Here is a 115,343-nt window from a genome sequence, read left to right on the forward strand (position 1 = left end):
GCCCGCAATTTTACATTTATCATTTTGAATATGTATATCTGATCCTTATCAAAATCAGTGTAATCAACCTTCACTTCACGATCGATGATGTAATTTTTATTATCTATTGACAGTACACCTTTCTGTGTCAAAAAACCGGTCCCATTACCATATAAAAATAAAAAAAATTTTTCATTTAAATTGGCTAGATCAGTGTTATTAACTTTTCTACGTGAAGTTAACTCACCCGCACATCGGATCTCGATATTATTTTTTTTATTACTCACATTGATAATTTTAAATAATACCATTGACAAAACAATGGAAAGTAATGAAAGCGTAATATATAACCAATAGTTCTTTTTCATCGATTTACACCAATGTTGTTTAATATACTTCTGCAGTTTTTAGTTTTGTTATTTTTGTCTAAGCCACATATGCCTATAAAACTAATTTGTGTGTCTTGACTGCCACTACGTGTTTTTTTGTAGTAAATATTCCCCTTCGCGATGTCGCAATTAATGATTTCTTTGTTGATATCTTGTTTGGCTATATCAATATAATTCTCACCTACATCTATTGGGAGATCTCCCAATGCATAAACGTCACATTTTCCAACGCTATAAAGAAATGTTGTTTTTTCATGGCGTACGTTTAGGTGTTTGAATGTAATAAAAGCTTCATAAGAAGCGTAGCTACAGAGGAAAACGAATGTCATGCATATAACGAATTTTTTTATTTGTTGGTATTTTGGCCTTGTGAAAATAGTTTTATCAGCGGGGTGCTTTAATTGCGCCTCACTTTCATTAATAGGAAAAACATTATTTTCACTCTGTTTAATTACTGGCTCTACAGCACCCTCGAAACGAAAACCTACTTTAGGAATGGTGATGATAATCTTTGGATCCCTTCCCAAGGATTCAAATGATTTTCGAATCTCGCTTACAGCGACATTGAGGCTATTGTTTGAACGTGTAAAACCATAATCCTCCCATACCCTTTTCAATAAATCTTCCCGATGAAGAGTCTCATTGCTGTTAGTAACCATTTCAAGCAGCAGTCGCGCCGCTTGGTTTGATAGTGTGATTTCATGATTGCTATCGTTGAGTAATGACAGTTGCTTGTCTGCAGGTGAATATATGATGGTAAAGTTTATAACGTATTTCAATGACTTAATTCCAAACAGATTAAGATTTTTCTTAAAAAAATAGATCTATAGATTTTCCATTTGCCCGTCAATGGTTTTATTTAAAAGGAGTGAATGATCTATCCTCTGTTTTTAAAGAGGTATTAACTGCTGCTTCGTGTGTTTTTTTTATTATTACTGGATATTAGTTATTATAATATGTGTTTTTACGGAATAAAAACCTTTTTAATGAAATAAATTAGTATAATGTTTTTTTTGTTTTTTTTATTCTCTATCATTGTCGTCGTTGTCACAGGGGTTCTCTGCTTGACTAGATGCGCAGTGTGACACGGGAAAACGGAGCTCAGATTACAAGAGGTCAATGTTGAGTTCTTCACTCATCGTAGGATGTGCTTATGGAGTGACTCATGCACTTGATGTATACACTTACAATCTGAACGGTACGGCGCTACGCACCAAAAAATAGATTAAGCCGCAAGCAATGGATTAAAAGATGGCCACTAAATATCGGATTTTATTCTTAGCAGTCATATTATTTTTATTTGGATGTAGTAGTAACAAAGAACATATATCAACTAAAACCTATGACAGAGTTAAATACACTGTTGTTAATAACACTCAATATAGCCTCTCTATAATTCGAAAAAATGTGGAGTGGGGTAGCTGGGTTTCCAAACCTCTATCAACTATTCAGCCTTATGGAAGGGATTCATTTTCTACCGGGACTAAGGATAATGTAAGATATTAAATTTATGGGGGAAGCTTTGATGTTTATTGGAACTTGCCGCATTGGGGTTCTGCTAAAAATCTTTTGCCGGTAAATGATCAATACAAATTGTACGATATATATCATTTAAATGATGCGAGAAACACATATACGGTCTACGTTAATGAAAAGAATGCAGCGAAAAATATAATGTTCTCATTATGTCAGACTCTCAACCTTTTCGTTTAGATACCAGCAGTAATAACCCAAACAAGGACCGTTCTAAATGGGAGTCATTTAATGAGGTGGTTTCAAGTAGCATAAAAGAGTTAAAAAATGATAAGAATTTCGCATTTGGGATTGTTAATGGTGATATCACTGAATTTGGCAGACGGGATAGCAGAGACAGTTTTGATAAAATTTACACATCTAAACTATCAAGCATACTTTTCATTGGCTTAGGGAATCATGACTATGCTAGTAATGTGGGTGGCTGCATGACGGCGGGTGAGCAGCTCTGATGGATGTGCATTATCAGCCGTATGGGATATGAATAATAGAATTAACAAATATAAGACAATGAACATGGGGGAATTTTCCTCGTATTTTGATAAATATAACAAAACAGGAAGTTTAGCTTATTCATGGGATTATGGGGATATGCATTATGTTCAACTCCAGAATTACCCGACTTACATTACTACGTTAAGCCCAATATTTGGTGCGGACACTAAAATAAAACCGTCACTATCATGGCTTGAAAAAGATTTGCAGAGTGCAGCTAATCGGGGCAAAACTATTATATTAAACTTCCATGATGCCAAGGGCCATTTTACAGATGAAAGTAGTGAAAATGAACTGAATAAATTCAAACAACTTCTGGAGAAATATAAAGTTCTTGCTATTTTTGTTGGTCATACGCATTCTGCAGGAAAGTCCGATTTATACGGGATCCCGCTATATAACAGTGGCGCTCTATTTAAAGGTAATTATTTAATGGCTACTGTTGATGGTAAGTGTATACAAGTTTCCAGATACAATGGGAGTTCTGGATAACCTAAGTTTATAGAACATTTCAGCTCTATTTTCGGAAAATTATAAAACTAAGGTTTCACGCCGGAACCTTAAATAAATAATCTTATATCTTGTAAAAGCGGTGATAAAACCGAGGTGATCAAGACGTTTAATGACAAATTCAGAAATAGATATTTTACTTTACAGAAAATAAAAGTAATAGATCAAAACTGACGATCGCAGTCAATCTTACCGATGCAATAAGTATTCAAGGCGTGATAAAAATTACACTATTTCAAAATGATGCATTAAGGCAGAATGACTCTTTCATGCTACTCATATTAATTTAATTAAACATTAAGGTATTAAATCAGCCTACCACGTATCAGCAAGAGCAGCAGGAAGGCGACCATAAAAAGGATAAGAGTTATATGTACAATACCGATAAGCTCCTAGATAAACTGAACCGCGGCATCAAAGATACTGATGCCCAGCCTGCCACTCTGCCGGACATTATGGGGCTCTCCTTCGCTGAGTTGCAGGCGCTGGCCGGCGACAGCCTGAGCTGGGACGAGAAACACTTTTTATATCAGCAGGCGCAGCAGGCGCTGAAAGAAAACCGGATGGCGGAATCCCGCATTCTCAGCCGCGCCAATCCCCAACTGGCAAACGCAGTACGCTTGGGTATCCGCCAGTCCTCCTTGCAGCGCAGCTATGATGACCTCTTCGGGGGGCGGGCCAGTAAATTTGTGAAACCCGGTTCGGTCGCGTCCATGTTCTCCCCGGCCGGCTACCTGACCGAGCTTTATCGCGAGGCCAGAAACCTCCATGCCGCCACCTCGGCCTATCATCTGGACAAGCGTCGTCCCGATCTGGCCTCACTTTCTCTGTCGCAAAACAACATGGATGACGAGCTTTCCACGCTGTCCCTGTCCAACGAACTGTTGCTGAATAATATCCAGGCGCAGGAAAACCGGGATTACGACGGGGTACTGGAAGTGCTCGCCACCTATCGCCAGACCGGGATGACGCCGTTCCATCTGCCGTACGAGACTTGCCGGCAGGCCGTGATGCAGCAGGATGAGGAGCTGGTTGCCTTCCAGCGTAACCCGGATGTCGCCGCACAGATGGATACCACCTCCATGCTGGCCATTAAAAACGGCATATCTCCAGAACTCTATAATATCCTCACCGAGGAAATAACCGAAGCCAATGCGGAAGAACTAATAATAAAAAACTTCGGGGAAAATATTGTTATCGAACATTTTAAAGATATGGATTATCTCGCCCACTACTATGGGCTGACGCATGATGAAATATCCACGGCGCTGGATTTTTTGATTGTAGGTGATGGCGTGGATGCTGACAGACAACACTACCGGAATAACCGATTGTTCGCACTGGTTGACTCAGGGAATGGTGAGAGAGAGATCGTTGTTATAACAAGAAAATACAAGCAACCATATAAGTTGGATTACCTTGAGGTAATTCCTCTTGGTAATGGATTTTGTCAAATTAATGTGTCTTATAGGTCTTATAACAAAAAATTCAACCAGCTATGGATAGGTACCGGTGATACGATTTCACCCCGAAATAATTTAGTTGACGAAGAGATTAAGGATTTCCGTCCCCATATTCCCAATAGTTATGTAGTGGAGTTCAGCTTTGACGAGAAAGAGTTCAAAATCTGGACAGGCCACGCAGACTTAAAAGAAGGTTTCTGTAATATCAAAGGAAGACTTACGTTTACAATTGACTCATGGCCTTACCATATTTACCTGTTGAAACTCAACAAACTCATCCGGCTTTATAAGGCAACCGGCATATCTTTATCTGATATTCACGCCGTTATTGATAACCATAATAATAACCTGTCCGTTAACGATGACGTGCTGAGTCAACTGTTCTGGGTGCAGCATTACATGCAGCGCTACGGCATTAATGTGTCCTCTGCTCTGGTGCTGGCCGGCAGCGTTATCAGTCAGATAAGTCACAACGGTCAACCCGACGCCTTTACCCGACTGTTCAATACCCCCCCATTGAACGGACAGACGTTTTATGCTGATGGTGCGACCATTAAACTCACGCCCACAGAGGTTACCGATTCTTTCCGCACCGGTGTCATGAAGCGCGCGTTTCAGGTCAACGATGCGGAACTGACCACCCTCTGGAACCTGGCACAGGGGAGCGCTACGCCGCCAGCCTTTACCTGTACCCTCGAGCATTTGTCCCTCCTGTACCGGGTAAAATTGCTGGCTGACGCTCATGGCCTGAGCGTGACCGAATTGGGTATGCTGCTGTCCGTGTCCCCTTATGCCACCACCCGTATCGCTGGCCTTTCCGGAACGGCGCTGAGCGAACTTGTCGGTTTCCTCGCCCTGTACACGCAGTGGCTGACGGTACAAGGCTGGACGGTCAGCGAGCTGTATCTGATGACCACCGACCGGTACAGCACCGCGCGGTCGCCGGAGATCGAGAATCTGGTGACCACGTTGAGAGACGGGATAGCCGGACTGGAGCCTGAGCGGCTGAATGAGACGGCGCTGATCGAGGCGGCCGCGCCTTATATTGCCGCCGCCACGCGGCTGGATTCAGCCGAACTGGCAACGGCTGTGCTGCTGTGGCTGGATCAGCTGAAACCGCAGAAACTAACGGTAAAAACCTTCCTGGCGCTGGTCAACAAAACCTCGCTGACGCCCGATGAGAGCATTCGGCTGGTGACGTTCTGTCAGGTGACGGGCCAGCTGGCGTTGCTCGTCCGCAGCCTCGGGCTGACCCCGGGGGAACTTTCGCTGGCCGTCACGCAGCCGGGGAGCCTGATCGCCGGCGTCAAGAGCCTGCCGCAGAATATTGCCACGATCCGTGCGCTGGCGAATTTTCACCACTGGCTGCAACGGTGCGGCGTCTCCGCCACGGAGATGCTGGCGGCGCTGGGCAACGGCGCGTTGACGCCAGCGCAGCTAGCGCAGGCCATGACGCTGGATGAGCAAATAGTCATCCAGGGGCTGATCCAACACGACAATCAGGCGGTGGTCTTCAGCGGCTGGCCGGCGATAGACGTCACGCTGCAATGGATAGACATGGCCACTGCGCTGGGCATCACGCCGGCCGGCGTCGCCGCGCTGATGAGCCTGAAGTACACCGATCCGGCTCAGCGGCCGTCCTACCGTGACTGGGTGGCCATCAGCCATACGCTTCAAAGCGGTCTCAACAGCCGGCAGACCCGCCAGTTGCAGACCACAGTGGATGAGGCGCTCGGCACCGCACTCAGCGCCTACGTGATTAAAAATACCGCCCCGTCCTGGGTCTCTGACCGCGACCAACTCTACAGCTGGCTTCTGCTGGACAACCAGGTGTCGGCGCAGGTGAAAACCACCCGGCTGGCGGAGGCGATCGCCGGCGTGCAGCTGTACGTGAACCGGGCATTGAGCGGCCAGGAAGAGGACGTGGAGTATACCGTCAAATCCCGGCAGTTCTTTACCGACTGGGACACCTACAACAAACGCTACAGCACCTGGGTCGGGGTGTCGCAGCTGGCCTACTACCCGGAAAACTACATTGATCCCACCGTGCGCCTTGGCCAGACGGGGATGATGGATGAAATGTTGCAGACTCTCAGCCAGAGCCAGCTGAACCGCGATACGGTGGAGGGGGCCTTTAAAACCTACATGACCCGCTTCGAAGACATTGCTAACCTGGATGTCATCAGCGGCTATCATGACAGCGTCAGCGATCAGGATGGCCTGACTTACCTTTTGGGCCGTTCGGACATCGGGGACTATTACTGGCGCTCGGCGAATATCGGGATGCTGTCAGGCGGGAAACTGCCCGCCAACGCATGGCGTGAATGGAAGAAAATCACCGTCGCGGTCTCCGCGGTCAATAATCTGGTCCGTCCGGTCGTCTTCCAGTCACGGCTCTATATCGTGTGGGTGGAAAGCAAGGAGGTTTCCACAACGAGCAGTACGCCGACCCTGTTTGTCGAGTGCACACTGAAATACGCCCATATTCTGCATGATGGCTCCTGGAGCGCGCCCGTGTCGGTGTCATTGAAGGCGGGCACGTTGCCGCTGAATAATGTTGATATTGACCATACCGGCATGTATTGCGCCCGTGATGTGGGGCAGGAGACACTGTATGTTTATTTTTATAAAAAACAAGCTACTTACAACAATATCCCTACGAGTATCTCAGGGGTGACCATCCAACCTGACGGCAGCGTTAAGGATGTCACCGGAAATATCTCATCAGAAAATGTCGGGTATATTTATAAACAGATGGATACCCTGACGGAAGTCCGGTTCAATACGCTTTATATGCACGGTGAAACGCACATCAGCATATCCGCCCCTAAAAAGACCGACTTTGAGTGGGGAGCGGGACAGTTTTCTCGCTTCAGTAATGGTGAGGTAGCTTCTTTAACCGCTGCCATCTCCGGCGATAAGGTTATCCTGAGCTTTATGGCACGTACTAATTTGTTATTTCAGCCGCCAAAGGGGTCTCGTGCTGAAAAACAGATTCGGATAATGAAGGAAATTGGATTGCAGACAGGGGAGTTTTTCCTGGCGGACAGTTGTATTACCAGTTACGTCGGTGTAGCAGAGGTAGTGACGGCACCTGTTGGCCCTAACGCATATAACGTATATATTTGGTGCAGTGAAGGGTATCTTTATCTTGATAATGGGCCATTCTATCTTGATCGTTACTATAGGTGGGATAGAACGTCTTACCCAACAACGAGAATGGAAAACACCACCGAGACTATCTGGGTATCTGAGCGAGATAATTATGGCACCAGTCCTGAGGTCGTTTTCGTTGACAGAGTCAATCCTTTCTACCCAATCCAGCCTAACTTTGAGTTCACGGACTTTAAGCGGTTTAGCACCCAAATTAGTGATAATGGCGTCAGTCTGACGGTGAGCGGCGGGGCGAAGGGCTATTTCGATAAGCCTTCCAGAGCGCCCCTTCTGGATGAGGTGCGATTCGAATTTAACGCCGGCTCAGTGAATATTCCCTTAAGAGACTTCGACAATCAAAAAAACCATTCTCTCGCTATCGACTTTACCTTCAGCGGTAAAACCGTCGATGGGCGAAAACTGGGGCGTGAGGGTATTCAGGTCACCTTAACCAAGGGAGTCACCTCCTCATTGCCGATCATTTCATTGCATCGCACGGCATCGTACGCGCAATATCTGCAGTACGGTGTTTATCGCACCCGAGTCAATACGCTGTTCGCAAAGCAGCTGGTTGCCCGGGCGAGTCACGGGCTGAACAGCGTACTGTCAATGACAACCCAGCAACTGCAGGAGCCTCAGCTCGGTAAGGGATTCTACGCAGATTTTGTACTGCCGCCGTATGATAAAAAGGTTCATGGCAACAGCCGGGCCTTCACCCTTAATCTTAAGCATGTGGTGGATAACGATGCACATATCATCTATTCAGGCATGCTTTCCGGCCACACCTTACCGGTCAGGGTGTTTGTCCCCCTTGATGAAACGCCGCTCAATCAGGACTATATCGCCAAGGTGTTTTTGCGCACGGAAAAACAAGGCGACGGTACCGGGAAAGGCGCTCATTTTAGCTATGCGAACAGCGCCAAGACCGCGGTAAAATTAAACGAAAAAAACAATGACATTTCGATGTTCAGCGATGTGCTGATACGGAATGGTCAGACAACCGAGCCCATGGATTTTAACGGTGCCAACGCCCTCTATTTTTGGGAGATGTTTTACTACGTCCCGATGATGGCATTCAGGCGTCTCTTGCAGGAAAATTGCTTCAGTGACGCCACGCAGTGGATAAAATATATCTGGAGTCCCGAGGGCTACATGCTGGATGGCCAGCCTGCCCCCTACCAGTGGAACGTCCGCCCGCTGGAAGAGGAGACCACCTGGAATGCCAACCCGCTGGATTCGGTCGATCCGGATGCGGTGGCGCAGGCCGACCCGATGCATTACAAGGTGGCCACCTTTATGGCGCTAATGGATCTACTGCTGGCCCGCGGCGATGCGGCTTACCGCCAGCTGGAGCGCGATACCCTTAACGAAGCCAAAATGTGGTATGTGCAGGCGTTGTCCCTGCTCGGCGACGAGCCGTTCCTGCCGACGGGAGGCAACTACTGGAGCAATCCTTCCCTGCGCGAGGCGGCCGACCCGGCCCGACAGCTCCGTTCCCGGCAGGCGCTGGAAGCGGTACGCTGGCAGACCGCTGAGCGGGAAGGCGATACCGCCAATTCGCTGACCGATCTCTTCTTGCCGTCGCAAAACACCAGGCTGGCCGGTTACTGGCAGACGCTGGCCCAGCGTCTGTATAATCTGCGGCACAACCTGTCCATTGACGGTCTGCCGCTGTCAGTGGAGATTTACGCGGCATCGGCGGATCCGTCCGCGCTGCTCAGTGCGGCGGTGAATACGTCACAGGGCAGTCGCACATTACCTCACGCGGTGATGCCGCTGTACCGTTTCCCGGTGATGCTGGAAAGCGCCCGGAGCATGGTGAGTCAGCTGATGCAGTTTGGCGCCACCCTGCTCGGTATCACCGAACGCCAGGACGCCGAAGCCCTAGCGGAGTTGCTGCAGACGCAGGGAGCCGAACTGGTACTGCAGAGCCTGACGCAGCAGGAGAAAACCCTCGCGGAAATTGACGCCGACCAGAGCGCGCTGGAAGAAAGCCGCCGCGGAGCACAGTCGCGCCTTGACAGCTACACCGCCCTGTACGACGAGGATGTCAACACTATTGAAAAGCAGGTCATGGATCTGTACACCCGTTCCTCCGCTATCGCCGCCGGAGCCGAGGCCTTATTTATGGCGGGTGCCGCGCTGGATATGGTACCCAATATTTATGGCATGGCGGTGGGCGGATCGCGGTTTGGTGCGCTTTCCAATGCCTTTGGGATTGGGACGCGGATCGCCTCTGACACTACACGTATTAAGGCAGACCACCTCGGCCAGTCTGAAACTTACCGTCGTCGTCGTCAGGAGTGGGAGATCCTGCGTAATAATGCCGCGTCTGAAGTGAAGCAGATTGATGCCTCCCTGACCGCGCTGGCGGTACGTCGCGAGGCGGCGGTGCTGCAGAAAACCTATCTGGAAACCCAGCAGAACCAGGCACAGGCGCAGCTGGCCTTCCTGCAAAACAAGTTCACCAACAAGGCGCTGTACAACTGGCTGCGCGGCAAACTGTCCGCCATTTACTACCAGTTCTACGACCTGACGGTATCCCGCTGTCTGATGGCGCAGGAGGCGTATCAATGGGCGCTGGATCTTGATTCAGCCACCTTTATCCGCCCCGGCGCCTGGCAAGGCAACTACGCCGGACTGATGGCCGGCGAAACGTTGATGCTGAGTCTGGCGCAGATGGAGCAGGCTTACCTGCAGAAAGACCAGCGCGAGAAAGAGGTGACGCGCACGGTCTGCCTGTCGGCGGTCTATGCGGAACTGCCCGGTGGGGGCTTTGCGCTAGCCGACAAACTCAGCGAGCTGATCAGCGCTGGTAAGGGCAGCGCGGGGACCGATGAGAACGGTCTGAAGGTGGAGGGGAACCGGCTGCGGGCGACGCTGAAGCTGTCCGGTTTGAACATCCGCAGGGATTATCCGGAAGAATTGGGCAAGAACCGCCGGATCAGGCAAATCAGCGTCACGCTACCGGCGCTGGTTGGGCCGTATCAGGACGTGCGGGCGATGCTCAGTTACGGCGGCAGTGTGGTGATGCCGCGCGGCTGTAACGCCATTGCCCTTTCTCATGACATGAACGACAGCGGCCAGTTCCAGCTCGACTTCAACGACAGCCGCTGGCTGCCGTTTGAGGGCATTCCGGTGGACGATACCGGCACACTGGTGCTGAGCTTCCCGGATGCGACCGATCGGCAGCAGACGCTGTTGCAGAGCCTGAACGACATTATTCTGCACATCCGTTACACCATCCGTTCTTAATCCAGATATTTTTAAATACAGGCCCCATCGGGGCCTGTAAGGAATTGTTACATGCAAAATACAGAACCTTTGCAGATTGAAACCCCGTCACTGCCCAAAGGCGGCGGGACACTCCGGGGCATGGGGGAAACCTTTACCGGGGGCGGCCCTGATGGGATGGCTACGCTGTCATTACCGCTGCCGATTTCCGGCGGGCGCGGCACGGCCCCTGCGCAGTCTCTCACCTACAGCAGCGGCAGCGGCAATGGGGCTTTTGGCATGGGGTGGCACTGTGCTTCCATGGCGATCAGCCTGCGTACCTCACACGGGGTGCCGCGTTATGAGGGCAACGATACCTTTTTATGCCCGATGGGCGAGGTGATGCAGGTTGCCCCGAATGAACGGGGTGAGCCGGATATCCGTACCACGAACCAGTTGCAGGACATCACGTTAGATGAGAGCTGGCAGGTGACCCGTTATCAGCCCCGTATCGTTCATGATTTCAGCCGGCTGGAGTACTGGCAGCCCGCACAAAACCCTACACAAAAACCCTTCTGGGTGATGTTCAGCCCGGAGGGCCAAGTCCATCTCTTTGGCAAAAATGCCCACGCCCGGGTGGCCAATCCGGCTGAAGATAGCCAGATTGCTCAGTGGCTACTCGAAGAAACCGTGACGCCCACCGGTGAGCATATTTATTATCAATACCGTGCCGAAGATGACGCCGGCTGCGATGAGCCTGAAAAAGAACAGCATCCATTATCCGCTGCACAGCGCTATTTATTGCAGGTTCACTACGGCAATATCACGCCACAGGCGAGCCTGTTTGCCCTGGATAAGGCGCTGCCTGCCAATGACCAATGGCTGTTCCATCTGGTGTTTGATTACGGTGAACGGGCAGGCTCGCTGTATGAAGTGCCTGCGTTTCAGGCAGGATCGGCAAGCTGGACGGCTCGCCCCGATTGTTTCTCCCGTTTTGAATACGGCTTTGAAATCCGTACCCGCCGTTTGTGCCGGCAGGTGCTGATGTTCCATCGCCTGAATGCGCTGGCGGGTAAAAATGAGACCGGCGAAGTGCCTGCATTAATCTCACGTCTGATGCTAAGTTACGATCCCAATCACAGTATCAGTACTTTGGTTTCTGCCCGTCAGGTGGCCCATGAAAATGACGGGACGCCCGTCACCCTGCCGCCGCTGGAGTTGGATTATCAACGGCTGGATACGGCATCGTTGCCGGCCTGGCAGCCCATGCCGCAGTTGGACAAATTAAATCACCTACAGCCGTATCAGTTCGTTGACCTGTATGGCGAAGGCTTACCGGGCATCCTTTATCAGGACGCGCCCCATGCGTGGTGGTATCGCTCTCCCCGACGTGACACCCGGGTGGAAGAACACAATGCCGTGGCCTATGGGGAGATAAAACCGCTGCCGCAGATCCCCGCCCAGCAGAATAATGCCTCACTGATGGACATCAACGGGGATGGCAAGCTGGATTGGGTCGTCACCTCTGCCGGAGTCAATGGCTATCACACGATGGCGCCAAACGGACAGTGGTCTCCTTTTGTCCCGTTATCCGCTTTGCCGGTCGAGTATTTTCACCCGCAGGCACAACTGGCCGACCTGACTGGCGCGGGACTGGCTGATTTGGTCATGATCGGGCCACGCAGTGTGCGCCTGTACGCTAACCAACCAACGGGCTGGAAAAAAGGCAGCACGGTTATCCAGTCCGACGGGATGACATTACCGATCCCCGGCGCGGATGAACGAAAACTGGTCGCCTTTGCCGATATGCTGGGTTCTGGTCAGCAACATCTGGTGGAGATTGCCGCTGACGGCGTGACGTGTTGGCCTAATTTCGGACACGGCCGTTTTGGGCAACCCATCAAGCTGGAAGGTTTTGCGGTTTCAGCCAAAAATTTTAATCCCGACCAAGTGTATTTGGCCGATATAGAGGGTTCCGGCACTACCGATATTCTCTATGTCCACAGCACCTATCTGGAGCTGTTTATGAATGAGAGCGGCAATCAATTTGCGGCACCGGTGCGTATCAATCTGCCTGAGAATGTCCGGTTTGACCGGACGTGCCAGTTACATATTGCTGATACGCAGGGGTTGGGCGTATCCAGCATTATTCTGACTGTTCCCCATAGGACTGTGCAGCACTGGCGGTTGGATATGACTCAACACAAACCCGGGTTGCTGAATACCATCAACAACAATATGGGCGCGGAGACCACGTTATTTTACCGCAGTTCAGCGCAGTTCTGGCTGGATGAAAAACACCAGGCCGAAAGCGTGGGGCGTTCTGTGACCAGTTATCTGCCCTTTCCCATCCACGTGTTGTGGCGCACTGAAGTACGGGATGAAATCACGGGTAATCGACTGACGTCAATACAGGAATACGCCCATGGTGCCTGGGATGGCCGGGAACGGGAGTTTCGGGGATTTGGCCGGGTCAGCCAGAAAGATACCGACAAGCTGGCACAGGCAACCGATTCGTCAGTCACCGATCCCCTGTCGCCCGCCATCACGATCAGCTGGTTTGCCACCGGGGTTCCCACCGTTGATGCCCTGCTGGCGGAGGAATTCTGGCACGGTGACCAACAGGCTTTTCCGCCCTTTACCTGCCGTTTTACGCATTTTGACCCTGATAAAGAACAGGATGTCACTTTTAACCCACCCACGGAGGAGGCTTACTGGCTGCACCGGGCGTTAAAAGGCCAACCGTTACACAGTGAGGTCTATGGCGATGATGGCACCGCGCAGGCGGGTATTCCCTATACCGTTATGGACAGTCGGCCCCAGGTTCGGCTTCTGACGGGTTTGCCGGGGAATTCACCGACAGTCTGGCAGAGTGTGATTGAACAGAGAACCTGGCAGTACGAACGTATTGCTGAAGATCCGCAATGCCATCAGCAGGTAGTACTGAGCAGTGACCGTTACGGTTTCCCACGGGAGACCGTCGAGATTGCTTATCCCCGTCGCCCTAAGCCCGCTGTCTCGCCTTACCCGGATACGCTGCCGGCGACGTTATTCGACAGCAGCTATGATGATCAGCAACAGCAATTGCGGCTTACCCGGCAACGGCAACGTTACCATCATCTGACTGATACGGAATATCAGGTACTGGGACTAACTGATGTCGCGCGAAGCGATGCCTGGGCCTATCCGGCAGCGCGGGTACCCCGTGAAGGTTTCACCCTGGAGGACTTGCTGGCAGAGAACAGCCTGATAGCCCCGGGGACACCCCTGACCTATGTGGGGCACCAACGCGTGGCTTATACCGGAACGACCGGAACCGAAGAAAAACCGACCCGACAGGCGCTGGTGGCTTATACCGAAACCGCGGTTTTTGATGAGTTGGCCTTGCAGGCCTTTAATGGCGCATTGAGTCCTGAAGCCCTGGAAAAGAAATTAATCGAGTCGGGTTATCTGCATGTTTCACGCCCGCTTAATACGGGAGCTGAATCGGCGGTCTGGGTCGCCCGTCAGGGATATACCGATTACGGCGGAGCTGAGGCGTTTTACCGTCCGTTGGCCCAGCGGACGACGGTGCAAATTGGGAAAAATACTCTCCATTGGGATACCCATTATTGTGCCGTCATTCGCATACAGGATGCGGCCGGTCTGTACACAGACACAACCTATGATTACCGCTTCCTGACCCCCGTTCAGATAACCGATGCCAATGATAATCAGCAACACATCACGCTGACCGCGCTGGGGCAGGTGTCCTCCGGCCGGTTCTGGGGTACAGAGGCAGGCACTGCGCAGGGTTATACCCCGCCTGAAAACCGCCCATTTACGCCACCGTCCTCAGTGGCGGAAGCCCTCGACTTGAAACCGGATCTTCCGGTCGCCAACTGCCTGGTCTATGCGCCGCTGAGTTGGATGCCGTTGGCGCACACCTGTCAGGAATATATAGCCGGCTTTACGGGGCAGGCACTGCTTGACGCGGGGGTAGTGACAGAAGATAAGCGGGTTTGTGCGCTGGGTTTCCGTCGCTGGGTGCAACGTCAGGGCATTGTGCTGAATGGGCAGGCATTGGCCGATTCACGGGAACCCGTCCATGTCCTGACGCTGGCCACTGACCGTTATGACACTGATCCTGAGCAGCAACTGCGCAAGAGCGTCACTTACAGCGACGGTTTCGGGCGTTTATTGCAAAGTGCAGTCTACCATGCGCCGGGAGAAGCCTGGCAACGCGCGGCAGATGGCTGCCTGATCACGGACGCGAAAGGGGCGCCCCTCGTAGCCCATACGGCAACCCGCTGGGCGGTTTCAGGCCGGACAGAGTATGACGGTAAAGGGCAACCCGTCCGAACTTACCAGCCCTTTTTCCTGGATGCCTGGCAGTACCTCAGCGATGACAGTGCACGGCAGGATTTATATGCCGATACACACCGCTATGACCCGCTCAGCCGGGAATACCAGGTGAGAACAGCCAAGGGGTATTTGCGTCAAAACCTGCTGACCCCCTGGTTTGTCGTGAATGAGGATGAAAACGACACACTCTCTTAATTAACACGATAACGTTAAATAATCACACCTTCCTGCCAGGTACGGGGGAAGGTTAAGGACTCTATCAAGGAAAAGGCTTATGACTGTAAACAGAGGCGATAACCTGCATCAAAAAACGCCGGAAGTGACTGTCCTGGATAATCGGGGGCTGACCGTTCGCGAGCTCCGTTATCACCGCCACCCGGATACACCCGCTAAAATTGATGAACGGATCACCCGCCATCGGTTTACGCTCGCAGGTCAGTTGGCGCACAGCATTGACCCGCGCCTGTTTGACTTACAACAGACGGATAATACCGTTAATCCTAATATGGTTTATGAGACGGCACTGACAGGCGAAGTGGTGCGCATAAGAAGTGTCGATGCGGGTAATACCCTGATGCTGAATGATATTACGGGGCGCCCCGTACTGGCCATCAATGCAACCGATGTCACCCGTACATGGCAATATGAGCATGAAACCTTACCCGGCCGCCCACTCAGTATCACCGAACAGCCTGCTGACGAAGCAATTCGTATCACGGAACGTTTTGTCTGGGCGGGGAACAGTCAGGCGGAGAAAAACAGCAACCTGGCCGGGCAATGCGTGCGTCACTATGACACCGCCGGACTGAACCAGACGGACAGTATTGCGCTCAACGGCATACCGCTGTCCGTCACGCGTCAACTGCTGCCGGACGGGACGGACGCAGACTGGCAGGGAGACAATGAACCCGCCTGGAACGACCGGCTGGCACCGGAAAGCTTCACCACCCTGAGCACGGCGGATGCCACGGGCGCACTGCTGACCAACACAGATGCGATGGGTAACATACAGCGACTGGCGTATGACGTAGCAGGCCTGCTGACCGGTAGCTGGTTGCAGCTTGCGGGCGGGACAGAGCAGGTTATCGTGAAATCCTTGGCGTATTCCGCCGCGGGTCAGAAGCTACGCGAAGAGCACGGCAACGGCGTAGTGACCACCTACACCTACGAACCGGAGACTCAGCGCCTTGTTGGCATAAAAACCGAACGCCCATCGGGACATGCACAGGGGGCGAAGGTGTTGCAGGACCTGCGTTATGAATATGACCCGGTGGGGAACGTGCTGCATATTACCAACGATGCGGAGTCTACCCGCTTCTGGCGCAACCAGAAAGTGGTGCCGGAGAACACATATGTCTATGACAGCCTATATCAGCTGGTCTCCGCCACCGGACGGGAGATGGGCAATATCGGTCAACAAAGCACGCTGTTACCCACCCCTTCCCTCATTGATAGCAGTACCTACAGCAACTATTCCCGCACCTATAATTATGACCGTGGGGACAATCTGACGCAGATACGTCACAGTGCCCCAGCCACTGGCAACAGTTACACCACGGACATCACGGTCTCAGATCACAGCAACCGGGCAGTATTGAGCACGCTGACGAATGACCCGGCAAAGGTGGATGCGCTGTTCACGACGGGCGGGCAGCAGAACCAGCTGCTGCCGGGACAGAACCTCGTCTGGACGCCGCGCGGTGAGCTGCTAAAGGTGACACCCGTGGTACGTGACGGGCAGCCATCCGACCATGAATCATACCGTTACGATAGCGGCAACCAGCGTGTTATCAAAACGACCACACAGCAGACAAGTAACAGCACGCAGACGCAGCGCACACTGTACCTTCCCGGGCTTGAGCTGCGAACCACGACAAACAGCGGTACGGTAAAAGAAGCACTGCATACCCTGATAGTGGGCGAAGCGGGTCGGGCACAGGTACGGGTGCTGCACTGGGAGAACGGCAAGCCGAACGATATCAGTAACAATCAGATGCGCTACAGCTACGATAACCTGGTGGGCAGCAGTGGTCTGGAGGTGGACGGAGACGGAAATCTCATCAGCCTGGAAGAATACTACCCGTACGGAGGCACAGCGGTGTGGACGGCGAGGAGCCAGACGGAAGTGGGTTATAAAATTGTTCGTTACTCGGGTAAGGAGCGGGATGCGACAGGGTTGTATTATTACGGCTACCGGTATTACCAACCGTGGGCAGGGCGATGGCTGAGTGCGGATCCGGCTGGGACAGTGGATGGGATAAATCTGTTCAGAATGGTCAGGAATAATCCAGTTAATTACTACGACGAACAAGGTACCATTTCCTTACCCATTGATGTGTTTAACTCAATGACTATTAGTGCTGAAGGGACACATGGAAATAGAAAAAATGAGATATCCCGTTTATATGGAAACAAAGGGGTACCTAAAGATGATACAGGTACGAGGCCTGCATTAAGTTCTGAGCATACCATTCTTCATACAGTCTCAGCCCATGGGCGAGGCCGAGGACCTAATATACACGCGACGGGGCCTTTAAAGCAGGCTATTAATAACATTGAAAAATTAGGACATGCCTATCAAGAATTCGATAAGGCTCATCGTAAACACATCGGCAGTAACAATGGAAGATTTTATAAAAATACTGTTCATCCAATGACGGAGGCAGAATATCTCACCAAATTAACAGTTACCAACGATTATCTGACATACGCCGATACACAGCGCTCATTATTGCTCAACAATGATGTCTCATCGGCAATTCAAATAAACCAAATGGCCTATTTTGATGACTCAGATCATAAGCTAGCTAATGATGATAAGGTAGCTTATTTAGTAAAAAACAATAGGGAATCACAAAAAACGAATGATTCTTTTTATCACTCCGTAAGCGTAAAAGATACCTATTACTATTTAAAAAATGATTCTGAAGTAGCGAGTGTTGATGTAACAGACACCAATAAGATAGAAATGGTACTGTCCAGACTTATGGGAGTGCTTGGAAGAATCCCATCGAATAAAGAGCTTAAGAATGTGTTGGCTCAACATAATGTGACCGTCCCAGGCGGGATGTTTTCATTATTAAATGATCCTGACTTTGCAAACAAAAGCATATTTAACCCTACAGTAACTGCTTATGTAAGTAAAAATGCAAAAAACAAGGCCAAAAAACAAGCCAGGAAAAATGCTGCGAAGAGTTAACTATCATTAAATACTTTAGTCGTTACTCCCTGCCCTATAATTATCTATAGCACCTCGTTTTGAGGTGCTTATATTAAAGGTCTGGTACTTTATTTACAGTAAATAAAGAATTATTTTCATTACTTATCGTACAGTTCACCGTAAGCAACCTATCAGCAGTTAACCTCCATCTTTATTTCTTCACAAGCGTTGCACTTGTATCATAGTAATTATGGTGGTTAGCTTATTATATGAATCTACGCCTTAATTCGGTAAGCGGACGGTGAATTACACCTTTCTCTCCGTCATCTCCCAGGGCAGGAGTTTTTCTAAATCCGGAGTTGGCTGGCATAACTCATCCAGGCAAGTCATGACATAATCGAAGGGGATCAGCCCATTGGCTTTTGCTGTTTCAATGACGCTATAGAGGATCGCACTCGCCTGTGCATCGTGCGGAGTATGGCTGAACAGCCCCGCCTTTTGCCCGATGACAAACGGTTTGATCGCTCTTTCCGCCCGGTTATTGTCAATCGACAGCCGTCCATCCTCCCGTACGCTTACCGATCTGGTTGGCGAGCTGCACCAGCAAAGCGTCCAGTTCAAAAGCCTGACCGACCCCATCGACACCGACACGCTATCAGGCCGGTTTTTCTTCCACGTCATGGCCAGCCTCACCGAAATGGAGCGTGAGCTGATCGTCGAGTGCACCCGTGCCGGGCTGGATGTCGCCCGTCAGCTTGGCCGCAAGGGCGGTCGCAAGCCCAAGATGACAGACAGCAAGATCGAGTCGGCCAAGAAACTGCTGACCAGCGGTGTTCCACCCAAGGACGTCGCTAAGAACCTTGGCGTATCAGTTCCTACGCTGTACCGATGGGTGCTGGCACCAACGCACGCTTAGCGAATGAAAGGGACTTTCCCTCGATTGGGTTACTGTATTGATTTTCCGTGCCATCATGGGGAGTAACCAAAATTTGACGCTCAATTTAATTGAGGATCTAAAATATCGATTACTTTAGTTAAGACTTCATCAACGACATTAGGTTCAGCTTGTGCTGAATAGGTAGCTTTGTGTTCATTCAAATCAAGTGAACGAATCTGGTAGCAAAGCGCAACACCGGTAATTTTTCCGGTATCGGTACTTGAGCCATCTAGATATACGGTAATAGCTTCAGAACGTGCTAGCCCTCCACCACTGATAATTGGAACACAAAGTACAGTGCCTAACTTTTGATTCAGTGCAAATTCAGAGATAACCAGATAGTAATGGACCCCTTTAAACTCTCTGCCGCTAATGGGATCGCCGTTAGCATGCCTGATTTCACCTTTGCTTGGGACGTTCCTTCTACGCACCATTAAATCACCTCATTACCAACAGGATGAGAATTTAGATCGTCGCCTGTTGCTTCGTTGAAAGTCCGCACTTCTGTTTCATCAATGCCCTGCAACAATTCAGAAAGAGACTTCCTGTCTCTGGCTATTCTATCTGTTGGTGTGATGCTTATTCCGTCGCCTGACGTTTTTACATCCAATTTTGTACCTACTGACCACCCCGTTGCTGCTACAACGTCACTAGGGATTGTGGCAACTACTGCCCCGCCCTGTTGACGTAAACGTGTTATTGCCATAATAACCTCCAATCAATGTGTAACTTTATCTCACAAAGTCACACTTTTTGCTTTAAATAAGGCTCCCAACAGAATGAGGAAAAAATAGTACGCTAAACACCTAGGCTCACCTGGTGATACAGGCGATTTTCTTGACTCAGAGAACAAGATTTATACATCTTCATGTTGCTTTAGGGTTTAAGTCCAATGGCGCAGTTTTATAGACGGCCAAAGTCACCGCGCAGGCTGGCATTGGGGCCGATATAGACCTGTTTGCCAATAATCACATCACTGATTAAGACAGCGGTCGGGTGGACAAAACTGCTAACCACCAAAACGGCGGTAATACGCTGCTGTCGGTTGCGGAAGTGTGCCAATGGTGGTTTCACAGCGTTCGCTGACGTAACGTGTCGCCGCAAAGTCTATTCGTTGGTAGATATTGGTACACAAGTTACGGGCAACCTGCCCTTCCCATTGTGCTGGCAGCAAAGCATCCGGCAGCAGCGGATCGCGCAGCACCACACGGCGGTAAAAGTGAATAAGCAGCAGACGCAACTGGAAGCTGCGTTCTGGTGTCAGGTCGGCGTCACTGCAATCTTGCAGCAGCTTCATTAAGGGACGGAATGAGACGATAAACTCGTGATAGTGTTTTACCACCTGATCCAGTGACCAACTGGCCGATACCCGCTCTTTCAGGCTTTGTTCTGAGCGGGGATAGGGATAGTCTGCCCGAAAATAGATCACGGAATCACTGGCGTTGAGTTCGCCAAGCAGGGCGGGAATATCACTTTGCGCGCTGCTTGGTGCCGCCATCAGGGTACTGTTGAGTTGGCCGAAGCCAAGCCAGCTTAGTTCTTTTTTCAGGCGGTTGCGTTCTTCTTTGGTTGTGCCTTCCAGCAGCAATAGATCCCATTTGCCATCCCACTCAGGCTGTTCGCTCAGGTAGATTTTGCTCTCGGCATGGCGGAATTGATTCATGCCACGCTCGGTGATGCGGTAGTAGCTGCGACGGCCGATTTTTTCTACCGCCAGCCAGCCCTCTTTTTGCAAGCGAAAGACGGATGTCCGCACAAAACGGTCACTGAACCCCATCGGCTCCAGAAGGAGGCTCAGACTGCCCAACCATACTTCACCACCACGGTGACTGAGGGCATCCCCAAACAGAGAGATGATCAGCGATGTTCCACTGATGGGCTGGGCATCAAGGGCGTGTCGGATAAAGTCGTCGAGTTTGTGTGCCATTTTTTCCATTATCTGCTCGCAAATGTGTCATGCCATTAGCATAACCGGAGAAATATACCCTGCAACTTGAAATAGTCTCAACGGTGGCGAATGATTACTCATGCTGGCGGTGGTCGATCACTCTGACCGCCTTGCCTTCTGAGCGGGGTATGTCTCCGCAGTTGACGATACTGACCTCTGTACTCAGCCCTATCATGGATTTGATGTGATGACGCAACTGGTGGCAGATGTCGCAGCGTTGTTGAGCGTCAAGCCGCTCCGGCTCTTTTAGCTCGACCTTGACTGACAGGCAGTCATAATTGCCTGTGCGGTTCACTTCTAACTGGTAATGAGGCGACAGCTCTTTGAAGCGGATGATCTGTTCTTCTACCTGTGATGGGAAGACATTGATGCCACGGATAATCAGCATGTCGTCAGAGCGTCCGGCGATCCTGTCCATACGACGCATATGACGGGCAGTCCCCGGCAATAAACGGGTCAGATCGCGGGTGCGGTAACGGATCACGGGCATGGCTTCTTTGGTCAGGGTCGTGAAAACCAGTTCGCCGGATTTGCCATCCGGTAACACGTTCAGGTTGTCAGGATCAATCACTTCCGGATAGAAATGATCTTCCCAAATGGTGGAACCGTTAGCGTGTTCCACCGATTCCATCGCGATCCCCGGCCCCATGACTTCGGACAGGCCGTAAATATCCAAGGCTTTGATGCCCATGCGCGTTTCAATTTCGCGGCGCAGCGCTTCTGTCCAAGGCTCCGCGCCGAAAATGCCAACACGCAGGGAGCATTTGCTGGCATCTCCGCCCATCCGCTGTTCCAGCGCATCCAGTAAAGTCAGGCAGTAGGAAGGGGTCATCATGATGACGTCGGGTTTGAAGTCCAGAATCAGTTGAGCCTGTTTTTCGGTCTGACCGCCGGACATGGGGATCACGGTGGCGCCCAGACGTTCAGCCCCGTAGTGTGCTCCCAACCCTCCGGTAAACAGGCCGTAGCCATAGGCGACGTGAACTTTGTCTTTGGCACTTGCCCCGGCAAAGCGCAGGCAACGGGCGACCAGATTAGCCCAATGGTCGATATCCCGCTGGGTATAACCCACTACGGTAGGATGCCCTGTGGTGCCCGATGAGGCATGGATGCGCACGATTTGTTCCATCGGAACGGCGAAAGTATCGAACGGGTAGTGATCCCGTAGATCCTGTTTGGTGGTGTAGGGAAATTTGGTGATGTCCTCAAGTTGCTTGAAATCACTGGGATGGATGCCGGCGGTGTCAAATTTGCGGCGGTACATGGGCACGTTGTTGTAGGCGTGATGGAGCGTCCATTTTATCTGTTCAAACTGGTGCGCCTGAATTTCGTCACATGAAGCAAACTCAATGGAATCGGGGTGTTGTACGTTGTTGCTCATAGTTTCCTGTCCCTTTGTTGATTTGTTTGTAACAGGTTGTTGTTGTTTTTATGTGCAGGTGTGGGTTATTTGCCAATACCCGATATAAGTTGTTGCCGTTACGATACGCGTTCAATAATCATGGCGATCCCTTGCCCTACGCCGATGCACATCGTGCACAAGGCATAGCGGCCGGCACGCCGTTCCAGTTCCAGAGTGGCAGTCAGCGCCAGACGTGCTCCGCTCATGCCCAATGGATGGCCCAATGCAATCGCGCCACCATTCGGGTTGACCTGTTCTGCATCATCCGGCAACCCCAACTGACGCATGACAGCCAGTGACTGCGCAGCAAAGGCTTCATTGAGTTCAATGACATCCATCTGGTTCAGGCTCAGGCCAGTGAGCTCCAGTACCTTGCGGGTGGCTGGCAGTGGCCCGATCCCCATAATGCGAGGTTCAACGCCGCAGGTAGCGGTTGCGATAATGCGCGCCCGGGGTGTCAGCCCCTGCTGCAAGGCGGCCTTCTCTGAGGCGATGATGAGTGCCGCCGCACCATCATTGACGCCAGAGGCGTTGCCGGCGGTGATTGTGCCGTCAGCCCGGAAGGGGGTTTTCAGCCGTTGCAGTTGTTCGAATGTCGTCTCTGGTCGTGGATGTTCATCCTGTGAGACGATGGTTGGCGTGCCTTTTTTGTCTGTAGAGGGCAGGGTAATGGGGGTGATTTCTTCCGCCAGAATACCCCGTTGTTGGGCGCTGGCGGTGCGTTGCTGGCTGCGTAGGGCGAAGGCATCTTGATCGTCACGGCTGATGTGAAACTGGGCGGCAACATTTTCCGCAGTTTCTGGCATGGAGTCTGTGCCAAACTGCTGCTGCATCAGGGGATTGATAAAGCGCCAGCCAAGGGTGGTATCAAAGATCTGTGCTTGGCGGCTGAATGGGCTGTCGGTTTTACCCATGACGAAAGGTGCACGGGTCATGGATTCGATACCGCCCGCCAGCATCAGTTGCGCTTCGCCGGCTTTAATACCACGGGCGGCGAAGGCCAAGGCATCCAGACCGGAGCCGCACAGCCGATTGAGGGTGGTCGCCGACACCGAATAGGGTAACCCTGCCAGTAAAACCGCCATGCGTGCCACGTTGCGGTTATCTTCCCCCGACTGATTTGCGCAACCCAGAATGACGTCATCAATCTGTTGCCAATCCAGCGAGGGATAACGTGCCAGTAATGCCTGTAGCGGCAGAGCGGCCAGATCGTCAGCCCGTAGGCCGGAAAGAGCCCCGCCATAACGCCCGATAGGTGTACGGATGCCGTCGCAGATAAACGCATGGGTCATGATTGTTGCTCTCCCTGACTCTCTTTCAGAATAGAATGACCGAGACGATGGGCGTGACCACGAAAGAAGGCCACGATTTTGCCGTCCTGATTGATAATTTTGACGTCATACAAGCCTGTGGTTTTGCCCTGATGCTGCATAAAAGCGGTGGCTGTCAGGTGGTCACCGCTAAAGGCCGGGCGGATAAAATCAATGCTGCAACCGGATGCCACCGCCGCCAGCCCTTCGCTGTTGCAGGCATAGGCGAAGGTGGTATCGGCCAGACTGAACAGGATGCCACCATGACAGCTTTGATGGCCGTTGAGCATGTCGGGTTTAATGGTCATGCTCACTTGGGCGACCCCTGTATCAACATGGTCGATGTGCATTCCCATATTCTGGGCGCAGGCATCTTTGGCATACATGGCTTCAATGCAGCGCTGAGCCAGTTGGCTGGAAGTATTAGCGGACATGGTTGCGCTCCTTATTTTGATTTTGATCTCGCTGGAGATGCAGCGTTACATAGCCTGCCGCCAGTTGGCGTAACAGAGGTGCAGGTCGGTAGCGGGGTTCACCATAAAATTGCTGTAAGTTTTCCAGTGTGCTGAGAATGTGTCGCCAGCCCAGTTGTTCCCCCCATGCCAACGGGCCGATGGGGTAATTAACGCCGTAACACATCGCCAGATCGATATCTTCGGCGCTGGCGATGCCTTTATTGATGGCATCCAGTGCTTCGTTGCACAACATGGCCACGGTACGCATTGTCAGTAAGGCAGGGTAATCCGGCAGGAGAATCACCTGCTTGCCGAGAGATTGCAGGAAACTGATCACTTTTGTCGTCTGCGACTGGGCGTTCTGGCAGGCCGAGCTAAGAGTGATGATGGAGGCAGTCTGGTGATTGGCGGCAAGATCAAACTGTACCACTGGTGCCCTGATTTCATCAGCAAGCTGTGCGCTGGTTTTACCCTGTGTCAGCGTTAATATAACGTCATCAAGCTGTAATGCTGGCGGTTGGGAGCCGGTATTTTTGCTTTCTTCGAGGGCGATTCCATATTGTTGTAACAACGGTTTTAACAGTGCGGCAAAATGTGGCAGAGTTCCCCAATCGCCCGTTGCCTGAATCCGCGTAGGCCGTATTTGCTCTTGGAGGGTTTCCAACCGGGGTAATGGCTGATGTTTTTCTTTGCCATCATAAACATAAAACCCCCGACCGCGCTTACGTCCCAGATGATCGGCTTCTACCAGCTCTTTTTGTCGCAGTGAAGGCTGGAAGCGCGGATCACCGTGAAATGCGTGGAACAGGGATTCGGTCACGGCATAATTAACGTCATGACCAATCAAATCGGTAAGCTGTAACGCCCCCATCGCAAAACCACCAGATTCTTTCATCACTGCATCCAGTGTGGCGGGAGAAGCAATGTTTTCTTCCAATGCGCGCAAGGTTTCCGCATAAAACGGGCGGGCGATGCGGTTGACGATAAAACCCGGCGTAGAGCGGCAGACTACAGGCTGTTTTTGCCAATCGGTGACGAGACTTTTGAGTGCGGCTATCGTTTGAGAAGATGTTTCCAACCCCTGAACGATTTCCACCAGCTTCATCAGTGGCGCGGGGTTGAAAAAATGTAGCCCCGCCATGCGTTGGGGTGAAGCCAGCACACGGGCAATGGCGGTAATCGATAGCGATGAGGTGTTGCTGGCAAAAATGGTTTCGGCTGAACAGAGCGGTTCCAGTTGGCGGAACAGGTTCTGTTTGACCTCCAGTTGTTCGATAATCGCTTCAATCACCAGTGCGCTCGGTGCCAGTGCCTGTAAGGAGTCAACCTGTGTGATGCGCTGCAATAGGGCCTGGGTTGCGCCAGCTTCTGCTTTGCCTGCCTCCACACGCTGATGCAGACGGGTGTGCAAAGTCTCCAGTGCACGCTGTGCCGCTTCATTATTCACATCAAACAGCAGGACGGAATGCCCTGCTTGAGCGGCGACTTGCGCAATGCCGATCCCCATCGTTCCCGCGCCAATGACGGCAATCGGGCCGTGAAGGAGCGGACGATGATGTGCTGGCGTGTTCATGATTATCTCCCTTTGAATTGTGGCTGGCGTTTGTCAATGAATGCACTGACACCTTCACGGAAGTCTTCACTGCGTCCGCACAGGCGCTGTAAATCACGTTCGAGATTAAGCTGTTGATCCAAGCTATTGGCTGCGGCGGCATAAGTGGCTTTCTTGATGCAACTCAGCGCCACCGTTGGCTGGGTCGCCAGATGTTGAGCGAGTTCCCGTGTTTTATCTTCTAACGCTTCGGGTTCGACGACCTGCCAGATCATGCCCCATTCCAGTGCTTGTTCCGCGCTGATTTTGTCTCCCAATAATGCCATTCCCATTGCCCGGGCATGTCCGATTTTATGGGGCAGGAACCAGCTACCGCCGGCATCCGGCGTCAGACCAATGCGGCAGAAGGCTTGAATAAAGCTGGCGGTACGGGAAGCGATCACAATGTCACAGGCCAGTGCAACGGAGACGCCTGCGCCTGCTGCTACTCCGTTGACGGCGCAGATTACGGGTTTGGGCAGGGAAGTCAGGCGACGGATCAGCGGATTGTAGAAACGTTCAACGGATTGGCCGAGATCAGGAACGTCACCCTCCGAGGTGATGGCGTTGCGATCATTTAAATCTTGTCCGGCACAGAAGCCCCGTCCAGCGCCTGAGAGCAGGATACAGCGCACGGATTCATCCTGTTCAGCAATCTTCAGCGCTTCACTTAACTGTTGGTGCATTTCCTCGTTAAAGCTGTTAATGCGTTCTGGACGGTTGAGGGTAATGCTGAGGACACCTGCTTTAATATCCGTGAGTACCATTGACATGTTTTCCATCGATCAGACCCCTTTGAATGTCGGTTTACGTTTCTCAAGGAAGGCGGTAATGCCTTCTTGGCGATCGGCTGTCCCCGCCAGAGCAACAAATTGTTGGCGTTCGGCGAGCAGCCCTTGTGACAGGCTGGTTTCGTATGCAGTCTTGAGTGCAGCCTTAGCCGCCCGTAACGCCAGCGGCGAAAATTCACTGATGCGTCGGGCAATCTGTTCCGCGCGTTCCAGCGTCAGAGCATCAATGCAGACTTCGCTCACCAGCCCTGCCTGCTGTGCTTTCTGGGCGTCGATCGCCTCGCCAGTTAGGATCATTTGATTGGCCAGTGCTTTGCCCACACTGCGGATTAACCGCTGTGTACCGCCAGCGCCCGGCATCAATCCCAATGTAATTTCCGGCAGGCCGAAGCGGGCACTTTCACCGCAAATCACCAGATCACAGGCCAGCACCAGTTCGCAACCTGCCCCCAGCGCGTAGCCATTGACGGCCGCAATAAGAGGTTTGGTGATGTTATGCAAGCGCTGCCAGAGTTGTGGGCGGCGGTCTGTCATTGCCGTCGCAACGGTCTGCTGCTGTAGCTCCCTGAGATCGGCGCCCGCCGCAAAATAGCGTGATGAACCCGTAATGACGATAGCGCCGATTTCTGCATCGGCATCCGCCTGTTCCAATTGCTGTACGAGTTGCTCCAGACAATCATTGCTGAGGGCGTTGCGGACTTCCGGACGGTTCAGGGTCAGTGTGCGTACCCGTTGTTGCTGGTGGCATAAAATCCATTCGTGACTCATGGTAGCTCCTCATTTCTGACGGTGTTAGACGTCAAAATCCACAACCACGCCGTCGCCTTTCGGCCACGACTGACAGCTTAAGATATAACCGGCAGCCAGTTGATCCGGCTCAAGGCTGTAGTTCACGCTCATATCCACTTCACCGGATTTGAGGCGGCATTTGCAGGTGGCACACACGCCTCCTTTACAGGCATAGGGCAAATCGGCACCTTGACGCAGTGCCGCATCGAGAATGCTGTCATCTTCGGTGTTCATGGCAATGTTCAGGGTGCGGCCATCCAGATGAATTTCCACACGGGTTTCATTGCGTTCAGCCAGATTGGCCGGGCGAGCCGCGGTGCTTGATGGATTACGTCCGGTGTTGAAGCGTTCCGTATGGATACGTTCGGACGCCATGCCGGCCTGCTCAAGTGCCGATTTGGCATCATCCAGCATGGCTGCTGGCCCGCAGAGAAAGGCCTGTCCGAACTGGCTGAAATTGAGCAGGATCTTGCCGAGGCGCTGAAGGTGTTCGCTATCAATGCGGCCGTTGAACATCGGGCTATCGGTGATTTCCTGGCTGAAAAGGTACAGCACCTGAAAACGGTGCAGGTAGCGATTTTTCAGATCGGCCAGTGCTTCTTTGAACATCACGGAACGGCTGGTGCGGTTACCGTAAATCAGCGTGAAGGTGCTATCCGGTTCCAGCGCCAGTGTACTTTTGATGATCGATAGAATTGGCGTGATACCCGAACCCGCAGCGATTGCCAGATAGTTTCCCGCTTTGTTCCCATCGGGATGGTGGCCGAAATTGCCTTGTGGTTGCATGACATCCAGCTCATCCCCGACTTTAAGCTGCTGGTTGATAAAAGTCGAAAAACGCCCTTGATAGGTGGCCTTGACGCCAATTTGTAATCCATCGTCCAGTGGTGAACTGCAAATGGAGTAACAGCGGCGTAGCTCTGCTCCATCCACCCGCGCCTTGAGTGTCAGGTGCTGGCCGGGTTGATAGTAAAAGAGGGCTTTCAACTCATCGGGGACATGCAGTGTGACGGTCACGGCATCAGGTGTTTCCCGCTCAATCGCTGCAATGCTTAAGCGGTGAAAAGTCGGACGATGAAAAGTAGCCATCTTTTGCTGCTCCCTAAACTCAAATACATTTGAAATAGTCGAAGGGTTCCAGACACTGCTGACAGCGATAGAGCGCTTTGCAGGCGGTGGAACCGAATTCACTGATTTTTTCGGTCTCATGGCTGCCACAACGTGGGCAGGTGATTGTTTCTGTCTCTGTCGGTTTTTCACAAGCCAGACCCTGTGGAGGCGCGATGCCGGACTCCCGCAGGCGTTGCTTGGCATCGGCATTCATCCAGTCAGTTGTCCATGCCGGCATCAGGCTGATTTCGACAGTGACCGATGTAAAGCCCGCCCGTGCCAGTGTTTGCTGGATCTCATTGATCAGGTATTCCGTTGCCGGACAACCGGAGTACGTCGGGGTGAATATGACTCGCCAGCCGGTTTGCTGAGGGGTTACTGCCCGAACCATGCCGAGATCAGTAATGGAGAGTACGGGAAGCTCAGGATCGGCAATCTGGTGCAGACATTGCCAGATCTGATGGATAGCCGGCGGCTGTAATGTGTTAACTTGCTGTTCCATCATCCCCTCCTTTCGTGATCAACGGATGGTTACCAGTTACAGTTGGGATAGGTGCGTTGCAGATACTGCATTTCCGCCAGCATGTATCCCAGATGTTCGGTATGCAGCCCCTGCTTACCACCCTGTCGGTAGGGCGTTTCCTGCGGAATTTGCAATGTGGCTTGGGCGAATGTCTCGTTGATGATTTGCAGCCAAGGTTCGTACAAAGTACGGGGATCGACCGCAATGCCTGCTTCGGCCAGCCGCTGTTCCACTTCATCGCAATGGAACAGTTCGCCAGTAAAGCGCCACAATTGATTGACCGATTGCTGGATTTTTTCGCGGCTCAGTACTGTGCCATCCCCCAGCCGGATCACCCAGCCACGGCTGAAACGCAGGTGATATTCGACTTCCTTCAACGATTTGGTGCTGATAGCGGCCAATTGGGGATCGCGGCTCTGCCCCAGTGCCTGATGGAGCAGGACGTGATAGGCATCGATAAAAAATTGACGCACCAGCGTATCGTTAAAGCCGCCGTTGGGTTGCTCCACCAGCAGCAGATTGCGGAATTCACGTTCATCACGGCCAAATGCCAGCCGATCTTCATCAAAATCCATTCCATAAAGTGTGGCGGCGTAGCTGAGAAAATGGCGTGACTGTCCCAGCAGATCGAGGCCGATATTCGACAGGGCAAGGTCAATTTCCAGCTCTGGCGCATGGCCGCACCATTCACACAGGCGCTGTGCCAGAATTAACGGGGTATCCCCCTGCCGTAGCACGTAATTAAGCAGATCAGGATTGGGTGGAGCAACGCTATGTGTATTCATATTTCAGCTCTTACATATTCTTGATGCCATCAGGAATGGTATAGAAAGTCGGATGACGGTAGATTTTGTCTTCTGAGGGATCGAAAAAAGCCCCGCGCTCTTCGGGTTGTGATGCCACCAGATAGATAGATTTCACTACCCAGATGGAGCAACCTTCATTGCGGCGAGTGTAGACATCGCGCGCGTTCTCCAGCGCCATTTGATCATCTGCTGCATGGAGGCTGCCGACATGACGGTGAGCCAGCCCCTGTTTGCTGCGGATAAAGACTTCATACAGTGGCCAATCGGTATCACTCATGTTTTGTCTCCTGTTCCGGTCATCAATTCCGGTAATGAAACGGATTAAGCGGCATTTTTTCTGGCTGCCATTTTCTTGGCATGTACTGAAGCGGCTTCACGCACCCAGCTTCCGGTTTCCCACGCTCGGCGCCGGGTTTCCAGCCGTTCGTGATTACATATGCCCTGTCCTTTGAGCACTTGATAGAATTCGTCCCAATCGATTTCACCAAAACGGTAGTGCCCCGTGGTTTCATCCCAGATCAGCTCGGGATCGGGTGCGGTCATGCTCAGTGCTTCCAATTGCGGAACGGTGCTGTCGATAAATTTTTGCCGCAGTTCATCGTTGCTGAACCGTTTGATTTTCCATGCCATGCTTTGAGCGCTGTTGGGGGAATCACTGTCATTGGGGCCAAACATCATCAGCGTCGGCCACCAAAAACGGTTGATGGCATCCTGTAACATCGCGCGTTGGGCGTCATTGCCCGCCGCCAGTACCATAACGGCTTCATAACCCTGCCGCTGGTGGAAACTCTCTTCCTTGCAGATTTTCACCATCGCACGGGCATACGGGCCGTAAGATGCCCGACACAGGGCGACCTGATTGATGATAGCCGCCCCATCCACCAGCCAGCCAATCACCCCTACATCTGCCCAATTGAGGGTGGGATAGTTAAAGATGGATGAATATTTCATCTTGCCATTCAGCAGCTTCTGGTAGATGTCCTGACGGGTACAGCCCAGTGTTTCTGCCGCGCTGTACAGATAAAGCCCGTGTCCGGCTTCATCCTGTACCTTTGCCAGCAGCACCGCTTTGCGGCGTAGTGTCGGAGCGCGGGTGATCCAGTTGGCCTCCGGTAACATGCCGACAATTTCCGAATGGGCGTGCTGGCCGATTTGACGTATCAGGTTTTGACGATAGGCATCAGGCATCCAGTCTTTGGCCTCAATGGAAAGATCCGCCGCGATTTTGGCGTCAAAGTGCGCTTGAAGTGAGTTAGTTGTCATGCTGCCTCCGTTATGATTCTTATTTTTTTATTTTAAATATAAAAATGAATCATTTTACATAACTGTAAATCTACAAATTGATAACAGAAATATCAAACAGTGAGGTTGTGTATTTGTCGTACACATCACAATATGAATTTTTATTTATTTAAAAACAATTAGTTAATTTTTATTGTTGGATGAGGGTAAGAATATTAACAAGTGATCGTCCGCAAATGTTTTGCTTTTGTTAATTTATTGAGTGGTTTCGTTAATGGGTTATATGATACATAAATGCCATATAGATACTTGATGATTGATTCATTAATGTGTTAGGTGGAGAAAAAAATGCAACAGTTAACCAGTTATATTTGTGGTGCTTGGGTTTATGGGCAGGGCAACGCCAGAACCCTTCATCATGCAGTGAGTGGTGAAGCCTTGTATCAGGTGTGTTCAGATGGCCTGCCACTGGCGGATAGCCTGGGATATGCCCGTGAAAAAGGCGGTAAGTCGTTGTCCGTCATGACGTTCCAACAACGTGCGCAGATGATGAAAGCGGTCGCGAAGCACCTGCTTGCTAACAAAGAAACGCTGTATGCCATTTCGGCAGAAACCGGAGCGACCCGTGCGGATGGTTGGGTGGATATTGAAGGCGGCATTGCGACGCTGTTTTCTTATGCAGGGCTGGCGGGGCGTGAGTTACCGGATGATACCCTGTGGCCGGAAGATGAGATGATCCCGCTTTCTAAGCAGTCGCAGTTTGTGGCTCGTCATATGTTGACTTCGCGCCCTGGTGTCGCGCTGCATATCAACGCGTTTAACTTCCCTTGCTGGGGAATGCTGGAAAAACTGGCACCAACGTGGATGGCCGGTATGCCAGCAATCATCAAACCTGCGACGGCATCCGCTCAATTGACGCAGGCGATGGTAAAAATGATCATCGATAGCGGTCTGGTGCCGGAAGGCGCACTGCAATTGATCTGCGGTGGCATTGGCGATCTGTTTGATCATCTCGATTATCAGGATGCGGTGACTTTTACAGGATCGGCGCAGACCGGGCAGAAGCTGCGTGTCCACCCGCGACTGATCGAAAAATCCATTCCGTTTACCATGGAAGCCGATTCCCTTAACTGCTGTGTGTTGGGCGAGGATGTGACGCCTGAAATGCCGGAATTTGGCGTGTTCATCAAGGAAGTTGTCCGCGAGATGACGGCTAAGGCGGGGCAAAAATGTACGGCTATCCGGCGTATTATCGTGCCAGTCAGTCAGCTTGAGGCGGTTAAACAGGCACTGCTTAAACGCCTTTCCGGAGTGACCGTCGGCGATCCCTCGCTGCCGGAAGTGCGTATGGGCGCGTTGATTAGCCTTGAACAGCGCGATGAGGTTCAGGCCAAGGTTGATGAACTGTTGCGTCACGGTTGTGAACCCTTGTGCGGTGGCTCTTTGGATCAACTGGTGCTGACGGGCAATTCCAGCAACGAGGGCGCATTCTACCCACCGACTCTGCTCTATTGCGCTGATCCGGTAGCACATCAAGCCGTACATGGAACGGAAGCTTTTGGGCCTGTTTCCACGTTGATGCCGTATCAGGGGACAGAACAGGCGATAGCGCTGGTGTTGATGGGGCAGGGCAGTTTGGTGGGCTCGCTGGTCACGGCGGATGAGCAGATCGCGGTGCAGGTGATCCGGGCAACAGCGTGTGCCCACGGCCGTATGTTGGTGCTGGATGAAGCGGCATCGGCGGAATCTACGGGGCATGGTTCTCCACTGCCTATGCTGGTACATGGCGGGCCGGGGCGTGCCGGCGGCGGTGAGGAACTGGGGGGACTGCGGGCGGTGAAACACTATATGCAGCGCACCGCGATTCAGGGCAGCCCAAACATGCTGGCCGCCATCGGCCGTGAATGGGTACGTGGTGCCAAAGTGAAGGTCGATCCGATTCATCCGTTCCGTAAGTATTTCGAACAGCTTGAGATTGGTGAAAGCCTGTTAACAGCTCGTCGTACTGTCACCGAAGCCGATATCGTCAATTTTGCCTGCCTGAGCGGAGATCATTTTTATGCGCACATGGATAAATTGGGTGCGGCGGAATCTCTGTTTGGTGAACGTGTGGCACATGGTTATTTTGTCGTGTCGGCAGCAGCGGGATTGTTTGTTGATGCAGCGGTTGGGCCGGTGCTTGCTAACTATGGTATGGAAAACCTGCGTTTTATTGAGCCGGTGAAAATTGGCGATACCATTCAGGTTCGCCTGACTTGCAAGAAGAAAATTAAGAAAGCTCAGAAAACCCCTGATGACAAACCGCAAGGTGTTGTGGTGTGGGATGTGCAGGTCTTGAATCAGGAGCAACAGCCAGTGGCGCTTTACAGTATTCTCACGCTGGTGGAGCGGCAGCAAGGGGATTTTACCGCGTCTGAGTAGGTGTGGTTGAGATAAACAAACCGGAGATTTGTTGAGTAAGGGAACTGAAATGCCTGAGGATATTTGTCAAAAAAACAAAATAGCGGTGATCCTCAGGCTGTTCTCTAAAGTTTGAATTCGGGCTGAATTTTATCTGTAGAATAGGTGAGTTGCAGTTTTCGGAATAATTCTTCCAAGAAAGTAAAAATTTTATGACATAGTAGACAAAGGTATTACCTTTTAATTTTAAGGTGGCCAAAATGGCGACATCCGTAAAACTTGACGATAATTTAAAAAACCGGATCCAGCGTTTGGCAGAAGTGCGCCAGCGTTCGGCTCACTGGATAATGCGTGAAGCTATACGTGATTATGTAGAGCGTGAAGAAAAACGTGAGTCCTTCAAACAGGATGCATTGCGAGCCTGGGAAGCGTATCAAGAGAATGGGTTACACCTGACACTTGAAGAAGCCGACGACTGGTTAGCAAAGCTCGAAGCAGAAGATAATACGGAGTTACCTGAATGCCACGTTTGATCTGGTCTCCGGCAGCCCTTACTGACGTACAAAAGCTCTATCGTTTTCTAGTCAAGAAAGATGAAGCATCAGCTCGCAGAGCTATTAAAATAATACAAGCACGCGATAAGATACCTTGTTTGACATGTTATTGCTAACCCAGAAATAATGAAATTTCTTTGTGATATTGATGACCTGCCCTCATTTTTAATGAAATTAAACAGAAGAAACTATATGGATATTAGATAGTTATTGTAATAGTAATTTGTTATATTATCGCGATGTTTACCACATAAAAATAGTCAATATTATTTCACTATGAATTCAATGGGCATATTGGTATTAAATAAATAATTGTTTAGGTTTAAATATGATTAATTATATAAATTTTATGTTATTTCAATATAAAATTAATGAGGTGAATATTTTAATGAGTTATATTTTATGATGTAAAATATTAATATTTTAAATTAAAAATTGGGGTCTGTATCATCAATTAGACAGGAATGTGGCTTGACTAAACTTAAACTGAGTGCAATAGTCAATATAAAGCAAAGCCATTTATTAACGCCTGATGATGTTTCCTATTTTGGTCTCGTTAATCCAAAGTACCGGGTAAATAATAAAAACAGATGAATTACCTTATGTAATGCAGTAACAGAAGGGATAGTTTGTTTAATATTTAAATTAAATAATAATCAGGCGTTATATTTTTTGCTTTCTTAATTAAGTTACCGCTGTTTTGCCTTTTTTATTGACTGCTTTCCTGCAAAATACTTTCCCGCAAAATACGCATTACTGTTTCTGCCCCGCTGCGATTGGGGTTAATGCGAATCATGCGTTTTTCCAGTGTAGGATCTGCCTGACGAAATGTGCCGGAAATGCGGTAAAACAGAGGCGGGATTTCAAACTTGGATTCTGCGCCCACTGGGTAAGGTAATGCTCCCAGCCCATGTGCAGCCGTCAGTACCGCTTCGGCGATGGGTTCGTGAAATTCCACCAGTAACACTTTGGATTGAGCATTGGCCAGAAATGCCTGTTTCACCTGTGGCAATTCCCCCTGATTCAATCGTGTCACCAACGTTTCATTAACTTCTGCCTGTACTGCATGTATCACTGGCGCGGACACCAGCCCACGCAATGCTTCCATTGCCTGATAGCCTTGTATCTGGCAGCCACCGGAGTACATGCTGCGCCGTAGGGTCTCAATCGTTGTTTGTTTGCCGATAACTAAGCCAACTCCCTGTGGCCCCAGTAACTTAAAACAGGAAAAACTGGAGAGTGTCGCGCCATATTCGCAGCCAATATGCGCCACTTTCATGGCTGCATAGTTATCATCGACCAATGAGGGAATTTGATACTGATGGAGTATGGCGAGCACATCTTGCAGGGCGTAGCTGTCATCTATCTTCTGTCGTGTATGCTGGATCAGGCAGGCAGCAGGTTGATATTGCTGGATGGCCGCTACAATTTGTTCTGTATGATTGAAATCTGCATACACCACGTGAAGCCCCATCTGTTCAATCGATACCTTGGTCGTGGGATAAATCGGTGCATCATGAACGAGCAACGTAGCGTTGGGACTGACCAATGCTGCCAGCCCCGCGCGTAGCGCCCCTGTTCCGGCTCCATTGACAAAGGCGGCCGCCTCAGCACCAAAATGCTCCGCGATGACCGCTTCAATACGGTGGGTCATCCGGGGTTGGTGCAGATCCGGGACTAAGCCCAGATCTCCTTGCGAGAGAAAATCAGCGCCAGGAAAGTGACGACAGATAATATCCACCAGTTTGAACTGCTGCTGCTGGGCTTGCGCCATCGTCATACTTTGCAATGGATAGGTTTGCATTTTCTTACTTTATTCCCAGCAGATAGAGCACGTTGGCAAGGATACCTACCGCAATAGTTGCGATTGGGCCGATAGCCATCTCTACCAAAGGACGTCTGGAAGTGCGGTTGAGCAGGTAGATACCCGCCACGATCATAAAGCCTATACCCGGCAAAATAGCGTTGGAGGCAATCATACCACCAACCAGCAGGGCGACTTCGAGCATTTTGGTGATCGCGGTACGAATATGGCCACTACAGGCTTTTACGCCAGGGTATTTATCCAGCCAAATGGCGATTTTTGCCAGCAGCTGGATTTCAATGAACATGGTGATGCCGCCCGCAATAAAGGCGATCCACGGGTTGTTGGTTGCCAGACCTGCCACAAACACGAATTTCATGCCATTCGGGCTGTAAACTCCCGTGGCTATCGCCGTGGTGCCGACCAGCGGGACAAAGCTGATGGCGCGTGCCAGTGCGACTAACAGGGCGTTGGTCTGTTCGCCCTGTGCCATTAATTGCAGGGAAACCGGGCCTTCGGCCAGCAGGCTGAAAGACATGGTCGCGGCACTTGCGGTCAGGCCGCCGCAGAGGATCAGCAGCCATTTGTTTTTCTGGATGCGTTCAATACGGGTAGAGAACAGCCCGACTAAGACTTCATTGGCTCCTTTTTGCTCCGCTGACTGGGCTGGGCGCTCTCGCATCGCAAAGTAGAACATGGCAATCATCGACAACAGCAATGCTGCGCCGTTGGGATCGAGACTGACCGGTTTTTCGATCATGCCACCAAAGCTGAGCGGGCCAATCGCCTTGGTGGCCAGATAGCCTATCAACGCGGTGAGCATGACCCATAGCCCTTTGCGGTAGCCATATTGATAACCCACAACTATCGCAGGGAACAGCGCGAAGCAGGCGACAATAGGATCGCCAACTTTCTTGAGGTCATCGGTGAAATTCACCGGCAGCATGGCAAACAGTTCGACGACTGAGCGCAGGCCGGCGAGCAAGGCAATGGCATACAGGGCGCCGATGATACCCGAGGCGATAAACCCTCTTCGGCTGTTGGCACACCAGATGCCGATCATATCAGTGCCAAGCAGCAGGCTGTGAACCAGTACAATCGGCGCTGCCAGTGAAAAGGGAATGCCAAAACCGACAACCAGGCCGATGCTCAGGGCAAAGCTGGTCGCAGCGAGCGCTTTGCGGCTCATCCGGCCTTCAAGGTATTCCGGCAGCAGCGGGCGCAGACCATCATGGAAAACAGCAATACCACGGTTTGCCATCATGGCGGCAATCGCGCCAATGGCAGCGAGTAATCCGGCCTTGAAAGGGTCAACTTCCATCAGGCTCATCAGAAAACTGTGAAGATGTTGTATGGCATTGATATCACTCATGACATGCCCCTCACCGAGAAACGATGGTGTTGATGATCACCGGCAGGACAACATCCATATCCTGACCTGTAAAACCGAATGCTTTTTTACCTGCTTTCACATGGGCAATGATCTCGTCGTCAGACAGGATTTTGCCCGGCATACTGATGGTGGCACATTGATTCAGGCCGATAAGTGCGATGGCGATTGCCAGTGCGCCACCCCCACCGGTATTGCATGCACCGAGATAGTAATCTGCATCACCATTTTTAATCGCCATAGCGGCTTCAATGTCATTCATGATGGTAATTGCAGTGGCTTTGTCTCCCGCCAATCGTTGAATGCCTTCGGCTATTCTTTCTTTTTCTATCTGTCCACCAACGACAAATTTCATATTGTCCTCCCTCTCTTTTTATTTTGTATCGAATTGCTGATTGATTGAAAAAGCTAACTTTCGGAAAATACAGGGGTTAGAAAATTTAAGTCTTAGAAAAGCCGTGTCGGAAAAATTGTGCAGGATTATCACGTAACATGAGATCTATCTGCGTTTGGGAAAAATCGGCTGCCAATAACATCGGAACGAATACGGTTAACAGGTAATCGAATCCAATTCCCCCGTTACTTTTTAAATGAGAGCGGCGAGTGATATCTTGGGAAAGCATCACTTGGCTCAGCAGGCCACGTTTGGCGACTTCCCGCAACATGGCAATGCGCCCGCTGTCTGGGTAGTAGTTGTTTTTGCCAATCGTATCGAATTGTACCCACGCTCCTTCTTCAAGCAGGGGAATAATCGTGTCGAGGTTATCTTTCAGATCACAATGACCGATTGCCACATGTTCAGCAGAAACGCCAAATTCTTTGAGCAGAGCCAGTTGCTCACGTCCCATTGTGCTTAAGGTGGTATGGGTGGAGATAGGGCAGCCAGTGGCATGATGTGCCAGAGCGGCGGCTGCAAACACTTTCTTCTCATCCGTTGTGATTTGATCAAGGCTGGAACCAATTTCTGCTATCACGCCGGCTTTTAGCCCAGTACCGTCAATACCCGTTTCAATTTCAGCAATCATATCGTCGGCAATCGCCTGTACACTCAATTCGCTGAAATGAACGGGGAAAAATGGCTCTTTATAGTAACCCGTCGAAGCAATGATGTTGATGTGGCTATCACGCATCAAATCCAGTAGAAAGCTGGCATTGCGCCCCATGTAGCGGTTGGTCATTTCCGCGATGTTCCGTAGGCCAAGGGTATAAAGGTGACGAAGTTCATCGACGATCAGATCGTATTGGTCTAACCGACAGTCGAGACTGCCTTTCGCACCAGAGAGATCGATATGCAGGTGTTCATGCACATAGGTATAGCCCGATGTATCAATACAGATATTTTGCTGTGTACCCAGATGTGGGTTATTTAATTGTTTGTTTGATGAATATAGCAGCGTCTCACCCCGACGTTTAACCTGATATTCTTGGTAGTCCGCCTGTTTGAGTGCGTCTTCAGCTTCATCAATTCTGGATGAGGAATACGTAGCGGAATGTGTGGGCGTATTCCCAGTCTGTTTCTGGTATCCCATAAATATTTCTGTAGCATCATGCGGTAAATCGACTAGAGCGAAAATAACATTATTTAAGGGATAAGTGATATTAACTGTAATACTTTGATTGGGTGATTATTGAAAATAACCCCTATTTTTCCAATTTCCTTGACTGTCATAAATGCCTTCAAGCCTTGGTGAGCCGGATTGAATGCCGGAAACGAGCGTTACGTCGCTGCGGGTGACAAAAATCTGGGTACGGAAGCACATAATCACTGGGCTGCCGATAGGATGGATACCGGATATCGGGAGATGGTAATCAATGCAGGGATCTCCCAGACTCAGTACCCGCACGGTTTTGGGGGAGCGCGCACGTTCAGGGAAAACCAGCGCGTATTTCATATGCCCACGTTTATAGTAGCCGCCGCCATAGCAGTAACTGTTGCCGTCGTAGTGGTGGGAAACCTCGGTGATATAGACCATTGAGATCTTTTCAGGTTCGCGGCCACTGATATTGGCGGGTATCGTGCCGGTCAGGGCATGTCCCGGCTCAAGGTGGGTGGCACCATACTTTGCCAGCAGGGGGATGGTGTTGCAGCTTGATGCTGAAGGCGCATTGATTTGTGAGAGTTCGATGCCAAGCTGTTCAAGTCTGTTGCGCGCCCTGAGGAGGGTCTGCAAGTTGATGGTGGGCAAGGTTGTCTGATATCGGGCATTCCACTCCAGGCAGGGGAAATGGGTTAAACCGCTCAACTTAATGCCCGGCATGGTTTTTAGTATGTCAACCGTTTCATCTAGTTCATCGAAGAGGATGCCTGCTTCCTGAGAGGGTAAGGTGATATCACGCTTATCAAACACTTTCAGCATGATGGGCTGAACCCGCCCCAATTTCTCTGCGGCATCTGAGATCGCCTGCGCTTTTTCAATGGAAAACACCGTAATGATACCCGGATGCTGCTTAAGCATGGTTTCTATCAGGTGTGCAGGAGTTTGTACCAAATGACCGATGTGGCATAGCGGTATGCCATGCTGACTCAGGGTATATGCCTCCCTGAAATCCACGGCCACGACACCGGGGTAACCGAGTTCAATGAGTTTTTGAGCCAGCCAAGGATTGCGACCAATCTGTTTGGTCATCAAATAGAGTTCAATGCCATATTGCTCTGCTGCTTGTAGCAAACGTCGACCATTGTCCAAGACTTGATCGACATCAATGATGTAAGTGTCTGGTAATATTGCGCCTTGCTGCCAAAGGTCTTTTGCTATTTCAATCAATTTGGGGTTCTGTTTTTTCAGAGCATTGATAAACATCGGCTTCCCTTCATGGCTGCAATGCGGCACGGCTGTGTGAAAATTAAAAAGACTGAGAAATCCAAAATATTCATTTTTTTGAATATTTATAGTGTAAACAAAATTCAGGGAATTTTGGTTGCAAGCATTAAACCATATAAATTTACCAACAGATAGCCTTCTTCGTTGGGGTGTAGTGTGACTGTGAATTTTTCCAACAATGCGCGATGGATTTTGAATAATTGCGCGCTGTGCTCTGACTGTTCGATTTTGGTCAAGATGTTATTTTCAAGTGGCAAAACCATTTCGCCGCGCCGTGAGCGCATGAAAGCACTCGCCATGTGGGTAAGCGCCATTTCGCCTTGTGAGTGACGGACAGGGATTAACCAGATATCTTCCAGATCATGCACAATATCAAGCATGTTATCGTAGATATCTTGATCGATGACGCCACCTTGCAACAGGATAGTTAACCGTTGTTCTACCATTGCTTTTTGTTATACGTCAGGTTAATTGTTTGATTTGGTTTAATGGGCGTCAATAAACCGGTTCGATTGTGCCTGCGACCACGTTTTTTTGATGAGTTAGCAGCGCTTCTCGATCAACCATGGTGTGCAGGAGCTGCTGGATGGGGATGTTGTCCTTACGAGCCAAAATAACGGCTTCGGAGGCTTTAATAAAGCACTCACTGTCATCCGGGAGCTGAGTCATCAAACCTTGTGCTATCAGTTCGTGACCTTGCCCGACGTTCCAAATGGCCGCATCAATGTGGCCTTTCATGATTTGATTCAGGCATTCGTGATAGGAGACCTCGACCACTTCAATCTCTTTTCCTTCAAAATACTGATTCGTCATTATTTTTTGGTCTGCTGAAGTACTGTCCAACCCAACCCGGCGAATGGAATCCATTTCGCCATGACGAAAGATTAATCTATGCCTGTCTGTATAACTTTGTGTCCCTAGTGAAAGCGCAATATATAAATCTTTATTTTCTGGGTGCTGCTCTGCGGCAAGTCTTGACGTTACTGCTAAGTCATAGACGCCATTCAGTAAGCATTCAATGCGGATGTCTGAGCCTCGCATATGTGCAAAATAAAAAGGAATCTCTGCACACAATGCTTTTAAACCACTGGCCAGACCTTCATAGGCGCGGGTATAAGGAAGCGGCATCGCGCAGACCACATTGCCGATATCGGCGTACTCTAAGAGTAATTTATGGTTAATCTGCGAAAGAAAGCTGCCATTACGACCACGACGCTTAATTCCAACCGCTTGTGCCTGTTCAAGAGATTTCAATGCTGCTTGCATTAAACCTACGGACAATCCACATTCTTTAGCCAGTAACTCAATAGTTTTCAGGCGGTTGCCACATTGCTCAGAGAGGAGATAACGAGCTAGAAACGATTGTGCAATCCCCTCTTTTTTAATGAATGTTTGACTCATCATAGTAAGCTTTTATCCATTCTGGTTTATCTTCATAAATTTGAACATAAATCGCAATAAGCGAATTATAGAAAGGGGATTAATATCACAATTGAAAAAAAAATGAAAATTTAAAAAAGTAATAAAATTCAATATTATCAATATTTTGAATATATATTTAAATTTGATACTGAAGATATAAAAATCAGCGTTATGGGAGAATATAGGGAAATCTGCGTGTAGACCCTATCTGTCTGCTGTGTTTACCTTACTGGATGGTGATTTTTGCTACACTATTTGTCACGTAATAGAATAGTCAGATTATATTTTGCTTATTATTTTCTTAGTAATCAATTAGAAATTTAAGTGAAATATTTTGTTTTAAAACTATTAATACTTGTTTTATTTTGCTGGTATAAGTGGCAATAGCAGTATGGATATGGCCTGTTCACGGTAAAATAATTAAATCAGCTTTTCGACATCCTACCATGTCAGTAGAAATATGATTATTTAAATAACCAGTTGAATAAAATTAGAAATTAAGACATTTCAGTAGAAAATAGGGATGATTGATTTCGAAACTTTATGGTCATTTTCAGGAAAGAAAATGAGCGGGAAGGTACTTTTAGGGTAGGGATGAAAAAGATTATGCGCGAGGAAAGGTAAAATGGCGATAATCTCTTATCGCCATTTTTTAGCAAGGGTAGAGTTAGACTTGTGCCTGGCTTGATTGAACGTTCTGTGCCAGCCAGTCAGCAACACGTTGTTTCTGTTCATCGGTCAGCCACATACCCAATTTAGTCCGGCGCCAGATAGCGTCGTCTAACTGAGTCACCCACTCATGTTCGACCAGATAACGCAACTCGGCTTCATACAGGCCATGGCCGAAGAACTCGCCTAAATCTGTCAGGGCTTCTGCGCCTTTCAGGATTATCTGGCAGTTGCTGCCGTAAGTACGGGCATAGCGTTGTGCCACACCTTCTGGCAGCCAGTTATGACGCTGGCGTAGCAGACGTGCATAACCATCGCGGTCATGGCCTTCCAGTTCACCGCCCGGTAACTTACCGTTTTTGGTCCACGCCTTGCCTGCGTTTGGATAGTACTGTACCAGTTTCTCCATCGCGTGTTCAGCCAGCTTCCGATAGGTTGTCAGCTTACCGCCAAAGACGGACAACAATGGCATCTGCCCCTGTTCATCCTGTACATCCAGCGTGTAATCACGGGTGATCGCCTGTGGTGAATCTGATTCATCATCGCACAGTGGGCGAACGCCGGAGTAAGTCCAGACAACATCACTACGGTCAAGTTGTTTCTTGAAGTGGTCGTTATAGACTTTCAGCAAATAGCCGATCTCTTGATCGTCAATTTTGACTTCTTTTGGATCGCCTTTGTATTCAACATCGGTGGTGCCGATGATGGAAAACTCATCATTCCACGGAATAACAAACACGATACGGTTATCTTCGTTTTGCAGAATATAGGCTTGAGGTTCATCATGCACGCGAGGTACAACGATATGGCTGCCCTTGATCAGACGGATACCGTAAGGTGATTTCAGTTTCAGCCCATCATCAAAGAAGTTTTTGACCCACGGGCCAGTCGCGTTGACCAAACCTTTGGCGCGCCATGTATCGGTTTTGCCCGTGGTGAGATCTTTCGCTTCAACCATCCAGTAACCCTTTTCACGCCATGCGCGGGTAACTTGAGTGCGGGTACGGACTTCACCGCCATGTTTCTGGACTTCCTGTGCGTTCAGGACAACCAGACGGGCATCATCAACCCAGCAGTCGGAATATTCAAAGCCACGGCGGATGGAGGGTTTCAGCACGGAATTCGCACCGAATTTCAGCCCCTTGCTGCTTGACAGACTAACGCGTTTACCCAAGTTATCATACAGGAACAAGCCAATGCGGATCATCCAGGCTGGGCGCAGATGTGGTTGATGGGGCAGGCGAAAACGCATTGGGAATGCAATATGCGGCGCTAATTTCAGTAATACTTCACGCTCTGCCAGTGCTTCACTGACCAGCCGGAATTCATAATGTTCCAGATAGCGCAGGCCACCGTGGATCAGCTTGGAACTGGCAGACGAAGTCGCACTGGCCAAGTCTTGACCTTCCAATAGCAGGACTGAAAGTCCCCGGCCAGCAGCATCTGCCGCAATACCCGCGCCGTTAATTCCGCCGCCGATCACAATCAAGTCTTTGGTTTCCATTGCATCCCCCTCTGAAATGTTCGAAACAGTTCTTTAATGCTCGTTTTCGCTCAAAAGATTGTAATCAAAATTTCATCAATCGCCAACCATTAACTAGGAAAAAACCTATTCGCGTGATGCAGATAACAAATTTTTATCATATATATAAGATTAATAAGGAATTTGTGGGAAGCAAATTGAGGGCAGAAATCTGGGAGCAGGGGCTTGCAACGGGAAGCCCCACCTTATTTATATTTCAGGTGGGGAAAGAATAAAATGTGATTAGCACAGTTCCAGTTTGACACTATGCTGCTCAATGATTTTCTGGATGCTGGCAGGAGGCGCTTTATCCGTGAACAGGAAATCAATAAGGTTCATGTTGCCGAGGTTGACCATCGCACTGCGGCCAAATTTTGAATGGTCGGCAACCAGCATCACGCAGCGGGAGTTCTCGATAATGGCGCGTTTGGTACGGACTTCATGGTAATCGAATTCCAGCAGGGAGCCATCGCTATCGATGCCGCTGATCCCAAGAATGCCAAAATCAAGGCGGAACTGGGAGATGAAATCCAGCGTTGCTTCACCAATAATGCCGCCATCACGGGAACGGACTTCACCACCCGCCATAATTAACCGGAAATCTTCTTTCCCCATGAACAGGCTGGCAACATTGAGGTTGTTGGTGACAATCCGTAAATCCCGATGATTGAGTAATGCGTGGGCGACAGCTTCGGGGGTGGTGCCAATATCAATGAACAGGGTTGCACCATTTGGGATCTGGGTGGCAACCTGCTGGGCAATACGGGCTTTTTCATCTGACCACATGATCTTACGGTCATGATAGGCGGTATTGACGGAGCTGGAGGGTAATGCCGCTCCGCCGTGATGACGCTGGATCTTATTTTTGTCTGCCAGATCATTTAAGTCACGCCGGATGGTTTGCGGGCTGACATCAAAGTGTTCAACCAGCTCTTCAGTGCTGACATAACCTTGAAGGCGCACCAGCTCGATTATTGCATCATGTCGCTGAGTTTGCTTCACAACATTCCCCTAATGTTTTGCATAGATAGATTATAATTGACCAACGTTATTTGGAATATTATTAATTTTTTTGTTTACGTAAATTATCCCATAGCCCCATGAGTAAGCCGATGATTAACCCTGAAAAATGAGCGGCATTGGCGATATTTAGTGAAAACATATCGAAATAGCCAACCAATAACCAGATGACCGAGATAGCGATTAACCCTCTGGGGACACTGATCCCTCTTTTGGGGGAAATTTCACCGGTCAGCCAAACATAGCTGATCAGTGCGTAGACCACACCAGAAAGCCCACCAAAATGCGATCCACTGAACAATGATTGTGCCCAGTCAGTGAAAACCGCAGAGACTATCGTAATTTCAAAGAGTTTTCCGGCACCCATATTCCTTTCCACCTGACTGCCGAGATACCACCATAACGCGAGATTGAACAGAAGATGTGTCAGTGAGAAATGCAGCAGGGCAGGGCTGACCCAGCGCCATAATTCCAGATATTGTTCACCATTAGGCCATGCCAGCCAGCGCATGACATTGGAATCACCCGCCACCTGCATCCATAGATAAACTAAGATACAGAGAGCGGTCACGGAGATAGTCAGAGGGCCGGACTGACTTTTCAGGGTGCTCAAATTCAGGCTGTTGTGATATTTAAATGAATAACCCGATTTGCCAGCTTGCCAACTGGCGGCTTGATAGCGTTCATTGAGTGGATCGCGGGAAAATTGGTTAAGTTCCTGCTCAACAAAACCTAACCGGCTTTCATCTTCCAGCCACAACTCAACCAGCGCCGGCTCATGGGTAGGGCGCATGGTCAAGTGAATGCCCTGTGTCGCCATATAATCAATAAAGGCCTGAGCCAGTCGTGGATTGGATATTGAGGTTACGTGGATCATTGCGCGTTTTATCTGCCTTAAGTTGAAGTTAATCGCACAGGGCTAATGAGGTTGGAATCAGTATGTTAAGAAACTATAGCGTGTTAACAGCCTCAGGATAGCTTCTCTGCCATACGTCAAAGCCACCATTAACACTGTAAACGGTTTCAAAACCCATATTCACAAGGTATTGTGCGGCGCCTTGACTACTGTGGCCGTGATAACACATCACCATGACAGGCTGGTCAAAATCAGCTTCTTGCAGGAGGTTATTGAGGGTTTCATTGGTCAGATGAAATGCGCCTGTGGTATGTCCGGCACGGAAACTCTGTGGATCACGGATATCCACCATAACAGCAGTTTTATTCAGCCAATGCTGGTAGGCTTGTTCAGGGTTTATTGTTTGAAAACGGTCCATAAATACTCAACGTTATTTCTAATACTTTCCATTTAAATGCCGTAATTTCTTAATAATCGTCTTTTATGACTTTGCGCCTTCCCAACGTTTTCATTGGGAAGGCGTGGAAATACTGGCTGAAAATGCTAAAAGCAGAAAAAGGGTCAAAAAATACAAATCAAGAATCAGTAATAAGAGTGTTCGCCACGCTGGTGTTCAGTCAGGTCTCTGACCCCTTTCAACTCAGGGAACATATTCAACAGCTCTTTTTCTATCCCTTCTTTCAAGGTGACATCGACCATAGAACACCCATTACAACCACCGCCGAATTGCAGGATAGCATAACCTGCATCGGTGATTTCCATCAGGCTGACACGGCCGCCATGACCTGCAAGCTGAGGGTTGATCTGCGATTGCAGAACATATTCAACACGCTCAATCAGTGGGGCATCATCCGTCACTTTGCGCATTTTGGCGTTCGGGGCTTTCAGGGTTAGCTGGGAGCCAAGTTGATCAGTGACAAAATCAATGACGGCTTCTATCAGAAAAGGGGCACTGATTTCATCAACATAGGCAGAAATCTGGTCAAATTTCAGTTCGGTATCAGTGGCTTCAACAGCATCCGGTGGGCAGTAGGAAACACCGCATTCAGCCGTCGGGGTTCCCGGATTAATGACAAAAACGCGGATCTGTGTACCCGGTTCTTGACTTGCCAGTAGCTTGGCAAAGTGCGCTTGCGCTGCTTCAGTAATATTAATCATGTCATTTGCTCAATAGTTGACTGTAATAGTTGACTGTTCTAGTTGGTTATAATACGCCCATTTATAAAGGAACTACAAGGTTCGGCATATTGCCCAGGCTTGCACGGAGTGGGCACCCGCACGAATCAACAACTGTGAGGCTTCATGCAACGTCGTGCCCGTGGTGATCACATCATCGAAAATCGCGACATTTTGATCGGTAAAATCGCCACGCAATTGAAAGGCATGCTTAAGATTGGTTTTCCGTTGAGTGGCAGATAAGCCCCGTTGTGTGAGTGTAGCACGCGAGCGCCACAAAAGATCAGGCTGATAGTGGCATTGTAGCCAGCGCGATAACGGCTGGGTGATCAGTTCAATTTGATCGAATCCACGTCGCCAGCGTTTTTTGCTGTGCAGGGGAATGCCGAGTATACAATCCGGCTTATTCCAGCGGCCATCACGATAACCCTGCAACCAATGCAGGAGAAACAGACGGGCCAATACCGCCGCGAGTTGTGGGGTGCCGTGATATTTGTAGCGCTGGATAAGCCGGCTTAATGGCGGGGCATAGTCCGTAATGGCGATGAGATGTTGCCACGGAGGTGGATTCTTCAGGCAGCGGCCACAGGGAAAATCTCTCGATTCGGCAGGCAGAGCACAGCGCGGACAGACATGTTGCAGCCGTTTTAATTGCTGGTGGCAGATATGACAGATCCCATGATGAGCAAAATACAAACTTTGATGGCATAGCCAACAGTATCCAACCATTGTTAGCATAGGTTCCTTCCTTGATGACAAATAAGATGAGAATAACAATGAATCAGTTGTTTTGGCAGATAATGGGTGAGGCTCCACGCGATCTTGTGATGCTGCACGGATGGGGGTTGAATTCTGAGGTCTGGCGTTCCGTGGAAACGCGATTGGCTTCGCACTTCCGCCTGCATCTGGTGGATTTGCCGGGGTATGGTCGCAGCCAGCCGTATCCGGCAATGACTCTGGCGGAAATGGCGGATGCCGTATGGCAGCAGGCACCGGAGAATGCGCTGTGGTTGGGTTGGTCGCTGGGAGGATTGGTTGCCAGTCGTATTGCATTGGATCATCCGGCGCAGGTCGCGGGTCTGATTACCGTGGCATCTTCGCCAAAGTTCAGTGCGGAAGGTGACTGGCCGGGGATTAAACCAACCGTATTGCAGGCTTTTGAGCATCAACTGAGCGAGGATTTCCAGAAGACCGTTGAGCGTTTTCTGGCATTGCAGACCTTGGGCACTGACAGCGCACGTCAAGACGCACGTTTATTGAAATCTGTGATATTGAGCCAGCCGATGCCGACCGTGGAAGTGCTCAATGCCGGGCTGGAAACTCTGCGTACCGATGATCTGAGGGCAGAACTGGCGCAACTCCGGCTGCCTTTCTTGCGTCTGTATGGTTATCTGGATGGCCTTGTGCCGCGTAAAATTGCTGCACAGCTCGACAATGAGTGGCCACATACTCATTCGGTCATTATGCGTAACGCTGCCCACGCGCCTTTTATTTCCCATCCTGATGAATTTGTGGATGCCTTAATGGAGTTTGTGGTTAACGCAGGATTGTGATTGTTGCTTATTACCCATAACCATCAAGTTATGGGTAATCGACAGTTTATTCGGCAGGATAAACTTCAGTGACAATTTCAGGTGCATTGAGGATGGTATCAAGAACAGGGCAGTTGCTTTCGACAAAATCAATAAAATCGCGAATCTCTTGTTCGGTATTATCGGCTTTGATATAGAATTTAGAGGTGATTTTGGAAAACCCCATTTTGGCGTTTTTATTTCTACCGGTGAAGCCATCGGTATCCAATTCCCCTTCCATTTTGACCTGAATATCAATCAAATTGATTTTATGTTTGCGGGCAAAACTTTTCGCCACAATACATTGGCAGGCCCCGAAAGCTGAAAGTAATGCTTCTACGGGATTCATTGCTTCATCCGTTCCTCCCAGATTTTTGGGTTCGTCTACATGGAAGGAAAAGCCACGTGTTGAACATTTCATTTTGAGGTGGCCGGATGATTCTATTTCAGCAGTGAATAACTCTTTAGGCATATTATTATCCTCAGGTTATTAAATATTGACAGTACTAACGCCCAGATAATAAGAGAACGGTTTTTATTTTTCAATTTATGTTTGGGGAATGCGGTTTTTATTTTTCAATTCACTATCTGCCGATTAATGGCTAATAAAAGTGACGAGAATCACAATTTTAAGGATTATATTTATCCGTTATGGAATATATTATAAAGGTTATTATATTCTTTTACTTATTATTTGGTTAGTGATGGCGTTTTAGATTTTGAGATAAACATATTGATATTATTCATTATTAAAAAATATTATCGATATTTATTCCATTGAAATAATCAATATTAAGATAGAGTGAAGGCTTTTATTTTTGAGGATACGAAATTAAACAACATAAAGAGGAACCATTGTGGCAAAAGGACATTTTTTGATACAGGCACCCGATTGGCCGGAACACTGGATAGCTTGAGTACCTGCCCCTGCCGTGCGGGTTTTATTCATTCCATTCCTGATTCCTACGGTAATGACACCTATTTTGCTGATGTAGCACCGCAGAATTTCGCCCAGAATGCAGGAACGAATAGCCAGAGCACCCAACCTTCCCAAGGCAACAGCAGTGAGTACAGTACATCGAAATTATCAGATATCCATCAATCTTATGATTGAATTTGTTTCAAAATATAAAATAAATAAAGTGGGAAATGTGAAGAATATAGCAATAAAAAAACAGCAGTAATCCCCGAATTCTGCCCAATTGGGTGAATGAGAATCGTTCGAATGATGGAAAAAACCAGTTGATACTTATTGTTGCATTACAAATGTAATGCAGTATGCTTGTAATACAATTGTCACCACATAAGGATTGATGATGAGCACTATTCAAGTAAGGGTTGATGAAGATCTGAAAAAGGCGTCTTACAAGGCTTTTGAAAAACTCAATATGTCTCCATCTGACGCGTTGCGTCTGTTTCTGCGTTACGTTGCAGAGAATGAAAAACTGCCATTTTCTGAAGTATCGCTGATTGTGGCTGAAAATGATAATGATGAAGATATTTTAGACGTTGTTCGTGAACGTATCAGAAATCCAGCCAAACGGGTTAGGGTTAACCTTGATGAAATTTAATATCGACTTCGACGGGTGCGCAGTTGATACACCTTAATAGCGCATTTCTGCGTTTCTGGACATTGCTTGCAGCCACCGCTCAGGCAGGAGGAAGTATCGACTTCCTCCAATTTACCCATTGTGACGAGTTGTTTGAGCATGGCTTCCACCATCGGTAGCGGTGTTGAAAACTGATGGCTCAGTGACCTTGCATCGGTGCGCCCGTTGAGGGCGACAGCATCTCGAATTTTCAACAGGCTAATCATGTCTGGCTCCTAGTGGCAGCTACCGTTAGAGCATTCGCAGTTCCGGCCTGCGGTGTTATTGAACGCTATGGTGACTCTGCTGCGAGCACGGCGTAAGCCGATAAAGACCAGTACGTTAAATACAATCACGGCCAGAATGGTAATCAGGCTGCTTTGTGGATGCGCAGAAAATGTCGTGACTTGATAGAACACTGCCGCCAGCGAATAAGCGACATCCAATCCCCACAGGATGGAGAAGAGCATCCAGCCACGGCTGGTTTCACGGGCAATCGCCCCCATTACCGAAACACAGGGTACGTACAGCAGTACGAAAATCAGATAACTGTAAGCGGAAATGGCGGAACCAAATTTAGCACTCATCGTTCCCATCGCGCTGCTATCCATATTGCCATCGCCTTTACTGGCCTCAATCGGGTTGGAAAGGGCGCTCAGAGTGAATGTCTCTTTCAGGCTGTCCCATGTCTCCGCAACGGCGCCTTTCAGTTCATCCAGCAGATGGAATTCATCTGGATTGAATGGCGCTTGGTTGATGTTCTCAGCGGTATACAGGGTATTCAGCGTACCGACTACAACCTCTTTCGCCATCGCACCGGTGATCAGGCCAACCGTCGCCTGCCAGTTATCGGAATGCACGCCGATAGGATGCAGGAGTGGCGTGATCACCTTACTGACAGAAGCCAGCGCAGATTCGTTGATATTATCTACCGCTTTGCCAGAGAAGGAGAAGCTATTCAGGGCGCCAATGAGCATGCTGGCTGCAACGATCACTTTACCTGCACGGATCACAAACCCTTTCAGACGCTGCCATGACTGGAGCAGCAGGGTTTTGGCATGGGGGACGTGATAGACCGGCAGTTCCATGACGAATGGCGATGCTTCACCGCGCATCAGGGTGTGTTTGAGGAGCAGGCCGGTCAGGACAGCGACTGTGATACCGAGTATATACAGAGAGAAGACGATGCTGGCGCCGCTTTTACCAAAGAAGGCGGCAGCAAAGACGGCAAAGATGGCCAGCCGTGCTCCGCAGGACATAAAAGGCGCCATCATGATGGTGATCAGCCGTTCACGCGGTGCGTCCAATGTTCTGGAGCCCATCACGGAAGGAACGTTACAGCCAAAGCCGACAATCAAGGGTACGAAAGATTTACCCGGTAAGCCCAGAGATTGCATCAGCCTATCCATCACAAATGCGGCACGGGCCATATAGCCTGAGTCTTCAAGAAAGGAAAGGAACAGGTACATCAGGCCGATTTGGGGAACCAGTGGTAGCACCGTGTTGATCCCCCCACCAACGCCTTGGGCAAGGAAAACCGTCAACCAATTCGGGAAGTGAAGTGTGTGGCCGAGCCAGCGCATACCATCAATGAAAATGGCGGTGGAGGCACCATCGAATATCGGTTGCAGCGCACCACCAAGATTGATGGCCAGCACAAACATCAGATACATGATAAACAGGAAAATCGGCACACCCAGCCAGCGGTTCAAGATCACTTTATCCATCGCTTGAGTCAGCTTGTGCGGTGTTGCGGCACGAGTATCAATGACAGCTAGGCACAGTGTATTAATCGCTTGATAGCGTGAATCCGCAATAACCAGTTCTGGCTCGTCAAGCTGCTGTTGTTGCAGACGTATTTTGCTTTCAGCGAGCTGCGACTGTGTCAGCCCTGCTCGCTCACGGCTGTAAATGTCCCCTTCCAGCACCTGCAAAGTCAGCCAGCGGCGCTGTTGCGGGTTGAAATTCTGAGTTATCTGGCTGGCAAGATGATTGACTTCCTGCAACAGAGAATCGGGATATTCAACCCGTATAGGTTGGGAAGACGGTTGATAATGGTCGATGGCTTCCTTCAGTGTATCGATCCCCGTGGCACGGGTAGAAACCAGCGGGATAACCGGGCAGCCGAGGCGTTGCTCCAGCGCCGCAATATCAATGTTGATATGTTGGCTTTTGGCGATATCCAGCATATTCAGCGCGACAATACAGGGGATGCCCAGTTCAATTAATTGCAGCGAGAGATAGAGATTGCGTTCCAGATTGGAAGCATCAACGACATTGATCAACATATCGGCTTCACCACTGAGAATGTAGTGGCAGGCAATCTGTTCATCAATGGAGGTCTGCTCCGAAATGGTTGTGAGGGAATACGTTCCGGGAAGGTCGACAAGCTCGATTTGATGCTCATCGGTGGTAAAACGGCCGGTCTTGCGTTCTACCGTAACACCTGCCCAGTTGCCTACCCGTTGTCGGGAGCCGGTGAGTTGGTTGAATAGCGTGGTTTTGCCGGCATTCGGATTACCGATCAGACCTATTGTTAATTGTTTCATCATACTTTTTGCCAATCAGGGAATGAGACTTTCTGTGGTACTTTGTTGGTGACTGTACTGAGTTTCATTCGAGTGGGGTGTTATCTAGTGTGATAAACGCCAAGTCTTTTTTACGCAGGATAAGATTGACTCTGCGTGTTTCGATTTGTACAGGATCGCCTAAAGGAGCCACGCGAATGACCTGAAATGTGGAACCAGGCAACATCCCCAGTGACAATAATTTCTGCCGATAGGCGGGGCTAATCTGTGCAGAAAACCCCAGAATTTTATAACTTCGATTTGGAAGAAGTGACATATAAACTTCCATTAAAACTGAAAAGGTAAGTGATTATAAGAATTATTATCCCTAATCAAGCAGGAACCACAAGAAAAAAGTACGTTTATTATTTCTGATTTTGATTGTGAGTGATAATAATAGGCAATATCCATAATGTTTATTTATCACTGAATTTTGATGGAAGAAATTGATATTAATCAAATTAATGGTTATTTAATTGAAAATAAATGGCATTGCTACTATTAGATATTCAAATTAATATTTGTTGATTGATAAACAGAGTGAATGGTTTTAAGGTGAAAGATGAAATGAATACCTGCTATTACAAGCCCCGATAACATATGGGGCTTGTTGATTTGTTTTTTTAATTCATTTTATGAATGTATCTATTTGCCTTTTGGTGGATGTGCCAATTCACTTAGTGGAACAAAAACGCGGCCATCATCTTGCTGATTGTGCCAAAGTTCGGAATCGTATACCCACCATTCTTGAACATCTAATTCATAAAACCGTCGGCGGCCATGGCCGTGAAATTCACTGAGAGGCCGTGCTTTTTTCTTTCTGATATTTTCATCAGGAAAGAGGAAGTTAAAGTAGTAATCGTAAGTTTCCTGCAGCTCATTGTACGGGATTTCGTGAGCCTGGCCGATAAACTGTGCCCCTGCAAGATCCAGTGATGTGTCAGGATTGACCCGGTTGCGGTAAAGCGAGCCACTGACTAATGGGTTGATAGAAATTTCGTGCGAATGACGGGTAATCAATTTCGAATACCAGATCAGGCGTAATGGATCGTATCTTGGAATATACAGCAGTGACGCTGACCAAGGTGAGCCTGAATCAGGATGGTGAGTGGCAAGGCTGAAAAATCGTATATTGCTGAGTAAATCAAAACTGCTTTTAGCATATTTATTCATAACTTTTTCCTCAACAGAATGTATCTGTATATCAGAGCATTATGGAATTATTAATCTGTTATATTTTTATATTATTCAATAGGCTTTCATGAATATGAAATTTATTGAATGATAGATTATACGGAGTATTGGCAGGAATAGTCAGTCATAATGACTCATTCAAATTTGTTATATTAGTAATAAATTGAGTCAATTATATGAAGGCAATCGCATTTTTACTGATGGGATGAGTGGGAAGACCGTTTATTTTTCCTAATGTCATCATGTTTTGAAATAAAAATACATTTAGTGATAATTAATAACCCCGTTTTAAGTTTGTGAGTTATCTATTTGTTACGAATAAGGTCTGTTGACCCTCTAACTGGCTCAAACGAGCCAGTTAGAGGATGATTATCCCGAATTAACGCTTTTTGCCAAATGCAGCAGCCAGCGCATCACTCATGGCGCTGTTGGACAATGCCGTTGATCCCGGAGAGCGGGAAGTCTGGCGGTTTCTGTCATTACCATTGCGTTCGTTGCTATTACGCGGGTTACTGCTCTGAGAACCGCTACGACGTGCCGGAGCTTCGCCGGGTTGCTCATCAAGACGCATAGTCAATCCGATACGCTTGCGATTCAGGTCAATGTCCATCACTTTCACTTTCACGATATCGCCAGTCTTGACTACAGTATGTGGATTTTCCACAAAACGATCAGACAGTGAGGAGATATGGACTAAGCCATCCTGATGTACACCGATATCCACGAAAGCTCCGAAGTTGGTGACGTTAGTGACCGTCCCTTCCAGAATCATGCCGACGCGCAGGTCCTTCATGGTCTCGACGCCATCAGCGAAAGTCGCTGTCTTGAATTCAGGACGCGGGTCACGGCCGGGTTTTTCCAGCTCTTTCAGGATATCCGTAACGGTCGGGATGCCGAATTTATCCGTGGTAAAGTCCTGTGCCTGCAAACCACGCAGGGCGCTAGGATTGCCCATGAGTTCAGACAGGGATTGTTCGGTAGTGGCCAGGATTTTCTCGACAACCTGATAGGTTTCAGGGTGAACGGTTGAGGCATCCAGCGGGTTATCACCCTGATTGATGCGCAGGAAGCCAGCACATTGCAGGAACGCTTTTGGCCCCAGACGATTCACTTTCAACAGTTGATTACGGTTGTCGAAGCGGCCGTTTTCATCACGCCAGTTCACGATATTCTGGGCAACTGACTTGGAGAGTCCGGCGACGCGAGTCAGTAGAGCGACCGATGCGGTATTCAGGTCAACACCGACGCCATTTACACAGTCCTCAACCACGGTATCCAGCTTTTTGGCAAGCTGAGTCTGGCTGACATCGTGTTGATACTGACCAACACCGATAGATTTTGGATCGATTTTCACCAGTTCTGCCAGCGGATCTTGCAGGCGACGGGCGATGGAAACGGCACCACGCAGTGAAACATCCAAATCAGGGAATTCCAGTGCTGCCAGTTCAGAGGCGGAATAGACGGATGCGCCTGCTTCACTGACTATCACTGTCTGAGCCTTGACGTCAGGGTATTGCTTCTGGATGTTGGCAAAGAAGCGTTCCGTTTCTCGGGATGCCGTACCGTTACCAATGGCGACCAACTCGACTTGATACTTGGTGCACAGAGCGGCAACGGCAGCAGCAGCTTTGACTTCTTGCCCGGTATGCGGGTAAACGGTATCTGTGGCAATCAGCTTGCCTGTAGAGTCTACGACGGCAACTTTCACCCCTGTCCGTAACCCCGGGTCTAATCCCATCGTGGCGCGCATGCCCGCAGGGGCAGCCATCATCAGAGCGTTCAGGTTACGGGCGAAAACGTTGATCGCTTCGTCTTCGGCTTTCTCGCGTAGCGTCCCCATCAGCTCAGTTTCCAGATGCAGCAGCACCTTGATGCGCCATGTCCAGCTCACCACGGCTTTACGCCAACTGTCAGCCGGCGCGTTATTCAGCCGTAGGTTCAGATGATCGGTGATAATCTGTTCGCAATAGCTCTCTTTAGGGGCTTCCTCAAATTGAGGATCGGCATTCAGAGCCAGTTGCAGGATGCCTTCATTGCGCCCACGGAACATGGCCAGAGCGCGATGGGATGGAACGGTGGCAATCGATTCATGGTGATCAAAATAATCGCTGAACTTGGCGCCTTCCTCTTCCTTGCCTTCGACAACTTTGGCGACCAGATGCGCATTCTTCCACAGATATTCGCGCACTTTCACCAACAGAGCCGCATCTTCGGCAAAGCGTTCCATCAGGATATAACGTGCGCCATCCAGTGCAGCCTTGGTATCGGTAACGCCTTTGTCGGCATCAACATAGGCGGCTGCCGCCAGTTCTGGCGTTTGTTGCGGATCTTGCCACAGCAGGTCGGCCAGTGGCTCTAGCCCGGCTTCAATGGCAATTTGCCCACGGGTGCGGCGCTTGGGTTTATACGGTAAGTACAGATCTTCCAGTTCCGTTTTACTCTGCGTGGTATTAATCGCCTGTGCGAGCTCAACGGTTAACTTTCCCTGTTCCTCAATAGATTTCAGAATAGTCTGACGGCGGTCTGACAGTTCGCGCAGATAACCCAGGCGGCTTTCGAGTTGGCGAAGCTGAGTGTCATCTAAACCTCCGGTGGCTTCTTTACGGTAACGGGCAACAAAGGGAACGGTATTCCCCTCATCGAACAGAGTAATGGCGGCGAGGACTTGCTGTGGCTGAGCCTGTAACTCACCGGCAATGATTCGACTTAAAGATTCATTCATGGTTTGGTTTCTTCAACTTTCTTAGCGGCTGTAGATATCATCAGATATTGCACAGACAGTGCCAGATTCATCTAACATAATAATGGCATGGTTCAAACTGGCTCCATTTATACGTGCAGAGCGCGATAATTTCCAGTTTAGCGCGATATTTCGGTCATGTTGAGACAGATTTCATCGAATATCTTATGGGTTAAGATATAGTACTCCGCCATTAATCATATTTTCTCAAGTGGGTTTTTTCATGGCTAAGAGTAACTACATTACCCGAGAAGGCTGGCATGCGCTTGATCAGGAGCTGAAATATCTCTGGAAAGTCGAACGCCCCAACGTGACTCAGGCTGTTTCCGATGCTGCGGCACTGGGAGATCGTTCGGAAAATGCCGAGTACATTTATGGCAAAAAAAGATTAAGAGAAATTGACCGTCGTGTGCGATTTTTATCCAAGCGCCTTGATGCACTGCAAATTGTTGATCCTGATTCGAGACAGGAAGGCAAAGTCTTTTTTGGTGCATGGGTGAAAGTCGAAAACGAAAAAGCCGAAGAACATATTTTTCGTCTGGTGGGGCCGGATGAATTTGATCCTGCCCAAAAGTGGATTTCCATTGATTCACCTGTGGCCAGGGCGCTGCTTGGCAAGCAGGTGGATGATGAAATCACCGTCATGACTCCCAATGGTATGGCGATTTACTGGATTCTGGAGATTGGCTACCAGCCGTTGGGGTAAACCACGGAGATAAGGAGCAAGGATGGCAGGCAGAACCATAAGCAGTTGTTGATAATGCCGTAAATAGCCTTAAAATACATGCAGTTAGTCTCTACTGAAGTTTGGGGTTTCTGTGAGAGTAATGGATATGGCGGGCATGGAGCATCTTGGGAGCTGAAACATGCAAGAGAGTTATAAAATCCTTGTTGTTGATGATGATATGCGCTTGCGGGCGTTGTTGGAGCGTTATTTATCGGAGCAGGGTTTTCAAGTTCGTAGTGTAGCAAATGCAGAACAGATGGATCGCTTATTAACCAGAGAATCCATTCAATTGATTGTACTGGATTTAATGTTGCCTGGCGAAGATGGCTTATCTATCTGTCGAAGATTGAGAAGCCAGCATAACCCGATCCCCATTATCATGGTGTCAGCAAAAGGGGAGGAGGTTGACCGGATTGTTGGCCTTGAAATCGGTGCTGATGATTATCTCGTCAAGCCTTTTAACCCACGCGAACTGCTGGCCCGTATGCGGGCGGTTATGCGCCGTCAGAGCCATGAGTTACCGGGGGCACCAAGGCCGGATAATGCGGTAGTGAAGTTTGGCAAATTCAAACTCGATCTTGGAACGCGTGAAATGTTCCATGAAGATGAGCAATTGTCCCTGACCAGCGGCGAATTTTCTGTATTGAAAGTTTTGGTTTCCCATCCTCGCGAGCCATTGTCGCGGGATAAATTGATGAGTCTGGCACGGGGAAGAGAATATGGTGCAATGGAGCGCTCCATTGATGTACAGGTTTCCCGTCTGCGCCGCTTGATTGAAGAATATCCTGCCCATCCCCGTTATATTCAGACGGTCTGGGGGCTGGGATACGTTTTTGTGCCGGATGGAAGCAAGGTATGAAAAAGTTCTGGCTCTCGCTGCGTGCTTTGTTCCCCCATGTTCTGTATTTAACTTTGGTAATTGTGCTGGGCAGCCTGATGATCAGTTATCTGGCTGCCCAGAGACTGGTAGAGATGGAAAAACTCTCATTTGCCATCGTGTTCTCTTATGTCTTTGCCAGTGTTTTCACGGCTGCTTTGACTGTTTCCATCACATTCTGGTTTTACCTCCGCGCCCAGATACAGCCATTGAGAACGATGCAGAAGGCAGTGAGAAAGATGGAAAAAGGGAAAATCGTTGCACCACTCCCTGAAGCGGGAGCTCCGGCCATACGCTCGCTGATCCGGGCGTTTAATCAAATGTTGACGGGACATAAAATGCTGGAAATGGATCGCGCTAGCTTGGTGGCGGGTGTGAGCCATGACTTGCGTACGCCACTGACTCGTATACGGCTGGCGATAGAACTGATAGAAGGGAAAGAAAATTTTCTGCGGGAATCTATCAATCGTGATATTGAGGAGTGCAATGCGATTATCGATCAATTCATCGATTATCAGCGGTCTGGGCAGAATGTACCAATGTCATGTTGCGAATTGAACGGGCTGCTTGACGAAGCGATTACTGTCGAAAATGACGGTGTCGGAAATATCGAAAGTCACCTGTCAGCCAACCCCGTTTTCATTATGGCTAATCCACTGTCAATCAAGCGCGTCTTGAACAATATGTTCACTAACGCCCAACGCTATGGACAGGGATGGATTCGGGTCAGTAGTGGCGTTACGGAGAAGTCTGGCTGGTTTCAGGTGGAAGATAATGGCACAGGGATGACAGAAGAAGAGAGCGCTACTCTGTTCCAGCCCTTCACACAGGGGCAACGCGTTCACAATAATGGGGGTGCAGGCCTGGGGCTTGCCATCATCCGACGCATCGTCGATATCCATGATGGTGACATCGAAGTCGGAAAAAGCGAAAAAGGCGGGTTGTCCATGCGCGTTTATATCCCACGGGTGATGAAATAATAACGCCTCTTCAAAAGGGATTGTCATAAAAATGTCATGATTAATACATTTTACTGTCATTGAATTAACCTATTTTTCCCCTGAACCATTTTTTCAGATAAAAGCAAAGTTGTTGACGTAGTTTGACGCTTGTTTTTAATTAATGATGCGTATCCCAGCAGGAGGGAGTATGAAACCAATGCGTACCACCGTGGCGAGCATCATGGCAGCAGCACTTGCCATGACATCCCTGTCTTCGTTTGCTGCTTCCAGTCTGACGGGGGCGGGTGCGACATTCCCGGCACCGGTATATACCAAGTGGGCAGATTCCTACCAAAAAGAAACGGGCAATAAAATCAACTATCAAGGTATTGGTTCTTCGGGTGGCGTGAAACAGATTATTGCCCATACCGTTGATTTTGGTGCATCTGATGCCCCGCTTTCTCATGAAAAACTCGCGGCGGATGGCCTGTTCCAGTTTCCAACAGTGATCGGTGGCATTGTGTTGGCCGTGAATATTTCTGGCATCAAATCCGGCCAGTTGGTCTTGGATGGCAAAACCCTCGGTGACATTTATCTGGGCAATATCAAGAAATGGAATGATCCGGCGATTGCCAAACTGAACCCCGACCTCAAACTCCCTGATCAGAATATCGCCGTCATTCGCCGTGCGGATGGCTCTGGTACTTCCTTCGTCTTCACCAGCTACCTGTCCAAAGTGAACAGCCTCTGGAAGGAAAAAGTCGGGGTGGGTTCGACGGTTAAATGGCCGGCCGGCTTGGGTGGCAAGGGTAACGATGGCATTGCCGCGTTCGTCCAGCGTTTGCCCGGTTCCATCGGTTATGTCGAATACGCCTACGCGAAACAAAATAACCTCGCTTATACCAAGCTGATTTCGGCGGACGGTAAAGTCGTTGCGCCTACTGAAGCGAATTTCAGTGCTGCGGCGAAAAGGGCGGATTGGAGCAAAAGTTTCGCTCAGGATCTGACAGCCCAGAAAGGTGACAATGTGTGGCCGATCACTTCAACGACTTTTATTCTGATCCACAAACAGCAGAAAAATGCGGCGAATGGGATTGAAGTGCTGAAATTCTTCGATTGGGCTTATGAGCAGGGCGGAAAACAGGCGAAAGATCTGGATTATTCTGTCCTGCCACAAGAAGTCATTGGACAGGTACGTGCAGCATGGAAGCGCGACATAAAAGACAGCAGTGGCAAACCGCTGTACTAAATTATCTTTATATTAACCGTTGTTGAATCGGTCACTTTGATGCATCCCCCTTTGCGCCCTTTTGCTGAGGGGGAAATTAACCCAAATGAGAATTAAGCGTATGGCCGAACGTAAAACGGCACTGAAAGCACCAAGCAAAAATGGCGATATTATTTTCAGCGCACTGGTTAGACTGGCTGCGCTGATGACGTTATTTCTGCTGGGGGGCATTATCATTTCGCTGATTATTGCTGCCTGGCCGAGTATCAAGATCTTTGGTTTTAGTTTTCTATGGAACAAGGATTGGGATGCGCCGGCAGAGCAATTTGGTGCACTGGTGCCGATTTATGGCACATTGGTGACCTCACTGATTGCCCTGATTATTGCCGTTCCTGTGAGTTTTGGTATTGCCCTGTTTTTGACGGAACTGGCACCTAACTGGTTGAAACGTCCGCTGGGCGTGGCGATTGAACTACTGGCCGCGATCCCCAGTATCGTTTATGGCATGTGGGGGCTGTTTGTCTTTGCCCCGCTGTTCGCCACTTATTTCCAGCAACCTGTCGGTGATGTGCTGTCGAGTATTCCCATCGTGGGAGAACTGTTCTCCGGCCCGGCTTTTGGTATCGGCATTCTGACGGCAGGCATCATTCTCGCCATCATGATTATTCCTTATATCGCTTCCGTTATGCGTGATGTGTTTGAGCAAACGCCGGTCATGATGAAAGAATCCGCCTATGGGATCGGCTGTACAACCTGGGAAGTGATTTGGCGTATCGTCCTGCCTTACACCAAGAATGGCGTGATTGGCGGCGTCATGTTGGGGCTTGGCCGGGCGTTGGGGGAAACGATGGCTGTGACCTTTATTATCGGCAATACCTACCAACTTGACAGTCTCTCCCTCTACATGCCGGGGAATAGTATTACTTCCGCCTTGGCCAACGAATTCGCCGAAGCGGAATCCGGCCTGCATACCGCGGCATTGATGGAACTGGGGCTGATCCTGTTTGTGATCACCTTTATTGTGTTGGCGTTGTCGAAATTGATGATCCTGCGTCTGGCAAAGAATGAGGGGCGTTGAGATGACAACGGGCAATAATCATCAGCCACGTGCGGTTGGCGCGATAAATACGGCGGAGATGAACAACCGTCGCCGGATGCAGGCATGGCGCCGCCAGAAAAACCGTATTGCCCTGTTGCTGTCTATGGCAACGATGGCATTTGGCCTGTTTTGGTTGATCTGGATTTTATTCTCCACCGTCACCAAAGGCATTGATGGCATGTCGCTGGCGCTGTTTACCGAAATGACACCTCCGCCCAATACCGAAGGCGGCGGGCTGGCAAACGCCATCGTCGGCAGCGGGCTGCTGATTTTCTGGGCAACAGTGTTGGGTACGCCATTGGGTATCATGGCCGGCATCTATCTGGCGGAGTATGGCCGCCGCTCATGGCTGGCTGAAGTGATCCGTTTTATCAACGATATTCTGTTGTCGGCACCTTCGATTGTCGTCGGCTTGTTTGTTTACTCGGTGATTGTGACAAAAATGCAGCATTTCTCCGGTTGGGCAGGGGTTATCGCACTGGCGTTGCTCCAAATCCCGATTGTGATCCGCACGACCGAAAACATGCTTAAACTAGTACCGGACAACCTGCGCGAAGCCGCCTATGCGCTGGGTACACCGAAATGGAAAATGATCTCTGCCATTACGTTAAAGGCTTCGATATCCGGCATCATGACCGGTGTCTTGCTGGCGATAGCCCGTATTGCAGGGGAAACTGCGCCCTTGCTGTTTACCTCGCTTTCCAATCAATTCTGGAGCACTGATCTCAGTCAGCCGATTGCGAACCTGCCCGTTACCATCTTCAAGTTTGCCATGAGTCCCTTCTCTGACTGGCAGCAACTGGCGTGGGCGGGAGTCTTGCTGATTACCTTGTGTGTACTGCTGATCAACATTGTGGCGCGTGTGCTGTTTAAGAATAAAAAGCACGGATAGAAGCATTGATATTTTCAATATGCAATAAAAAGGCATTTAAGAGAGAAACAACTGATGAATAAGGCTAACGACATTGCAGGAAGCAAAATTCAGGTACGTGATCTGAACTTCTATTACGGCAAATTTCACGCGTTGAAAAACATCACACTGGATATTGCGCAGAATAAGGTGACAGCCTTTATCGGCCCGTCGGGGTGCGGCAAGTCCACGTTACTGCGCACTTTCAACAAAATGTATGAACTGTATGGCGAACAGCGGGCAGAAGGCGAAATTATACTGGATGGCACCAATATCCTGACGGATAAACAAGATATCGCCCTACTGCGTGCCAAAGTCGGCATGGTGTTCCAAAAACCGACGCCATTCCCGATGTCCATTTATGACAATATCGCTTTTGGTGTGCGTCTGTTTGAAAAACTGCCAAGGGCTGAAATGGATGAACGCATCCAGTGGGCGCTGACAAAAGCCGCATTGTGGAATGAGACCAAAGACAAACTGCACCAGAGTGGTTATAGCCTTTCCGGTGGTCAGCAGCAGCGTTTATGCATTGCCCGTGGTATTGCGATACGTCCGGAAGTCTTGTTGTTGGATGAACCGTGCTCGGCACTTGACCCGATCTCCACCGGACGTATTGAAGAGTTAATCAGTGAATTGAAATCGGAATATACTGTGGTGATCGTCACCCATAACATGCAGCAGGCCGCGCGCTGTTCTGATCACACTGCATTTATGTACCTCGGAGAATTGATCGAGTTCAGTGACACAGACACGCTGTTCACCACACCCAGAAAGAAACAGACTGAAGATTATATTACAGGCCGTTACGGTTGATATGGGGCCATATAGCGTATGGACAATCTGAATCACAGCAAACACATTTCCGGCCAGTTCAATGCTGAACTGGAACATATTCGCACTGAATTAATGACAATGGGCGGGCTGGTGGAAGAACAGCTCAGTAAGGCAATTCTGGCGATGCACAATCAGGACGGGGAGCTGGCTCGGCAAGTCATCGAAGATGACCATAAAGTCAATATGATGGAAGTGATGATCGATGAAGCCTGCGTCCGTATCATCGCCAAGCGCCAGCCGACCGCGAGCGATTTGCGTCTGATTATGGTGATCTCCAAGACCATTGCAGAGTTGGAACGCATTGGCGATGTTGCGGATAAAATCTGCCAGACGGCGCTGGAAAAATTCTCGCAGCAGCAGCAGCCCTTGCTGGTCAGCCTGGAATCGTTGGGACGCCATGCTATCCAGATGCTGCACGATGTACTGGATGCCTTTGCCCGTATGGATCTGGAAGAAGCCATCCGCATCTACCATGAAGATAAAAAAGTCGATCAGGAATACGAAGGCATCGTCCGCCAGTTGATGACTTACATGATGGAAGATCCTCGCACCATCCCAAGCGTTATGACCGCACTTTTTTGTGCCCGCTCTATTGAGCGCATCGGGGATCGTTGTCAGAACATTTGTGAATTTATTTTCTATTACGTCAAAGGACAGGATTTCCGTCACGTTGGCGGTGATGAACTAGAAAAGCTGCTCACCAAAGACCAATGATCTTAACTGCCTGAAACGCGGGAATTTTATTCCGGCGTTTCAGGCTTTCTTATTCCTAAAGATGATAAACATATCATTTTATATTATTTCAAGTACTATATTGAAATTGATAGCTTTTGTCGGACAATAAATATTTTATTACCAACAGGGGTGTTCAATGAAATTTCGCAATCAATCCCGCGTAGCGGCTGTTGCGCTGCTGACCAGTCTGGCATTGGTTTCTGGTGTGGCGAAGGCAGATAAACTTGATGATATTAAAAAAGCCGGTACGGTACGGATTGCGGTATTCGACAGTAACCCACCGTTTGGTTTTATCGATCCGCAAACGAAAAAACTGGCGGGCTATGATGTGGACATCGCCAACGCGATCGCCAGTGATCTCGGTGTGAAACTGGAACTGCGTCCGACTAACCCAGCTAACCGTATTCCTCTGCTCTCTTCCAAGAAAATTGACTTAATTGCCGCTAATTTCACGATCACCGATGAGCGTGCCAAACAGGTCAATTTTTCCATCCCTTATTTTGCCACCGGACAGAAGTTCATTGCCCGCAAAGGTGTCCTGAAAACCCCGGATGATATCGCCAAGCTGCGTATTGGGGCAGATAAAGGCACCGTACAGGAAATCACTCTGCGTGAGCGTTATCCGACAGCAAAAGTCATCTCTTATGACGATACTCCCCTGGCATTTGCGGCCTTAAGGAATGGCAACGTTCAGGCGATCACGCAGGATGATGCGAAATTGGTTGGCTTGCTGGCAAACGTACCGGAAGCGCAAAAAGCGGATTTTGAAATCTCACCCTTCAGTATTACCCGTGAATATCAGGCTGTAGCCGCGACCAAAGGGGAAGATCGGTTGATTGATGTGGTTAACCAGACGCTGCTGAAACTGGAAAAAGAGGGTGAAGCGGAGAAAATTTACAATCGTTGGTTTGGCGCTGAGACTAAATCGGCTCAGCCGCGTGGTGATTTCAAATTCGCCCCATTAGACAGTCAGGCAAAACCTTAATCTACTTTAGGAAAATAACGCCTGAAACTAGCCCCGTTTTTGCGGGGCTTTGCTGTTTGTTTATGCGGTGAATGATATGTTTGAGCAATTTATTACCGAGCACTTACTGGCTCCTGAGTATCTGCGATGGCTCTGGCAGGGGTTCCTGATCACCTTATGGCTCTCTGCCTGCACCATCATTTCTTCGACCTTACTGGGTTTCATGATTACCGCAGCACGGGACAGCCAGATCAAACCGTTGCGTTGGCTGGTTACGGTTTACACCACGGTATTCCGCAATACACCCCTGTTGGTACAACTGTTTTTCTGGTATTTCGCCTCCGGCCAAATCTTACCGCAGGCCGCCATGATTTGGCTGAATACCTCTCATGAAATCCCCATTGCGGGTCTGACATTGGCATGGCCATCCTTCGAATTTCTGGCGGGGTTTATTGGCTTGACGCTCTATTCCGCGCCTTTTGTGGCTGAGGAACTGCGAGCAGGCATTCAGGGCGTCGGTCGTGGGCAAAAATACGCTGCCTATGCATTGGGGTTAACGGGCTGGCAGGCCATGCGCTATGTCGTGCTGCCGCAGGCATTGAAAATCGCCATGCCACCCCTGTTGGGGCAATACATGAATATTGTCAAAAATTCCTCATTGACGATGGCGATTGGTGTCGCAGAGCTTTCCTACGCTTCCCGTCAGGTGGAGACGCAATCACTGCAAACCTTTGAGGCGTTTGGTGTCGCGACAGTGCTTTATATTGCCATTATTGCGGTGATGGAAGGTTGGGGACAGTGGCGTCAACAGAGAGCACTGGCGAGGGGATACTGATATGGATTTTACCGTTATTACGGAAAACTGGCGCTACTTGTTGCTCGGCACCTTTCCTGATGGGCCGTTGGAAGGCGCGGCGCTAACCTTGGTGATCAGTATCATGGCAGGGGTGATTTCCATTGTCTTGGGTACGGTGGCAGGTATTGCGCTGGCGATGTTGCGAGGCTTCTGGGTTAACCTGCTCGCGGCAATATTGGGCTTCTTCCGTGCCATTCCCGTGATTATGCTGATTTTCTGGACTTACTTTCTGCTGCCGGTGGTGCTGGGAATGGAAATTCCCGAAATCACCACTGTGGTCTGCGCACTGGCGTTGATCACCTCCGCTTATCTGGCGCATGGCGTCAAAGCGGGCATTCTGGCGATTGGTGAAGGTCAATGGCGGGCAGGGTTATCGCTGGGTTTCAACCGTTGGGAAGTATTGTGGTATATCGTCTTGCCGCAGGCATTGAGAATGATGGTGCCGTCATTTATTAACCAATGGATTGCCTTAATTAAGGATACTTCATTGGCCTATATTGTGGGCGTGGCAGAATTATCATTTTTGGCAACACAGGTAAATAACCGTAGCATGGTATATCCGATGGAAGTCTTTTTATTTGTTGCGCTGGTTTATTTTGTCATGTGTTTATCACTGGAGCTCATTGCCAACTCTGTCGCCCGCCGTTTTTCGATACAACGGGAAAGAACAACACGTTTCGGTTTCTGGCGTAAAAAAGCATTGATAGTGGTTCCAAAAGTTAATATTTGAGCCTGGTCAGATATTTTGTGATTGTATTAATCCTTTGCTGTTAAGGCAGGGGATTTTTTTATGACAAGCTAAAAAAACTGTAGATTATACTGTTTACTCGTCTGATTTTTCCCTTAAAAAAGCCAAAAGTTTTATATATATGACTGTGTGATGTTTTGAAAGATAATAGGTGTTTTTTGATTCAAAACCTCTCTATAATGGTTAAATATGAATCAGGCTAATCATGGCAAAGGGTTAATAAAATATGGCAAATTCGATTTATGTGACAATTAAAGGAAAGCTTCAGGGGCTGATTTCTCAGGGATGTTCTACACTGGATTCTATTGGCAATAAATTCCAGTTAGGTCATGAAGATCAGATTTTTGTATTACAATTTAATCATGGCATTTCTCGTGCACAAAACGTTGCACATCAGCCTGTTAAATTTATTAAGCTTCTGGATAAATCGTCACCATTACTACTGATGGCAATTTCAAACAATGAAGAACTTGATCTCATGTTTGATTTTTACCGGACTTCGCAAGCGGGTGGGCAAGAACGCTATTACTCTGTCAATTTAAGAAACGCAAAGCTATTAAATGTTAATGTTCAATATCCACATTCTGTGAATCATAACGATCGGCAGCCAGAAGAGGTTGTTGCAGTTCAATATAAAGATATTGTTTGCCAACATCATATAGCGGGTACATCAGGGTATTGTGTTTGGGAAGAAACCGTTTATTAAGTCGTATAAATTATTTTAAAACTGTATACAATTAAATAATCATGAGTGGTGATTAAAATGCAATTTGACAGCCTTACATCACAATTAAGAAATGAATTTGATGAAAGTAAGCTACCAGATTTTCAGCATGCCAGAATGTTTGGTTCCATACATCATGGTGCTGACAATATCGATTTTCAGGTTATTGCTGATGCATTGGATTGCCACCGTGATTTTTATGGTGCCGGAATTATTTATTCAGATGGGTTATTTAAGCGTTATTTGGTCAGGCCATCAAAAAGACGTGGAAGCCCTGTTTCTTCTGAGTTAACACATATCATTGTCTTCAATCTTGAAGCAGGCAACGCCCCAGAAGTCGAGCTGACAAAAACGGTTTCTGAACCGAGTCTGGTGTGGGAAATTGGATCGACGGCGATTTCGTGTGGTGGAGCTGTGCTATCGGTATTAGGATTACTTGGTTCGGGAATAGCAGTACCATTTACAGGGGGAGTGAGTACCCCTTTAGCAATTTTAGCTTATGGTGGTATAGCAGCATCTGGCCTGCAATGTGTAAATGGAGGATATAGAATTTATCAACTGACAGGTGCAGGGAAGGAAGGGGTAGAGCATGTTGCTTGGTTAGACTCACAAAATTGGTATGTTACAACGACAACTCTATTGGATGTAATATCCCTTACTTCTGGGGCTGCCGTGCTAAAGGAGGCATATAAAACTTATAAGATAATGAAAGCGACGTCTCCCCGTCGTGCATCAGAATGGCTGAAAAAGATGCCGAGGCATGAGAGGAAACGGCTAACTGAAGAAATTATGCGACACAATAATCCAGGAATATCTAATCAAGCAATTAAAAATGCAATAGAACAGGGGCGGTACATTAAACGTTATCCTACAGAATCTATACAGAAGGCATTGCGGAACCATCTGAGAGACTCTCTCATCGCAACTAGTGGGTTTGTAGGTAGTGGAATGACAGGAACAATTAGGAATCCAGAAAATATATTAACGTCAGGTAATTATATGATTGGTTCTATTTTCTCTGTTGCTTACGAAAATCCTGTTAGTTATTTATCTGAACACTTTTGATTACTATATTGATTTCATTAATACATTGATTGTGGTAACGACTATATGAATATAAAATATTTTGTTTTAAACACAGAGTTTAAAAAACTCTTGGTTAAAACTAAGGATCTGGAAGCAAAAATACAGAATACTGATCCATTACTAGAAAATATTACTTTGAATGATCTTAGTTATAATAAATATTTTTCTTATCCTGGTCGGTTTAAAATAGGTTTTATAATATTTTTCATTACTATAGTTTATATGGCTTTTTTTTCAGGTGCAGCGGTAGCTATACCTAGTTTATTAATAGGAAATCCAAGTTATGAAATAAAAGCATTTTCTTTTATTTTGTCATTAATAATTAGTGCTTTTATTTCATTTTCTCATATTGGTCTTACTTTGAGTGGGTATTATTATGGTCCTGTTATCCAAAAATATACAAATACTGTTGTATTCTTTTTTAGTTTATCTATATCTTATTTGAGTGGAGTGTCTGACTCTGATTTTTTTTATTTTCTTTCTATAGCGTTATGTTGTTTTTTTATCAAATTAATATTGAATGGTGAATATTATTCTGGTTTTATATGGGCTAAAATGTGCGTCAGAGTTGAGCGTGTTATTTTTAATAATGAACTGGATAAGATAAAAGGATTTAATAAGAAGCAGTTAAGGGAGTATTCAAGGGTTATGAAATTGGAAAAGCGTAAAAAAATAAGAGATGGAAAAAGAAAAAAACAGGAAAATACAATATGAACTCGATATTAACTAATCACCATTTTCGTAAAATAATTAAATTGTATCAAAATATCGATAATAAAGCTAAAAATAATGATAGTTCATTAATTGATGATCCGAATTTTGTCAGACTCAAAGATCGAGTCGATATCAGACATTCCGCAGAAGCAAATATATTACTGGCATTATTCCCCATACTGATATTCGTTTCTTATGTGATATTAGTTACTGTATTTTATGGTTTTTATTTATCCTCTGATGCTGCGGGGTTCCGTCGTTCCGCCAGTATGTTTATTCTTTCGATAATCTTTCTATCGACATTTTATGGCTATAGAGGAAATCTTTTTGCTTTAAAAACCCTAAATATACTGAATACATTAAGCATTATCTCTGCAATTGCTATTCTTCTGCTTGATTACTTTATATATTATATGAACCATGAATGGTATTTGTTAACCATTGTATTTTTCAATTTTTTTTCAAATCGAGTCATTATTAACAGTTCGGTTTTTTCCCAAGCCATGACAGAAACTCTGTGGTTCAAAACCAAAAATTATGTTTTGAGAAGACAGCTTGTTGGGATAATCGAAGGCGATACTGATACTATCGAGTCTCAGAAGAACTCGCCGAAAACCCCTATTTTCAACATGTTTTGGCAATATAGTGTGCTAAATACCAACCTCAACACTACTCTCAAAGAAAGCGACAAGCTTAATCAAAGAGTGGAAAAGAACGATCGTACTTTGCTGGCCGAGAAAAGACTAAATAAATATCAGCATCTATTGAATTTCGGAGTATCGAAAAACGCGTTATTTATGACACTGTTTGCCATTATCTTACTGGCGAAAGCTTATGTCATGGCGATATTTATGTTGGCATCTGGTCTGGATAATGAAAATGGTATCCCCGTCGCGTTTTTCTCTGTGGTGGTTGCCGTGATATTCGTCAGTCTTTCTATCTTGCTGACACATCGAGGAATTTCATTGGGTTTCAAAATGTTAATTTTAGCTCGTTATCTCTTTATTGTTCTTTTGGCTTCGTTGATAGGTTTAAAATTCGTTACTGGCATACTGGATTACAGCAATGTCTCTTTGTGTATTATTGTCGTGAATTTCTTACTGGTATTCTTTATGTTAAATACCCAGTATTACAGTAATTATCTTAAGGAACTACATTGCTTTTTGGCATGGCATAAGATGAATGGGAAAAATAGCGAATAAAATAATGTCTGCCAATGAATCCCCACAAAATCATTATGTTATTTAACTCATTGATTATGCTTGCCGCAATCGTTTACTTTTTTTACCTTTTCAGGGTAACGATTTGAATAAGTTTCCTGTAGGATAGGTCGAAAACTTCGTTTTTTGGGAATAAATATTATATGAGCACACTCAATTCTGGCCCTGCAAATCAACAGGGTCTGCTTCAGCGCGTGTTTAAGTTAGAGGAACATGGCACGACGGTTCGTACCGAAATGATCGCCGGGTTTACAACCTTTCTGACTATGGTTTACATCGTCTTTGTCAATCCGCAAATTTTGGCGGTGGCGGGAATGGATATCAAAGCCGTATTTGTTACCACCTGCCTGATTGCCGCATTTGGCAGCATTATGATGGGGTTGATGACCAATCTTCCTGTTGCTGTTGCGCCTGCAATGGGGCTGAATGCGTTTTTCGCTTTTGTCGTCGTCGGGGCGATGGGGATTTCGTGGCAGGTCGCGATGGGGGCGATTTTCTGGGGTGCGGTAGGGTTGTTGATCCTCACCATTTTTCGCGTCCGTTATTGGATGATCGCCAATATCCCTTTGAGCCTGCGTGTCGGTATCACCAGCGGTATCGGGCTTTTTATCGCCATGATGGGGCTGAAAAATGCGGGCATTATCGTGCCAAATCCAGACACTATCGTCTCAATCGGCAATTTCGCTTCCCATAATGTCCTGCTGGGAACATTGGGCTTTTTTATCATTGCCATTTTGGCAGCGCGTAATTTTCATGCCGCCGTACTGGTCTCCATTGTCGTCACAACCGTCATCGGCCTGATGATGGGTTATGTGGAGTATCACGGTATTTTTGACCTGCCGCCAAGCGTGATGAGCGTTGTCGGAAATGTCGATGTCAAAGGTGCGTTGGATATCGCATTGTCCGGCGTGATTTTCTCTTTCATGCTGGTTAATTTGTTTGATTCTTCCGGTACGTTGATTGGTGTGACGGATAAAGCGGGTATTGCAGACAGTAGTGGTAAGTTTCCTCGCATGAAGCAGGCGCTGTATGTGGATAGCATCAGCTCGGTAGCGGGCTCTTATGTCGGAACGTCTTCGGTGACAGCCTATATCGAAAGCTCTTCTGGGGTTTCTGTTGGCGGGCGTACCGGGCTGACTGCTATTGTGGTGGGTATGCTGTTTCTGTTGGTGATGTTTGCTTCCCCGCTGGCTAGTATGGTTCCGGCGTATGCCACCGCGGGAGCGCTGGTTTATGTGGGGGTTTTGATGACATCGAGCCTGACACGGGTGACGTGGAATGATCTGACTGAATCCGTTCCCGCCTTTATCACTGCGGTCATGATGCCATTCAGTTTCTCTATTACAGAAGGTATCGCGCTGGGGTTTATCGCTTATTGCGCCATGAAACTGGGAACGGGGAAATGGCGTGAAATCAGTCCTTGCGTTATCGTCGTGACATTATTGTTTGTGCTGAAAATGGCGTTTGTCGATGCTCACTAAATAGCAGGGATGATAAGAAAAAGCCTGGTATTCACTACCAGGCTTTTTTTAGTTATCGTTACTGATTATTTTCAGGGGCAATGAAACCGATACAGACGGTTTCAGTTTTGGCACTCGGCTGTGGCTGGAAGGAGAATTCTTCCTTGTAGCTGATGACCAACACTGGCCATTGCTTGAGTGTAGACTGGAAGTTTTCTTGTTCGCAGCTCTTACCTTTCTCTCCCACCAATAACGCCCCCTCTTTCACAATATTGCTCTCTTTGATATGGCGATTATACACATTAGGGGGCTCGCCATTACCTAACTCCCAAGGCTGTATTGTCTCTGGGCGGTAATGACTGTAAAACGTCAGCCATTGATGCAGATATTCACCGCCAACATAATGTAATGGGGTCGGGTAAAGTTCATTCCAGCGCTGATCCAGTTGGCTGGCGAACGTTTTTATACCCGCGAACTTTTGCCCTGCACCACGGGCATTAGCTATCATCACACTGACATAGCCAACCCAAACCAATACCGCAAAGACTGCCAAACCCCGCAATGTATTTTTCAGGGGTTTGCGGGGGAGTACCGTCAGTGAACCGACGAGCAGCGCGGGTGCTACCGTCATAAATGGTTGTAGCCATTCGGTCATTCGCCCGCCCTGATTGAAGGAAAACCAGCCATAAATAATCAGCAGGGGCAGTAGGATAACGATATTGACCAGCGCATTGGATTGCTGTTTCGGCCAGCCAATCCGTCCGCCTGACAGGTAAATAATCGTACTAACGATAATCAGGGGATAGAACACGGAAAGTACCGCGCGCGTGGTATGCAGATTAAACCCTTGCTGAATCTGGGAATCTACCCATTTAAACGCGGCGAAGTCGTTCTGCACCAGCCACCAGCCGTTGGGCAATATCAGCATGAACCAGAGTGCGATAGCGAGATAAAACAGGGGCTCTCTATAGCTACGGCGCACTTTGGGTACGAACAGAGAGAGCAAAAAGACGGAGCCAATGATAGAAAGTGAAGAATATTTCCCCATTGTTGCCAGCCCTGTGGTGAGGGCGAATGCCAGCCACCATTTGGGATGATCGTCAATGGCCCGCAGGAAAAATAGCAGTGCCCACGGCCAGAGCATGACTAACAGATAATTATCATTATAAGGAATGATATCGAAGTTGATGATGCCGGACAGATTCAGTGTCAGCATGGCAAGCCACGCCAGTTCAACTTTACCTGTCAACCGGAAGGCTAATCGCCAGACACCCAGCATTCCGATGGCAATGGCAACAAAGTGGGTGAAATACCAGTAAAAACTGAAGGAAATTGTGCTGATGTGAATGGCAGGTAGCATCACTGTGCCCACCAGCCACGGATTTTTGGGTGAGCCCCACTCTCCATTCATCCCCCAATTCAAGGCTTCTACAGCATCATAAGGTACAGTGGGGTCGAGTGAGTAGCTTGCGATTACCCACAAAAGCGCATAGCCCGTGATCCAAAGAAACAACGGCATGCGATAAGACGAAGTATCAAAAAAACGCATAGCGGCAAATGATCATATTGATTGAGTTAAAGTTCCGTAGAATATTAGCTGAATTTTGAACAATTAGTGAATGACATTGGATGTTATAGGTGGTTTCTGTTAGATTCCGCGAAAAATATTCTGATTAAGCGAGTAGGGTCACAAGCTATGAACCAGTTAAAGAAAAAGTCACCAGCGAAATTTTCGGCTGGTAAGCAAAAAAGAAAAAGCCGCGAAGAGTTGAATGCTGAAGGGCGTGAGCGTAAACGCCAGAAAAAACACAGTGGTCACCCATCTGGCAACCGTAATCACGGTAATGACAGTAACAAGAATCGTTCTGGAGACAAGCCGGGGCAAGATCCGCGTATCGGCAGTAAGGTTCCGGTTCCTTTGATTATTGGCGAAAAAGTCGTGGTAAAACCGGTTGTGGAAAAACCGAAAGCCAGCCAGAAGCCGCGTCTGTCACCACAGGAAGAGCTGGCAATGCTGGAACAGGATGAGCATCTGGATGAGTTGCTGGTACGTCTTGAGAAGGGTGAAGAGCTATCTCAGGAAGAAAATGCTTATGTTGACGAGAAACTTGATCGTATTGATGAGTTGATGGAAGAGCTGGGCATTAATCTGGAAGAAGATGACAGCGAAGAAGAGAAGAAAGAAGATATCATGCAGTTGCTGAAGGGTAAGTAATCCCAGCATAAATTTGTCGCGATCATAAAGGTAGATTCATTCTGATAACCCTACTTATAACCACAGTATTAGTATGTTATTTATTGTGGTTATTGGGTAAACTATGGCAGCTATTGAGACGTAAAAATCGGTTGAGTCGTGCCATCGGAACACAGCGCTGCAATTCGGTAAAAGCGTTGCGTTTCGGGGAGCGAAAACAACGGAAGGAATAAGTATGTCAGAGCAAACCATTGTTTGGGATTTACCTTTGATCCAGAAATACAACTATTCAGGGCCTCGTTACACTTCATACCCAACAGCTTTGGAGTTTAACCAGCAGTACGATAATACTGCTTTTGCACAGGCCGCCGCGCGTTACCCCGATCGCCCACTTTCTCTCTATATTCATATTCCGTTTTGCCACAAGCTCTGTTATTTCTGTGGCTGCAATAAATTGGTCACTCGCCAGAAGCATAAGGCAGATGACTATCTGAATATTCTGGAAAAAGAAATCACGGCACGAGCCAGATTATTCTCCCAGCGGAAAGTCAGCCAAATGCATTGGGGTGGCGGGACGCCAACTTATCTCGATAAAACACAGATCAGCCGATTGATGTCGGTGCTGCGTAGCCACTTTGATTTTCTGCCGGAAGCCGAGCTTTCTATTGAAATTGATCCACGTGAGATCGAGCTGGATGTGATTAACCATCTGCACCATGAGGGTTTTAACCGCCTGAGCATGGGAGTACAGGATTTTAATAAGGAAGTGCAGCATCTGGTCAATCGTGAGCAGGATGAGGATTTTATCTTCGAACTGGTCAATCGCGCCCGCGAAACGGGTTTTACTTCTACCAGCATTGATTTGATTTATGGCCTGCCGAAGCAGACATCAGAGAGTTTTGCCTTTACATTGCAGCGGGTGCTGGCGTTGTCTCCTGATCGCCTGAGTGTGTTCAATTATGCTCACCTGCCGGACTTGTTTGCGGCGCAGCGTAAAATCAAGGAGCATGATTTACCAAGCGCAGAACAGAAGCTAGATATTTTGCAGGACACCATTGCTACCCTGACGGGCAATGGTTATCAGTTTATTGGAATGGATCACTTTGCCCGCCCTGATGATGAACTGGCGATTGCCCAGCGAGAAGGTGTTTTGCACCGCAATTTTCAGGGATACACCACTCAGGGAGAGTGTGACTTATTGGGCATGGGCGTTTCTGCCATCAGCATGTTGGGCGATAGTTATTCCCAGAACCAGAAAGATCTCAAAATCTACTACGCGGCGGTGGAAGAACAGGGTCATGCTTTGTGGCGTGGTTTAGTGCTGACACAGGATGACTGTATTCGCCGTGATGTGATCAAAGATCTTATCTGCAACTTTCGGCTGACTTTTGCGGATATCGAACAGCGTTATGGGCTGAATTTCGCCGACTATTTTGCCGAAGACCTGCAACTGTTGGCTCCGCTAGTGGAAGATGGGCTAGTAGATATCACGGAGAAGCAGATTCAGGTATTGCCAAAAGGACGTTTGTTGATCCGTAATGTCTGCATGTGCTTTGATAGCTACCTGCGTAATCAGATGCGTCGGCGGCAGTTTTCACGGGTGATATGAGGAATTATATTTATTGTCTTATTACTGCTGAGTCGAATTTTTGGCCTGATTCGTTATACTTCAGGTGACTCAATTAGATTAACATTTGCCAAAAAATTGGTTAAAGTTTGCCAAATATGATCGTGAAATTCTCTCTATGTTTGAGGGGAAAGATTAATCGTAATGCGTTACCTTTTAGATACTCATATTTTGCTGTGGTATTTTGCTGTGGTATTTTGCTGATCCTTCGAAACTGAAAAAAGAAGTCAATAATTTGCTGAGGAATACGGCCAATGAAATTTATTTCAGTGCTGTCAGTATTCAGGAAATAGCGATAAAAAGCAGGCTTGATAGGAATGATTATTCTTTTGAGCCAACAGTTATAGCGGATGTTGCACAAAATGAAGTGGGTTTTTTGCCACTGGTGGTAACGATAGAGCACTCTCTTAGCTATTACAAATTACCAAAGGTAAAGCACCGAGATCCTTTCGACCTTATGTTGGTAGCTCAAGCCAGATATGAAGGCATGATATTAATAACGAACGATGAAGCAATATTAACGCAATTCATTGATCTATCAGAATACTTACTCAGTAATAGATAGCGTCTATTACTGAGAGATTTTTACCTGAGAGCTGGATATTCTGGTTACCAAAGCTAATAATGTGAAACGGTCTGATTTGAGCCAGTAAATTAATAATTACTCGATCCCCAACTCCTTCAATTTCCGGGTAATCGTATTCCTTCCCCATCCCAGCAAACGTGCGGCTTCTTGTTTATGGCCGTTTGTATATTCCAACGCACAATTGAGTAAGGTACGCTCCAGCAACGGCAAAGCATCGGAAAGGAGATCAGTGCGTCCCTCTTTTAAGGCGTTCTGTGCCCACTCAGCCAATTGTCGCGGCCAGTGTTCAGGCAGTGCAGAACGGGAGGAGGGAAGATTGCCGATTTGTTCCGTTGTAGGGCTCTCAATCAGATCGGCAGGCAAATCCTGTACCAGCACTTCTTTGCTGGCTGCCATCACTGTCAGCCAGCGGCAGACATTCTCCAATTGGCGGACATTCCCCGACCATGACAGACGCATCAGGGCGATTTCGGTATCGGGATGCAGCACCTTGGCCTCAACGCCTAATTCTTTGGCAGTCTGTTGCAGAAAATGGTGGGCCAGACGGGGAATATCTTCCACGCGATCCCGCAAAGGGGGTAATTGAACACGAATCACATTCAGGCGATGGTAGAGATCTTCGCGGAACTTACCTTCCGTCACCCGCTGTTCAAGGTTCTGGTGGGTGGCGGCAATAATGCGCACATCAACTTTTACCGGTGCATAGCCACCCACCCGATAAAACTGCCCTTCCGCCAGAACTCGCAGTAAGCGAGTCTGGATATCCAGCGGCATATCGCCAATTTCATCTAGGAATAGCGAGCCGCCATTAGCTTGCTCGAAACGCCCGTGTCGGACTTGATTGGCGCCCGTAAAAGCGCCTTTTTCATGACCAAACAGTTCTGATTCAATCAAGTCTTTCGGGATCGCCGCCATATTCAAGGCAATAAAAGGGGATGAAGCTCGTGGGCTGTGGCGGTGCAGCGCGTGGGCGACCAACTCTTTTCCCGTTCCCGATTCACCATTGATTAAGACACTGATGGAGGAACGAGAAAGCCGGCCGATAATCCGGTATACCTCCTGCATGGAGGGGGCTTCCCCAATCATCTCAGAAACAGAGGCTGCTACTTGCGGATTGCGCGATGATTGATGTTGTTCGCGGTAATGACTCAATGCTCGCTCAACCAATGCGACAGTTTCATCAATATCGAAGGGTTTTGGCAGATAATCGAATGCGCCTTGTTGATAGGCACTGACGGCAGCATCCAGATCGGAATGGGCCGTCATGATAATGACGGGAAGCTGTGGATGGCTCTGTTTTATCTGATTAAGCAGATTCAGGCCATCCAAACCCGGCATGCGGATATCCGACAGCAGAACTTCTGGGCAGTCCTGTGAGAGTGCCGTCAGCACGGAATCGGCATTTTCAAAACTGATGCACTCCAGATCTGCGCCACTCAGCGCCCGTTCAAGTACCCAGCGGATAGAACTGTCATCATCAACGATCCAGACTTTTCCTCGTTGCATTATTCTCCCCTATTTCTTGCTCGGTTATTTCTTGATAGGCAGGTAAATGGAAAATTCCGTGTGACCCGGCCAACTGGTGAATTCGATTTTGCCAGCGTGTTGATCGATAAGGTTACGGGCGATGGATAACCCAAGTCCAGTTCCTCCTTCATGCCCACTGACCATGGGATAAAATAGCGTATCCTGAATGTTGGGAGGAATGCCCGGGCCGTTGTCTTCAATATCAATTCTGGCTACCAGACGATAGCGTTCACCATGTAAGGTGATTTGGAACGCGGTTCGGGTTCGCAGGGTGATCGTTCCGCCTTTCTCCCCCAAGGCCTGTAGTGCATTGCGGGTCATATTCAGTAAAACTTGTTCAATTTGATCAGGATAATGCGCCAGTTCTGGCAGGCTGGGATCATAATCCTTGATCAAAGTGACATTAGCGGGCATTTCCAGTGATACCAACTGATAGACTCGTTCAACCACATGGTGGATGCTCTGGCTGATCCGGGTTCCCGGATGCTGTGGCCCCAGCAATCGATCAACGAGGGCGCGCAGCCTGTCAGCCTGCTCAATAATCACTTGGGTATATTCCCGCAAGGCGGGATTGGGCAATGCTTTTGCGAGCAGTTGAGCCGCTCCCCGCAGCCCGCCAAGGGGATTTTTTATTTCATGCGCCAGCCCCCGAACCAATTCCCGCGCAGCCGCCTGCTGTGCCTGTTGTATCTGCTCTTGGCTTAAACGACGCTGGCTATCCATAGGAGCGAGTTCCAGCAGAATAAACTGTTCGGAAATGGGTTGGGCACTGAGCGACATCACATGAGAGTGATTATTGATCACCAATATCACTTCGTTATCGGTAAAACCATGACCCCTGATCAAACTGGAACGCATCAATTCTGTGTCCAGTGAGAGATAGCTGAATAGTACCGGAAGGGGAGTGCCGAATAATTTACGCGTACTTTGTGCCAGTAGTTGCATGGCGGAATGATTGGCATAGCGGATAATCAAATCGTTATCCAGTACCAAGACACTGTTAATCAGTGAGTCGAGTATGTGTTCTGCTTTGGGAAAATCAACCATCGTCATCCAACCTTTGCACTTTTTTGGTGCATTGTACCTTATTCAGACATAAATCGAGCAGTCTCTCCGTTCAGTCTGTGATTTGTTCATCAAGTGTCATCTGCCGTCGCAAACGTGCGGGAAAAGGACCCATCCGAAGATGGGCCAAAAGTTTCACGGCAACAAAAAAGGAAAGTTGTAATGCCATCAGGCATTACACACTGTAATACAGTTCAAATTCCAGCGGATGTGGCGTCATGCGTACGCGTTCGATTTCACCATGCAGTAATTTGATATAAGCATCAATGGCATCATCAGTGAAAACACCACCACGTGTCAGGAATTCCCGGTCTGCATCCAGAGCGGCTAACGCGTCATCCAGAGAAGAGGCTACGGTTGGGATCTCTTGAGCTTCTTCTGCTGGTAGGTCATAGAGATTTTTGTCCATCGCATCGCCAGGGTGGATTTTGTTGATGATGCCATCAAGACCTGCCATCAGCAGGGCAGAGAAGGACAGATAAGGGTTTGCGGCCGGATCAGGGAAACGCACTTCAATACGGCGGGCTTTGGCGCTTGCCACAACCGGAATGCGGATGGAAGCAGAGCGGTTACGGGCTGAGTAAGCCAGCATCACTGGTGCTTCAAAACCCGGTACCAGACGTTTGTACGAGTTGGTGGTTGGGTTGGTAAAGGCATTCAATGCACGGGCATGTTTGATTACGCCGCCGATGTAGTAAAGCGCCAGTTCGGACAGGCCACCATATTTATCACCTGCGAACAGGTTGGTGCCATTTTTGGACAGCGACATGTGGCAGTGCATACCAGAGCCGTTATCGCCTACCAGCGGTTTTGGCATAAACGTTGCGGTCTTACCGAATGAATGGGCCACATTGTGCACCACATATTTGTAAATCTGGGTTTCATCCGCTTTTTTGGTCATAGTATTAAAGCGGGTCGCGATTTCATTCTGGCCTGCGGTCGCCACTTCATGGTGGTGAGCTTCAACCACCAGCCCCATTTTTTCCATTGTCAGACACATGGCTGAACGCAGATCCTGAGAGGAGTCCACGGGAGGAACCGGAAAATAACCGCCTTTGATGCCCGGACGGTGGCCTTTGTTACCGCCTTCATAGCGTGTTCCACTGTTCCATGCGGCTTCAACATCATCAATATGGTAATAACTACCCGAAATGGAACTGCCGAAACGAATGTCATCGAACAGGAAAAACTCAGGCTCTGGCCCAAACAGGACCGTATCAGCAATATCGCTTGCACGCAGGAAATCTTCCGCACGTTTGGCAATAGAACGCGGATCACGGCTATAACCTTGCATGGTGCCGGGTTCCAGGATGTCACAGCGCAGGATCAGTGTGGCATCACCAAAGAAAGGATCTCGCATTGCGGTCGTTGGATCTGGCATTAACACCATGTCGGATTCATTGATCCCTTTCCAGCCACCGATAGATGAACCGTCAAACATTTTGCCATCTTCGAAGAAGTCTTCATCAATCTGGTGGGCAGGAATGGTGATATGTTGTTCTTTACCTTTGGTATCAGTAAAACGTAAGTCAATAAACTTCACCTGATGTTCTTCAATCATGGACAAAACATGTTCAACGGACATACTGAGTTCTCCTGGTTGACATCAGCCTGATAATACGGAGCAAGGAACATGCGGCGTTATCTAATGGGCTGATGATGTGTCTCTGTATAGGGTCAATGCTTATAAAATTGATACTTATGAGTACTGCGAAAAGCGTGCCAACTTTTTAAAAGTCTTTAAGATCAGCAGATGAGTGGGTTGGTGGGTAAAAACCGAAGAGATCACAGTCAAGTTTTAAGTAAAATTGCACTAAGTTAGTGAAATTGGTGGGCAAAAAAACAAATTTGCACCATTATGGTGAAAAATAAGGGAAGTGCAGACCATTTTGACTGATGTGTGAGAGTATAAAATCTATGGTTACCTCCGTTTTTGCAATACTCATTTTGATGTATGGCTGGCTTGCATAAATCTATCCGGCGTCATTATAGGCAAGGCTGCCTGCGCCTCGATGGGTTCTGCGCCTGATGTACCTAAAAATCTGTGCGGCTTCAAAGAGCCATTTTTATGCTTAGTACTACAGCCGTAAAGATTGTAAAATCAATGTATTATCAGATACGCGATAAACTGAGAACTTATATGACCTTAACCAGAGACATTTCTCTTGCTCATATAAAAGCTTTGAAAACTCTCACCGTGGGACATCATTCCCACGGTTTTCTGTTAATTCCAGAGGCAGGTACTGACTGAATCACCATGTCGTCTTTATGCCGATTTTGGCCTTCAACTCGTAGCTGTCTGCAAAATTATTCAGGCTGGTGTTGGCTGAGGCCTGACCATAGACGAAAGATTTTCCATTATCCCAACTATAGGAACCTCCCGCCCCCCCGTCCCCCCAAGTTCGGTCATTGCCACTGATAAAGGCAACATCGGCGACGTTAGTCAAGTCATTACGCCCCAAAACCTCCTGATTAATATTGAAAAAACCATATAAATGTGTGGCTTTTTGACGATAGTCTATCGTCGTGCCTACGCGAAATTTCAGACTTTCGCTTCGGTCAAAATGGATTTTGGCTCCAAACGGATCATGAAATCCATTCATATTTATGGAAGAGAACACGAGTTGTGCTTGTGGGGTCAATGACCATGCCTGATTTAAGTCAAACTCTTGTCCTGCTTCCAGACTCAATGCATACCCTAGCGCGGATTTACCATTTCCCAAAGACCGGCCAGCAGTCTTTGAATTCAGGTCATTGTCAAAGTAGGTCATCTGGGCTAGGCCATCCAAATAAAACTTGTTCTTGCCGTACCACGTACTTGTCGTACCCAGCGTATAACCATTTGCACGAATGTTACCTTCACCATGCACAGAGCCGGCATTTGCATCAATATTCGAATATTGCAGGAAAATACCGCCCGTGACTGAACCTTGGTTATTTTCATAAAAACGTTTGTCCATGCCAACTTGAGCACGGAACATATTATAGGTGGTTGCATCCGCGTCGGATGTAGAGACACGTGGCGACAATTTACCGTAAGTGGCGGTCATTCGCCCCCATACCCCATTGGGTATCTGGCTTGTACTATCGTCTGTGCTGTCTTCGCCAGCGGGGCTTCTGAACTCACCTATGCCAAGCACCCGATCCTTACGTCCTCCGGTTCGGTCACGCAAGGACTCTGGTGCATTCAGAATCTGCAACATGCGTCCATAAGCCTCGTAAACGCTAACGCCTGCCTGGTATGCGGGTTTTGAACCGCCCGACGATGAGCGCAGATACCAGTTTTCATCTGAATTGTCGGTGCCATTCTTATAAAGACGGTAGGCATAAGCACCCGCTACAATAGTTGGATCACCCTTATAACTATAGTCACCAACCAAACGAAAATTTCCGCCCGATGCACCTTGCATATCAACAACTTTGATACCTTTATCTGTTGGTGCACCCGTTCCACCGACATTGTTGATCACGAGATGAGTTGTACCCGATGTGCTGCCCTTCAGCACAAGTCTGTCAGTCTTTGAGTTATCACCTCCCAATACAGTCGATAAAACCACCGTACCGTTATTACCACTATAATCACGCGTAATCGTCAGCATACGCCCTACAGCGTTGTTATCTCCGCCAACCACGACTCTACCACTGTTATTTAAAGCGGAAATTGTCGTATTATCGCTACGGTTGAAATAAAGATCTCCCTCATTATCTATATTGTTGGAAATCTTTCCCGATGTATGTCCGTCGCCTAAACGTAACTTACTTCCCGATAATATCTTAACAATTCCGACATTCATGTCGTGGGTGTATGTCAGGTCTAGATTTTCCGCAGTAGAGCGGTTACCCCCAATCGTAACAACGGAATCTTTCGTTCCAGAGACATCGCCTTTAAGGATTGCCTTCGGGCCATACAGATAAAGGCTGGCGCTTTCAAGCTCGACATTGCCAGTGATCGAACCGAAATTGTGAATACCATTAGTAATTGTGCCAGCATTATATAGAGCATGTTGATCCCCTTGTATCACGCCTGTATCCAGATTCGTGATGGTATCAATAACACCTTTATCGTCGATATAAATACCATTTCGCTTTCCACGTATGGAGGAAGCGTTGGTAATCTGTTTAATTTTGGACGGCCTGATCGGGGAATTCACATCCAATGAAGCCATGCCTTGCCCAGTGACCTGAATGGCATCCTCATCGGCAGTTATTCCTTTGCTCCCAAACTGATTATTGAGGTTTTCGAGATAACCTCCTTTGTTAATAACAATGGCTTTGGATCCAGTCACTATTCCATAATTATTGAAAGTGCCGGCATTACTGCCAGATTCGATAGTAAACGTTGAGTGAGTATGGTTGGAAATACTCCTCTGAGACAATATTCCATAATTATCAAGAGTCTCAAGTACTGCCGTTGTAACAGATATCCCATAAATCGATCCTTCCTTCTGATTCAGGATGGTATTTACTCGTCCGTATTGACCATTATTAATTGAGTCAAACGCCTGCTGGATCATTATTGAATTAAGTAACTTCTTAGGATCATCACCTATGGATTTGATTGAGCCATAGTTATCCAGCATCTTCATATGACCAGAAACCCATATGGCTCCGTTCACTCCACTTATGGTTCCATGATTAAGCAGCTTTTCAACAGAACCACTGTAAGTTACTGTGACTCCACTTTCTCCTTTCAAAATTCCGTTATTTTCAATGTGATCGACGGAAGTAACCGGAGCCATATTATTGCTACCGCCGACATTGACAGCATTGTATTTCAGACCATATTTATATGATTGTTCTGGCGGCCCTAGGGGGATATCAATTGATACGCCTTTATCGATAGTAAGATTTTCGCCATTTGAGAGATTACAGGGTTCTGTCCTATCTTCGGAAATTGTGGTTTTACATGGTGAGGCCGCTATTGCATTAACGCTCATTCCAGGAAAAAATAAAGCCACTTTAAGGGCTATTGGCAATACAGCGTATCTGTATATTCTCATAAGAGGAATTCCTAAATAACCTGTGTTTCGTTTAAGTCAGGGAGCTAAGCACCTGATGTTTATTACTACCCGCAGCCAATATAATTGTGCTTGAAACTCATTATTTGGGTAGTGGGTGTGCAACTCGTTCTAATTTATGTGGTACATGTATCAGTATTATAGCAATTTCTATATATGCAACATTTGTATCTGGTAGCCGGATGATGTGAATATCTTTAAGCGTGGCATACAATGTGTTGATTTGCATAAAATATAATATTTAATTGTATATTGAATTATAGGCAAGCCGCTATGCGGCTTGCCTGGTTACTGATAATGTGTCTTCGTTCAAGTTTACTTTGGTAGTTATCAAATTGTGTGTCAGACCAAGTTACTATTCACCTGAATCAGGTTTTCCTCTCTCCCTTAAAATAAAGGAAGGCACCACATGCAACCACCTGTCAAAATCTGGTTGATGATTTTTATTATTACGGGGTTGTACGCCGGACAATGGCATTCGATTAAGGAAGCCATTAGGCTATAGATACCTCTAACCCTTTAGAAGTGACAGTCAAATAATAAAGATATTGTATCCATCTGGGAGAAAATCCCGTCGTTATTTTAGAACGTGGTTACATCAGTTATTAAATGCTCTATCAAGTCATGCTAAGTATCATAAACGATGGAATATAGATGAGTTATATAAAATTTCCAAATCAATATTAGATATTGAGGATTTTCATTCACATACTGAGAAAGGCGTCAGACAGGAAATTCAGGCGAATATATTATTACTCAATCTGACAAGAATATCTGAAAATGACCTCAAAGGCAGGCGAAATGATACATTTTTCCATCTTCAAAGAAGTCTTCATCAATCTGGTAGGCTGGGATGGTGATATGTTGCTCTTTACCTTTGGTATCGGTAAAACGTAAGCCAATAAACTTCACCTGATGTTCTTCAATCATGGATAAAATCTGCTTAATGGACATACTGAATTCTCCTGGGTTACGTCAGCCTGATAGAACGATGCAAGAAGGATGTCATTTTATCTTAAAGGGGCATTTCTGGATGATCAATTTTTATAAAACCGGTGTTGCATAGAGAAAAGCGAAAAGTGTGCCAACATTAAGAAATTATTTAATATCAATATATTGTTATTTGGTGACTAAAAAATCACGGGGAAAGAGGATAGTTTTTAAATATACTTGCCCCAAATCGGGGAGTGGAGAAAACAGAATTACACCCTAATGATGCAGTTGAGCGTTTGATCAATATATGTAAGCAATAAGGCGCAACCTGTCATATAACATCAACGTTGATTGCGCCTTCTGGTTTAGAGTGAACTAACTATTATTCTGGTATCAGATATCATCTTAATCCATATAGTAGGTCAGCTTACCCTGTAATAGTGCTTGTATTTCATTACTATCTCCACCACCATCAGAGCCACCCCAGGTATGGACTTTGTTATCTGCTGTCAGAGCAAGAAATGCTGTCCCTGTTGCGTAGATGGCCCTTACATTCTTTATTTCAGGTTGGGGTATAAAGTTAACGCTACTAGGTTCAGCATTTTGCCAGGTTAATACGGTACCATCTTGACGTAATGCCGCAGATGCATTAGCTGAGCAAGTTATTTGAACCACATCCTTGAGAGCTACAAATTCCTCGTACACTGGGCCGTCGTTATAATTCTGCACTCCAGCCCAATATACTTTGCCATGTGGAGGGGTGCCTCCTGGCATAAGAAATTTTTGTTTAGTGGTTGCTATATCTACTCCATTACTAAATGAGTCGCCATCGAAGCTGTAGCCTGTGGTCGACCAACTATATAATGTACCATCACGGTGAACTGCGTGATTACCTATTGGCCCCCCAAGGTGATTAATAAAGGGAGTAATTGAAGCAGCTTGTATAAAATCTTGATGTGGGGGATTAAAGTCGCCAAATACACTCAAATCACCCCAAGTAGAAAGATCACCACTTTCGTCTATAACGGCGAATCCCCTTGTTGACATTGATGTAATGTAACGTGGTTTCGAAATAGAAGAATAACGCGGCTCTATATTCCAGTTCTCCATTGATGAACTCCACCAACTTTTTATCTGTTCCGTACCGGGATTATATATAGTAATAGCCAAACTATTTCCTACAAAAACATTCTTCCCATCTCCAGGATAAGTATAAATACCAGCCATTGTTCCCCAGGCTTCCATCTGCTGGTTAGCTTCCGAGACAGCAAAAAAGCTATTTCCACCTGCTCCCACATCATCAAAGGAACCAGTAGGGAGGTTAGAGCTATTAGAATCACCGTGATACCATAATGTACCTGAACCCACATTAAGCCCAGCATAAGAGGGGCCATTTGTAGTAATGGTTTTAACTCCAGGTTGAATATAGGAATTACCGAAGGTTCCTCCCCAACCGACCATGGTGTTGTCATTGAGCAGCACAGCAAAAGCAGAGGGATATTGCTCTTCCATTGGATCGTTAAAATCTGCCTTTGGAAGACCTAGCGTACCACCATTACCAAACACATTGATTGGGTTTATTTTGAGCTTGTTACCTTGTTCGTCTTGAACTGAAATGGGGAGCCACGGAGCAGAATCATAGAAAAATGGGGAATTAATATGTGAAAAAGGAGAAGTGAATGATGGTGTTCCACCTATATAAGTCCATGTTACTGGATGTGGATTACCCTCTTTAGTCCAAGCAGTCAGCCGCTGTGGTGCTTTAAGCCCATTAGCTACAGCAAGGTCAGCATAACGAGCACCCATAACGATAAAGGGTTCTTTGTCTGATGGCTGAGAAGATGTACCATTAATAACTTTTACATATAAAGGTTCCGAGTATTCAACATTACCAAAGTATTGTTTACGAGTATAGGAGGCTACATATTCCTGAGCTGGAACATCGTTTTTGTGAATTTTTCCGACCAAGATAGGATCAGCTAAACCATGAGGGTCTGAAACTTCATAGTTAAACTCTTTAACAAAATTAAGAATAATAGTGTCTTTGTTACTTATTCCTTCGTATTTAGGGACGTACAATGAAATATAATCATCTATTTTAGATTTATCTAAAACACCATCTTTAACTCCAGAGATAATGGGTGCAGCCAGTAATGCATCTTCATTAATCATAATTCATTCCTTTAATTAATATAAGTTATACAAAAGAAAGTAAAGTTTTAAGTTCAGATAAGAAATAATAATGTAAATAAAAATATCATGATTATCTAATGAATAATAATTATCACATTTATATATTATATGGTGATGTCATTGTATTTAACATTCAGGCGGTGTACCTTCATTAGCTGTACTAATTCTTCCTTTCCAAGATTTTGCTTGGATGGTTCCATTGTCACTTGTGGCTTGGTAATCAAATTGAATAAGTCCTGCATGACAATCTTCATATTGACCACAGCCATTAAGAATATTATATGGAATACTGATTACTCCGACAGCGGTTTTACCATCTGGCCCTGGTGTTTCAGGTATTTTTCCAGGGTAAGTTTTATGAGGACTGCGATAATTTGCAGTGATATTCAGTTTTAAATATATTTTGCTTCCTAATGGTGGTTTGGTTTTATCATCAGGATCGTTCGTTCCTGTAATTAGGACAAATAACCCCTCGCTATGTTTATTTTTATAATAATTAGATATATTATAGCAGTTGACAACATTATTTTCATTAAACCCAATGCATTCTGTGGTGGGAAATTCTTGTATAATATTATTTTGGTCATCATGTCCAAAACTAGAGTAAACCACACATTTATCATAATAAGTTGGAGCTGGCCAGGGTTCTCCTGAGTATGTTAATTCTAATGATTTTGAATATAAAATATTGCTATTGTTATGGGAAACGGTATAGGCGAATTCAATAGTCATATCTATGGGAAACATAGAATAGGGAAGTGGTATTTTATAATCTCCAAGATTGTTAATATCTTCAACAGTATAATAATAATCATTATATTTTCCATTGACTGAAAAATGAATGACATCACCTCTTCTACAATCATTATATTTTTCTACTTTGACAAGAAATGTTGTTTGTCCTTCATTATTTAATTCACCTCCATTAAACCCATCTATTCTTGGAGCTGCCAGTTTATCATTATCATCCGGTGTATTCTTATCAAGAATTTGCAATCCCCCTTCTGATTCTATTTGCCCGGATACACCATATACTTCAGTGTACAAACTAAGAATCAGTGCTTGAGATTCTTTAGGGTATACATGTAAAATTAAACGTCCTTTTTTATCTGTATTTAAGATCATTTCATTATCATTATTAAATGATAAAACATTTATTTTATTTATATTATCAGATTTATAAAAATTAACCTTTTCCAAACTGAAAATAGAGTTGGCAGAGATTACAACAGAAAGATTAGGTATTGATTTTTGATTTTCGTCTTTAACGAATGCTGTAGCTCGGACAAATTTCCCCTTTGGGGGAATATTTTTATTATGCGGAACCTGTATGTAATGTGAATCCCATTTTAAAATTAAAGAATTATGATCTAGAGTCCTGGCTGTGTATTGGATGGGTATTGTGGGGAAGTTATCATCTGATGAACCTATATCAAAAGTAATAGTATCACCATCATTGACTTCCGGTGATACTTGTAAGTTAACAATAAACAATCCTAATCCATTACCCAATTTTATATTAGAGGAGTCTATATATATGATAGCTGTATTATTACTTAAATAGAAGTCTGTCTCAGGAGATATAGATGTATCAGATGTTAAAGTAACTGTAATAGCTAATTGTTGGCCTATGATAACACTAGAGCCGCTAGGAAGAGAAAGTTGCATATTACTGGGCATATTAACCACCATGTTTATTTTTATTCATGTAATAGCTTATATTGACATGAGGACATTATCTTAGATCAATTTTTATAATCAGAGTATGAATATATATCAGTTTATGTAAAATAATTTAAAACTATATTAATATAATTTTCTCATACCCTGTATCTAGTATTAATGATGTTTTTTAAGAGTATATATCAGTGTCAATTGTCGCTTGCCAAATGTTTCCATATGTTACATTAAGATCGGTGTCTTTCCCAACTTGATAGTCAAAATAAATCATACTTGATCTATCTTCATAAGACTCCCGATCTTTCAATAAATCATGTGGTATTGGAAATATTAATTCTACATTTTTTCCAGCATTTCCTGCTGCATATGGCATTATGCGTGTACGAGACCAATGAATAACTCCGGTTTTTGAATTAATATATAAATTTAAAGTTACTTCTGAGCCTAGAGCCACTTTTGTGCTGTCATTAGGATCATTGGTACCAGTTATTTGTACAAATAATCCTGCGAGATCATTAGTTTTTTTGTATTGAGATATCGTATTATCATCAACAGTATCATATACAATGCTGTCAGGAAAAATCCCATAACTAGAATACACTTGGCAAGTATCGTATATCCTGATAACATCTGCCCAGGGTTGATTTTGTTGATTTCCTTTGTAAGTCAAAGTCAATGGTCTAGATTTATATTTAGTTATATCTCCTAGGGCTCTGATGACAATATAGCTAAAATAGGAAAAATGATCTTTTTCTTTCTCAAAAATGTCATAAGGTAATGGAAAAAATTTACTTAAATAACTTTTACCTGAAATTTGAATGACATTACCAGTATATTTATTATTAACGATAAATAGTATGTAATCTCCATCCTGAACATTGTCATACTCTGGAATCCTGACTAAAAATTTACTTTCCCCATCTGATATTAGATCTCCTTCAATAAAGTTGAGTATTTCTGGTTCTGGATACTTTTCAGGAATTTCATCTAATGTATGATCAACAATATATATTGCATGATCTGCTGGAATTGGTTTTGTGTCTCCTAATATTTGAGAAAACAATTTAAGTATTAAATTCTCTGATTTTATAGGATGTATGAAAAATAAAACATTACCTTGCTTATCTGCTTTTACAAAAAAACCTTCATAGTTTTTTTCAGATACAGTTGTAATTTCTGTTCTGTTATTAGACTCATATATTTTAATTTTTTTTAAATTGGAATTAGAACTATCAGAAATAAATATCTTTTTTCCACCTAAGGGCTTTCCATGTATATCCCTGATAGTTGCTGTTACTTTAGTATATATTTCATCTGTATTATTATTGGATGATTGAGAAATAGATATAAAAGGAGAATCAATGTGTAATATTAATGATTTTAGATTCACGATATCTTTAGCAGTATTAACCATATTTCCCTCTATTATTTATATATTAAAAAATAAAATGACAAAAATTTAAATTTAAATTTAATGCAAATCTATATTTATTAAATGAGTTAATAACATAGTAGGTTTGTTACAATTAATCTAAATTATCTATAACCCATTGTATAATGAAAAATAGTTATCACTAATGTATCTATTACTATAGTAATAGATCTATATCATCTTATGATAATCACCATTATGAAATTTTTTAAAACTTCATAATTACAGTGTATTTTACGTCAAATGGTGATTTAATAGTATTAATACTAAGGTCGTAATTACAAAAAAACAATGTTACAAAGAGAGTGATAGCAATATGTTTTATCTATAATCCCATTTTATTTCGTTGTGATAATAATATTGCCAATTATCACAACCACACCGATGAATTGTTTTGTTAAGGCCAGAAATTATCATTAGTCATCATCAGTTTCAATTTCTGCCGACCAAATTTCTCCATATTGATCATTGCCGTCATAAAATGTATAGTCAAAGTAAATATAACCTACTCCACCATCTTGATATAGTTTAACATCTTTAACATCATCGAATGGAATATGAATAACAGCGGATGTCCTACCTGAAGGCTGTACCTTTATTTTTCCTGGATAAATTTTAGCATAACTCTTATCTATTGAGTTTAGATATAACTTCAAAGTTACAGGAATATTTAATGGGACTTTATCTTTTTCTCTATTAGGGTCTTGAGTACCTAATATTTCAACATATAATCCTTTTTTCTGGCCATTTGGGTATTGCATTATTGCAGCATAATTAATTGAACTATCATTTGGGATTATAGCATCTGATTCAGTACCAAGGCTGGTATATACGATACATGCAGCATAATTTCTTTCTACTACTGGAACTGGTTTATATATAACACCTCCTTTATAAGTTAAAGGTAATGAAACAGATTTTTCCTCTAATATATTTCCAAAACCTCTGATGATAACATAGAAGAAATTAGAGTATACATTTTTCGTGAAAATATCATATGGAATTTCAGTTGAGGTGCTTGAATCATTATTATTATCTACTCGAATAAAATATTTCGTATATTCTCCATTTACAAAAAATAGAATGTAATCACCTAGTGTTTTTCCAGGGTAGTGTGGAATATCAATTTCAAATTTAGCACTCCCATCTGATTTTAGATACTCCCCCCAAAAATTAATTATTTCAGGCATATCAAACTTTATTTTCATGCTGTCCAGAGAATTATTAACGATAAAGATTTTATGTTTAGCAGGCATTAACCTTGTTGAGTCGACTATATTTGTATATAAGTTTAAAACAACAGGAAGAGATTGATGTGGGTGAATAAAAAATAATATATCCCCACATTTATCCGTTTCTATAGAGAATCCTTCTCTACCATCTTGTTTTACTGGGGTAATTTCTTTATTTTTGTCTGAACCATAAATTTTCACATTCTTTAAATTTCCAGAAATAGAATCAGATACAAATATGGAAATGTTAGGTAAAGAATTACCGTATATGTCTTGAACTTTTGCGGTAACCTTAATTTTTCTTCCATCAACACCTTGAGTAGATAGATTAGGAACAGCCAAAAATGGAAAACACACATCTAATCTTAATGATTCAAAGTTTATTTTATTACTATTCATGTAAGTTTTCTTTTTAGTGTGATAATGGAATTTATTAGGCTAATTCAAGATTAATTTTTATTAATTATTTATTCTGGTCGTGTGTCAATCAATCCTTCCCAAATTTCCCCATAATTTTTTTCATTTCCAATGTTAAACTCATAATCAAAATAAATACTACCTGGACCACCATTATCATAGGGGTAGATTTTATTCAGAAATTCAAAGGGAATATGAAAGGACAATGATGCAATGCCTTGACTATCGACCTTTATTGGCATAGGTAAGGTCCAGGATTTATGGGTATTACAATTTGATGACTGGATATATACGTTTAGTGTGACTTTAGAATTTAGTGGAACTTTTCCTGGTATATTATTCCCCCCTAATACCTCAACAAATAATCCAGTATTTGGTGTGCTTGGATTGTCCAAATATCTTTTTATACTATCATAACTAATACCTGTGTCAGGTTGTATCTCTGCTTTACCAATACCAAGGCTGGTATATACTTTACAGAGATCATAATCTCTTGTTACATTTGTAGGAGGATTATATATTGCACCGCCCATATATGTCACAGGGTATGGCCTTGAAGTTTTCGAACCAGCTGCTTCCCCAAAAATGACTATGTAACTAAATTCGTAGTTAATAGAAATATTAAAAATATCATAAGGCAGAGAGTATGAGTATTTTCCTTGTCCTAGTTCTGTATTTGGGTTACTAACAGAAACATAATATCCACTATACTTAGGCGTAGTATCATTATCAGTTTTAATCATAAATACTATATAATCTCCGCGTTTACTGTTATCATAATTATCTATAGAGGCATAAAAATTTGGCTCTCCTGTATTAGAAGTTAAAGGTCCTGGAAATCCCCCTAATATGTCGGGTTCTCGTAGACTATCCATAGGGTTAGGGCGTTCCGTGTTAATAAAAAATAGAGGGGATGTTGCTGGGATGTAGTCAAAGGCGTCTATAACTGAACACCTCAAATCAAGCACCATTGAAAGTGACTTTTCTGGGTAGATATAAAATACAATACTACCATCTGATTGAGAATTAAGAAATAATCCATCATAAGTATAAACTTGTTGTGGTGTAATAATATTACCGTTATTATCCTTAATAGTACATTCATGTAAATTATTTGATCTAAAAGAATCTATATATATTGGAACACCAGATAGTGTCTTTCCGTTAATATCTGTCAGTATCGTAGATACTTTGGTTTTATTTTCTACAGAATTTTTTTCTAAATTAAATGTATCTAAAAAAACATTGTCAATAGTCAATCCCAATGAATCGGAGTTTATTGTTCTAAGATTGCATTTAAATTTCAATGTTGTTATGTTAGGTATTGAAGGGTTTGTGTCTACATTAAAAGTAATTTGCTCCTGTTCAGTTAAAGCGTCACTTACCGTTAACATTGTGACATAGGTATATTTTATTATTTTACCATCCTTATTTTTTACTGCCGTAAATTTCAAATTACCCGTTGGTGGATTGATATTAGTTGCTTTTGTAAAATTAACTTCGACAGTTCCAGTTAAAGGAGCATCTGGTGTTAAAGTAAGGATAAAAACAAAACTTTGTCCTATTATCAAATCAGCTTGTTGATTAAGTGATGCTGTTAATGGGTTTTTTGCTATATTTTCCATTTTATTACCTCTAAAATTTTATTTTTAAAATATAATTAACCAAGTGTATTTGTTTTTTTGCTATACAATCTTTGGTAACTTCACATTTGCAATATAAATACATCAATATAAAAAGTATAATGACAAAAAATTATCATCTGATAACTTTTCTATATCACCAGCATAAAATTCTTACTTAAGATAAAAATTAGGGTTCTGTCGCATTAAGTGGTCATCAGGTAAGTTCCCCTGTTTTTGAGCGAGTCCAGAGTGATGTCCCTGATCCGAAATGCGTTTAAACGCCTCCATTATCCTGTTGATATCATCGCTTAGTGTGTTCGCTGGTCTCTGACCTACGTTCTGAGCTTGCGTAATCTGGAAGAAATGATGGCCTGAGCGAGGGATAACCGTCGATCATTCTACGCTCTGCCGCTGGGTTCATCGTCGGATTCCGTTGATGGGCAAACGTTATCGGCGGAGCAAGCCCGCCATTGGGCGTCGGTGGCGAATGGATGAAACCGATATCAAAATCAAAGGACAATGGCGTTACCTTTACCGTGCTGTAGACTCAGACGGCAATACGGTTGATTTTTTGTTGACCGCCTATCGGGATAAGAGTGGCACCAACAAAGCCGCGCTAGACGAGTTAAATCAGGGAAAACCGAAGGATAAGCAGCTCAATATCCGGCAAAATATCTATGGTCTCCCCCATTTTTGCAATACTGATTTTGATCTCTTGTTGGTTTGCTTAAATCTACCCGGCATCAATAGGGGTAAAAATGCCCGCGCCATGATGAGTTCCGCACCCGATGGATCTTAAAAGTATCACGACTTCATTAATTCATTATTTAGCTTAGTTTTTATCGGATCGATTTGCCGTTCATGTCATCAAGAATCAGTCTTCTTAAAACCGGATGGTAACTTATTGAATAAAAATAGAATTATTATTTAAAACTGTTTCATTTATGACCTTTCAACTACGGTCTGTTGTGTGATAATAGCCCAGGCTATTCTGGCCAGTTTGTTTGCCAATGCGCAGCACGCAACACAGGAATGTTTTCTTGTTAGCTGCATTTTGACCCAATCGGCTAATTTTCCCGACAGAGGCGCAATGTTTTGGATAAACACTCTGGCACATTGAACCCGTAACCAGCGCAAATTTTTGTCTCTCGCTTGCTGATCCCCAAGAGGGGATTTCTCCCGCCTGAGGCCGCAAAATCCCGGCTGCGCGCATATTGCTTACCGTTACCTAATTGTGCAGAGAGTGCGCTCGCGGTTATTGACCCAACAGCAGGTATCGCAACAGGATAGGGGGAGGCCATCTTGTATCTCAATAACCTGATTGAACAGGATCATTGCAGGCGAACACGCCCTATTCTGAGGTTCAAAAACTTTAGGCGGGCTCAGACCGTATTAGCCGGGATTGAACGGGTTTACATGTTGCGCAAAGGGCAATACCCGCAAGAACCAGAATATCCAATTTCACCGGAGGCCTATTTCTATCAACTAACGGCATAAAAATAAATCAAAATATTTTCGCTCGAGATCTCTCTGCTAATGCGACAGAACCTTAAAAATAGCGTTTTAGATAAATCACCATACCCATAAGATAACTTTTAGTTATCAATTGATAATTATCTTTCATTGCAATAATAAAAATATTTTCTAATATAGAAGATTAGAAGATTAGAAGAATAGCCTGATTTTTTACTGATTCAGTATAAAATCAGGCTGTTAATTATAATTTGATGTATTTTTGGGTGCCTATATATGTCATCATACATTCGTAAATTCATTGGTTTTTTTATCTTTATTTGTGCATTGGTTATGCTTTCTATACTGATGAATGCCTTTGCAGATGGTAAAGATAACGTAGACATTTTTATTAGTGAATCAAGTAAAAAAAAAATTAATGAGAATACCAATGATACTTCAGAATCTGATGTCAAAAATTTAATCGCCAGAAATATTCAAACAGTAGGCAATATCCTATCATCTTCTCCTTCGGATTTAGCAGAGCAAGCTAAATCCTATACTTTGGGAAAATTCAACAGTACTGTCTCTTCCGAAGCTAAAAAATGGTTATCACAGTTTGGTACTGCCAGAATCAATTTTGGTCTGGATAAAAAGGGAACGCTGGAAAACAACTCCCTCGATTTATTGCTGCCACTTTACGACAGTAAAGCAGACTGGCTGCTCTTCTCTCAATTAGGCTATCGTAACAAAGACAGTCGTAATACCATAAATGTTGGCTTAGGTGGACGCTATTTCTATCAAAACTGGATGTATGGCATGAATACTTTTTATGATCATGACCTGACGGGAAATAATCAGCGTTTAGGTTTGGGAGGCGAAATTTGGGGCGACTATATCAAACTCTCCGCCAATGCCTATTATCGATTGAGTGAATTACAAAAATCACGGAATTTTAAGAATTATCATGAACGCCCAGCAAATGGATATGACATTAACGGCGAATTTTTCCTGCCCGCCTACCCCAATCTAGGTGCGAAACTGACATACGAACAATATTTCGGTGATAACGTTACCTTATTTAATCGCAATACCAGACAGAAAAACCCAAGCCTGGCTAAATTAGGTTTAACTTATACCCCAATTCCACTGATAACAATGGGTGTGGATTATAAACAGGGCGAAAGCGGTCATACTGAAACGCAGTTTTTAGCTAATTTCAATTATAAACTGGGGGTGCCTCTCAGTGCGCAATTATCGCCAGAAAATGTGGCTTCAATGCGTACATTGACAGGAAGCCGTTATGATTTAGTGGAAAGAAATAATAATATTGTGCTTGATCATATAAAACAATCCACTATTCAACTTTCTATACCCCAGTCTTTAATTGGTTATAGCCATGAAGAAAAAAAAATATCGACTACAAATAATCCTGATAATAAAGTTGAATTACAATATAATAAAGAATTTATCAAAGACGGCGGGAAGATAAATGTTAAGGGAAACCAAGTTTTCATTACATTCCCTACATATCAACTTAGTCATAGCGAGACAAATAATTATCCTATTAATTTCAGTATATTTGAAAATAGTACCGTAAAAACAGCGTCTAATAATGGAATAATGACCTTAATTGTCAGGCCATTTGTAGTAAAAGAAAAAGAAGTCAGTCCTATAGAAACATTACCTGCTGATGGTAAAAAAACTTATCTCTTTACTCCCGTCATAACCTACGATGCCGTAGGTAACCAGCCTTTAGCTCAGGTTACCCTTGATAATGTTCAATGGACAACTGAGCCAGAAATTGGCGAAGAATCAGGATTACAGTGGGGTAAACCTGAAAAAATATCAAAAACCAATGAGAAAGGGCAATTACAAGCAGCTTTAACCAGTACTAAGCCCATTAAAGATGTGAAAGTATTCCTGCAAATGGATGGAATGCCTAAAACGCAAGTAGGAACGGTGAGTTTTGGAGAAGATACTTCACGTTTTCAATTAGGTGAAATAAAAATTTCATCACCAAACAATATGAAAACATCTCTAACAGCAGATGGGATTCAGGCTTATACCTATAAAGCTGTTGTTTTAGATGGCAAGAATCCAGTCCCACCAAATACATCAATCGCCGATATAAAGTGGGATCGCGATCATAAAGAGATTTCGCCTTTTAAATTAAAATTAATACCTAACGGTGATAAAACCGATAGTGAAGGGCAATTGATCGCAACATTGACGAGTTCTGAACCCGTAAATAATGTTACTGTGACTCTTTCGATTGAAGGGCATCCAGAAAAACCAGCTGGCGCAGTTTCTTTCGAACCGGCAGAAACTTTGCTAAGTTATTCACCTTCAGGACCCATATTGGTTGGTGAAACATATACTGTTACAGCAACAAGTAACGATAAAAATTCACCGAAAAATCTGCCAATAACGTGGGATTTTGATGCTCCTCAGCGTAATAAAGTTACAACAAATTATACTGCTGGTAATTCAGAGGCAACATTTAGCAGCAGTGTGGAACAAGTAGTTACAGTCAAAGCTGCTATTAATGGTTCTCTGCCCTCGCAAACAGATTTGGTTTTCAACTGGCCATCAATTGATAACATAGTGTTAAGCCCTGAGACACCAAATGGAACAATTCCCCCCGGAGAGTCATATAAATTTATAGCCACCGTATTTGGTGCTGATCGTAAAGATAAAACTCACTATTATAGTGGAAGCACTATTCCATTTGAGTGGAGTATTAAATCACCAACAGATGCTGAAAAGGCGGGTCTATCTTTATCGCCCTCAGGACAAGTAACTGCTGTATCCGATGGAACATTAAACGCAGAATTAACAAGTACAAAGGATACATCTGCTGTTACAGCTGCTGAAGTATGTCTGACTATTGTTGATGCTCCTCAATCCCCAACAACGCATAAGTGCATAGATTCAATTAATTTTAAATCTCCGCCTGTGGATTTTGATATTACCAGTGTTGAAGTCCATAAGGTTGTGGTCGATGGTATTGAAAAACCATTTGATCCCCAAAAACCGCTGCTTGGTAATGGTGCTGACAAATACAAATACAGAGCATTGATTACAAAGAAAGGAAGTAAAGACCAAGAAAAAATTGCAAATCATACATTTAATGGTGTGGAATGGACACGCAACCAGACACAAATCGACAATAAATACTTACCTAAACCTGAAACAATATCACTAAAAACAGATGGTGATGGATATTTATATGCAACATTAGACAGTAATGTTGGAGTTGGTAATGAAAAGGATATCGAAAAGACATTTATCAAAGTGACATTGACAATACCGAGTGAATTACCCAGTGGTGAACCCAAGCGTAAGGATTCTGCTAATTTGGTGAATTTTACTCCAATGCCTAAACAAGCAGTACTGTTTGTTTATAATCAGTATAATGAAAACAAGAATATAATCTTTCAGGAACCACATCCTTATAATTATTTTCCATCGTTAAATGCAGAGCTGAGAGATCCCCACGAGCCAGAGAAAAATTTCAATCAGCCTGAAGTTATATATAGTGCCAGTGATCAAAAACCAATTTTTGAACCTTTATTATCTTTAGGAGAAAATAACAAAGGGCCGATAAATTTTTTTGCTCCAGGCAGCGCAACATTAAAGGCAACAATAAATAAAAATGATGGAAGAATTTACCTATATGAATATAAAATAAATATAAAAAAATATCCTTTACTTCCAAATGATACGGGGAGTGCTAATCAAATTAATCTATATGGTTATCATACTGCTGATAGTCCCGCGATATGTGAACTTTCTAATACTCCTCCTGGTTCTGCTGGATACGGTGAATTTAGCACTTTTTCTGTACAGGATGTTAGCTCTTCTATTGGCGGTATAACTGCATTATCTAATGAATTTAAGAACCTTAATGATTGGGGGTTTTTCCATCCAGAACAAACTCAGGCCGACTCAAAAACAATTCAATATAAACTAAATGATGGACCGAATAAATACGTAATTTTCAATCCTACTACTGACAAAATAAATACAGAGATAAATGCAAGTGGATTATTAATTTGTGAAACAAACCAAAAAAATCCAATTAATTGATGAGTCCACATAATAAGTGAAATTTTTGACCGTTGTTGATTGGTGGGTTCTGTCGCATTAAACCCTGTTTGGATAATATGGCATTTTTTATTGGTTGAACTGACGATGTCCCCGACTCGAGAAGCGTTCAAACACCTGCATTATCCTGTTGATATCATCGCTCAGTGTGTTCGCGGGTCTACGCGCTGAGCTTGCGTAATATCGAGAAATGATGGCTGAACGGGGCGGGGGATGCAGATGGAGAGCATAAATCTATGGTCACCCTCCTCAATGCGGAGAATCGCCTCAGCAGGTGATTGAAATCCGGCAAAATACCTGAATAACCTCATTGAGCAAGACCATAGCTATGTTAAACGTCGGATACGCCCGATGCTGGGATTTAAATCGTTCTGCGGGGCACAAACGTTGCTGATGGGGATAGAGTGAGCCATCATGCTGAGTAAAGGACAATGTCTTCAAAATGAAGGCGAGAATTTATCGCCAGCAGAGCTGTTTTATCGACTGACTATGTAAAAAACAATCACACCGGATGCGACTGATAAACTCGCCGTTAATGCGACAGAACCCCCCCCCCCCAGGTATCTGCTGTCAGAGCAAGAAATGCTGTCCCTGTTGCGTAGATGGCTTTTACATTCTTCATTTCAGGTTGGGATATAAAGTTAACGCGACTAGGTTCAGCATTTTGCCAAGTTTAATACGGTACCATCTTGACGTAATGCCGCAGATACATTAGCTGAGCAAGTTATTTGAACCACATCTTTGAGAGCTATAAATTCCTCGAACACTGGGCCGTCGTTATAATTCTGCACTCCATCCCAATATACTATGCCATGTGGAGGGGGGTCTCCCCGCATAAGGGTTTTTTGTTTAGTGGTTGCTATATCTACTCCATTACTATATTTGAATAAAAATAATTTATGTAAAAATATCATTTATTAATAACATTCTTTTATTTCTTTATTTTAAATCATTCTTTCCAGATTGAGATAAAATCGGATCGAATAGTTATTTTCTTTTGCTCATAATAAATTAGCCCTCTTGGTATTCGTGTTTATATAAATGTGATTGGATCTTCAAAAGAATGAAAACACTATAAATATAAATCTATTTAATGACTAATTAAAATAAGTTATCACTACTGTAATCTAAAAATTTCTTCCCTATTTATTCAGTTTTAATAAGTAAAATTATATTAAATCATATTTTATTGATGGCATCGGTATTAACTCGTACAAAGACACATAAATAACCCTGTAAACCACAAAAAATATTCTCACTATCCCTATTTATAATATTATTATTTCTTATAAAAACCGATTGGAATAATAATATCTTAAATTAATTATTTAGTTGATTTTAATTAGTTATTGCAATAGAAAAAAATCTAGTGGTGCAAAGGTCAAACAGAGCAGGTATCATTAAGCCCACCGCAGAACTGTATCTTGTTGACGTTCTAGATGTACTGATTACATCCTCTCATCATGGTATCTCTTCCTGTACAGACAAACTTCTAGGGTGATGAGCTTCACATTTATTTCACTCTGTAGATATAACGTGTAAAATAACAGCATATTTGTGTTAGATGAATGCGCGTTGCGTTCTGCACGCTGTATCCGTTTAATATTTTCTCAAATAGTTAAAATGGTAAAAATACTTGTCAATTAATAACTTAAGAAATATCGCCATCATCGCTCACGTCGACCATGGCAAAACCACGCTGGTTGATAAACTCTTGCAGCAGTCTGGTACATTTGGCGAACGCGCAGCAACGACTGAGCGTGTAATGGATTCCAATGATCTGGAAAAAGAGCGTGGCATCACCATTCTTGCAAAAAACACTGCCATTAAATGGAATGATTACCGTATCAACATCGTAGACACCCCAGGCCACGCCGACTTTGGTGGTGAAGTAGAGCGTGTGATGTCAATGGTTGACAGTGTGCTGCTGCTGGTTGATGCGATGGATGGCCCGATGCCACAAACTCGCTTTGTAACCCAGAAAGCCTTTGCCCACGGTCTGAAGCCTATCGTTGTCATCAACAAAGTTGACCGTCCTGGCGCACGTCCTGACTGGGTCGTCGATCAGGTATTTGACCTGTTCGTCAACCTGGGTGCAACTGATGAGCAACTGGACTTTCCGATCGTTTATGCTTCTGCACTGATGGGTATTGCGGGTAACGAACACACTGACATGGCGGAAGACATGACCCCGCTGTATCAGGCGATTGTTGATCACGTTGAGCCGCCTAAAGTTGATCTGGATGGCACATTCCAGATGCAAATCTCGCAGTTGGACTACAACAACTATGTTGGGGTTATCGGCATTGGCAGTATTAAGCGTGGCACTGTAAAACCAAACCAGAACATCACCATCGTTGACAGTGAAGGCAAAACCCGTAACGGTAAAGTCGGTAAAGTCTTCAGTCATCTGGGTTTGGATCGCATTGAATCTGCTCAGGCGGAAGCCGGCGACATCATCGCGATTACCGGTCTGGGCGAGTTGAGCATCTCTGATACGCTGTGTGATACCAGTGCCGTTGAAGCCTTGCCAGCACTGGCGGTTGATGAGCCTACTGTCAGCATGTACTTCTGCGTAAACACCTCACCTTTCTGTGGTCGTGAAGGTAAATACGTGACTTCTCGCCAGATCCTTGATCGTCTGAGAAAAGAACTGGTACACAACGTGGCACTGCGTGTTGAAGAAACCGAAGATCCGGATGCATTCCGCGTTGCAGGTCGCGGTGAACTGCACCTGTCCGTCCTGATTGAAAACATGCGTCGTGAAGGCTTTGAGATGGGCGTTTCCCGTCCAAAAGTCATTTACCGTGAAATCGATGGCCGTAAGCAGGAACCATTCGAGCAGGTCACACTGGATATCGAAGAGCAACATCAGGGTGATGTGATGCAGGCTCTGGGTGAGCGTAAGGGCGAACTGCGTGACATGCTGCCAGATGGCAAGGGTCGCGTGCGTCTGGATTACTCTATTCCAAGCCGTGGTTTGATCGGTTTCCGTACAGAGTTCATGACCATGACTTCCGGTACGGGTCTGCTGTATGCGACATTCAGTCATTATGATGATATTCGTCCGGGTGAAATCGGTCGCCGTCAAAACGGTGTGATGATTTCTAACGGTCAGGGTAAAGCGGTTGCTTACGCACTGTATAGTTTGCAGGATCGCGGTAAGCTGTTCCTCGGTCACGGTACGGAAGTTTATGAAGGCCAGATTATCGGTATTCACTCTCGCTCCAATGACCTGACCGTGAACTGCCTGACAGGTAAAAAACTGACCAACGTTCGTGCATCAGGAACGGATGAAGCAACGACACTGTCTCCATATCTCAAGAAAACACTGGAGCAGGCGCTGGAATTTATCGATGATGACGAACTGGTTGAAGTGACTCCGCAGTCGATTCGTCTGCGTAAACGTCATTTGACTGAAAATGATCGCCGTCGCGCAAATCGCGGCAAAGAAGTGTAATTTCACTTCTATTTAGCTGTGTGCAAATTGCGTATGAATAGCTTAGAGTGCTTCGGCACTCTGAGTTCTTTTGACGTTTATTCAGATTGATAGCCCCGCCAATAACCTGCCTGTACCTCCATTCAAAAAATTGTTAACTTTTTCAACAACTCTTAATCAAAAGCGTAATTTGTCTGTTTTTTATCATTTCACTCTTTTTTCTTAACAAAATTATGATAAAAGTACAAAACGATAATCGTCAGTCAGGAGGGATTATGCTGTATATTTTCGATATGGGTAACGTGATTATTGATATTGATTTTAAAAGAGTACTGGCTGTCTGGAGTAACCTGAGTGGAACACCACTGGCAACATTGACCACACGATTTTCAATGGGAGAGGCTTTTGAGCAACATGAATGTGGGCAAATAACGGATGCTGAGTTTGCAGATGTGTTGTGCGATGAAATGGAGGTCTCGCTCAGTTTTGAACAGTTCACGGAAGGCTGGTATGCGCTCTTTATTGATGTCAGACAGGGTGTCATTGAACTGATGAATAAATTGCGTGAACAGGGACATCGTGTTGTTGTACTGTCAAATACAAACCGCCTGCATCTTGATTACTGGCCACATCATTACCCTGAGATTGCAGCATCTACAGATTTCCTTTATTTATCCCAAGATCTGGGCATGCGCAAACCGAATTCTGACATTTTTAAATATGTGCTTGGAGCAGAAGGTGTGACCGCTGGACAGGCTGTATTTTTTGATGATGTTTTGGCAAATGTTGAAGCTGCAAGAAAAATAGGCATCAATGCTATTCATGTGACTGACAGGAACGTGATCCCTGATTACTTTAAGGCACATGATTTCTCCCTTCCCACAGAAACGTAACTTCTTCTGCCCTTGCCGAGGCGGTTTACCCCACTTTCCTTGCCCGTTTTGGGCAAGGGTGACATGGATAACAGACAAAAAAATGATCGCATTAATTCAGCGCGTAGCACAGGCGAAGGTGGTTGTTGAGGATGAAACTATTGGGGAAATTGAGCAGGGGCTGCTGGTTTTACTCGGCGTTGAGAAAGAAGATAACCAGCAAAAAGCGCAGCGTTTATGTGAAAAAGTAATGGGGTATCGGGTATTCAGTGATGAGCAGGGAAAAATGAATCTGAATGTTCAGCAGGCTAATGGTAGTTTGCTGGTCGTTTCCCAATTTACCTTGGCTGCAGATACCCAAAAAGGTTTAAGACCGAGTTTTTCTGGCGGTGCTGAACCGCAAAAAGCAGATGAACTTTATCGCTATTTTGTTGAACAGTGCCGTGTAACTGGTGTAGAAACAGAAACGGGGCAATTTGCCGCAGACATGAAAGTGAGTCTGACAAATGATGGGCCGGTGACTTTTTGGTTACAGGTATGATGTGCAGACACACTTCAACAGAGTGACTGGTATAACAATAAAAAAACTCATCGTTTGCTGCATGCGCTCTCCTGACTACACATGACAACACGCATAAAGAAGGGGGTTGTTCCTATGTACCATCTGAGAGTACCTCAAACAGAACAAGAGCTGGAAACCTATTATCAATTTCGTTGGGAGATGCTGCGCAAGCCGCTTCATCAGCCTATCGGTTCAGAAAAAGATGGCTACGATTCGATGGCTCATCATCAAATGGTGGTGGATGAACACGGTAATCCGGTTGCTGTTGGGCGCTTATATATCAATGCAGACAGTGAAGGTGCTATTCGTTTTCTGGCTGTTCATCCCAATGTGCAGCAGAAAGGGCTGGGAACATTGATTGCGATGGCATTGGAATCAGTTGCCAGACAAGAAGGCGTGAAACGGATTGTTTGCAGTGCACGGGAAAATGCTGTTGATTTTTTTAATAAATTGGGATTTAAAAATCGGGGTTTGATCAATGGTGCCAGAACGTCTCCCATTAACCATTTCCTGATGATCAAGCCTATCATAAGTCTTGATGATATTCTGCATCGTCCGGACTGGTGCGCAGAGTTGCAGCAGGCATGGTATAAACATATCCCTCTGAGCGAAAAGATGGGGGTACGTATTACCCAATATACTGGGCAACGCTTTATTACAACAATGCCAGAGGCGGGGAATCAGAACCCGCATCATACTATTTTTGCGGGTAGCCTGTTTTCGCAGGCCACACTGACAGCATGGGGGCTGATCTGGCTGTTGTTACAGGAACGCCAGCTGGGGGGTGACATTATTCTGGTCGATGCCAATATCCGTTACAGACAGCCCATTACGGGGCGCCCCAGTGCGGTCGCTGATTTCAATAACATGAGCGGTGATTTGGCTCGTCTTGCCCGTGGCAATAAGGCACGGGTTAAACTGGAAGTACAGGTCAGCGGTGAACAGGGCGTTGGTAGCGTGTTCACCGGCACTTATCTCGTGCTGCCTGTCGAACGCCCTATTACAGTTTAATTTTGGGGCAGGTTTTACTCTCGGCAGTTTCACTTTCTGCGCTTGTATTACCTGTCTCTGCTGTATGAGTTTCCGTTGAAGGCGCTATTGTAGCGCCACCTACGGCTCCAGCTGGAGAGCAGCTACGGCTTAAAATTAGCCCCTGTGCAATGGACTGTGAATCTTTGTTTGATGATTTATCTTCAGCAGTCAGTGTGCCATTGATGGTGCCTTTAATATCATCAGCAGAGAGATTGCCTGTTATGGCGAGGGAAAAATTTCCTTCACCCTGAATAGTGAGTGGTATCCAACCCCATCGTGGCAGGATGCCCAAATCTGCATTCATGCCCTTGAAATTAAGCGCAAAAGGTTTTTGGGCGGTTTGCTGTTCAGCTGAACCGCTAGCTTGTAGTAATCCATGACCGTTGAAGGCGCTTAGTTTATCAATTGTTAGCTTGTCATCTATAGCGTGTAATTGCAGATAGGGACGAGTTATTTCAATTTTATTAAATGTTCCACTGGCCGCCTGCAAGGATGCTTGACCCTCCCATAATCCCCACCTGCCGTTTTTCAGGATATTCATGGTATCTACATGGCCTGAGAGAGTGGTGAGCTGAAATGGGAAATCCGGATTAACATCAATCAGCAGAGTATTATTGACGCTGATATCATTTAATTTCAGCCCTGAAATCCACCCCGGTACGGCGTTTTTGATATCGTTTCGCCATGTGGGTGGCAGGTCATAAACTAGCCCGGTTACTGAGCTGTTACTGAACGTCAGTTGACGGTTTTTGCGATCCCACTCGGATTGGATGTTGAATAACCCTTTTTGGTAGTGGGTCGTCAGATGAGCGACAGTAAAAGTATCACCAGAAAAATGGAGTTGCCCCAGTGTGTTGCTGAACTGAGCGTTATTGAATGCCATATTCATGACATTGAAATCAATCAGCCCATCTTTAGCTTCCCAGCTCCCATTCACCAGCCCCAGATTTTTGATGGTGGTATCCAGGTAATCGACAGACCAATTTTTGCCTTGTAACTTGGCATTGGTGATATTGAGGTCTTTAACATGAATGGCCGGAAGATGACGGGTTTTTTCTTGCAACGTGCTCAATGTCATCGGTGATTGCCAGCGTATATTGCTGATCAGGAGATTATTCCAGCGCCAGCTGCCGTCAGATAATTGCCGGCCATCCCCAGAGATAGCCCCTTGCAGAAATGCCGCACCAAAAGTGTCGATAGTCAGAGTCTTATTCTGGTAGCTGCCCTGCATGATAATCTTTTCAAAGGGAATACCGTTGAAACGCATGGTACTGGCACTAAACTGATACTGCCCATTGCCAAACGGGCTTCCTGCGGCAGGCATCCAAGGGGTGATGCCACCCGTGATATTTTCTCCTTGGATTTGTGTATGGGGGGTTTCTAACTGAATATTCATCTGGTTTAGTTGCAGAATGTCTGCTTGCAAGAGGGGGGGCAATTGATCGCTTGCTAGTATCAGTTTCCCTTGTTGCAATGTCAGACGGTGGAGGTTACGCGGTGTCAGCAAGTGTTGCCATTTGAGATCCAGATTAACGGTATTGGCATTGAGTGAGAAAACGCTTTGCTGATCATGGATATTCACGTTGTTGAGCGTCAATGTTGCAGGTTGTAGCCAGCTGTGACTGATGCTTTCAATGCTGATCTTATAGTGGCCTTGTTTGTTGAGCCATTGGTTTAATTGTTTGGTTCCCCAGTGCGTCTGGACAACGATATAAATGACGATAATTGCCAAAATCAGCAACAGCAAAAGAGTAACAAAAAATTTCCTTAACCACTTCATGATCTCACCTCAGTATGACCTCCTGATAAAGACTCTTTATGCCGTAAAACGGATATTCACACAATAGGATGGGGTGGATTGATAATCAATCAGTGTGTTTCTGAAGAAACTCATGTTGATATTGCGAGGGGTTACGCAAACAAAGTGAAAAAACTCCCACTGAAAAAGCGGGAGAGGAAATTAGAGGAATGAAAATCCGGCCGCTATTTTTCCTGCGGAAAAATCAGGTTTAGAAGAATTGCAGTCAGCCCGCCAGCGGCAATGCCGGAAGATAGCAGATTTTTCACCCACTCAGGTGCAAACTGTAAAATCAAGGGTTGTTGGGATACGCCCAAACCAACGGCCAGCGACAACGCGATGATCATAATGGCGCGGCGGTTCAGTGGCTCGCGGGAGACAATTCTGACACCGGATGCGGCGATAGTACCAAACATGACAATGGTGGCGCCCCCTAACACGGGTTCAGGAATATGTTGTACAAATCCGGCTACGGCGGGGAACAACCCCAACAGGATCAGCATAGAAGCGATAATGTAACCAACATGGCGGCTGGCAACGCCGGTCAGTTGTATCACACCATTGTTCTGACCAAAACAGGAGTTCGGAAACGTATTGAATACGGCGGAAACTATTGAATTGAGGCCATTTGCCAGTACACCCCCCTTGATGCGTTTCATATATAACGGGCCACTGACTGGCTGTTCTGAAACATCGGAGGTCGCTGTAATATCGCCGATGGTTTCCAACGACGTCACCATAAAAATCAGGATAAGGGGGATCAGTAGATTCCAGTCAAAAGACAGTCCGTAATAGAGCGGAGAGGGAACAGTGATGATTGGTGTGTCTGTTCTAGGTGTCGCATGAGGCAGCATCCCCATGTACCAGGCCACCAGATAGCCTACCGCCATAGCAATGACCAGAGAGGCAACTCGCAGGTAGGGATTGCGCTGGCGATTCAGTAGCACGATAACGGCAAGAACGGTTCCTGCCAGCAGCAGATTTTCAGGCGCACCAAACGTACCGTTTTGAATGGCAGAGTAACCGCCGCCGATGGAAGTCAACCCGACTTGGATCAGCGACAGGCCGATAATCATCACGACAATACCGGAAACCAGCGGCGTAATGATTTTTCTAGCCAGATGCAGCACGCGGGACAGCAGCACTTCGGTTATTGCCGCCACCATCAGCGTACCAAACAGAGCGGCCATCATGGTTGGGATATCTGCTCCTCCATTTTTAAGAGCCAGCCCGCCCATGATCAGTGGTGCAACAAAATTAAAACTGGTTCCCTGAATGGAAAGCAAGCCAGAGCCGACAGGCCCCCAGGAGCGGATCTGGATAAGCGATGCTACTCCTGATGCGAACAGGGACATGCTGATAATGCGTTGTGTATCCTGTTCGGGAAGCCCCAGAGCCTGACAGATCAACATGGCGGGCGTGATAACGGCAACAAACATTGCCAGCAGATGCTGGCTGGCCGCAAACAGTGCGTGTAGAAGCGGCGGTTTATCTTCTAGACGGTAAATCAATTCGCTGCCTGATTTTTCGGGCGCTTCTGATGCAGAGTGTTCACGGGTTGAGGTAACCATGATGTGAAATTCCGGATGGACAAAAAAACCTATTTTAATGATCTGCCTTATTAAGGCAATCGTTTGCGCTGAATTTTTATAATGAATAACAACTTGATTTAGTCACACTTTTAAATTTTTTAACTTGTGTTTATCAGTAATTTTTTTTCTAATCCTCCCCTTACCTGCTCTTGGCGTTTTTATAGGATGATTATAACGTCGCATTAAATTCACATAATTTTAACAATAGATGAGGTACGTAGATGTATCATCTGGATACTTATGGCACGCTCGTTGCTGCCACACTGGTTTTGCTACTAGGAAGAAAACTCGTACAATCAGTTCCATTTCTTGAGAAATATACTATCCCTGAGCCGGTCGCAGGTGGATTATTAATCGCTGTCATTTTGCTAGTGATTAAACAGTTCATAGGTTGGGAAGTGAGTTTCGATTTATCTCTCCAAGAGCCTCTCATGTTGACGTTTTTTGCCACAATCGGTTTGAACGCTAACCTTGCCAGCCTGAAAGCAGGCGGGAAATTCCTGATAATCTTTGTCTTTGTCGTGGTTGGGCTGTTGCTGGTGCAGAATACAGTGGGGATTGCGCTGGCGAAAATGCTTGGTCTTGACCCATTAATGGGGTTGTTGGCTGGCTCCATCACGCTTTCAGGTGGACACGGAACGGGAGCTGCCTGGGGTAAATTATTCTCTGAACGCTATGGTTTTGAGAATGCGACAGAAGTCGCAATGGCCTGTGCGACATTCGGCTTGATATTGGGGGGGTTGATTGGTGGCCCGGTCGCCCGTTTGTTGGTAAAAAATACCCAAACGCCGGACTTAGGCGCTGATGATACAGAAATCCCAACTGCATTCGAGAAGCCTTATACTGGCCGCCTTATCACGCCATTGGTCATGCTGGAAACTATTGCCTTAATCTCTATCTGTTTGTTGGCGGGGAGTTATATTGAGAAACAGTTAGTACATACGATGTTTGAATTGCCCACATTTGTATGCGTATTGTTTGTTGGGGTAATCCTGAGTAATGGCCTATCGCTACTTGGTTTTTATCGAGTATTTGACCGAGCGGTGTCGGTACTGGGTAATGTCAGCCTGTCACTGTTCCTGGCTATGGCGTTGATGAGCCTGAAATTGTGGCAGTTGTCTTCACTTGCATTGCCAATTTTGGTGATCCTCGCGGTGCAGTCGGTGGTGATGGCATTGTATGCGATTTTCGTGACTTACCGCGTGATGGGTAAGAATTACGATGCTTCGATTCTGTCGGCTGGTCACTGTGGTTTTGGCCTAGGAGCGACACCAACGGCTATCGCAAACATGCAGGCGATTACGGATCGATTTGGGCCATCACACATGGCTTTCCTTCTCGTGCCGATGGTAGGTGCGTTCTTCATTGATATAGTTAACGCTGCCGTTATCAAAATTTATCTGTTGTTACCGATATTCCCATCTGTAGCAGTTTAATTTGACACTTTTTTGATCTTGCCAGATAGCTTGGCTAAAAATGCCGCTGAAATATTCAGCGGCATTTTTTTGCTTACATTGCTGCGGGTATCTTGGTCTTGCTGGTGCCTTGGGTGTCGATATCAGGCATGACTATATTGTGAGCGATCAGGCAGCCAGCGCTCAATCAGTGCCTTGGCATGTTCCGGATAATGCTGATGGATATAGCCGGAGATGCGCTGAACTTCAGGCAGCATTCCCTGATCCCGCAGTAAATCGGCGATCCTGAATTCAGCATTGCCCGTTTGACGAGTGCCAAGCAATTCACCCGGCCCCCGGATTTCCAAATCTTTTTGGGCAATCACAAAACCATCGTTACTGTCGCGCAGAACTTGCAGGCGCATTCTCGCAGTGTTAGTCAGCGGGGTTTTATACAGCAGGACACAATGTGAAGCTACTGCTCCTCGGCCCACTCGTCCACGAAGCTGGTGCAATTGAGCCAGCCCCAGCCGTTCAGGGTTATCGATGATCATCAGGCTGGCATTGGGGACATCAACACCGACTTCAATGACCGTGGTAGCAACCAATAACTGCAACTCTCCCCGTTTGAAGGCATCCATAATGGTCTGTTTTTCTGCGGGTTTCATTCTCCCGTGTACCAGACCGATTTTCAGATCGGGCAATATCAGAGCCAGTTCTTCGCTGGTGGCTTGAGCGGCCTGCGCTTCCAGAACTTCAGAATCCTCGATGAGAGTACATACCCAATAAGCCTGACGTCCTTCATCTAAACAGGCACTTTTGATGCGCTGGATAATTTCATTTCTGCGGGTATCTGGAATGGCAACAGTTGTTACTGGCGTTCGCCCCGGCGGCAGTTCATCAATGATCGAAGTATCCAGATCGGCATAAGCCGTCATTGCCAAGGTACGTGGAATCGGTGTGGCGGTCATGATCAACTGATGAGGGTGGAAGCCTTGTTCACGCCCCTTCTCCCATAATGCAAGGCGCTGGTGAACACCAAACCGGTGTTGTTCGTCGATGATAACCAGTGCCAGACCTGCGAATTTGACCTGCTCTTGAAACATCGCATGCGTACCGACTACCATACTCACTTGACCGTTTGCGATGGCTTCCTGCTGTGCCTGACGCGCTTTGCCCTTTTGCTTGCCAGCCAGCCAGCCCACTTGAATGCCAAGTGGTTCAAACCATTGACGGAAAGTATTGGCATGTTGTTCAGCAAGCAGTTCAGTGGGTGCCATCAATGCGACTTGCTTACCGTGAACGAGCGCCCGTAAAGCGGCCAGTGCGGCTACCAGCGTTTTGCCAGAACCGACATCCCCTTGTATCAAACGCATCATCGGAACGTTTTTTTCCAAGTCTTGCTCTATTTCTGCCACTACTCGTGCCTGTGCACCTGTCGGAACAAAGGGCAATTGGCTCAGAAGCTGCTGTTTTAAAGCATTATCTGCGGTGAGCGGCTGGGCATGAAAGCGTTGAGCACCGGCTCTGACCGCCAGCATACTTAAATGGTGCGCCAGCAACTCTTCCAGAATCAGCCGGCGTTGAGCGGGGTGTCGGCTATTATCCAAATCAGTCAGCGAAACATCCGGCGGGGGACGATGCAAAGTATGCAGTGCGTTAGGAAGGCTGATAATCTTGCGGCTAAACTCTTCCGGCAATAACTCGTTAATGACACAGGTATCAAGAAGTTCCAGCGCCTGCTCGATTAACTTACGCAGTGTTGTCTGACGCACTCCCTCGGTCGTGGGATAGATGGGAGTTAATGTATCCTGCAACTGAACGCGTTCAGCGTGTTGCTGGGTTTTATATTCGGGATGAATAATCTCAGGCCCCTGATTCCCGCGCCGGATTTCACCATAGGCAATGATGTGCTTCCCTTCTGCTAAATTATTCTTCATGGCGGCGGTGAAATTGAAAAAGCGCAGGGTCAATACACCGGTTCCATCAGTGATTTGGCAGGTCATGATGCGACGACGCCCAAAAGTGACATGGGTACGCAAGACCTCACCCGTCACGGTGGCATAAACACCGGGCAGTAAGTCATTGATGGAATACAGACGGGTTTGATCCTCATAACGGAGAGGCAGATGTAGCAGCAAGTCCTGTAGATTGACCAGCCCTAATTTGGCGAGCTTAGTGACCTGGCTGGCTCCAACCCCACGCAAGGTGGTTAAGGGGATAGCATCAAGTAGTCGGCCTTTCATGCGATTTCTCCGTCGGTGTGATTTATTTCCCTGTTGATGGTGCAGTCGTTGCCTGCATTGCTGCCCACCATGATTCACTTGCGATGATTTGCCCCTGCTGATCAATCAGTGGCTGTTCCAGCCCCTTACAGCGTGAAACTGCCGCCAATACGGGATATCCCCCTTCGAAAAGTAACCTTTAGTTTCGGTTACGGCTGACTCGCATCACATCTGGCATAACGCGTATCTTACGCATAATATTCGCCAACTGAATACGGTCTTGGGTCGTCAGCCTGATGAAAGCACAATAAACGCGACCATCTTTTTCCTCCGTATTCATGCTCTGAATGCTGGAGTTAGCATCGTTGATGGCCGCTGTCAGATTCGCCAGTGCGCCTTGATGGTTAAACATATCAACTTTAATTTCGGCGATAAAATCGCTGTTGACATCTTTATCCCATTCAACAGGCATGAATTTTTCCGGCTCTTTCTGGTATCCACGGATATTACGGCAGGATTCGTGGTGAATAACCAGACCTTTTCCCGGGCTGATATGAGAAATGATCGGGTCGCCAGGAATTGGACGACAGCACTTTGCAAAGGTAATCAAAATGCCGTCAGCACCTTTGATGGGCAGTTTACGGGTGCTATTGCTGTTGTTTGGGATCTTTTCTGTTGCACCCAGTAAATTCCGTGCAACAACCACGCTCATAGCATTACCCAGCCCAATTTCAGCCAGCAAATCATCCAATGTGGCAAGTTTCATTCTTACCAGCTCTTTGGTGATACTTTCCTGCGGAATATCGGTAATTTTCTTTCCGTTGCCAAGCGCATGATTGAGCAGACGACGCCCCAGTCCAATCGAATCATCCCGTTTAAGATTTTTCAATAGCTGGCGGATTTTGGCGCGCGCTTTGGAACTGACGACAAAGTTCAGCCATGCTGCATTCGGGCGTGCACCCGGCGCTGTAATAATTTCAACGGTCTGCCCACTGCTAAGTGTTTGCGACAGTGGATAAGGTTGGCGATCAACACGTGCTCCAACGCAGGCATGGCCGATATCGGTATGGACGGCATAGGCGAAGTCAACCGGGCTTGCCCCCGCCGGTAATTCAACAATCCGCCCTTCTGGCGTAAAAACGTAAATCTCATCGGGAAATAAATCAGATTTAACGCTTTCAATAAATTCAAAAGAACTTCCCGCACTTTGCTGAAGCTCCAGCAGGCTCTGCATCCAGCGTTGGGCGCGGATTTGAGCTGTAGTGCCTGATTCGCCCTGCACTTTATATGCCCAGTGTGCCGCAACCCCCATTTCTGCCATCTGATCCATATCTTCAGTACGGATCTGGACTTCAACAGGGACGCCGTGTGGGCCGATAAGAGAGGTATGCAGGGATTGGTAGCCGTTGGCTTTGGGGATGGCAATATAATCTTTCACTCTGCCGGGGCGAGGTTTATACAGGCTGTGCATTTGCCCCAATACGCGATAGCAGGTATCAAGATTGTTGACGATGACGCGAAAGGCGTAAATATCCATGATGGAGTGAAAACGCTGTTCTTTCAGGTGCATCTTGCGATAAATAGAGTAGAGGTGTTTTTCCCGTCCACTAACGGTGCATTGGATGCCAGCGTCCGTTAATCTGCCTTCAATTTCCGACAGAATTTTCTGGATCATCTCTTTGCGATTGCCGCGAGCAGCTTTAACAACCTCTTTAATCACACGGTAACGGTTAGGGTGCAGTGCTTCAAACCCAAGCTCCTCCAGCTCCGTTTTCAGGTGATGAATACCCAGACGGTGAGCCAGTGGGCTGTAGATTTCCAGCGTTTCCCTGGCGATGCGCCGCCGTTTGTCAGGGCGCAGGGAGCCAAGGGTTCGCATATTGTGTGTACGGTCTGCCAGTTTGATCAGAATGACGCGGATGTCCTGCACCATTGCCATGATCATTTTGCGGAAGTTTTCAGCCTGTGCTTCCTTCTTGTTACGGAAGTTCAGCTTATCCAGTTTGGAGACACCTTCCACCAACCCGGCGACAGCTGTGCCGAATAGCTGTTCGATATCCTGAAATGTCGCTGGCGTATCTTCAATCACATCATGCAGAAGTGCTGCCATGAGTGTCTCATGGTCAAGACGCATTTCGGCCAGAATACAGGAAACAGCGACAGGGTGAGTAATATATGGCTCACCACTGGAGCGGGTTTGCCCTTCGTGGGCATCCCGCGCAACAACATAGGCCTGTTTCAGTAGAACTATCTGATCTTCAGGCAAATATTTGAGAACAAGCTGATTCAGGCTTTCAAACAGGTACAAGGCAGACCTACCGTAAAATTAGCGACGACCTTCAGCGATGACAGAAACCGCTTTAATTTCTGCGGCATCTTGTTCTTGTTGCTCCTGACGCTCACGAACATCAAGAATTTTATTGTTGATGAGGCCTTGTTCGATTTCACGCAGAGCGATAACAGTCATCTTATCGTTTTCTTCTGCTACGAGAGGATCTTTACCGCCTGATTGCAATTGGCGTGCTCGGCGAGCCGCGACCAACACCAGGTCAAAACGGTTACCAATTTTTTCTACTGCGTCTTGAACAGTTACGCGTGCCATATGTGTGCTACTCCACAGATAAATAAATGACTGGGCATAATACTGAAACTTGGTTCAGCCTGCCAATAATTTGCTGATTAAGGCATCATGCCGTTGAGCCTGACGATCTAATCGTATACGCTCTGAACGAATAATAGATTGTAAATCGGCTAGTGCCGTATTGAAATCATCATTGATAATGACGTAATCATATTCGCCGTAATGTTCCATCTCCGCGACCGCCTGAGACATTCGTTTGTCAATGACTTCATCGCTGTCTTGACCGCGACCACGCAGGCGACGGAGCAATTCTTCCTTCGATGGCGGAAGAATAAAAATGCTACGGGCTGACGGCATTTTCTGCCGGACTTGCTGTGCCCCCTGCCAGTCAATATCAAGAAAAACGTCAACGCCACTGGCTAGTGTATCTTCGATAATTTTGCGGGATGTGCCGTAATAGTTACCAAAAACACAAGCATATTCCAAAAATTCATCATGGCTGATCATATTCTGGAATTCATCAACAGTGACGAAAAAATAATGCTCACCATGATTTTCGCCAGGACGCGCTGGGCGCGTTGTATGTGAAACAGAAACCTGAGTGTCATACAAAGGCTGAGTTTTTAATAAAGCCTGAATAAGGCTTGATTTGCCTGCTCCACTCGGCGCAGAAACAATATATAACGTTCCTTGGTTCATGATGATTTCTTGACTGATTGGGTATTAATAAATGCAAGCGCAGGAATATAAAATCCCACATAGTATACACGGATACGTCAACCCATGCAGCGTTACAATACATGCCAACGGACATTTCAACAAAATTTTTTCTTAACTCACTGACATTAATGAATCATTTTGCGAAACAATTTCAGGAAAAATAAACGGTTGCAGAAAATGATTATGTATTTTTCGAAGCGTTTCGCAAATTAGCCTTTTCCTGCTTGGTAAACGTTCCACTGTTTTTTATTCTTTGCTCGTGTTTAAGGGACGTATGGAGCAGGGATGCTTAATTTTCTCATCATGATATTAGCGCTGCTGTTTGGAATACCTGTGGCATTGGCGGGTATGGCAGAACAGGCGCAGGCAAAATTCACTGAAAGCGTAGAAACCGGCAGTACAGAAAACATGGCGGGTTGCCCTGTTTGGTCACAGGAGAAAATCCAACGTGAAATGCAGCACCTGACACGGCAGA

The 115,343-nt window shown here is 46.3% G+C and carries 87 protein-coding genes and 9 pseudogenes (1 of these 96 running past the window's edge); 40 read left to right on the plus strand and 56 right to left on the minus strand.

From position 1 onward, the window contains the following. A partial coding sequence (locus tag PSI22_RS03030; RefSeq protein WP_273578543.1) for a hypothetical protein occupies window positions 1-347 on the minus strand: 347 nt, incomplete at its 3' end. Then, window positions 344-1,147 carry a winged helix-turn-helix domain-containing protein gene (locus tag PSI22_RS03035; protein WP_273578544.1) on the minus strand — a complete coding sequence of 268 codons (804 nt, stop codon included), beginning with the start codon at window positions 1,145-1,147 and terminating at the stop codon, window positions 344-346. The genes PSI22_RS03035 and PSI22_RS03030, both read right to left, overlap by 4 nt. Window positions 1,148-2,053: 906 nt before the next feature. On the opposite strand from PSI22_RS03035, the gene PSI22_RS03040 reads away from it, so the two are divergent. The 5 genes from PSI22_RS03040 (at window position 2,054) to PSI22_RS03060 (ending at window position 18,278) form a co-directional block, all read left to right on the plus strand. After that, a complete protein-coding gene (locus PSI22_RS03040) occupies window positions 2,054-2,353 on the plus strand; it encodes a hypothetical protein (RefSeq protein WP_273578545.1) in 300 nt (99 codons plus the stop codon). After that, window positions 2,340-2,888: a metallophosphoesterase gene (locus tag PSI22_RS03045; protein ID WP_273578546.1), complete on the plus strand. Its 549-nt coding sequence runs from the start codon at window positions 2,340-2,342 to the stop codon at window positions 2,886-2,888. Before PSI22_RS03040 ends, PSI22_RS03045 begins: the two co-directional genes overlap by 14 nt. 389 nt (window positions 2,889-3,277) lie before the next feature. Then, the gene (locus PSI22_RS03050) at window positions 3,278-10,777 is read left to right on the plus strand and encodes a Tc toxin subunit A-related protein (RefSeq protein ID WP_273578547.1); all 7,500 of its coding nucleotides are present in this window, start codon (window positions 3,278-3,280) and stop codon (window positions 10,775-10,777) included. A 51-nt stretch (window positions 10,778-10,828) separates the two neighbouring features. After that, a complete protein-coding gene (locus PSI22_RS03055; protein WP_273578548.1) occupies window positions 10,829-15,274 on the plus strand; it encodes a SpvB/TcaC N-terminal domain-containing protein in 4,446 nt (1,481 codons plus the stop codon). 79 nt (window positions 15,275-15,353) lie between these two features. Further along, entirely contained in the window at window positions 15,354-18,278 is a 2,925-nt protein-coding gene (locus tag PSI22_RS03060; RefSeq protein WP_273578549.1) for an RHS repeat domain-containing protein, read from the plus strand. Between the two features lie 267 nt (window positions 18,279-18,545). On the opposite strand, the pseudogene PSI22_RS03065 reads toward PSI22_RS03060, so the two are convergent. Continuing rightward, a pseudogene (locus tag PSI22_RS03065) lies at window positions 18,546-18,806 on the minus strand (IS66 family transposase); the annotation flags it as partial. On the opposite strand from PSI22_RS03065, the pseudogene PSI22_RS03070 reads away from it, so the two are divergent. Further along, window positions 18,802-19,155 (plus strand): annotated as a pseudogene (locus tag PSI22_RS03070) (recombinase family protein); the annotation flags it as partial. The pseudogenes PSI22_RS03065 and PSI22_RS03070 overlap by 5 nt on opposite strands. Before the next feature lie 80 nt (window positions 19,156-19,235). On the opposite strand, the gene PSI22_RS03075 reads toward PSI22_RS03070, so the two are convergent. The 15 genes and pseudogenes from PSI22_RS03075 to paaA form a co-directional block, all read right to left on the minus strand. Continuing rightward, window positions 19,236-19,610 carry a type II toxin-antitoxin system PemK/MazF family toxin gene (locus PSI22_RS03075; RefSeq protein WP_273578550.1) on the minus strand — a complete coding sequence of 125 codons (375 nt, stop codon included), beginning with the start codon at window positions 19,608-19,610 and terminating at the stop codon, window positions 19,236-19,238. Then, the gene (locus PSI22_RS03080; RefSeq protein ID WP_273578551.1) at window positions 19,610-19,882 is read right to left on the minus strand and encodes an AbrB/MazE/SpoVT family DNA-binding domain-containing protein; all 273 of its coding nucleotides are present in this window, start codon (window positions 19,880-19,882) and stop codon (window positions 19,610-19,612) included. Before PSI22_RS03080 ends, PSI22_RS03075 begins: the two co-directional genes overlap by 1 nt. A 200-nt stretch (window positions 19,883-20,082) precedes the next feature. Then, window positions 20,083-20,208, minus strand: a pseudogene (locus tag PSI22_RS03085) (phenylacetic acid degradation protein PaaY); the annotation flags it as partial. Then, on the minus strand, window positions 20,186-21,103 hold the full coding sequence (gene paaX, locus PSI22_RS03090; protein WP_273578640.1) for a phenylacetic acid degradation operon negative regulatory protein PaaX: 918 nt from the start codon (window positions 21,101-21,103) through the stop codon (window positions 20,186-20,188). The pseudogene PSI22_RS03085 and the gene paaX, both read right to left, overlap by 23 nt. 94 nt (window positions 21,104-21,197) lie before the next feature. Next, window positions 21,198-22,505 (minus strand): phenylacetate--CoA ligase PaaK, encoded by a 1,308-nt coding sequence (gene paaK, locus PSI22_RS03095; RefSeq protein ID WP_273578552.1) that lies wholly within the window; start codon window positions 22,503-22,505, stop codon window positions 21,198-21,200. 98 nt (window positions 22,506-22,603) lie between these two features. Continuing rightward, on the minus strand, window positions 22,604-23,818 hold the full coding sequence (gene pcaF, locus PSI22_RS03100; protein WP_273578553.1) for a 3-oxoadipyl-CoA thiolase: 1,215 nt from the start codon (window positions 23,816-23,818) through the stop codon (window positions 22,604-22,606). After that, window positions 23,815-24,270, minus strand: coding sequence for a hydroxyphenylacetyl-CoA thioesterase PaaI (gene paaI, locus PSI22_RS03105; protein ID WP_273578554.1), 456 nt, complete (start codon window positions 24,268-24,270; stop codon window positions 23,815-23,817). The genes pcaF and paaI overlap by 4 nt, the downstream gene beginning before the upstream one ends. Then, window positions 24,260-25,864, minus strand: a complete 1,605-nt coding sequence (locus tag PSI22_RS03110) for a 3-hydroxyacyl-CoA dehydrogenase (RefSeq protein WP_273578555.1) — start codon at window positions 25,862-25,864, stop codon at window positions 24,260-24,262. Before PSI22_RS03110 ends, paaI begins: the two co-directional genes overlap by 11 nt. Before the next feature lie 2 nt (window positions 25,865-25,866). Continuing rightward, entirely contained in the window at window positions 25,867-26,664 is a 798-nt protein-coding gene (gene paaG / locus PSI22_RS03115) for a 2-(1,2-epoxy-1,2-dihydrophenyl)acetyl-CoA isomerase PaaG (RefSeq protein ID WP_273578556.1), read from the minus strand. Between the two features lie 3 nt (window positions 26,665-26,667). Continuing rightward, window positions 26,668-27,441 (minus strand): 2,3-dehydroadipyl-CoA hydratase PaaF, encoded by a 774-nt coding sequence (gene paaF, locus PSI22_RS03120; protein WP_273578557.1) that lies wholly within the window; start codon window positions 27,439-27,441, stop codon window positions 26,668-26,670. 24 nt (window positions 27,442-27,465) lie between these two features. Continuing rightward, on the minus strand, window positions 27,466-28,551 hold the full coding sequence (paaE, locus tag PSI22_RS03125; protein ID WP_273578558.1) for a 1,2-phenylacetyl-CoA epoxidase subunit PaaE: 1,086 nt from the start codon (window positions 28,549-28,551) through the stop codon (window positions 27,466-27,468). Window positions 28,552-28,570: 19 nt separating this feature from the next. Further along, complete coding sequence (gene paaD, locus PSI22_RS03130) at window positions 28,571-29,074, minus strand: 1,2-phenylacetyl-CoA epoxidase subunit PaaD (protein ID WP_273578559.1); 504 nt, start codon at window positions 29,072-29,074, stop codon at window positions 28,571-28,573. A gap of 29 nt (window positions 29,075-29,103) precedes the next feature. Then, entirely contained in the window at window positions 29,104-29,880 is a 777-nt protein-coding gene (gene paaC / locus PSI22_RS03135) for a 1,2-phenylacetyl-CoA epoxidase subunit PaaC (protein WP_273578560.1), read from the minus strand. A 10-nt stretch (window positions 29,881-29,890) separates the two neighbouring features. Then, window positions 29,891-30,178, minus strand: a complete 288-nt coding sequence (gene paaB / locus PSI22_RS03140) for a 1,2-phenylacetyl-CoA epoxidase subunit PaaB (RefSeq protein ID WP_273578561.1) — start codon at window positions 30,176-30,178, stop codon at window positions 29,891-29,893. A gap of 44 nt (window positions 30,179-30,222) precedes the next feature. Beyond that, on the minus strand, window positions 30,223-31,164 hold the full coding sequence (gene paaA, locus PSI22_RS03145) for a 1,2-phenylacetyl-CoA epoxidase subunit PaaA (protein ID WP_273578562.1): 942 nt from the start codon (window positions 31,162-31,164) through the stop codon (window positions 30,223-30,225). 327 nt (window positions 31,165-31,491) lie between these two features. Between paaA and paaZ the strand changes: the two genes are divergently transcribed. Next, the gene (gene paaZ / locus PSI22_RS03150; RefSeq protein ID WP_273578563.1) at window positions 31,492-33,564 is read left to right on the plus strand and encodes a phenylacetic acid degradation bifunctional protein PaaZ; all 2,073 of its coding nucleotides are present in this window, start codon (window positions 31,492-31,494) and stop codon (window positions 33,562-33,564) included. Between the two features lie 239 nt (window positions 33,565-33,803). Beyond that, on the plus strand, window positions 33,804-34,076 hold the full coding sequence (locus PSI22_RS03155; RefSeq protein WP_273578564.1) for a CopG family ribbon-helix-helix protein: 273 nt from the start codon (window positions 33,804-33,806) through the stop codon (window positions 34,074-34,076). A gap of 730 nt (window positions 34,077-34,806) precedes the next feature. Here PSI22_RS03155 and PSI22_RS03165 read toward each other — a convergent pair. The 13 genes from PSI22_RS03165 to gntX form a co-directional block, all read right to left on the minus strand. Next, window positions 34,807-35,901 (minus strand): aminotransferase class V-fold PLP-dependent enzyme, encoded by a 1,095-nt coding sequence (locus PSI22_RS03165; protein WP_273578566.1) that lies wholly within the window; start codon window positions 35,899-35,901, stop codon window positions 34,807-34,809. A gap of 4 nt (window positions 35,902-35,905) precedes the next feature. Beyond that, complete coding sequence (locus tag PSI22_RS03170; RefSeq protein ID WP_273578567.1) at window positions 35,906-37,273, minus strand: YhfT family protein; 1,368 nt, start codon at window positions 37,271-37,273, stop codon at window positions 35,906-35,908. A gap of 10 nt (window positions 37,274-37,283) precedes the next feature. Next, window positions 37,284-37,646, minus strand: a complete 363-nt coding sequence (locus PSI22_RS03175) for a DUF2620 domain-containing protein (protein ID WP_273578568.1) — start codon at window positions 37,644-37,646, stop codon at window positions 37,284-37,286. An 85-nt stretch (window positions 37,647-37,731) separates the two neighbouring features. Continuing rightward, window positions 37,732-38,820 (minus strand): phosphotriesterase-related protein, encoded by a 1,089-nt coding sequence (locus tag PSI22_RS03180; RefSeq protein ID WP_273578569.1) that lies wholly within the window; start codon window positions 38,818-38,820, stop codon window positions 37,732-37,734. A 96-nt stretch (window positions 38,821-38,916) separates the two neighbouring features. Beyond that, on the minus strand, window positions 38,917-40,092 hold the full coding sequence (locus tag PSI22_RS03185) for a YhfX family PLP-dependent enzyme (RefSeq protein ID WP_273578570.1): 1,176 nt from the start codon (window positions 40,090-40,092) through the stop codon (window positions 38,917-38,919). Window positions 40,093-40,196: 104 nt separating this feature from the next. After that, window positions 40,197-40,559: a PRD domain-containing protein gene (locus PSI22_RS03190; RefSeq protein WP_273578571.1), complete on the minus strand. Its 363-nt coding sequence runs from the start codon at window positions 40,557-40,559 to the stop codon at window positions 40,197-40,199. A gap of 49 nt (window positions 40,560-40,608) precedes the next feature. Beyond that, window positions 40,609-41,517: a GntR family transcriptional regulator YhfZ gene (gene yhfZ, locus PSI22_RS03195; RefSeq protein WP_273578572.1), complete on the minus strand. Its 909-nt coding sequence runs from the start codon at window positions 41,515-41,517 to the stop codon at window positions 40,609-40,611. 685 nt (window positions 41,518-42,202) lie between these two features. Further along, on the minus strand, window positions 42,203-43,708 hold the full coding sequence (gene glpD, locus PSI22_RS03200) for a glycerol-3-phosphate dehydrogenase (protein ID WP_273578573.1): 1,506 nt from the start codon (window positions 43,706-43,708) through the stop codon (window positions 42,203-42,205). A gap of 261 nt (window positions 43,709-43,969) precedes the next feature. After that, window positions 43,970-44,728, minus strand: a complete 759-nt coding sequence (locus PSI22_RS03205; RefSeq protein ID WP_273578574.1) for a DeoR/GlpR family transcriptional regulator — start codon at window positions 44,726-44,728, stop codon at window positions 43,970-43,972. 61 nt (window positions 44,729-44,789) lie between these two features. After that, window positions 44,790-45,623: a rhomboid family intramembrane serine protease GlpG gene (gene glpG, locus PSI22_RS03210; RefSeq protein ID WP_038181770.1), complete on the minus strand. Its 834-nt coding sequence runs from the start codon at window positions 45,621-45,623 to the stop codon at window positions 44,790-44,792. A 73-nt stretch (window positions 45,624-45,696) separates the two neighbouring features. Then, window positions 45,697-46,020, minus strand: coding sequence for a thiosulfate sulfurtransferase GlpE (gene glpE, locus PSI22_RS03215; protein WP_038181767.1), 324 nt, complete (start codon window positions 46,018-46,020; stop codon window positions 45,697-45,699). Between the two features lie 164 nt (window positions 46,021-46,184). Then, entirely contained in the window at window positions 46,185-46,760 is a 576-nt protein-coding gene (gene nfuA / locus PSI22_RS03220; RefSeq protein WP_273578575.1) for a Fe-S biogenesis protein NfuA, read from the minus strand. A 72-nt stretch (window positions 46,761-46,832) separates the two neighbouring features. Beyond that, a complete protein-coding gene (gntX, locus tag PSI22_RS03225; RefSeq protein ID WP_273578576.1) occupies window positions 46,833-47,516 on the minus strand; it encodes a DNA utilization protein GntX in 684 nt (227 codons plus the stop codon). A gap of 38 nt (window positions 47,517-47,554) precedes the next feature. On the opposite strand from gntX, the gene bioH reads away from it, so the two are divergent. Beyond that, window positions 47,555-48,331: a pimeloyl-ACP methyl ester esterase BioH gene (gene bioH / locus PSI22_RS03230; RefSeq protein ID WP_273578577.1), complete on the plus strand. Its 777-nt coding sequence runs from the start codon at window positions 47,555-47,557 to the stop codon at window positions 48,329-48,331. Window positions 48,332-48,377: 46 nt separating this feature from the next. Here bioH and PSI22_RS03235 read toward each other — a convergent pair whose 3' ends face one another. After that, complete coding sequence (locus PSI22_RS03235) at window positions 48,378-48,821, minus strand: OsmC family protein (RefSeq protein WP_273578578.1); 444 nt, start codon at window positions 48,819-48,821, stop codon at window positions 48,378-48,380. A 420-nt stretch (window positions 48,822-49,241) separates the two neighbouring features. Here PSI22_RS03235 and PSI22_RS21450 point away from each other — a divergent pair, with 420 nt between their 5' ends. Both PSI22_RS21450 and PSI22_RS03245 read left to right on the plus strand, forming a co-directional pair. Next, window positions 49,242-49,463, plus strand: a complete 222-nt coding sequence (locus PSI22_RS21450) for a hypothetical protein (protein WP_370688987.1) — start codon at window positions 49,242-49,244, stop codon at window positions 49,461-49,463. 202 nt (window positions 49,464-49,665) lie between these two features. Then, window positions 49,666-49,920 (plus strand): type II toxin-antitoxin system RelB/DinJ family antitoxin, encoded by a 255-nt coding sequence (locus tag PSI22_RS03245; protein WP_038181752.1) that lies wholly within the window; start codon window positions 49,666-49,668, stop codon window positions 49,918-49,920. Here PSI22_RS03245 and PSI22_RS03250 read toward each other — a convergent pair. The 5 genes from PSI22_RS03250 to PSI22_RS03270 all read right to left on the minus strand — a co-directional run bounded on the left by PSI22_RS03250 (window position 49,917) and on the right by PSI22_RS03270 (window position 56,421). Continuing rightward, the gene (locus PSI22_RS03250; RefSeq protein WP_038181749.1) at window positions 49,917-50,165 is read right to left on the minus strand and encodes a FeoC-like transcriptional regulator; all 249 of its coding nucleotides are present in this window, start codon (window positions 50,163-50,165) and stop codon (window positions 49,917-49,919) included. The two genes, PSI22_RS03245 and PSI22_RS03250, sit on opposite strands and share 4 nt — an antisense overlap. Before the next feature lie 9 nt (window positions 50,166-50,174). After that, complete coding sequence (feoB, locus tag PSI22_RS03255) at window positions 50,175-52,487, minus strand: Fe(2+) transporter permease subunit FeoB (protein WP_273578641.1); 2,313 nt, start codon at window positions 52,485-52,487, stop codon at window positions 50,175-50,177. A 64-nt stretch (window positions 52,488-52,551) separates the two neighbouring features. Next, the gene (gene feoA / locus PSI22_RS03260) at window positions 52,552-52,782 is read right to left on the minus strand and encodes a ferrous iron transporter A (protein WP_012986782.1); all 231 of its coding nucleotides are present in this window, start codon (window positions 52,780-52,782) and stop codon (window positions 52,552-52,554) included. 368 nt (window positions 52,783-53,150) lie between these two features. After that, a complete protein-coding gene (locus tag PSI22_RS03265; RefSeq protein WP_038243473.1) occupies window positions 53,151-53,678 on the minus strand; it encodes a pyridoxamine 5'-phosphate oxidase family protein in 528 nt (175 codons plus the stop codon). 400 nt (window positions 53,679-54,078) lie between these two features. Next, window positions 54,079-56,421 carry a Tex family protein gene (locus tag PSI22_RS03270; protein ID WP_273578579.1) on the minus strand — a complete coding sequence of 781 codons (2,343 nt, stop codon included), beginning with the start codon at window positions 56,419-56,421 and terminating at the stop codon, window positions 54,079-54,081. Between the two features lie 241 nt (window positions 56,422-56,662). On the opposite strand from PSI22_RS03270, the gene greB reads away from it, so the two are divergent. From greB to PSI22_RS03350, 16 genes are all read left to right on the plus strand, one after another. Continuing rightward, window positions 56,663-57,145, plus strand: coding sequence for a transcription elongation factor GreB (gene greB, locus PSI22_RS03275; RefSeq protein ID WP_273578580.1), 483 nt, complete (start codon window positions 56,663-56,665; stop codon window positions 57,143-57,145). A 160-nt stretch (window positions 57,146-57,305) separates the two neighbouring features. After that, complete coding sequence (gene ompR / locus PSI22_RS03280; RefSeq protein WP_273578581.1) at window positions 57,306-58,025, plus strand: osmolarity response regulator transcription factor OmpR; 720 nt, start codon at window positions 57,306-57,308, stop codon at window positions 58,023-58,025. Beyond that, window positions 58,022-59,023, plus strand: coding sequence for an ATP-binding protein (locus PSI22_RS03285; RefSeq protein ID WP_273578582.1), 1,002 nt, complete (start codon window positions 58,022-58,024; stop codon window positions 59,021-59,023). The genes ompR and PSI22_RS03285 overlap by 4 nt, the downstream gene beginning before the upstream one ends. Before the next feature lie 169 nt (window positions 59,024-59,192). Continuing rightward, entirely contained in the window at window positions 59,193-60,233 is a 1,041-nt protein-coding gene (gene pstS / locus PSI22_RS03290; RefSeq protein ID WP_273578583.1) for a phosphate ABC transporter substrate-binding protein PstS, read from the plus strand. 100 nt (window positions 60,234-60,333) lie between these two features. Continuing rightward, window positions 60,334-61,290 carry a phosphate ABC transporter permease PstC gene (pstC, locus tag PSI22_RS03295; protein WP_273578642.1) on the plus strand — a complete coding sequence of 319 codons (957 nt, stop codon included), beginning with the start codon at window positions 60,334-60,336 and terminating at the stop codon, window positions 61,288-61,290. Next, on the plus strand, window positions 61,277-62,203 hold the full coding sequence (pstA, locus tag PSI22_RS03300; protein WP_370688989.1) for a phosphate ABC transporter permease PstA: 927 nt from the start codon (window positions 61,277-61,279) through the stop codon (window positions 62,201-62,203). Before pstC ends, pstA begins: the two co-directional genes overlap by 14 nt. Before the next feature lie 54 nt (window positions 62,204-62,257). Beyond that, the gene (pstB, locus tag PSI22_RS03305; RefSeq protein WP_038207218.1) at window positions 62,258-63,034 is read left to right on the plus strand and encodes a phosphate ABC transporter ATP-binding protein PstB; all 777 of its coding nucleotides are present in this window, start codon (window positions 62,258-62,260) and stop codon (window positions 63,032-63,034) included. 18 nt (window positions 63,035-63,052) lie between these two features. Then, the gene (gene phoU, locus PSI22_RS03310) at window positions 63,053-63,769 is read left to right on the plus strand and encodes a phosphate signaling complex protein PhoU (RefSeq protein ID WP_038223960.1); all 717 of its coding nucleotides are present in this window, start codon (window positions 63,053-63,055) and stop codon (window positions 63,767-63,769) included. A gap of 157 nt (window positions 63,770-63,926) precedes the next feature. Next, the gene (locus PSI22_RS03315) at window positions 63,927-64,775 is read left to right on the plus strand and encodes an ABC transporter substrate-binding protein (RefSeq protein ID WP_273578584.1); all 849 of its coding nucleotides are present in this window, start codon (window positions 63,927-63,929) and stop codon (window positions 64,773-64,775) included. 76 nt (window positions 64,776-64,851) lie between these two features. Next, window positions 64,852-65,589: an amino acid ABC transporter permease gene (locus tag PSI22_RS03320; protein WP_273578585.1), complete on the plus strand. Its 738-nt coding sequence runs from the start codon at window positions 64,852-64,854 to the stop codon at window positions 65,587-65,589. A 1-nt stretch (window position 65,590) separates the two neighbouring features. After that, complete coding sequence (locus PSI22_RS03325; protein ID WP_038223956.1) at window positions 65,591-66,340, plus strand: amino acid ABC transporter permease; 750 nt, start codon at window positions 65,591-65,593, stop codon at window positions 66,338-66,340. A 244-nt stretch (window positions 66,341-66,584) separates the two neighbouring features. Further along, complete coding sequence (locus PSI22_RS03330; RefSeq protein ID WP_038194713.1) at window positions 66,585-67,064, plus strand: Hcp family type VI secretion system effector; 480 nt, start codon at window positions 66,585-66,587, stop codon at window positions 67,062-67,064. A 57-nt stretch (window positions 67,065-67,121) separates the two neighbouring features. Next, on the plus strand, window positions 67,122-68,147 hold the full coding sequence (gene ssp4 / locus PSI22_RS03335; protein WP_273578586.1) for an Ssp4 family T6SS effector: 1,026 nt from the start codon (window positions 67,122-67,124) through the stop codon (window positions 68,145-68,147). Window positions 68,148-68,192: 45 nt separating this feature from the next. Further along, window positions 68,193-68,882, plus strand: coding sequence for a hypothetical protein (locus PSI22_RS03340; RefSeq protein WP_273578587.1), 690 nt, complete (start codon window positions 68,193-68,195; stop codon window positions 68,880-68,882). Continuing rightward, the gene (locus PSI22_RS03345) at window positions 68,879-70,084 is read left to right on the plus strand and encodes a hypothetical protein (protein ID WP_038194708.1); all 1,206 of its coding nucleotides are present in this window, start codon (window positions 68,879-68,881) and stop codon (window positions 70,082-70,084) included. Before PSI22_RS03340 ends, PSI22_RS03345 begins: the two co-directional genes overlap by 4 nt. 161 nt (window positions 70,085-70,245) lie before the next feature. Further along, entirely contained in the window at window positions 70,246-71,583 is a 1,338-nt protein-coding gene (locus PSI22_RS03350) for an NCS2 family permease (protein ID WP_038206792.1), read from the plus strand. Window positions 71,584-71,641: 58 nt separating this feature from the next. Here PSI22_RS03350 and PSI22_RS03355 read toward each other — a convergent pair whose 3' ends face one another. Further along, window positions 71,642-73,111 (minus strand): glycosyltransferase family 39 protein, encoded by a 1,470-nt coding sequence (locus PSI22_RS03355; RefSeq protein ID WP_273578588.1) that lies wholly within the window; start codon window positions 73,109-73,111, stop codon window positions 71,642-71,644. A gap of 147 nt (window positions 73,112-73,258) precedes the next feature. Here PSI22_RS03355 and yihI point away from each other — a divergent pair, with 147 nt between their 5' ends. From yihI to PSI22_RS03370, 3 genes are all read left to right on the plus strand, one after another. After that, window positions 73,259-73,777, plus strand: coding sequence for a Der GTPase-activating protein YihI (gene yihI, locus PSI22_RS03360; protein ID WP_038215326.1), 519 nt, complete (start codon window positions 73,259-73,261; stop codon window positions 73,775-73,777). A gap of 214 nt (window positions 73,778-73,991) precedes the next feature. Next, on the plus strand, window positions 73,992-75,365 hold the full coding sequence (gene hemN / locus PSI22_RS03365; protein WP_273578589.1) for an oxygen-independent coproporphyrinogen III oxidase: 1,374 nt from the start codon (window positions 73,992-73,994) through the stop codon (window positions 75,363-75,365). A gap of 202 nt (window positions 75,366-75,567) precedes the next feature. Then, window positions 75,568-75,948 carry a type II toxin-antitoxin system VapC family toxin gene (locus PSI22_RS03370; RefSeq protein WP_273578590.1) on the plus strand — a complete coding sequence of 127 codons (381 nt, stop codon included), beginning with the start codon at window positions 75,568-75,570 and terminating at the stop codon, window positions 75,946-75,948. A 96-nt stretch (window positions 75,949-76,044) separates the two neighbouring features. Here PSI22_RS03370 and glnG read toward each other — a convergent pair whose 3' ends face one another. The 10 genes and pseudogenes from glnG to PSI22_RS03420 all read right to left on the minus strand — a co-directional run bounded on the left by glnG (window position 76,045) and on the right by PSI22_RS03420 (window position 93,091). Further along, window positions 76,045-77,475, minus strand: coding sequence for a nitrogen regulation protein NR(I) (glnG, locus tag PSI22_RS03375; protein WP_273578591.1), 1,431 nt, complete (start codon window positions 77,473-77,475; stop codon window positions 76,045-76,047). 24 nt (window positions 77,476-77,499) lie between these two features. Then, the gene (gene glnL / locus PSI22_RS03380; protein ID WP_370688990.1) at window positions 77,500-78,543 is read right to left on the minus strand and encodes a nitrogen regulation protein NR(II); all 1,044 of its coding nucleotides are present in this window, start codon (window positions 78,541-78,543) and stop codon (window positions 77,500-77,502) included. A 193-nt stretch (window positions 78,544-78,736) separates the two neighbouring features. Then, complete coding sequence (glnA, locus tag PSI22_RS03385; protein WP_238125428.1) at window positions 78,737-80,146, minus strand: glutamate--ammonia ligase; 1,410 nt, start codon at window positions 80,144-80,146, stop codon at window positions 78,737-78,739. 667 nt (window positions 80,147-80,813) lie between these two features. Continuing rightward, window positions 80,814-83,561, minus strand: coding sequence for an autotransporter family protein (locus tag PSI22_RS03390; RefSeq protein WP_273578593.1), 2,748 nt, complete (start codon window positions 83,559-83,561; stop codon window positions 80,814-80,816). An 822-nt stretch (window positions 83,562-84,383) separates the two neighbouring features. Further along, window positions 84,384-84,533 (minus strand): annotated as a pseudogene (locus tag PSI22_RS03395) (glutamine synthetase beta-grasp domain-containing protein); the annotation flags it as partial. 384 nt (window positions 84,534-84,917) lie between these two features. Then, window positions 84,918-86,684, minus strand: coding sequence for an RCC1 domain-containing protein (locus PSI22_RS03400; protein WP_273578594.1), 1,767 nt, complete (start codon window positions 86,682-86,684; stop codon window positions 84,918-84,920). Window positions 86,685-86,831: 147 nt separating this feature from the next. After that, window positions 86,832-88,385 (minus strand): hypothetical protein, encoded by a 1,554-nt coding sequence (locus tag PSI22_RS03405; RefSeq protein WP_273578595.1) that lies wholly within the window; start codon window positions 88,383-88,385, stop codon window positions 86,832-86,834. Window positions 88,386-88,557: 172 nt separating this feature from the next. Beyond that, window positions 88,558-89,799: a hypothetical protein gene (locus tag PSI22_RS03410; protein WP_273578596.1), complete on the minus strand. Its 1,242-nt coding sequence runs from the start codon at window positions 89,797-89,799 to the stop codon at window positions 88,558-88,560. A gap of 434 nt (window positions 89,800-90,233) precedes the next feature. Further along, window positions 90,234-91,448 (minus strand): hypothetical protein, encoded by a 1,215-nt coding sequence (locus PSI22_RS03415; RefSeq protein ID WP_273578597.1) that lies wholly within the window; start codon window positions 91,446-91,448, stop codon window positions 90,234-90,236. 68 nt (window positions 91,449-91,516) lie between these two features. Then, window positions 91,517-93,091, minus strand: a complete 1,575-nt coding sequence (locus PSI22_RS03420) for a hypothetical protein (protein ID WP_273578598.1) — start codon at window positions 93,089-93,091, stop codon at window positions 91,517-91,519. A gap of 252 nt (window positions 93,092-93,343) precedes the next feature. Between PSI22_RS03420 and PSI22_RS03425 the strand changes: the two are divergent. After that, a pseudogene (locus tag PSI22_RS03425) lies at window positions 93,344-93,770 on the plus strand (IS6 family transposase); the annotation flags it as partial. A 263-nt stretch (window positions 93,771-94,033) separates the two neighbouring features. On the opposite strand, the pseudogene PSI22_RS03430 reads toward PSI22_RS03425, so the two are convergent. Further along, window positions 94,034-94,374: pseudogene (locus tag PSI22_RS03430) on the minus strand (transposase); the annotation flags it as partial. Window positions 94,375-94,396: 22 nt separating this feature from the next. Between PSI22_RS03430 and PSI22_RS03435 the strand changes: the two are divergent. The 7 genes and pseudogenes from PSI22_RS03435 to fabY form a co-directional block, all read left to right on the plus strand. After that, window positions 94,397-94,588, plus strand: a pseudogene (locus tag PSI22_RS03435) (IS6 family transposase); the annotation flags it as partial. A 252-nt stretch (window positions 94,589-94,840) separates the two neighbouring features. Then, window positions 94,841-98,635 (plus strand): inverse autotransporter beta domain-containing protein, encoded by a 3,795-nt coding sequence (locus PSI22_RS03440; protein ID WP_273578599.1) that lies wholly within the window; start codon window positions 94,841-94,843, stop codon window positions 98,633-98,635. Window positions 98,636-98,944: 309 nt separating this feature from the next. After that, a pseudogene (locus PSI22_RS03450) lies at window positions 98,945-99,148 on the plus strand (DDE-type integrase/transposase/recombinase); the annotation flags it as partial. Window positions 99,149-100,289: 1,141 nt separating this feature from the next. Continuing rightward, the gene (gene typA, locus PSI22_RS03455; RefSeq protein ID WP_038250125.1) at window positions 100,290-102,113 is read left to right on the plus strand and encodes a ribosome-dependent GTPase TypA; all 1,824 of its coding nucleotides are present in this window, start codon (window positions 100,290-100,292) and stop codon (window positions 102,111-102,113) included. Window positions 102,114-102,367: 254 nt separating this feature from the next. After that, window positions 102,368-102,985 carry a glucose-1-phosphatase gene (yihX, locus tag PSI22_RS03460; protein ID WP_273578600.1) on the plus strand — a complete coding sequence of 206 codons (618 nt, stop codon included), beginning with the start codon at window positions 102,368-102,370 and terminating at the stop codon, window positions 102,983-102,985. An 82-nt stretch (window positions 102,986-103,067) separates the two neighbouring features. After that, on the plus strand, window positions 103,068-103,505 hold the full coding sequence (gene dtd, locus PSI22_RS03465) for a D-aminoacyl-tRNA deacylase (protein ID WP_273578601.1): 438 nt from the start codon (window positions 103,068-103,070) through the stop codon (window positions 103,503-103,505). Between the two features lie 114 nt (window positions 103,506-103,619). Continuing rightward, window positions 103,620-104,537, plus strand: coding sequence for a fatty acid biosynthesis protein FabY (fabY, locus tag PSI22_RS03470; RefSeq protein WP_273578602.1), 918 nt, complete (start codon window positions 103,620-103,622; stop codon window positions 104,535-104,537). Here fabY and PSI22_RS03475 read toward each other — a convergent pair. Next, window positions 104,527-106,338 carry an AsmA family protein gene (locus PSI22_RS03475; RefSeq protein WP_273578603.1) on the minus strand — a complete coding sequence of 604 codons (1,812 nt, stop codon included), beginning with the start codon at window positions 106,336-106,338 and terminating at the stop codon, window positions 104,527-104,529. The two genes, fabY and PSI22_RS03475, sit on opposite strands and share 11 nt — an antisense overlap. Before the next feature lie 203 nt (window positions 106,339-106,541). Continuing rightward, a complete protein-coding gene (locus PSI22_RS03480) occupies window positions 106,542-107,927 on the minus strand; it encodes a nucleobase:cation symporter-2 family protein (protein ID WP_273578604.1) in 1,386 nt (461 codons plus the stop codon). Between the two features lie 242 nt (window positions 107,928-108,169). Between PSI22_RS03480 and gltS the strand changes: the two genes are divergently transcribed. Continuing rightward, window positions 108,170-109,384, plus strand: a complete 1,215-nt coding sequence (gene gltS / locus PSI22_RS03485) for a sodium/glutamate symporter (protein ID WP_273578605.1) — start codon at window positions 108,170-108,172, stop codon at window positions 109,382-109,384. 122 nt (window positions 109,385-109,506) lie between these two features. Here the strand turns inward: gltS and recG are convergent, their stop codons facing one another. The 5 genes and pseudogenes from recG to gmk all read right to left on the minus strand — a co-directional run bounded on the left by recG (window position 109,507) and on the right by gmk (window position 114,847). Next, entirely contained in the window at window positions 109,507-111,588 is a 2,082-nt protein-coding gene (gene recG, locus PSI22_RS03490) for an ATP-dependent DNA helicase RecG (protein ID WP_273578606.1), read from the minus strand. A 22-nt stretch (window positions 111,589-111,610) separates the two neighbouring features. Next, window positions 111,611-111,766 (minus strand): annotated as a pseudogene (locus PSI22_RS03495) (tRNA (guanosine(18)-2'-O)-methyltransferase TrmH); the annotation flags it as partial. After that, window positions 111,767-113,875, minus strand: a complete 2,109-nt coding sequence (spoT, locus tag PSI22_RS03500) for a bifunctional GTP diphosphokinase/guanosine-3',5'-bis pyrophosphate 3'-pyrophosphohydrolase (protein WP_038250147.1) — start codon at window positions 113,873-113,875, stop codon at window positions 111,767-111,769. An 18-nt stretch (window positions 113,876-113,893) separates the two neighbouring features. After that, complete coding sequence (rpoZ, locus tag PSI22_RS03505) at window positions 113,894-114,169, minus strand: DNA-directed RNA polymerase subunit omega (RefSeq protein ID WP_038189891.1); 276 nt, start codon at window positions 114,167-114,169, stop codon at window positions 113,894-113,896. Window positions 114,170-114,223: 54 nt separating this feature from the next. Beyond that, a complete protein-coding gene (gene gmk / locus PSI22_RS03510; RefSeq protein WP_273578607.1) occupies window positions 114,224-114,847 on the minus strand; it encodes a guanylate kinase in 624 nt (207 codons plus the stop codon). Between the two features lie 306 nt (window positions 114,848-115,153). On the opposite strand from gmk, the gene ligB reads away from it, so the two are divergent. After that, window positions 115,154-115,343 carry the beginning of an NAD-dependent DNA ligase LigB gene (gene ligB, locus PSI22_RS03515; RefSeq protein WP_273578608.1) on the plus strand. 1,670 nt of this gene lie beyond the right edge of the window, so the window shows 190 of its 1,860 coding nt (coding positions 1-190); its start codon is at window positions 115,154-115,156; its stop codon lies beyond the right edge, outside the window.

This window comes from Xenorhabdus aichiensis, from assembly GCF_028598775.1.
Lineage (GTDB): Bacteria > Pseudomonadota > Gammaproteobacteria > Enterobacterales > Enterobacteriaceae > Xenorhabdus > Xenorhabdus bovienii.

What these genes read in the sequence shown, in the direction of transcription:
- PSI22_RS03040 (WP_273578545.1), top strand. Translation starts at nt 2,054, where the DNA reads ATGTCAGACTCTCAACCTTTTCGTTTAGATACCAGCAGTAATAACCCA.
- PSI22_RS03050 (WP_273578547.1), top strand. Translation starts at nt 3,278, where the DNA reads ATGTACAATACCGATAAGCTCCTAGATAAACTGAACCGCGGCATCAAA.
- PSI22_RS03055 (WP_273578548.1), top strand. Translation starts at nt 10,829, where the DNA reads ATGCAAAATACAGAACCTTTGCAGATTGAAACCCCGTCACTGCCCAAA.
- PSI22_RS03060 (WP_273578549.1), top strand. Translation starts at nt 15,354, where the DNA reads ATGACTGTAAACAGAGGCGATAACCTGCATCAAAAAACGCCGGAAGTG.
- PSI22_RS03075 (WP_273578550.1), bottom strand. Translation starts at nt 19,610, where the DNA reads ATGGTGCGTAGAAGGAACGTCCCAAGCAAAGGTGAAATCAGGCATGCT.
- PSI22_RS03080 (WP_273578551.1), bottom strand. Translation starts at nt 19,882, where the DNA reads ATGGCAATAACACGTTTACGTCAACAGGGCGGGGCAGTAGTTGCCACA.
- paaX (WP_273578640.1), bottom strand. Translation starts at nt 21,103, where the DNA reads ATGGCACACAAACTCGACGACTTTATCCGACACGCCCTTGATGCCCAG.
- paaK (WP_273578552.1), bottom strand. Translation starts at nt 22,505, where the DNA reads ATGAGCAACAACGTACAACACCCCGATTCCATTGAGTTTGCTTCATGT.
- pcaF (WP_273578553.1), bottom strand. Translation starts at nt 23,818, where the DNA reads ATGACCCATGCGTTTATCTGCGACGGCATCCGTACACCTATCGGGCGT.
- paaI (WP_273578554.1), bottom strand. Translation starts at nt 24,270, where the DNA reads ATGTCCGCTAATACTTCCAGCCAACTGGCTCAGCGCTGCATTGAAGCC.
- PSI22_RS03110 (WP_273578555.1), bottom strand. Translation starts at nt 25,864, where the DNA reads ATGAACACGCCAGCACATCATCGTCCGCTCCTTCACGGCCCGATTGCC.
- paaG (WP_273578556.1), bottom strand. Translation starts at nt 26,664, where the DNA reads ATGGAAAACATGTCAATGGTACTCACGGATATTAAAGCAGGTGTCCTC.
- paaF (WP_273578557.1), bottom strand. Translation starts at nt 27,441, where the DNA reads ATGAGTCACGAATGGATTTTATGCCACCAGCAACAACGGGTACGCACA.
- paaE (WP_273578558.1), bottom strand. Translation starts at nt 28,551, where the DNA reads ATGGCTACTTTTCATCGTCCGACTTTTCACCGCTTAAGCATTGCAGCG.
- paaD (WP_273578559.1), bottom strand. Translation starts at nt 29,074, where the DNA reads ATGGAACAGCAAGTTAACACATTACAGCCGCCGGCTATCCATCAGATC.
- paaC (WP_273578560.1), bottom strand. Translation starts at nt 29,880, where the DNA reads ATGAATACACATAGCGTTGCTCCACCCAATCCTGATCTGCTTAATTAC.
- paaB (WP_273578561.1), bottom strand. Translation starts at nt 30,178, where the DNA reads ATGAGTGATACCGATTGGCCACTGTATGAAGTCTTTATCCGCAGCAAA.
- paaA (WP_273578562.1), bottom strand. Translation starts at nt 31,164, where the DNA reads ATGACAACTAACTCACTTCAAGCGCACTTTGACGCCAAAATCGCGGCG.
- paaZ (WP_273578563.1), top strand. Translation starts at nt 31,492, where the DNA reads ATGCAACAGTTAACCAGTTATATTTGTGGTGCTTGGGTTTATGGGCAG.
- PSI22_RS03155 (WP_273578564.1), top strand. Translation starts at nt 33,804, where the DNA reads ATGGCGACATCCGTAAAACTTGACGATAATTTAAAAAACCGGATCCAG.
- PSI22_RS03165 (WP_273578566.1), bottom strand. Translation starts at nt 35,901, where the DNA reads ATGCAAACCTATCCATTGCAAAGTATGACGATGGCGCAAGCCCAGCAG.
- PSI22_RS03170 (WP_273578567.1), bottom strand. Translation starts at nt 37,273, where the DNA reads ATGAGTGATATCAATGCCATACAACATCTTCACAGTTTTCTGATGAGC.
- PSI22_RS03175 (WP_273578568.1), bottom strand. Translation starts at nt 37,646, where the DNA reads ATGAAATTTGTCGTTGGTGGACAGATAGAAAAAGAAAGAATAGCCGAA.
- PSI22_RS03180 (WP_273578569.1), bottom strand. Translation starts at nt 38,820, where the DNA reads ATGGGATACCAGAAACAGACTGGGAATACGCCCACACATTCCGCTACG.
- PSI22_RS03185 (WP_273578570.1), bottom strand. Translation starts at nt 40,092, where the DNA reads ATGTTTATCAATGCTCTGAAAAAACAGAACCCCAAATTGATTGAAATA.
- PSI22_RS03190 (WP_273578571.1), bottom strand. Translation starts at nt 40,559, where the DNA reads ATGGTAGAACAACGGTTAACTATCCTGTTGCAAGGTGGCGTCATCGAT.
- yhfZ (WP_273578572.1), bottom strand. Translation starts at nt 41,517, where the DNA reads ATGATGAGTCAAACATTCATTAAAAAAGAGGGGATTGCACAATCGTTT.
- glpD (WP_273578573.1), bottom strand. Translation starts at nt 43,708, where the DNA reads ATGGAAACCAAAGACTTGATTGTGATCGGCGGCGGAATTAACGGCGCG.
- glpG (WP_038181770.1), bottom strand. Translation starts at nt 45,623, where the DNA reads ATGATCCACGTAACCTCAATATCCAATCCACGACTGGCTCAGGCCTTT.
- glpE (WP_038181767.1), bottom strand. Translation starts at nt 46,020, where the DNA reads ATGGACCGTTTTCAAACAATAAACCCTGAACAAGCCTACCAGCATTGG.
- nfuA (WP_273578575.1), bottom strand. Translation starts at nt 46,760, where the DNA reads ATGATTAATATTACTGAAGCAGCGCAAGCGCACTTTGCCAAGCTACTG.
- gntX (WP_273578576.1), bottom strand. Translation starts at nt 47,516, where the DNA reads ATGCTAACAATGGTTGGATACTGTTGGCTATGCCATCAAAGTTTGTAT.
- bioH (WP_273578577.1), top strand. Translation starts at nt 47,555, where the DNA reads ATGAATCAGTTGTTTTGGCAGATAATGGGTGAGGCTCCACGCGATCTT.
- PSI22_RS03235 (WP_273578578.1), bottom strand. Translation starts at nt 48,821, where the DNA reads ATGCCTAAAGAGTTATTCACTGCTGAAATAGAATCATCCGGCCACCTC.
- PSI22_RS03245 (WP_038181752.1), top strand. Translation starts at nt 49,666, where the DNA reads ATGAGCACTATTCAAGTAAGGGTTGATGAAGATCTGAAAAAGGCGTCT.
- PSI22_RS03250 (WP_038181749.1), bottom strand. Translation starts at nt 50,165, where the DNA reads ATGATTAGCCTGTTGAAAATTCGAGATGCTGTCGCCCTCAACGGGCGC.
- feoB (WP_273578641.1), bottom strand. Translation starts at nt 52,487, where the DNA reads ATGAAACAATTAACAATAGGTCTGATCGGTAATCCGAATGCCGGCAAA.
- feoA (WP_012986782.1), bottom strand. Translation starts at nt 52,782, where the DNA reads ATGTCACTTCTTCCAAATCGAAGTTATAAAATTCTGGGGTTTTCTGCA.
- PSI22_RS03265 (WP_038243473.1), bottom strand. Translation starts at nt 53,678, where the DNA reads ATGAATAAATATGCTAAAAGCAGTTTTGATTTACTCAGCAATATACGA.
- PSI22_RS03270 (WP_273578579.1), bottom strand. Translation starts at nt 56,421, where the DNA reads ATGAATGAATCTTTAAGTCGAATCATTGCCGGTGAGTTACAGGCTCAG.
- greB (WP_273578580.1), top strand. Translation starts at nt 56,663, where the DNA reads ATGGCTAAGAGTAACTACATTACCCGAGAAGGCTGGCATGCGCTTGAT.
- ompR (WP_273578581.1), top strand. Translation starts at nt 57,306, where the DNA reads ATGCAAGAGAGTTATAAAATCCTTGTTGTTGATGATGATATGCGCTTG.
- PSI22_RS03285 (WP_273578582.1), top strand. Translation starts at nt 58,022, where the DNA reads ATGAAAAAGTTCTGGCTCTCGCTGCGTGCTTTGTTCCCCCATGTTCTG.
- pstS (WP_273578583.1), top strand. Translation starts at nt 59,193, where the DNA reads ATGAAACCAATGCGTACCACCGTGGCGAGCATCATGGCAGCAGCACTT.
- pstC (WP_273578642.1), top strand. Translation starts at nt 60,334, where the DNA reads ATGGCCGAACGTAAAACGGCACTGAAAGCACCAAGCAAAAATGGCGAT.
- pstA (WP_370688989.1), top strand. Translation starts at nt 61,277, where the DNA reads ATGAGGGGCGTTGAGATGACAACGGGCAATAATCATCAGCCACGTGCG.
- pstB (WP_038207218.1), top strand. Translation starts at nt 62,258, where the DNA reads ATGAATAAGGCTAACGACATTGCAGGAAGCAAAATTCAGGTACGTGAT.
- phoU (WP_038223960.1), top strand. Translation starts at nt 63,053, where the DNA reads ATGGACAATCTGAATCACAGCAAACACATTTCCGGCCAGTTCAATGCT.
- PSI22_RS03315 (WP_273578584.1), top strand. Translation starts at nt 63,927, where the DNA reads ATGAAATTTCGCAATCAATCCCGCGTAGCGGCTGTTGCGCTGCTGACC.
- PSI22_RS03320 (WP_273578585.1), top strand. Translation starts at nt 64,852, where the DNA reads ATGTTTGAGCAATTTATTACCGAGCACTTACTGGCTCCTGAGTATCTG.
- PSI22_RS03325 (WP_038223956.1), top strand. Translation starts at nt 65,591, where the DNA reads ATGGATTTTACCGTTATTACGGAAAACTGGCGCTACTTGTTGCTCGGC.
- PSI22_RS03330 (WP_038194713.1), top strand. Translation starts at nt 66,585, where the DNA reads ATGGCAAATTCGATTTATGTGACAATTAAAGGAAAGCTTCAGGGGCTG.
- ssp4 (WP_273578586.1), top strand. Translation starts at nt 67,122, where the DNA reads ATGCAATTTGACAGCCTTACATCACAATTAAGAAATGAATTTGATGAA.
- PSI22_RS03340 (WP_273578587.1), top strand. Translation starts at nt 68,193, where the DNA reads ATGAATATAAAATATTTTGTTTTAAACACAGAGTTTAAAAAACTCTTG.
- PSI22_RS03345 (WP_038194708.1), top strand. Translation starts at nt 68,879, where the DNA reads ATGAACTCGATATTAACTAATCACCATTTTCGTAAAATAATTAAATTG.
- PSI22_RS03350 (WP_038206792.1), top strand. Translation starts at nt 70,246, where the DNA reads ATGAGCACACTCAATTCTGGCCCTGCAAATCAACAGGGTCTGCTTCAG.
- PSI22_RS03355 (WP_273578588.1), bottom strand. Translation starts at nt 73,111, where the DNA reads ATGCGTTTTTTTGATACTTCGTCTTATCGCATGCCGTTGTTTCTTTGG.
- yihI (WP_038215326.1), top strand. Translation starts at nt 73,259, where the DNA reads ATGAACCAGTTAAAGAAAAAGTCACCAGCGAAATTTTCGGCTGGTAAG.
- hemN (WP_273578589.1), top strand. Translation starts at nt 73,992, where the DNA reads ATGTCAGAGCAAACCATTGTTTGGGATTTACCTTTGATCCAGAAATAC.
- glnG (WP_273578591.1), bottom strand. Translation starts at nt 77,475, where the DNA reads ATGCAACGAGGAAAAGTCTGGATCGTTGATGATGACAGTTCTATCCGC.
- glnL (WP_370688990.1), bottom strand. Translation starts at nt 78,543, where the DNA reads ATGGTTGATTTTCCCAAAGCAGAACACATACTCGACTCACTGATTAAC.
- glnA (WP_238125428.1), bottom strand. Translation starts at nt 80,146, where the DNA reads ATGTCCGTTGAACATGTTTTGTCCATGATTGAAGAACATCAGGTGAAG.
- PSI22_RS03390 (WP_273578593.1), bottom strand. Translation starts at nt 83,561, where the DNA reads ATGAGAATATACAGATACGCTGTATTGCCAATAGCCCTTAAAGTGGCT.
- PSI22_RS03400 (WP_273578594.1), bottom strand. Translation starts at nt 86,684, where the DNA reads ATGATTAATGAAGATGCATTACTGGCTGCACCCATTATCTCTGGAGTT.
- PSI22_RS03405 (WP_273578595.1), bottom strand. Translation starts at nt 88,385, where the DNA reads ATGCCCAGTAATATGCAACTTTCTCTTCCTAGCGGCTCTAGTGTTATC.
- PSI22_RS03410 (WP_273578596.1), bottom strand. Translation starts at nt 89,799, where the DNA reads ATGGTTAATACTGCTAAAGATATCGTGAATCTAAAATCATTAATATTA.
- PSI22_RS03415 (WP_273578597.1), bottom strand. Translation starts at nt 91,448, where the DNA reads ATGAATAGTAATAAAATAAACTTTGAATCATTAAGATTAGATGTGTGT.
- PSI22_RS03420 (WP_273578598.1), bottom strand. Translation starts at nt 93,091, where the DNA reads ATGGAAAATATAGCAAAAAACCCATTAACAGCATCACTTAATCAACAA.
- PSI22_RS03440 (WP_273578599.1), top strand. Translation starts at nt 94,841, where the DNA reads ATGTCATCATACATTCGTAAATTCATTGGTTTTTTTATCTTTATTTGT.
- yihX (WP_273578600.1), top strand. Translation starts at nt 102,368, where the DNA reads ATGCTGTATATTTTCGATATGGGTAACGTGATTATTGATATTGATTTT.
- dtd (WP_273578601.1), top strand. Translation starts at nt 103,068, where the DNA reads ATGATCGCATTAATTCAGCGCGTAGCACAGGCGAAGGTGGTTGTTGAG.
- fabY (WP_273578602.1), top strand. Translation starts at nt 103,620, where the DNA reads ATGTACCATCTGAGAGTACCTCAAACAGAACAAGAGCTGGAAACCTAT.
- PSI22_RS03475 (WP_273578603.1), bottom strand. Translation starts at nt 106,338, where the DNA reads ATGAAGTGGTTAAGGAAATTTTTTGTTACTCTTTTGCTGTTGCTGATT.
- PSI22_RS03480 (WP_273578604.1), bottom strand. Translation starts at nt 107,927, where the DNA reads ATGGTTACCTCAACCCGTGAACACTCTGCATCAGAAGCGCCCGAAAAA.
- gltS (WP_273578605.1), top strand. Translation starts at nt 108,170, where the DNA reads ATGTATCATCTGGATACTTATGGCACGCTCGTTGCTGCCACACTGGTT.
- recG (WP_273578606.1), bottom strand. Translation starts at nt 111,588, where the DNA reads ATGAAAGGCCGACTACTTGATGCTATCCCCTTAACCACCTTGCGTGGG.
- rpoZ (WP_038189891.1), bottom strand. Translation starts at nt 114,169, where the DNA reads ATGGCACGCGTAACTGTTCAAGACGCAGTAGAAAAAATTGGTAACCGT.
- gmk (WP_273578607.1), bottom strand. Translation starts at nt 114,847, where the DNA reads ATGAACCAAGGAACGTTATATATTGTTTCTGCGCCGAGTGGAGCAGGC.